The sequence below is a fragment of the Enterobacter cloacae complex sp. P24RS genome (assembly GCF_014982165.1).
GTDB classification, from domain to species: Bacteria; Pseudomonadota; Gammaproteobacteria; order Enterobacterales; family Enterobacteriaceae; genus Enterobacter; species Enterobacter quasihormaechei.
Map to the genome: position 1 here is coordinate 1 of NZ_JADCKU010000003.1, position 115,343 is coordinate 115,343.

Here is a 115,343-nt window from a genome sequence, read left to right on the forward strand (position 1 = left end):
GCGGGGTGGAGCAGCCTGGTAGCTCGTCGGGCTCATAACCCGAAGGTCGTCGGTTCAAATCCGGCCCCCGCAACCAACACTTCTAAAACAATAAACACCCTTAAGGGTGTTTTTTTGTATCTGCCGTTTGTGAAAATGCCGGGCAAGATACCCGGCCTGATGCCCTACCCTCGCCGCGCCAGCGTTTCTCCGTCTGAGAAATAGGCCCGGATACCTGCCAGAATCGACTCCGCCACTTCCTGCTGGAATTTAGCCGTCTTGAGCTTGCGTTCCTCTTCCACGTTACTGATAAACGCGGTTTCGACCAGTATGGACGGAATATCCGGCGCTTTCAGTACCGCAAATCCGGCCTGCTCGACGCTGTTTTTGTGCAGCTTATTGACCCGGCCCAGCTTGCCCAGCACCGCTTTACCAAACTTCAGGCTGTCGGTAATGGTCAGCGACTGCACCATATCGAACATCGTATGGTCGACGTAACGATCGCCGCTTTTGCTCACCCCACCGATTAAATCCGAGGCGTTCTGCGTATCCGCCAGGTATCTCGCGGCGGTACTGGTCGCCCCTTTTGTTGACAGGGCAAATACCGACGAGCCGCTCGGCTGGCGGCTGGTGAAGGCATCAGCGTGAATAGAGACAAACAGATCCGCGCGCTGCTTCTGCGCTTTCGCCACGCGGACCTTCAGCGGGATAAAGACATCTTCGTTGCGCGTCATGTAGGCGCGCATATTGCCCTCTTTGTCGATTAACGCCTTCAGACGACGGGCAATTTGCAGCACCACATCTTTTTCGCGGGTGCGATACTTCCCGACGGCGCCGGAATCTTCCCCGCCGTGGCCAGGATCGAGCATGATCACAATCGGTCGGTCGCGCCCCGCCCTGCCCGGCTTCGGCCCGCTTTGCGCTGGTGGAACCTGCCTGTCGAGATCGCCTTTGTTGTAATCCTCAAGGAGTGCCAGGAGCGGATCCTGAATATCCGTGGCATTCGCCGGATAGAGATCCATTACCAGACGCTCCTTAAAGGCGGCAACAGGCGCAAGGGCAAAGAGCTGCGGCTTCACGTTCTGCTTCAGCTCAAACACCATGCGCACGGTTTGCGGATCGAACTGTCCGACGCGCGCCGATTTGATAAACGGATCGTCGCCGCGGATCTGAGCCGCCATGCCTTTCAGCACGGAGTTGAGGTTCACACCTTCGAGATCAACCACCACACGTTCAGGATTGCTGAGGGCGAATTGCTTATATTTCAGCACGCGGTTGGACTCAACCGTCACGCGCGTATAGGTCGACGACGGCCAGACGCGCACCGCGACTACCTGGCTTGTGGCGGCAAGACCCACCTGGCTGACGCTAAGCAACCACATCGCCCCGGCCCCTTTTAACAGGCGGCGGCGGCTTATTGCTGAATTGGATCCCGACATGCTTCTCCCGAGCAATAAAACTGATTAATGAATAAAACGTCTGAATTGACCGAAAACTTTAACGAATGACGCATAAACTGTCATCTATAAAAGGGTAAACAATCATACGCTAACGCACGGATTACTTATCATTTTCTGTGGGTCGCAGAAAATTTAGGCTTGCACGGACGGCCACAATCGAATAAAAATACATAAATTACGAATAAACATTCATTAAGGGTTGTGTCATGGTTAAGGAACGCAGAACCGAACTGGTCCAGGGATTCCGCCATTCTGTTCCCTATATCAACACCCATCGGGGAAAAACGTTTGTCATCATGCTTGGCGGCGAAGCCATTGAGCATGAAAACTTTTCCAGCATCGTCAATGATATTGGCCTGCTGCACAGCCTCGGCATCCGTCTGGTGGTGGTGTATGGCGCCCGTCCGCAAATCGAAGCCAACCTCGCCGCGCATCACCATGAGCCGATTTATCACAAACATACCCGCGTGACGGATGCGAAAACCCTTGAGCTGGTCAAACAGGCGGCGGGCCTGTTGCAGCTCGATATTACCGCCCGCCTGTCGATGAGCCTGAATAATACGCCGTTGCAGGGCGCGCATATCAACGTGGTGAGCGGCAATTTTATCATTGCTCAGCCGCTCGGCGTGGACGATGGCGTGGACTACTGCCACAGCGGCCGCATCCGCCGTATTGATGAAGAAGCCATTCACCGTCAGTTAGACAATGGCGCGATCGTTCTGATGGGCCCTGTTGCCGTCTCCGTAACGGGTGAAAGTTTTAATCTGACCTCGGAAGAGATTGCCACCCAGCTGGCCATCAAGCTGAAAGCCGAGAAAATGATTGGGTTTTGCTCTTCACAGGGCGTCGTGAATGATGAGGGCGTAATTGTGCCAGAACTTTTTCCGAATGAAGCTCAGGCACGCGTCGAAGCGCTGGAAGCACAAGGCGATTACTATTCCGGTACGGTGCGTTTTCTGCGCGGTGCCGTCAAAGCGTGCCGCAGCGGCGTGCGCCGCAGCCACCTGATCAGCTATCAGGAAGACGGCGCGCTGTTGCAGGAGCTATTCTCCCGGGACGGTATTGGTACGCAGATCGTGATGGAGAGCGCCGAGCAGATCCGCCGCGCCACCATCAACGACATCGGCGGCATTCTGGAGCTGATCCGGCCGCTGGAGCAGCAGGGCATTCTGGTTCGCCGCTCCCGCGAGCAGCTGGAGATGGAGATCGACAAGTTCACCATCATCCAGCGCGATAACCTGACCATTGCCTGTGCGGCGCTTTATCCGTTCCCGGAAGAGCAGATTGGAGAAATGGCGTGCGTTGCGGTGCACCCGGATTACCGTAGCTCTTCCCGGGGCGAACTGCTGCTTGAACGCGTGGCGGCACAGGCGCGCCAGATGGGTCTGAGCAAGCTGTTCGTGCTCACCACCCGCAGCATTCACTGGTTCCAGGAACGCGGCTTCACGCCGGTGGATATTGATTCACTGCCGGAAAGCAAGAAAGAGATGTACAACTATCAGCGCCGCTCGAAGGTATTAATGGCGGACCTGGGGTGACAGGTAGCCCTCTCCTGTTGGAAAGGGCGTGCATTCAGGCAGATTCAAATATCGCGCTTAATCCGCTCCTGCGCTCGGTGCGGGTGGCAATCGCCTGTCCCAGCACGCGTTCATCCGCATACAGCGACAGACGCTGACGCGCACGGGTAATGGCGGTGTAGACCAGCTCACGGGTTACGACCGGTGAAAGCTGTGTCGGCAGGATCAGCGCCGCATGGTTGAACTCGGAGCCCTGAGATTTGTGTACCGTCATCGCCCATGCCGTTTCATGCTCCGGCAGGCGGCTGGGCTGAACGGACTTCACGCTGCCGTCCGGCAGCTGGAACCACACGCGCAGACCGTTGCCGCGATCGAGCGCAATGCCGATATCCCCGTTGAACAGCCCCAGCGCACTGTCGTTGCGGGAGATCATCACTGGCCTGCCCTCGTACCATCGCGAATGCAGCTGGCGGTTAATTTTGCGTTTCTGCACAAGCAGCTGCTCCAGCCTGTCGTTCAGACCCGCGACGCCAAACGGCCCTTCGCGCAGTGCGCACAGAAGCTGGTATTCGCCAAATGCGGCGATGGCCTGCTCGGGCTGACTGCGCTGCTGCACGCAGCTCAGAAAAAGCTGGTATCCCTGGAGAGCCTCCTCAAGCATTGCCTGATACTCTTCCCCGCTTTGCAGCGATTTCTTTTCTATGTCAGTGAAGGAACCGTCAAACACCGTGCGCGTGGCATGCCGATCCCCACGGTTTACCGCCGCCGCCAGCTGGCCGATGCCGGAGTCGCTGCCAAAGCGGTAGCTTTTTTGCAGCAGGCACAGGCTGTCGCGCAGCGCGCCCGCGACGGGTGAGCGATCGGGCTCAAGCGAGCAGCCGGTCAGGCGGGCAAGCTCCTGCGCCCGCGCGGCGGTATAACCATAGCTGGCGTAGGTACAGATATCTCCCAGTACCGCCCCGGCTTCAACGGAGGCGAGCTGGTCGCGATCGCCGAGGAAAACCACGCGCGCATGCGGCGGCAGAGCATCGATCAGGCGCGACATCATGGTCAGGTCGATCATAGAGGCTTCATCCACCACCAGCACGTCCAGATGCAGCGGATTGCCCGCATGGTAGCGCAGACGCTGGCTACCCGGCTGAGCGCCGAGCAGACGGTGCAGCGTACTTGCTTCACCCGGGAAAAGCGCAAGCTGTTCCTGCGTCAGCGGCAGCCGTTGCATCGCGCCGCCCAGAGATTCGGTCAGACGCGCCGCGGCCTTTCCGGTGGGCGCCGCCAGACGAATACGGCATCGCTGCTCGCCTGAAAGCTGGATCAGGGCGGCCAGCAGTTTTGCTACGGTCGTTGTTTTCCCGGTCCCCGGGCCGCCGGAAATCACCGAAATCCGTCGCGTCAGGGCGACAGCCGCCGCCACTTTCTGCCAGTCCGTGGCTTCACCAGAGTCAAACAGACTGTCCAGCGTCTGGCGAAGCTGCGCTTCATCGCAGGGAAGCGGCGCGTTGGTCTCACTAAAGAAACGCGCTACCGTCAGCTCGTTTCGCCACAGGCGGTTCAGGTACAAGCGCTCACCCGAGAGGATCAGCGGTGCCTGGTTTTCTCCCGGCCCGACGGCCGATGATTCGCACAAAATTTTCGGCCAGTCCACCGTCTCACCCAGCAGCGCAAAGCAAGACTGGAGGACTGGGGGCATTTTTTCGTCAATCACCAGACGCGAGAGCGGCAGACACACATGCCCCTCTCCGGCGTCTTTACTCAAAAGGGCAGCGGCCAGCATCACGGCGGGCTGGTCAGCGGCAATCATCATGGCAAACTGCACGTCCAGCTGACGCAGCACGCGTTGCTCTACCGCATCCAGCAATAAATCCTGCATCGTCATGCCATCTCCTCCGCGTTTGCTGCAAACAGGTTATCCATTTTATCAATCAGTTCGGCGTCCGGACGAGTACTGAAGATCCCGGAGTGCGGATCGGCAGCGTCGACCCCGCGTAAGAACAGGTAGATGACGCCACCAAAATGGTCGTCGTAGCGATAATCCGCAATACGGTGGCGCAAATAGCGGTGCAGCGCCAGGCTATAGAGCTGATATTGCAGATCGTAGCGATGCATTTGCATGGCTGCCGCCATCGCCTGTTGGGTATAGGCTTCGCTGCTCTCGCCCAGCCAGTTGGATTTGTAGTCCAGCAGGTAGTAACGCCCGTCGTGACGGAAGACCAGGTCGATAAACCCTTTCAGCATGCCCTGTACCTGACGGAAGTTCAGCGGCGGGCAGCCGGCTGATAGCGGATCGTACTGACGGATGAGCGCATCGAGCGCGTCGGCCTTAAGCGGACCTTCGACAGGCAGATAAAACTCCATCTCAACCTGCTTATTTTTGGCCGTTAACTGGCGAAGCGAGAAGCCCTGCTCCGTCAGCGGCGCCTGCAAAATGGCGTTGATCCAGTCTGTGAGAACGGGCTGCCAGTGCGCGTCATAGCCTCCGCTCTGTAGCATCCTCAGCACCCACTCCTCACTGACAGGCTGGGTAAAATCCAGCTCCTCAAAGAGGCTGTGTAAAAAGGTGCCCGGCGACGCGCCGCGCGGGAACTGATGCGGGGTTAACGTTGGCTCAACCGGCACCTCTCCCACCCCTGCGGCATCCACGTCCAGCTTCGGCATGAGATCCTGCGCAATACTTTGCCCGTGCTGTTGCAGGCCAGAATAGCTGGTGACTCGCCAGTCGTCGGCAAGCACCCGCGTGATCTGGCGCGCGTTAAGATCGGTGGCGGTCTCTTGCGCCATTTGCCAGCGGCTATTGTCTGGCAGAGTGGGGATATGTAGCGCGATATCGTCACCGCAAAGCGACTCAATGCAGTGGCGTAGCCCCGCCGCATCTTTCGGCTCGCCACGCTGAATAAGCCGCCCTAACGCGCTTAAATGGAAATCGCTCTCCCCCGTTTTTTCTCCGCGACGGCGAAATACGGGCGCGACGCCCAGGCTGCAATGCCAGACAGAACGGGTCAGCGCAACGTATAGCAGGCGCAAATCCTCCGCCAGACGCTCCGCTTCCGCCAGCTCAACGCTGGTTTCTGCTTTGCTGAGATCGAGCACCGCATCGAAAGTCTCGCGGTCATGGTAAAAAGCCTGATCCTGAACGCGGTAGTTCGCGATGAAGGGCAGCCAGACCAGCGGATACTCAAGACCTTTCGATTTGTGAATGGTGACGATTTGCACCAGATGCTTATCGCTCTCAAGACGCATTTGCTGGCTTGAGGCGTTACTGTTGGGATCGGCAATTTGCTGCGCCAGCCAGCGCACAAGGGCATGTTCACTTTCAAGCTGGGTACCCGCTTCCTGCAACAGTTCGCTGATGTGTAAAATATCGGTCAGACGCCTTTCACCGCCGGATGTCGCCAGCATATTTTCGGCAATCTGACGCCGCGTCATCAGCTCGCGAAGCATCGCCATGACGCCGCGTTTTTGCCAGCGCTCACGGTAATGGACAAACTCTTCCACTACCGTATCCCATGCGTTTTCGTCATGGTTAAGCACGTCGATATCCCGCGCGTTCAACCCCAGCATTGAACTGGCCAGCGCGCTTCGAAGCGTATTTTCGCGCTCCGGCGCCAGCACCGCCTGAAGCAGCCAGAGCATTTCCTGGGCTTCCAGCGTGTCGAACACGCTGTCGCGGTTAGAAAGATACACGGAGGGAATATCAAGCAGCGTAAGCGCATCGCGGATCAACGCCGCTTCCTGACGGCTGCGCACCAGCACGGTGATATCAGAGGCTTTAACAGGATTTGCCTGTTCCCCCTTCCACAGCAGCGCCTCGCCGCGAGCGCCTGCGCTCAGCCAGTCACGGATTTGCGCGGCGCAGTGCTGGGCCATCGCCGCCTGATAGTCGGCAACACCATAGCCTTCCCCCTCAAGCAGCCAGAAGGTCATGGCGGGTTGCACCGCACCGCTGACGTCAAAGCGTAAGGTCGCGTTATTTGGGGCAGATTTCACCGGCAGGAAAGGAATTTCATTGAACATGAACGCCGACTCCATGCGGCTGAACAGCGCATTGACGCTCTCAACCATCCCCGGCGCGGAGCGCCAGTTCGTGTCTAACGTGTAGTGCGCGACGACCTCGCTGCGGGCTTTCATATAGGTAAAGATATCGGCCCCGCGGAAGGCATAAATTGCTTGTTTAGGATCGCCTATCAACAGCAGGGCAGTGTCGGGCTGCTGTCGCCAGATGCGGCGAAAAATGCGGTACTGCTGGGGGTCGGTGTCCTGAAATTCGTCAATCATCGCCACCGGGAATCGGGTACGGATCGCGCTGGCGAGCGCTTCACCATTCTCGCTGGACAGCGCCTCGTCCAGGCGGCTCAGCATGTCATCGAATCCCAGCTCGCCCCGGCGACGTTTTTCCCGCGCGACGGCCAGGCGGATCTCCGTCATGGCGCGGGTGATCATCAGATCGTTGAGCGTTAATGGCTCAGCAAGCAGCGCTTCAATCGCCACAAACAGGGGGTGCTCGGGCACAATGCCGTCGGCTTTAGTCCGCTCGGTCAAAAAGCGCTGCGAAAATTTTTCCAGTGCGTCCGGAAGCTGGTAGCCTCGCGTCTCCTCCTGGGCCCAGGCGCTGATCTTTTCGATCCACTTCCCCTGGTTCCCTCGGTTGAACTTGCGTCTGTCGATGCCTGAGTTTTCGATGAGCGCATCAATTTCACCGACCGACTCATTCCACTTCTGCTTAAGCGCGGTAATTTTGGCGACAATCTTTTCATGGCGCGAGGCCAGCGTTTCATCGGCAGGCGGCGGGGATTTGATGACCGGCGCTTCGCCTTGCAGGTAACGGTCGATGGCGCGAAGAAGATCTTCCGGACCTTTCCACAGGGCGTGAACCGCTTCGGCAATGTCGCGCTGCAACGGATAGCAGTGACGACGCCAGAAATCCGCGCAGGCCTGATAGCGAAGCTCGGATTCATCTTCAATAAGCTGTTGCTCAAAGAGCATGCCGGATTCAAACGCATTCAGGCTCAGCATGCGCTGACAAAAACCGTGAATGGTGAAGACGGACGCCTCGTCCATTTGCCGTTCGGCCAGCAGCAGCCAGTGCGCAGCCTGTTGCTTATCGGCGATCTCGTCCAGCAGGCTCGTGTAGAGGGGGTTATCCGTGGTCTGACGCAGACAGGCGATGCGCAGTTCATGAATGTTACTGCGAATACGGCCACGCAGCTCGGCAGTGGCCGCTTCGGTGAAGGTGACCACCAGCAGCTCCTCCACGCTTAACGGGCGTGAAAAAGCGGCGCTGCCGCCGAGCCCTAACAGCAGACGCAGATAGAGCGCGGCGATGGTATAGGTTTTTCCCGTTCCCGCTGAGGCTTCAATCAATCGCTCGCCCTGAAGAGGTAAACTTAGGGGATCAAGCGGCTCAGCGGTATGGGTCATTCTTTTTTACTCCAGGGCATAGACTGCTGTAGTGCGCTGACGCTCTTCCAGACGGTCCACTCTTTCGATTTTACGTAGTCCGTTTTCCCGTTCTGGCTACCAGAGACCTGAGACAGGATGGCCATACCCTGCGGTTTTACCACCGCCTGGTGGAAGAAATCGGCAACCTTCTGTGGCGTCAGCTGTTTTATTTCGGCCACTATTTTATCACGCGAATCAAATTTCATATTACCGCGATCGAAATCTTTGCTCAGCTGCGAGGCTTCTTCGCCCAGCGTCTGCGGCGGCTGCATCACCTGCGCGATAACGGCCTGCTGGATCTGGGCAAACTCCTCCGGCTTCATAGCCCGCAGTTTTGCTTCCGCCTGCGGGAAGAACGCCTGATAGCGCTGCCACAGGTAAGCGGGCTGCTTGTCGCTGCTTTGCAGAAGGAAGCCCAGCCCCCACTGGCGGCCCACGTTCATGGAGAAGGCGAACACCGCGTAGCCCAGTTGCTCCTCGGTGCGCAACTGGTTGTAGAACCACGGCTGAATAATTTGTCCAAGCACGGCGCTCTGGGCAGAGCTGGTAAATTCATCATAACCGGTAGGTACAAACACCGCGGCCAGCGCGGAATCGGTGCTGCTCCCCGCTTTTTCGAAGATCGCGTTTTGCTTTTTCTCTACCAGCACGTCCTGGTTACGGCACCACTCATCGCCTTTTGAACCAAGCTGCGTACGGACGTTTTGCGCCAGCGTTTTTGCCTGCTCCTCGCTCATATTGCCCACAACCAGGAACTCCGGACGGGTATTGGTTTTCAGCGCATCACGGTAAGCCAGAACCTCTTTCAAGGTCACAGAGGGCAGTAACGCGCGGCGATCTTCGCGCTGGAAATAAGGAATTTGCGACAGCATCTGCGCCGGCATAATCGCCTGATCGTAGGCTTTCCCCTTCTCCGCAGAATCCATCATCTGCGCATACCAGGACTTAGCCTGCTCAAGCTGTTCTTCCGTAGGCGTGTAGCTGAAATAGCCCTCCAGCAGCGCCTGGAACAGCTGCGGCAAACGCTGGGTATAGCCGTTGGCATTCACCATCAGGCCGTTATTGGCGTTGGTCGAGAAGCTGATGCCGCCAACGGCAGCCTGGTTGCTGAGCTGATCGAGGGCAATACCGGCCAGATAATCGTTCAGCGCAAACAGTACCTGGTTTCTGGCGCTATCCATTGCTTTCGGGTTGCGCAGCACCACGCTTACATCCGCTTTTGGCTCGTCGGCGAAATAGCGGCTTGGGGTGTAGACTACCCGCAGCGTCGGCTCATCAACAATCAGCTCCGGGTGCGGATACGCCTTTGCGGGTTTGATCAGCGTGAAATCATCCGGGATGTAGGGGTTAAGCTCCGGCAACTTCAGCGCAATCTCACCCGCCTTTTTCTGCCAGCCCGCGAAGGTCTGTTCGCTGATTTTTTCAACCTGATACGGGGCATCCACGAAGTAGGCCATTTTGTTGTGCGGTTCGTTCGGGCTGATATACCAGACACGGGCATTCTGTGGGGTCATCATCGCCAGACGCGCTTTGAGCGCACCGGCGTCATACTGGTCGGCAATATTTACCGCATCCAGCGTATGTTCCACGGGCACGCGGATCATGGTATCTGCCAGCCACTCAACGTAGTCCATGTCACGCGTGATAGAGGGATAGCGGAAATCGAGATCCAGCACGTGCGCCAGCTCGTCAAAGTAGCGTTTATCGACGCCTTTCTCGCGCAGCAGAGAGAGATAGCTAAAAATGGCCGCAACGACATCGTCCCGGTGAGCCAGCCCTTTATCGGTCAGCGTCGCGGAGATTGCCAGCACGCCGCTGTTACCGTTTACGACGGGATCGGAGTCAGCGCGAATACCTTCCACCAGCCCCTGCTTTTGCAGCCAGTCAGAGAGCGTGCCCGGGCTGCGGTTGCCGATAAGATAGGTCACCAGCTCGTCGGTTTTGCTGCGGAACTGCGCCGTGTTGTTATCAATACGGAATTCAACGCGTAAGACCTTGCGGGGCAAGGCCGGGACATAGTGAATAACGATGCCTTTTTGCGCGTCCGTGACAACCGGCACGTTAATCTGCGGCCGCTCGATATTTTTATTTGGCACCCGGCCATAGGTTTGCGCCGCCATATTTGCCAGCGCTGGCAACGGTTTATTACTGTAGATCACCGCTTTCATCAGGTTGGCGGAGTAGTATTTGTCGCGAAACGCATGCAGCGCATCGAGCACCGGGCTACCCGGTTTGTCGCTCAGCGTTTCAAGATTGCCGCCTGAGAAGCGCGAACCCGGGTGCGCCGGGTTGATGGTTTCTGCGCTGACCTGCGCCATGCGCATACCGTCTCGCGTGCGCGCCATGGTCAGTTCGGCGTTCACGGCGTTGCGTTCCCGGTCGGCATATTTTTTATCCAGCAGCGGTGCGGCGATGGCATCCGCCAGACGGTCGACCGCGCCATCAAGCGCATCATTTTCCACTTCCAGGTAAAACGCGGTGCGATACGGCGCGGTACTGGCGTTGTGGCTGCCGCCATGCATTTTCAGAAATTCAGACAGGCTGTCCGGCTGCGGGTATTTTTTAGAGCCCATCAGCGTCATGTGCTCAAGGTAGTGCGCCAGTCCCGGATGGGCTTCAGGATCTTCCAGCGAACCCACCGGCACAACCAGCGCGGAGAGCGATTTCACCGCCTGAGGGTCGGAAACCAGCAGCACGGTCATCCCGTTATCAAGACGAATAGCCTGATACTGACGGGTGTCCTTTTCGCTCTTACGGATTGTTTCCTGGACGGGTTGCCAACCGGAATCGGCCTGAGTGACGGGAGCCCAAAGGGCGATAAACAAAACAAACGCTTTTAACAAGGTGCTGCCTGGCATTACGACCTCTTTATCACGGCTACATCATTAACAACGTGCGTGCTGGACACGCCAGCATCTCTTTCTCTGGGTACATCAGTCCGTGATAAGAGGTGCATCATAAATGAACACCTCATGCTGCGCAATTTTTATACAGCACTCAGGACTGATTAAATTTGTACAACGGTAACAGGTAGCGTTGCGCCTCTTCCGTGATAATGTCGAAGTATTCTGGCTCCAGCGTTCGCCATAAACGTTGATACCAGACATCGTCGCCCTCGCCACGTACCATCATGTTCCCTTCGTAGGCCTGCAAAAACTTGCTGCGCGCTTTCTGGAGCGAAGCCTCATCCGTTAACATGGCATCATTCTGCGCGTCGTAACAGGCTTTTATCCACGCCCCCCCACTTTCAGGCAGTAAAAGCAGTGGTTTGTTCATGCCCTGACGGTAGCCTTCAATATAAAGCGACAGATACGTCAACGCCTGATCAGGCTTCATGGGCGGGAAGCGCCACTCGCCGTCCTTACGGACAAACAACCGGCTTTCGCCTTCGTGACCATTCGCACAGTAGACAAGATGTTCGAGCCAGAGTTGCAGGCCATGTGAAACGCTGAGCATGGAGGGGCGCCAGCGCAGCAGCCCGTCAGACTGCACGTGCGTGAGCCAGCCGCTGAGGTGGATACCGTTACAATCGAGATCGATTTCAATGCTGCTCGCCGGCTGCCGACACGCGATAACCCGGTCAGCAAGGGCTTGCATCTCTTCGCACTGGGCATCCCAGACGATTTCGCCGAACGCGCCATACGGAAGTAATCCCGACGCCCTGAAACGTCTGAACAGTTTGCTGGCATCTTCTTCGTCAACCAGCGCATTCAGAAGCTGGGAATTGAGCTTAAACCGCTCCAGCCCATCAAGAATAAACGGTTCCGCATCGGGGATTTCGCTCTCTTCCGAGCGGAAGTTAACCTGCAAGCGTTGCTGGAAAAAAGCCCGAACCGGATGCGCCCAAAAGCGCTGTAGCTGCTCAAACGTGAGGGTGTCTATGGCGAGCGGTTCGAGCGTCTGAATAAAATCGGTTTGCGGTGTCCCCTCGTTCTTCGCGGCAGGAAGCCACTCACGGGCGTAGCTTTGCAGTTCATCAGGAACGTAATTGACAGGATCAAACGGCATTCGGCTATGGTGACAGGTGATATGCGCTTTCACCCGACGTTCGCTTTCGTCGCAGTTACAGGCTTCATCGCCCGGCAGATAGTGACTCTGTCCGATGTAGTCCACCAGCTCCTGCACCAGCACCGACGGGAAACGCTCGCTGTTATCCTGAATTGAACGCCCGATATAGCTGATATAGAGCCTGCTTTGCGCGGACATCAGCGCCTCAAGGAAAAGATAACGGTCATCATCGCGGCGGCTGCGGTCGCCCCGCTTCGGCTGTGCGCTCATGAGATCAAAGCCCAGAGGGGGCAGCGCGCGTGGATAAATACCGTCGTTCATGCCAAGCAGACAAACCACTTTGAACGGGATTGAACGCATCGGCATCAGGGTGCAGATATTCACCGGCCCTGCAAGGAAGCGCTGGCTGATGCGCTCCTGGTCAAGGCGTTGCGTCAGCTCATCGCGCAGAAGCGAAAGGGGAACCGCCTCGTGATAGTGCGAATTTACCCCCTCATCCACAATGGCCTGCCACTGCTTCTCGATAAGCGCCATGGCAGCCTCTGTTTCGCTGTCGGGCAGGAAGAAATCATTCAGCATGTCGCGGCAAACCGGCAGCCACTCTTCAAGCGGGCGGGGCTGCATCAGCGCGCGGCGCCAGCGGTTGAGCTGCATCAGCAGCGAGGCCAGGTGACCTACCAGTTCCGCGATTAACCCGCTGGACTCATCGTACGGCAGCACGTCATTCCATTCGCCGTGGATGCTCTCCATCGCATACCCCAGCAGCATGCGGGTAAGGCCAAACTGCCAGGTGTGCTGGCCGGTTGGTGGAAGCTCGAACTCCTGAACGTTGTCATCGTCAATTCCCCAGCGGACGCCGGATTCGTTGACCCACTGACGCAGGTAGCGCAATCCCTCTTCGTTAATGTCGAAACGTGCGGCCAGAACAGGCACATCCAGCAATGCCAGCACATCCTCAGAGATGAACCGGCTATCGGGCAGCGAAAGCAGGCTGATAAAGGCCTGAAGCGCCGGGTGTGACTGACGAGCGCGGCGGTCTGAGATGGCGTAGGGCAGATAGCGGTCACCCGTTGCGCTGCCAAATACCGCCTGAATAAATGGGCTATAGCTGTCGATATCCGCCACCATTACCACGATATCGCGCGGTGTCAGGGTTGGATCGTCCTGCAACATGGCAAGCAGGCGGTCATGTAGAACTTCAACTTCACGCTGTGGACTATGGCAAACGTGGATCGCAATACTACGATCGTCAGGATCCAGTTTTCGCTTCTTATCACTTCGCGCAAACTCCTCGGCAGTGATCCCGGCAACGGCACGGTCCTCTAAATCCAGAATATCGAGCTGAATATTGTGCAGCAGGCTGTCGGGCGTAATATCCGCAAACGCATCCACGTCCCCCTCTCCCGAGGAGGTGATATCTGAAAGCAGATAAATATAGTCGCGCCCCAGCTTGCCCCACGAGGCAAGCAGCGGGTTCGGCAGGTTCTGAATCCCCTCTTCATCGAAAAGCTGCGCCGCGTTTTCAGTGTCCTTAAACAGCGGCACGGCACGTTCCTCAAAGAGGCGTTTTCGCTGGCGGGTGACCAGCCGTGAAAGCCAGCGCGGATCCTGAATGTCTCCCCAGTAGTGTCGACACGGGTTGGTAAAAAGGATATGGATATCAGTGTGCTTACCGAGCGCTTTGAGCGCGTTCAGGTAAACCGGCGGCAGCGCGGAGATACCGCAAATGAACACGCGTGACGGCAAACGGGCTGGCCGTTCTGCGGTGTTCTCAAGTGTTGAGATAAAGCGATCGTACAGGTTAGCACGGTGCCATTTAGGCTGACCGAGCTGCTCGGTATGTTCGACCAGCGCTTTCCAGAGCGGCGCCTGCCAGATTTGCGCTTCCGGCAACCCATCGACTAATTCTCCCGCTTCCCAGCGAATCAGCCATTCTGCACGGTAAACCAGATACTGGTCGTAGAGGTCGGCGGTGCGTGAGGCCAGTTGAAACAGTTTGCGCTTGTCGGTGTCATCATTCAGGTAGTGGCGCAGCATGGCGAACTCTTCATGCTCCAGCATGTCCGGCAGCAGCGTCATCAGTTTCCAGGCCATGCTTTGTTTGTTGAAAGCGCTCTGCTCGGGAATATCCGGCAGGACGCGAACAAACATCTCCCAGATAAAGCTCGCGGGCAGCGGAAAATCGATGTTCGCCGCAATGCCAAACTTCTGCGAAAGGGACATTTGCAGCCACTGCGCCATACCGGTGCTCTGCACCAGCACCATTTCTGGCTCAAACGGATCGTCGAGACGCTCTTGCTCAACGATGTACTCCATCAGTGCTTCCAGCACATCCAGACGATTTGAGTGGTAAACCCTTAGCATAAACGCTCCCGACTACCGGCTAACCGGGCAATGCAGACGCGTCAACGCGCCCTGCCGCCCCATAGGAGAAATAAGTGTGACCGTGATGCTGACACATCCGGTCTGTGTTGTCTGCCCCCGGCTGACCTGCCAGCCCGGCGGGAGCATCGACGTTGAGATCTGCGACTGATTCCACGCATGATGCCATAGCTGACGATACTGGCTAAGCGCCGCATACCGGGCTGCCAGCGCGCGATGATATCCGGATAACGCCGTCACAACCACAACCAGCAACATCATTGCCAGCAAAACCTCAACCATGCTAAATCCTTTTTGTCTGCTCAGGGTAACTGACATAGCGCTTTTTCCTTAAGGGGGCAGAAATCGCTCCAGCCGTGGGCAGAAAAGCGTATTTGTCCTTCCGTGATTTCTCCGCCCTGCCAAAGCAACAGATCGTCAATTCCGGCAATAAGCAAAGCCCGATCCCTGAGCAGCCTTAAACAGACCCGCCAACGCTGCGTCTGCTTGCACTGAACCTCTGGCCGTAAAGCCCAGCGCTGAATGCGCCCCCACTCCAGCGCAGACTGCACGGCAGCCTGCTGGCGAACGGACAGACTCTCATTACTCACCAGCGCATTAAAAGTTTGCAGCTGCTGGTTTAATCCGGTGAGGATCAGCGTGCCGAGCACCAGCAACAGCAGGACCAGCGCCAGCGATGACATGCCCCGCTGACGATTCACAGATTAAACCCCGTTACGGTGTGGCGGGCTGAAAAGGGTGTGGTCAGTTCACCTTTGCGCCGGGCGCGCAGCTCGACATTGATTACCGGTGCAAAACCAGCATGGTCGGTTTTGATGATCATGAACTGCTCGATCAGGATCCGATCGGGGTCGGTGAGTTTATCCCACCCCTTACCTTCACAGGACGTCGCGCCCCGCAGCGTTTCAAGCGCGCCGGCTTCAAGCCGAAATCCCGTGCTGTCATTTTCTGACGCGGAGGTATCCCACTGACCGTTGCTGTTTGCATCCCACTGGACAATTGCACATCGCCCTTGCCTGCCAATGATTAACCCTTGCCCCTGACATTGCCCTGCACAGTATCCTGCTCGCTGGAGCTGTTTACCGATCGCAAGCAGGCGTTGCCACACCTCATCTTCCAGCTCCCGTTGCCCGGATTGCAGTAAAACACCCCGCTGGAGCCCCGGTAAAAAACGTGACGTGCTGAGTAACAGAATGCTGCTTATCGTCATCGCAATCAGGATCTCCAGAAGGGAGAATCCTTTTTGTTTTACTGGCATAGACTTTCTCCTGCGGCATTACACAGCCTGATACGCCCACCATTTGAGACAATAACCCACCACGCACCGGCGCGGCTCTGCACGCGAATATGTCCGGCCCATGCGGTATCCCTTAAGCCGTAAAATCCCAGCGCAGGCGTGACGTCGCTCAGCGTGACCTCCGGCCATAACGGTTTCATCACGAACGGGCCGCCGCTGTCGCAGCCCGGGCCCACAGCGCTGATAAGGCAGGCCTGATTCCCGTCAGCGTGAAGTGCGATCCTGTGCTCGCTGTTGTGACGATTTGCGTCGTTTCGCAAAAACACCAGGTAATCCCGCACCTGACAGGCTGTCTGCCAGAGCCGCTGCCGCTGTTGCCAGCTGTCCCAGCCATAAAGTCCCGTCGCGCTGAGGATCACGACCAGCGAGATGGCGACAAGGGTTTCGATAAGCGTAAAGCCATGTTCGTTTTTCATGGCGGGAGTGTCGCGGAAAGGCAGAAAAGGCGCGAGCGTCAAACCAGAACATTACGAGCTGCTTTCAGGAGAATGTCGTCTGTTGCAACGCATTGCATCCTCTCTGGAAACAGGCTCGAAAAACAAAACGAGCGCGAAAAAAAACCGGCGCTCAAGAGCACCGGTTGTGTCAGGATCCGCCGTATCAGATGGCAACAGGCGCTTTAATGCCGGGATGTGGGTCGTAGCCCTCAATCTCGAAGTCATCAAAACGGTAATCGAAAATCGAATCCGGCTTACGTTTGATCACCAGTTTCGGCAGCGCGCGCGGTTCACGCGTCAGCTGGAGATGCGTCTGTTCCATATGATTGCTGTAGAGATGGGTATCACCGCCCGTCCAGACAAAATCGCCCACTTCAAGATCGCACTGCTGCGCCATCATGTGCACTAACAGCGCGTAGCTGGCGATGTTAAACGGCAGGCCGAGGAACACGTCGCAGGAGCGCTGATAGAGCTGGCAGGAGAGCTTGCCGTCCGCCACGTAGAACTGGAAGAAGGCATGGCACGGTGCCAGCGCCATTTTGTCCAGCTCACCCACGTTCCAGGCAGAAACAATGATACGACGCGAGTCCGGGTCATTCTTCAGCTGGTTCATAACGGTTGTGATCTGGTCGATATGGCGACCGTCCGGGGTTGGCCACGCGCGCCATTGCTTGCCGTAGACCGGCCCCAGGTCGCCGTTTTCGTCTGCCCACTCGTCCCATATGGAGACATTGTTTTCATGCAGATAAGCAACGTTGGTATCGCCTTGCAGGAACCAGAGCAGTTCATGAATGATCGAGCGCAGATGGCAGCGCTTCGTCGTCACCAGAGGAAAGCCTTCTTGCAGATTGAAGCGCATCTGGTGGCCAAAAATGGAGAGCGTACCGGTACCGGTACGGTCGTTTTTCGGCGTGCCCTCGTCGAGCACTTTTTTCATCAATTCAAGATACTGTTTCATGGTTCCTCAGGAAAGTTGTTGCTGTGGACGACGACGATACGCCCAAATCATCATAATGGCACCCGCGACAATCATCGGGATGGAGAGGATCTGCCCCATGCTGATGTACTGTACCCATTCGCCGGTAAACTGCGCATCCGGCTGGCGGAAGAACTCGACGATGATACGGAATGCGCCATAGCCAATCAGGAACAGACCAGAGACAGCCCCCATTGGGCGCGGTTTGCGGATGTACAGATTCAGGATGATAAACAGCACCACGCCTTCCAGCGCCAGCTCGTAAAGCTGAGACATATGGCGCGGCAGAACGCCGTAGGTATCGAAAACAGACTGCCACTCAGGGTGCGAAGGCAGCAGCGCGATATCCTCTGCGCGCGAGCCAGGGAAGAGCATGGTAAACGGCACGCTCGGATCGACACGCCCCCACAGCTCACCGTTGATGAAGTTGCCCAGACGCCCTGCGCCCAGCCCAAACGGGATTAACGGCGCGATAAAATCAGCCACCTGGAAGAAGTTACGTTTGGTGCGTTTGGCGAAGATCACCATGACCAGAATCACGCCAATCAGCCCGCCGTGGAAGGACATGCCGCCGTCCCAGACGCGGAACAGATAAAGCGGATCGTTCAGGAATACCGGGAAGTTGTAGAACAGGACATAACCTATACGACCGCCCAGGAACACGCCGAGGAATCCAGCATAAAGCAGGTTTTCCACTTCGTTCTTCGTCCAGCCGCTGCCGGGACGACTGGCGCGACGGCCAGCAAGCCACATGGCAAATACGAAGCCCACCAGGTACATCAAACCGTACCAGTGAAGCGCTACGGGTCCTATTGAGAAAATTACCGGATCAAATTCCGGAAAATGCAGATAACCACTGTTCATCTGTCACCACAAGATGTTGTTATTCCGCTGAAAGTGGACAGCGGCTGAATTGCATTCCCGCCGTTGGCAGGTGCTCCAAAGTTGCGAATCATAGCATAAGGCAGGCGCGGAGGATGCGCCTGAGATGTAAAAGATGTGTATAGGGTTTGATGCGCGCAGGTCCCTTCACCCTGGCCCTCTCCCCAAACGGGCGAGGGGATTGTTAGCTGCTCGCATTCATTTGTAGGGTTCCCTCCGCCCTGAGGAAGAGGGGAAAGGCGTTAGCGACCACCGCGGATCAGGCCGCCCATACCGCGTCGTTCCATAAATGCCGCCACCTGGTGACGAACCTCAGCTGCCAGCTGCGCGTCAAGGCTGCGCTCAGCCAGCTCGCAGGCATCATTGACGTCAATATGACGCAACAAATACTTCACGCGCGCTACCGCGCGGCCGTTCATCGACAGATGGCGATACCCCAGACCAATCAGGATCGCGACGCACATAGAGTCTCCGGCCATTTCACCGCACAGGCGTAGATCAATACCGTACTGTTCAGCCTCACGGGCGATCATCGCCAGGGCACGAAGCATCGCCGGATGCAGGCTGTCGTAGATGCTGGCAACGCGGGTGTTGTTGCGATCGACCGCCAGAATGTATTGCGTTAAGTCGTTGGTGCCGACGGAGATAAAATCGACGCGGGTCGCCAGCTGCGGCAGCATAAAGACCATTGAGGGCACTTCGAGCATCACGCCGATACGCGGTTTCGGGATCGCATAGCCGATCATCTCTTCCACTTCGCGCCCGGCGCGTTCTATCAACCGCCGTGCTTCGTCGATCTCGTCAATACTGGTGACCATCGGCAGCAAAATGCTGAGATTCCCCGTGGCCGCGTTGGCGCGCAGCATCGCACGAACCTGAATAAGGAAGATTTCCGGCTGATCGAGGGTAATGCGGATCCCGCGCCAGCCGAGGCAGGGGTTCTCCTCGCTGATGGGCATATAGGGCAGCTGTTTATCCGCGCCGACGTCCAGGGTGCGCAACGTTACGGGTTTGTCGTTGAACATCTGCAACATGCCCTGATACTGCGCAACCTGCTCCTCTTCTGAAGGGAAGCCGCTTTGCAGCATGAACGGGATTTCGGTGCGGTAAAGGCCAATGCCGTCGATACGGCTGCCGAGCTTTTCTTCGTGCTCGGGGCTTAAGCCAGCGTTGAGCATCACCTTTACCCGCTCACCGCTTTTGAGCTGTGCGGGCAGGTTGACGTCATCTTCCGCCAGCTTGCTTAATTCATTCTCTTCGCTGATGAGGCGCTGGTACTCCTGGAGGAGAACCGGCTCAGGATCAACCAGCAGCTCACCGCGATACCCGTCCACCACCAGCGTGCGGCGATGCAGCACGGAGGGCTGAATATCCGCGCCCATAACGGTCGGGATACCGAGTGCGCGCACCATGATAGCGGCATGGGAGTTAGCAGCGCCATCGCGCACCACCACGCCCGCCAGCCTGTCCTGCGGTAATTCCGCCAGCGTCGTCGCCGAGAGTTCATCGGCCACCAGCACAAACCGGCTTGGCCAGGCATTCGCCCCCTGAATGGTATCATCGAGGTGGAAAAGCAGACGTTGCCCAAGCGCGCGTAAATCACCGGCTCGCTCTTTCAGATAACCGTCTGTCAGCACCGCAAACTGTTCGGCAAATTTTTCGATGACCTTTTTAACCGCCCACTCTGCTACCGAACCTTTATCGACCTCGGCAAACAGCTCACGGCGCAAGCGCGCATCGGAAAGCAGGTGTGAGTAAAGATCGAAAATGGCCGCAGTCTCTTTTTGCGCACCAGCGGCAAAGCGTTTGCTGTAGCGTCGAAACTCATTCGCTGCCTCTTCCAGCGCGGCGGTGAGCCGTTCGCGCTCAAGCGCTTCATCCAGCGTAGAGGCTTCGTAGACCTGCTCCATCAACGGCAGCGTGGCATCCATCCAGCCTTCGGCGATAGCGACGCCCGGCGAGGCTGGAAGCGCGCGGATACGCGTATGACGATACTGGCCAAAAAGGGCGGCCAGCTGGGACTGGGAGAGGATCGCCGCCATCTGCGTTGCCAGCGTGACGAGGAAGGACTCCTCGCTTTCATCGTACTGGCGCAACTCTCGCTGCTGAACAACAAGCACGCCAAGCAGCTGACGGCGCTGAATAATCGGCACGCCAAGAAAAGCGCGGAAACGCTCCTCTTTTACGGAAGGGATATATTTAAAGCTGGGGTGTTTTTGCGCATCGGCAAGGTTGATTGGCTCCGCCAGTCGCCCGACCAGGCCAACAATACCTTCATCAAACGCGAGCGTGACGGTGCGTCCCCGTGGTTTTTTTAAACCGCGGGTTGCCATCAGGTAGTAGCAACGTCGGTCATGGTCGGCCAGATAGACCGAACAGACTTCGGTTTCCATCGCAAGACAGATGTCCGTCACCAGAATATTCAGCGCCTCGTTGAGGCGAGGCGCACTGGCAACCTTTTCAACTATTTCTCGCAAGCGGGTGAGCATGATTTGCGTAGCTTAACCTCTTTTACGTCGCCAGGCAGGTGCGCTCTGTGGCTTCGGAGGCGTCTCCTGAAGCTGCATAACGGCACTTGCGAACTCTTTCATCACCCTACGGTAAACATCGCGCTTAAAAGACACGACCTGACGAACCGGATACCAGTAGCTTACCCAGCGCCAGCCATCAAACTCCGGCGTGCTGCTGGTTTGCATATTGATATCTGAATCGTTGCCCACCAACTGCAAAAGAAACCACTTCTGTTTCTGGCCGATACAAACCGGCTTTGTGTCCCAACGCACCAAACGTTTCGGTAACTTGTAACGCAACCAGTTGCGGGTCGAAGCCAGGATGCGAACATCTTTGCGGCTTAAACCAACCTCTTCAAACAGCTCCCGGTACATCGCTTGTTCTGGGGACTCTCCAGGATTGATCCCGCCTTGCGGGAACTGCCAGGAGTGCTGACCATATCGCCGGGCCCACATCACCTGACCCTGACGATTACAAATTACTATTCCTACGTTTGGGCGGTAGCCATCGTCATCAATCACCGGACTACCCCAAACTAAATCTGATATATGAATGATTGTTTCACACTACAGGGAGGCGGTAAACCACTCTCTTACAGGCCTGCAACCTAATAACATTTGAATAACTCACAAATTTGTGAGGAGTTATAAACAGATGAGGGCGACTGAGACCATTTTTATTCACCTTTTCTGTGGATATAGTTGTGAAGAAGTACGGAATTACCGATGAACAACCTTGTAGACCGACGAAACGCCCGTTTACGCCCTTCATAATAAACTTTTTAAATTCAGAGCATTATAGTTAAAAACAGGGCATTAAAGGCGATTAACGTGACGATCGTCACATCAAAGATCCTCCTGCTGATGAAAGATCGAACAGCGTCGGTTTTATCCACAGATTGTGCCAATAAGTTAGGCACAATTTGTGTGAAAATTCGATTTTCATCGCACGTCAAGGCTGTAAATTGAAACAGTAGTGGTGGTTATACCCAGTTATCCCATTTTTCTGTGGATAACATGGTGTAAGATCCTGTTTATTGTCAGTGACCAGAATTGCACAACCTGTTTTTTAGCCATGCCACGCTGCTTTTTATCCTAAAAAACCTGATAAAAACCAACCACATGGAATATGTACTCAGAAAAAGGTAAACTCTATCCACAAGGGATAAAATATCAGCTCATTTTTTAACCAAAAGGTTGTTAGCATGCATTCTCTCGCCCCACTGCTCTCCCCTCCCGTCAGTGAAGCTCAGCTGCTCCAGCAGGCACAGCGTCTGGCAGGCTATTCGCTGGGTGAGCTGGCCGTGATGGCGGGGTTAACGATACCTAACGATTTGAAGCGCGATAAAGGCTGGATCGGCGTGTTGCTTGAACGCTGGCTGGGCGCAAGCGCGGGCAGCAAACCCGAGCAAGATTTTGCGGCGCTGGGCGTTGAGCTGAAAACGATCCCTGTCGATAGCCAGGGGCGGCCGCTGGAAACGACCTTTGTCTGCGTGGCGCCGCTGACGGGGAACAGCGGAGTGACATGGGAAACCAGCCACGTCAGGCATAAGCTGAAGCGGGTGTTGTGGGTACCCGTTGAGGGCGACAGGCAGATCCCGCTGGCAGAACGTCGCGTTGGCGCCCCGCTGCTCTGGAGTCCGGATGAAGAAGAGGAAAGGCAGCTTTCCGAGGACTGGGAAGAGCTGATGGATATGATTGTGCTGGGACAGGTTGAGCGGATCACCGCCCGGCATGGCGAAGTGCTGCAACTCCGTCCAAAAGCCGCCAACAGCAAAGCGCTCACTGAAGCGGTAGGCGCACGGGGCGAACCGATCCTGACGCTGCCGCGCGGTTTCTATCTTAAAAAGAATTTCACCGGGGCGCTGCTGGCACGCCACTTCCTGTTGAAAACATAGTTTTTTACCAATTTTGCGCTCCGGCTAACATAATCTCCTCCTTTTTAAGATTTCCCCCCTTTCACCTGTCGTAATATCAGGTTATTACTACACTATGATTTGATACGAGCCAGGTGAGGATGAGAACGATGAAAAAATGGGCAGTAATTATCTCAGCAGTCGGTTTAGCGTTTGCGGTATCGGGTTGTAGCAGCGACTATGTCATGTCAACGAAAGATGGTCGTATGATCCTGACCGATGGCAAACCCGAAGTCGACGACGATACCGGTCTGGTGAGTTACCGCGATCGCGAAGGCAACCAAATGCAAATTAATCGCGACGAAGTATCCCAGATCATCGAGCGATAAACAGATAAAGGTCAGTAGCTTGCTGGCCTTTTTGATTTTTTCCTTCCCCTTTTGCCTTCCCTCTGCCATGTTTATATTCCTTTGTCGGGAGGTTCCTGACGCAGTCTGTATGTCTAAAAAGGAAACCGGCTATGCATTATCACCGTATCCCCCACAGCGCTCTGGAGATCAGCCAACTGGGGTTGGGCACCATGACATTTGGTGAACAAAACAGCGAAGCCGATGCCCATGCACAACTCGATTACGCCGTCAGCCAGGGCATTAACCTGATTGACGTGGCGGAGATGTACCCTGTTCCTCCACGCCCGGAAACACAAGGCCTTACCGAAACGTACGTCGGCAACTGGCTGGCGAAACGTGGCAATCGCGAAAAGCTGGTTCTCGCCTCTAAGGTTAGCGGCCCTTCCCGTAATAACGATGCCGGGATCCGCCCTAACCAGATCCTCGATCGCAAGAATATCCGTGCCGCGCTGGATGCCAGCCTCAAGCGCCTGCAAACAGACTATCTCGATCTTTATCAGGTGCACTGGCCGCAGCGTCCGACAAACTGCTTCGGCAAGCTCGGCTACCCCTGGAACGAGAGTGCTCCGGCCGTTACCCTGCTGGAAACGCTGGAAGCGCTCACGGAATGTCAGCGCGCGGGCAAGATCCGCTACATCGGCGTTTCCAACGAGACGGCGTTTGGCGTGATGCGCTATCTGCATCTGGCCGATAAACACGACCTGCCGCGCATCGTGACCATACAGAACCCGTACAGCCTGTTAAACCGCAGTTATGAAGTGGGTCTGGCGGAAGTGACGCAGTACGAAGAGGTGGAGCTGCTCGCCTACTCTTGCCTGGGCTTCGGTACCCTGACGGGCAAATACCTGAACGGCGCGAAACCGGCTGGCGCGCGTAACACGCTTTTCAGCCGCTTCACCCGCTATAGCGGTGAGCAGACGCAAAAAGCCGTTGCGGCGTATGTGGATATCGCGAAGCATCACGGGCTCGATCCGGCGCAGATGGCGCTGGCCTTCGTGCGTCGTCAGCCGTTCGTCGCCAGTACCCTGCTGGGCGCGACGACAATGGCGCAGCTGAAAACCAATATTGAGAGTTTCCACCTGACCCTCAGCGAAGAGGTGTTAGCGGAGATTGAAGCGGTGCATCAGGTTTATACTTACCCGGCACCTTAAGTTGACGTTTTGCCCGGTGGCGGCATTGCCTTACCGGGCCTACAAAATCTGCCAACATCACGAAACGTAGGCCGGGTCAGGCGGAGCCGCCACCCGGCAAAGATATCACCGCCGACGCTGCCAGACCCACAGCCCGGTAATCGCCAGCGCAAACAGTGCGCCAAACCCCACTCCGATTGCCACGACCGGCGCGCCCGCTTTTACCGCCAGCGAGTAGATCCCCAGCATCAGCAACATCGCCATGTTTTCGCCAAGGTTTTGCACCGCAATGGCGTTGCCAGCCCCGACGGTCTGCTTGCCGCGCTCCTGCAAAAGCGCATTGAGCGGCACCACAAAGAAACCGCCTAACACGCCAATCAGTAACAACAGGGCATAGGCAGGCAATATGGCATGTTGCAGGGAGAAGAACAGAACGCCGACGCCGATCAGGATCCCCGCAGGCATGCAGCGTGCAACGGTTTCAAGCGTTACCAGTTTGGCCGCCGCACCGGCCCCGACAACAATCCCGACGGCAACCATGGCATTCAGGTAGGTCGGCGTGGCGTTATCTGTTATCCCCAGTGCCACCGGTACCCACAGCACCAGCAGGAAACGCAGCGTGACGCCGGCACCCCAGAACAGGCTGGTCCCCATCAGCGAGAAGCGCGTTTCACCGTTGCGCCACAGCACGCGGCAGGCATTAAAGAAGCTGCCGGTCATTGGCCCAAAGCGCCAGGATTGTCCCGGACGCGCCACTGCCAGTTTAGGAATAAACAGGTTGGCGATCACCGCGCCGCCGTACATCAGGGCACAGATGCCAAGCGCGGCGAGCACGTGCCAGTCTGCCAGTACGCCGCCCGCCACCGAACCCAGCAGAATCGCCGCAATGGTGGAGGACTCCATCAGGCCGTTGGCCTTTACCAGCTTATCACCGGTGGTAAGCTCCCCCAGAATGCCGTACTTCGCCGGAGAGTAAGCGGCCGCACCTATGCCCACCAGCGTGTAGCCGACAAACGGGTTGATACCAAAGCAGATGCTTGCCGCGCCCAGAAGCTTAAGGCTGTTGGCAAACATCATGACCCGACCTTTCGGGAAGCTGTCCGCCACCTGGCCGACAAACGGCGCAAATACAATGTAAGCACCCACAAACACCATCTGTAGGATCGGCTGGCTCCAGTCGGGATAAAACTCAGTTTTCAGCAATGCCAGCGTGGCAAACAGCAACGCGTTATCGCCGAACGCGGAAAGAAACTGAGCGGCGATAACCGCCATCATGCCTTTCGACCAGATTGAAGTGTTAGTGTGTACTGACTCACGCATTTTGCTATTCCGCCTCTTCAACCATGCCCTTCAGGGTCACGAAATCGGGTTTACCGCTGCCCAGCACCGGTAACTGTTTGAGGTAACGAATATCGCGGGGCACCGCCAGCTCGGGAATGCCGTGTTCGCGCGCATACCTGAGCAGCGCGTCACGCTTCAGTTCAGCGTCGGTGGTAAAGAGCACCAGCGCCTCGCCTTTACTGGCATCACTTTTCACCACGGTCGCATGCATTTTCTCCGCAGAGACCGCAGTCGCCAGCGTCTCCACCATTTCAAGAGAGACCATTTCACCGGCGATTTTGGCGAAGCGTTTTGCCCGTCCCTGGATCTGCACGAAGCCCTGATCGTCGAAGCGCACGATGTCGCCCGTGTCGTACCAGCCCGTTTCAACCTCGCCATTGACGTTCTCGGCCGTCGGCGCTTCGAGCACGCCCGGATTTTCCACGCGCAGATAGCCGTTCATGACGTTCGGCCCTTTAAGCTGAAGGCGTCCGCCGTCTTCAATGCCCGGCACCGCCAGCAGCCGCGCATCCAGCCCCGGCAGAATGCGGCCCACCGTTCCCGGTTTTGCCGCCATCGGGACGTTGATGGATACCACCGGCGCACACTCCGTCACGCCATAGCCTTCCAGAATGCGCAGGCCAAATTTGTCCTGCCAAATCTGGCGCGTGCTGTCCTGGAGTTTTTCCGCCCCCGCCACCACGTAGCGCACGCGGAAGAAATCATACGGGTTGGCGAAACGCGCGTAGTTACCGAGGAAAGTGGACGTGCCGAACAGCACGGTGCAGTTACGGTCATAAACCAGTTCCGGCACAATGCGGTAGTGCAGCGGGCTTGGGTAGAGGAACACTTCGGCACCGGTCAGCAGCGGCGTGAAGAGCCCCACGGTCAGGCCAAAGGAGTGGAACAGCGGCAGCGCCGACATAAAGCGATCGTTGGCGGTAAAGTCGGCGATAGTTTTGATCTGTTCGACGTTCGCCAGGATGCTTTTATGGCTGTGAACCACGCCTTTCGGGTTGCCTTCAGAGCCGGAGGTAAAGAGGATGATGGCATCGTCTTCCGGCTGCTGCTTGACCTGCGCCAGGTGCGGCATCAGCAGGTGGGCAAAAATCCACAGCTTATCGGCCGTCGTGACGTCTGCTTTCAGATCTTCCAGGAACACCCAGCGCACCTGGGTCAGCTGTTCCGGCAGGTGCCACAGCTTGCCTTTATCCAGGAACTGGCGCGAGGTAAAGACGGTGTTGATTTGTGCCGCGGTAATCGCGCTGGAGAGCCCCTTCACGCCCGCCGTGTAGTTCATCATTGCCGGAATGCGGCCCCGGGAGACGGCACCAAAGATCACCGCCGCGCTGATACCCGCGTTCGGCAGCATCAGGCCAATCTTTTCGCCCCGTTTGCTGTACTTCTCGAGGATGCGCCCGACAAACAGCGTTTTGGTCAACAGCTTACGGTAGGTATCCGGCGTAAAGTTGATGTCTTCAATGCAGTTTTTCTTCGCGCCGTAACGATACTGCGCCGACAGCAACGATTCATACAGCGTTTCGCGCGGGCGAACGGCCATGCGCGCTTCCATCATAATCTGGTGCAGCATCTCCCCGGCGATTTTACGGCGGTCACGCGCTCGCGGCGCCTCGGGCATCGGCAGAGACGTTGGCGGTAAAATGTGCAGCGTGATTTTCGGGAACAGGCGCTGCTTCACCAGCCCTTTCAGGCGGCTGAAAAAGGTCAGTTCAGCCCCCTCAATGCGCAACGGCACGACGGTGGCGCGTGACTTCGCCGCGACAAAACCGGCCCCGTCATAAATTTTCATCAGGGAGCCCGTCACGGAAATACGCCCCTCCGGGAAGATGACGACCGGGCGTCCCTGCTCAACCAGACGCACCAGATGTTTAATCATCATCGGTTTGGTTGGGTCGAGCGGCACAAAATCAATCAGCGGCCTGAGCCAGCGCATGTACCATTTTTCACTGATGGAGCTGTACACCGCGAAGACGGGACGGACGGGCAAAAACAGCGCCAGCAATACGCCATCAAGAAAGGAGACGTGATTCGGAGTGATGAGAACACGCTCGCCATAGAGCGCCTGCGTATCGCCCGTTACGCGGATGCGAAACAGGACGCTGAACAGTGTGCGGAAGAACCCAAAAAGCATTTCAACTCCCTTTGCCAGCCAGTGTGAAAGGTATAAATGGTGGCAGATTACACGAGAAGTAGTGAGGGAGCGATAGCAAATACAGAGGCGAAAAAAAACCTGCGCATCCGCGCAGGTTGGTGCAAGAGAAGAGTACGAAAACTTACTAAGAATTCTCACCAATCAATACCTCTGGGATCTTGATTGTGGTCTCTGGCGGTACGCTTCGCCAGCGGGAAAACGCAAGGGAATGAGCCGAAGTGCAACCAGGTGTGAATATTCTCTGTTGCTGTTACAGGTTGAACTTACAGGCAAAAAAAAACCTGCGTAAAACGCAGGTTGGTGTAAATCGTGTTAATCAACCGAAGCTGATTCCACCTATCAATACCTCTGGGATCTCGACTCTAGCAATTCACGGCGCATCGTTGCTAACGGACAATCGCAACAGCCTGAGGCAAAGTGTAACTAAAGGTTCAGATTGACATTATTCAGACATGACTGGCCGTGTAACGATTACACCGCGAGGGATGTTCTGCATCACGTTTGCAGAGGACGCCCACCCGGTCCCCTTGAATGCGCGCCGCTTTTCCGCAACACTAGTTAGTGTGTAAACGCTTACCCCTATAAGAAGGTATTGAATGGCGACAATTAAGGATGTGGCTCGTCTGGCGGGTGTTTCCGTCGCGACCGTCTCCCGCGTGATCAACAACTCCCCTAAAGCCAGTGATGCATCGCGCCAGGCCGTGCAGGACGCCATGGAAAACCTGAATTATCACCCTAACGCCAACGCGCGTGCCCTTGCCCAGCAGTCAACAGAAACCATCGGGCTGGTGGTCGGGGATGTGTCCGATCCGTTTTTCGGCGCGATGGTCAAAGCCGTAGAACAGGTCTCTTATCACACCGGTAATTTTCTGCTGATTGGTAATGGCTACCACAATGAACAAAAAGAGCGCCAGGCCATTGAGCAACTGATTCGTCATCGCTGTGCGGCGCTGGTGGTACACGCCAAAATGATCCCCGATGCCGAGCTGATTCACCTGATGAAACAAATGCCGGGGATGGTGATGATCAACCGTATTATTCCCGGTTTTGAAACCCGCTGCGTGGCGCTTGACGACCGTTACGGCGCATGGCTGGCAACCCGTCATCTGATCCAGCAGGGCCATACCCGTATCGGCTATCTGTGCTCCAACCACCCGATTTCCGATGCGGAAGATCGCCTTCAGGGCTATTACGACGCGCTGCGCGAAGCCGGTCTGCCCTGCAACGATCGCCTTGTGGCGTACGGTGAACCCGATGAGAGCGGCGGCGAGCAGGCGATGACCGAGCTGCTGGGACGCGGGCGGAATTTCACCGCCGTGGCCAGCTATAATGATTCCATGGCCGCAGGCGCAATGGGCGTGTTAAACGATAACGGGATTGACGTGCCGGCAGAAATTTCGCTGATTGGCTTTGATGATGTGCTGGTGTCGCGCTACGTGCGCCCTCGCCTGACCACCGTGCGTTACCCGATTGTAACCATGGCCACGCAGGCGGCAGAACTGGCGTTAGCGCTGGCCGAGCATCGCCCGCCGCCGGAAATTACTCACCTGTTCAGCCCAACCTTAGTGCGCCGTCACTCGGTGGTTTCGCCCGCTGAAGCCGCGAGCGAACAGCGATAGAGATGGACGGTTTTATCCGGGTATTCCAGCGCATCGCCGATGTAGTGCCAGCCGTAACGTTCGTAGAAGTCGCGGCAGGCAGACCAGAGATGCAGCTCGTGATACCCGGCGCGTCGCGCATAGCCCTTCACATGCTCCTGAAGTTTTCCCGCCAGCCCTTTTCCCCGGGCGGCTTCATCGACATACAGCGCAGCCAGCCATGGATGAAGATCCTGCCGGGTAATCAAATCGCAGCGCCACAGCCCAACGGTGCCCAGCAGCCGATCGTTCTCAACGGCAATAAAGGTGAGCGGTAACGCGCCCGGCGTCAGGCTGTGCTCGACGATGCTCTGGAAAAAAGCGCGCGGCACTCCTTCACCAAACGCTGCCCAGATCCAGTCGATTACCTGCTCTGTAAACTGCGGCGCAGTGTAAAGCGGCAGGATCTTCACACCAGCTTCCCCTGGAAAAGGGGAACCGATTCGAAGAGATAGCCGTCAAAATCTGGCGCGTCTTCGTCTGACAGCTCAAGCAGGCTCTTTTTAACGTTCTCAAGATGCTGGAACATGGCCTGCCAGGCCCCCATCACGTCGCGGCGGCGGAGCGCAGCGAGAATGGTTTGCCTGTCGCCGAGCCACTTCAGGCGCCAGGCGCGGCTGGCGATATGGCCGTTAAACTGCTGCCACAGCGGGCTGCTGTCCATGTGATGCCAGACGCTCTCAACCGTCGCCAGCAGCATCTGGTTTTGGGTGGCCCCCGCCAGCACCAGGTGGAACATTTTATTGTTGTCCTGGCTGCGATCGTCGATGGCAATCGCCCGCTGCTCCTGCTCGATGATGCGGCGCAGGTTGTCGATGTCCGCGCGGGTTGCCATTTTTGCGGCAAAGGCAGCAATGTTGCTTTCAAGCAGCTGACGCGCCTGGAGTATTTCAAACGGGCCAACGTCACTGTTCAGAAAGCGCTCTTCCTCGTTTTCATGCTCCTCCGGAATGCGCATCACGTAAACGCCAGACCCCTGGCGAATATCCACCGTCCCCTGAAGCTCAAGCATCAGTAGCGCCTCGCGCACGATGGTGCGGCTCACGCCATACGTCTCGGCGATATTGCGCTCAGGCGGCAGGCGCGATCCCACGGGATAATGCCCCTGGATAATTTGCGCGCGTAAATCCTCGCCAATTTCCTGGTACTGTTTTTTTTCCGGCAGGATGACAGCCTTATCCACGTTTTCACCTGTGTTTTTCAGTTAATGCGCGGGCCGGACGTCCTTCCGGCCAGTTTGTGCACTATTTTACCAGAAGGCTTACTTCCATTCATCGTCAACGCTCAGCGTGAGCACGCGCGTCTCGCGCAGCTGACGGAACCAGGAGGCCGACGCTTTTGCCCGCCGGGCGCGATGGTTCTCAAGGTCGATTTCAATGAGCCCGTAGCGGTTTTTAAACGCGTTCATCGGCGAGACGTTGTCGGTGAAGGCCCACAGCATATAGCCGTGGCAGTTCGCGCCTTCCTCGCGCGCCAGCAGCGTGTAGTAGAGATGTTCGCCGATAAACGCGATGCGGTACGCGTCATCAATAATGCCGTCGCGGTTGCGAAACTGCGCTTCGTTCTCCACGCCCATCCCGCTCTCCGCCACGAACCAGTCGATATTGCGGTAATCCTGTTTGATCCGCATCGCCATGTCGTAGATGATGCGCGGATAAATTTCCCAGCCGCGGGAGGGGTTCATTCTGCGCCCGGGCAGTTCGAACGGCTCGTAGTAGTACGCCGGGTGGAACGGCGTCTCCGGGTGCCAGGCGCGGGACGGGGCTTTTACCCGGTGCGGGTAATAGAGGTTGATCCCCAGCTCGTCAACGGTGTTGTCGGCAATCAGCGCCAGCTCATCAGCCGTGTAGTCCCACTGCACCTGATGCTGCGCCAGCAGGGTAAAGAGCGCCTGCGGATAGCGCCCGTGTACCAGCGGATCGAGAAAAACGCGGTTATAGAACAGATCGTACATCTCCGCCGCCCGCACGTCATGCGGCGCGCGCGAGCGCGGGTAGGTCACCTCCGGGTTGAGAATACAGCCCACCGTGCCGTCATAGCCCTTCTCACGGAACAGTTTGACCACTTTTGCCGTCGCCAGAATCTTATGGTGGTTCCACTGCATCCAGATACTGGTGTTCTGCTCATAGGGCCAGCGCAGCGCGTCGAGGTAGACGCGCGTCTGGACCACAATCGGTTCGTTGAAGGTAAACCAGCGGGTAACGTTGCCGTGAAAACGCTCAAACACCTTTTCCGCGTAGCGCACAAACAGCTCGACGACGTGCTTCGACGCCCAGCCGCCGTAGGTCTCCAGCAGCACGCCCGGCAGCTCGTAGTGTTCCAGGCAAATCATCGGCTCAATGCCCTGACGGTGCATTTCATCGAACAGCGCGTCGTAGTACGCGGCGTACTCCTCGTCTACCGTCGCATTTTCATAGTCGGTTAAAAAGCGTGACCAGTTGATGGAGGTACGATAGTGCGTCAGGCCCGCCTGCTTCATCAGCGCCACGTCTTCGCGGAAGCGATTGATAAAATCGGTGGCCACCGCCGGGCCATAGCCGTTGTGCCAGACGTGACGATCGTTCTTGTACCAGAGATCGAGCCACGAATCCTGCCCCGGCTTTTTGCCGCTCCAGCCCTCGGTCTGCCAGGCCGATGCCGCCGCGCCCAGAATAAAGTCCTGCGGTATGGCTATCTGTTTTGTGCTCATCATATCCTCATGCGTTATCGGTGGCTTGTTGCAGCGCGGCCTGCTCTGCGCGGCGCGAGGCAATTTTCACAAACGGCAGATAGATAATCACCGCGGTCACGATGCAGATAAACTGGGTGATCACCGCCCCCATGGAGCCTGCGGTGGACAGCCAGGCGTTGATTAGCGGCGGCGTGGTCCAGGGCACCATCACCACGGCTTTACCGGCAAACCCGGTCACGGTGGCAAAGTAGCCAATGGAGCCCGTCACCAGCGGCGTGATGATGAACGGGATAGCAAGGATCGGGTTGAGCATGATTGGCATACCGAAGATCACCGGCTCGTTGATGTTAAAAATGCCAGGCCCGATGGACAGCTTGGCGATCTCCTTCATCTCTTTACGTTTGGTGGCAATCATCACCGCGATCAGCAGGCCGATGGTCAGGCCGGAACCGCCGATGCTCATATAAACATCCCAGAACGGCATGGTGATGATGTTCGGTACCTCTTTACCCTGCTCGAACGCGCTCATGTTGACGGTGATCGCCCCCAGCAGCAGAGGCTCGCGGATCGGCTTGATCATCTGGTTGCCGTGGATCCCAATCACCCAGAACAGCTGGGCGACAAACATCAGCAGCAGGATCCCCGGCAGGCTTTGCACCACCCGCTCCAGCGGCTGTTGCACCACCTGGTAAACCGCGTCGTAGAGATACATACCGGTAACCTGATGAAACACGAAGCCAAAGGTCGCAATGGCGGTGGTGGTGATAATGGCCGGGATCAGCGCGGAGAACGACGCGGCGACGTTTGGCGGCACCGTGTCCGGCATCCTGATTTTCAGTCCCTTTCGGTTTTCCAGCCAGCAGTAGATCTCCACCGACAGGATGGCGATAAACATGCCGAGGAACAGGCTGCGGGTATCGGAGAACTGGCGCAGGAGCACGTCTTTCACTACGTGCATCTCGCCGTCCACCAGCATTTCCACCGTCGTCGGCGTCACGCAGATAAAGCAGATCACCGCCAGCAGGCCGGGGAAAAGGGACTTTATGCCGTTAATACGCCCCAGCTCAATGCCGATTAAAAACACCGCGCCGATGTTAAGGAAGTTCAGCGTGGCATAGTTAAGCGCGCTGGTGATCGGCTTTAACGCCGCGAGAAACGCCAGCGACTGAAAGCTCGCCAGGCCGTTTTTCGGATCCAGCACCATATTGGAGATCAGTACCGAAAACGCCCCCACAATGATGACCGGCATTAAGGTAATAAATGCAGACTTGATCGCCTGGATATAGCGATAGCTGTTGAAGGTGGTGGCAAAACTGCCCAGAGCGTCGATCAGTTTTTCCTGAAATGCCATAGGGTAATACCTCAGTAAAAGGGCTTTTATTGAATAAGGTGTACAGCCGGATACTATTGGTATGCCAAAAATAGCGTCAGCAGCCGATTTGTTCTGTGATTAAGCTCTCAACGACGCCAGAGGTATTCCAGATAGCGATTTATCACCATTTTGGTATACCAATGGCAGGTGTTTATTCCGCGAGTGAAGATCGTTACCGAAAAGCGTGATCGTTATGGGGTTTTGCCCTCCCCACGTCGCTTATGCGCCGGATGGTCTGTGTTAAACTGCAAACCATTACGTGGAAACAGGAATTTCGAATGGCAACAATGCTGGATGTCTCACTGCGTGCGGGCGTGTCGAAGGCCACCGTTTCGCGCGTGCTGAACGGCACAGGTCAGGTTAAAGAGAGCACGCGTCAGCAGGTATTTCGCGCGATGGAGGAGCTGGGCTATCGTCCGAACTTTCTCGCGCGTTCGCTGGCTAACCAGACCAGCAACAGCATTGGTCTGGTCGTCTCGACCTTCGACGGTTTTTACTTCGGACGTTTGCTACAGCAGGCGTCGCGGCAGACCGAAACGCACGGTAAACAGCTGATTGTCACCGACGGCCACGATGCACCCGAACAGGAAGAACAGGCGGTGCAGATGCTCGCTGACCGCAAGTGCGACGCCATCGTGCTGTACACGCGTTACATGAGCGAAAAGACGATCCTGAAGCTGATCAACAGCGTGCAGACGCCGCTGGTGATCATTAACCGTGAAGTGAGCCAGGCGGCGGATCGCTGCGTTTTCTTTGAACAGCAGGACGCGGCCTTCAAAGCGGTGGATTACCTGATAAGCCAGGGCCATCGGGAGATCGCCTGTATCACCGTCCCGATCCACACGCCAACGGGTAAAGCGCGGCTGATGGGCTACCGTAAGGCGCTGGAGAAGCACGGTATTCGTCTCGACGAGCGGCGGATTAAATACGGCGATGCGGGCATGACGCGGGGTTACGAACTGTGCAAAGAGCTGATTGCGGAAAAGACGCCGTTCAGCGCCCTGTTTGCCTGTAACGATGATATGGCCCTGGGCGCCTCCAAAGCATTACACGAGGCCGGGCTGAAGATCCCGCAGGATATTTCGCTGTTTGGTTTTGATGATGCCCCCAGCGCAAAGTGGCTGGAGCCTGCCCTGTCGTCGGTGTATCTGCCGATCGATAACATGATCGTCACGGCCATCGACCAGGCGATCCGGCTGGCAAAAAACCAGCCGGTTGAGGCGATCCCGCCGTTCACCGGCACGCTGGTTTTACGCGATTCGGTGACAACGGGACCCTGGTTTAATCAGACCAGCTCTAACGCCAGCAGCTCCTGAATGGTCTGGCGACGGCGAATCAGCCGCGCCACGCCGTTATCGAACAGCACTTCCGGCAGCAGCGGGCGGCTGTTGTAGTTTGAAGACATCGACGCCCCGTACGCACCGGTATCATGCAGCACCAGATAATCTCCCGATTTTACCTCTGGCAGCGAACGGGTTTCGACTTTCCCGCCTTCCTGCTGAGTAAAGACGTCGCCGGATTCGCACAGCGGGCCGGCAACCACGGTGTCGATGCGCGGCGCGTTGACCAGATCGCGGCCATCGGCGGCCAGCGCCGTGATGTGGTGATAGCTACCGTACATGGACGGACGCATCAGGTCGTTAAAGCCAGCATCAATCAGCACAAAATGACGGCTTCCCATCTCCTTCACGCTACGCACCTGCGCCACCAGCACGCCGGCTTCGGCGACCAGGAAACGACCCGGCTCAATTTCCAGCTTCACCGCGTGGCCCAGATGGGCGGCGATGCTGTCGCGCGCGGCGCTCCATAGCCCGTAGTAATGATCCGTGTCGATCGCCTCTTCCCCTTCACGATAGGGAATGGACAACCCGCCGCCGGCGGAGATCGCCTCCAGATCCTGACCAAAATCGATCACCTGACGCACCATGGCGCCACAGACCTGCTCAAGGTGGCCGTAATCCACGCCGGAGCCAATGTGCATGTGAATACCCACCAGCTTAAGATCGTAGCGTTGTAACACCTCCAGCGCCGCGGGCATATCGGCATACCAGATCCCGTGCTTGCTGTTTTCGCCCCCGGTGTTGGTTTTCTGGCTGTGACCGTGTCCAAAGCCCGGGTTGATGCGCAGCCAGACGCGATGGCCAGGAGAGACCTGCCCAAGCTGCTCCAGCATATCCACCGAACCGGCATTGACCGGGATTTGCAGCTCGTGCACGCGCGCCAGCGTGGCGTCGTCAATCAGGTCGGCGGTAAAGACAATCGCGTCGCTATCGGCTTTGGGATCAAACCCCGCCGCCAGCGCACGTTCGATTTCACCCAGCGATACGGAGTCAACCTTTACGCCCTGCTCGCGCATCAGGCGCAGGATGTGAATATTGGAGCAGGCCTTCTGCGCGAAACGCACCACGTCAAACTGATGCAGCGCGGCGATCTTCTCGCGGACAATCTGCGCATCGTAGACCCACACCGGACAGCCGAATTCGGCAGGCAGGCGCAGCAGGTTATCGGCGTTCAAATCGGTTTCGGTCTGGTTGAGCGGGCGTGGCATGGTCGTCTCCGGAAATCTGTTTTTTATTATTACGCCATAGCCTGAAGAGAATAAAAAATATCGTTTTATGGTGAGTCTATGCAAAAATGATATGGATAACGCTCAGACACCAGGTGCCCTATGCCCGCCGTTAACCTACGCCATATCGAGATTTTTCATGCGGTGATGACCACCGGCAATCTCACTGAAGCCGCGCAGATGCTGCACACCTCGCAGCCCACGGTCAGCCGCGAGCTGGCGCGCTTTGAGAAGGTGCTGGGGCTGAAGCTGTTTGAACGCGCGCGCGGCAGACTGCATCCGACGGTGCAGGGGTTACGTCTGTTTGAGGAGGTTCAGCGCTCCTGGTACGGCCTGGACAGGATCGTGAGCGCGGCGGAGAGCCTGAGGGAGTTTCGCCAGGGCGAGCTGTCTATCGTCTGCCTGCCGGTCTTTTCCCAGTCATTTCTGCCGGTGCTGTTACAGCCGTTTCTGGCCCGCTATCCGGAGGTCAGCCTGACCATCGTGCCGCAGGAGTCGCCGCTGCTGGAGGAGTGGCTTTCGGCCCAGCGCCACGATTTGGGTCTGACCGAAACCCTCGTGACGCCCGCGGGCACGGAGCGCACGGAGCTGCTCTCGCTGGATGAGGTCTGCGTGTTGCCTGTCGGCCATCCGCTTAGCCACAAAGCGGTGCTGACGCCGGCGGATTTCCACGGCGAAAACTATATCAGCCTGTCGCAGACCGACAGCTACCGGCAGCTTCTGGACGGCCTGTTTGCCGAACATCAGGTGAAGCGGCGGCTGGTGGTGGAAACGCACAGCGCGGCATCGATTTGCGCGATGGTGCGCGCGGGCGTGGGTATTTCGGTGGTGAACCCGCTCACGGCGATGGATTACGCCAGCAGCGGAGTGGTCCTGCGCCGGTTTAGCGTTTCCGTTCCCTTTACCGTGAGCCTGATCCGCCCCCTGCACCGCCCCGCCTCAGCGCTGGTGGATGCCTTCAGTGAACACCTGATTGCGCACGCGCGTCAGGTGGCGCTTCGCTTACCTGACCTGCAAAAACCCTTATGACAGCATAAACTCCACCGCATCGGCGGCGTGAAGCGCGGCGGTATCAAATACCGGTATCGGGCTTTGGTCCGCCGGCACCAGCAGGCCAATTTCGGTACAGCCGAAAATTACCCCTTCCGCCCCCTGCTGGGCCAGTTTCTCAATTACGCTGACGTACCAGGCGCGAGAAGATTCGCTGAAGGTACCGAGGCAGAGCTCATCAAAAATAATCTGATTAATGCGTGCCCGGTCAGCCTCCTCCGGGATCAGGCTTTCTATCCCGAACTGACTGCTCAGCCGCCCGCGGTAAAAGTCCTGCTCCATGGTGTATCGCGTCCCCAGCAGCGCCACGCGCGTCATGCCGGCAGCACGTAAGGCTCGCCCGGTGGCATCCGCGATATGTAAAAACGGCAGCGAGCAGCGGTCTTCAATATGCGACGCCACCTTATGCATGGTATTGGTACACAGCAGAATACCCTGCGCCCCCGCACGCTCCAGCCCAAGCGCGGCGTCCGCCAGCATCTGCCCGGCTTTATCCCACTCCCCGCTCGACTGGCAGGCTTCGATTTCATGAAAATCCACGCTGTGCAGCAGCAAGCTGGCCGAATGCAGACCGCCAAGACGCTGTTTGACGCCTTCATTAATCAGGCGGTAGTACGGGATCGTTGATTCCCAGCTCATGCCCCCTAACAGACCGATCGTTTTCATTTTTCCTCCTGTGCGTTTCACCCAGTGAAGCAAACTTGTGATCGCCTTTCCAGTTATTTGGCTAATCGTTTCCTTTTATGCGTGGGTGAGATAAGTTAAATGAAACATTGTTTCATTACATGACAGGGCGAAAATATGTTTATTTTCCATAAAGACACCACGCTTGACGATCTGGGTAATGGCGTGACGCGTCGTATTCTGGCGCATGACGGCAGGATGATGGCGGTGGAAGTGAATTTTGAGCAAGGGGCGATTGGCCCGATGCATAACCACCCGCATGAGCAGCTCACCTACGTTCTTTCGGGCGAATTTGAATTTACGATTGGGGAAGAGAAGCATGTAGTGACGGCGGGCGACACTCTCTACAAAGCGCCGCACGTGATGCACGGCTGCATCTGCCTGAAACCCGGTACGTTGCTGGATACGTTTACGCCGGTACGCGAAGATTTCCTGAAATAAAAAAAGGCGCTCATTTGAGCGCCTTTTTTGATGTTACTCCGTCACCGGCTCAGGAAGCTGTTCCGGCAGCGGGTTGCGGGAGCTCATCGCCTCGCGCAGCAGCACGCTGCCACAGGCAAACAGTCCGCCCAAAACACACGCCAGCAGCACGATCAGGGCTTTGCCCGGACCATCTTTTTTCACCGGCATAGAAGGAGAAAGCTGGTATTTGAATGGCTCCAGGCTCACATCTTCGAACGAGAGTTTTTGCAGCTGTGCCAGATAGTATTCGCGGTTCTGGAAATCGGCGTTCAGCTCAGAAACGTCCTTCAGATTTTTTTCAATCTGCAACTTCTGCGCAATCCCGTCCGCGCCGAGCGCAACGGAGTAATCCGGATCGTCTTTCACTGCCTGTCCATTGCTGTAGACCGGCTTTTTGATCCCTGCCGCGTTCGCCACTTCCAGCGAGTAGTTGAGGCGTTGCAGGTTGGTATTGTGGATATTGGTCAGACGAACCCGATCCAGATCCAGCTGCTGTTGAACCGTTTTGGTTCTCAGGATCAGCTGATCGCGGATGTTTTGCATGGTCTCCTGCTCGACGATGCGGGAGATGTACTGAATATACCCGTTCAGCACCTTCTGCGCGTCCTCTGCCGTTGGGGCCGTGAAGCTTAACGTCCAGGAGAGGTACGGTGCTTTATCGGCATTCTTTTCCTGGGTGTTATCAATGGCCTTCATCTTTTCGGCAATATTGACCACCGCGCGGTGCAGCTCCAGCGGGTCAACCTCGGCGCCATCGAGCTGAGCCATCACGTAAGGCGAGCTCTTCATGTACTCTTCAAGCAGGGACTGGGACTGAAACTTTTTGATAAACAGATTAAACACATCCGCACGGGTGACTTTCACATCCACATCAAGCACCTGTAGCGCCACCATCATCTGGCGCAGCGAGCTCCACTGCGTCTGTTCCGCTGGCGTAATGACCGCTTTACTGGTCCACTTTTGCGGTATCAGGAAGGCGATTGCCAGGCCGACCAGTGCAAATGCGAACACAATGGTGACGATGCGTTTTTTTGCTGCCAGCAGGACGTCCAGCAGACCCAGAAGATCTATTTCTTTAGCGCTGACCGCCGGGGGAGCATATTGAGGAAAGTTGAGATCCGTATGTTGTTTGAAATCCATCGCTGACATAACTGTTCTTCTTTTAGGGATGCAGTGAAATTCTGCCTGACTGGTTCCGGTGTAACAAATCATACAAGAATGTAAGAATTATCTGAATGCCGAATTGATACATCTGTAGAGCTGCTATCAGATCTGGTAGTTAGCCACGCTGCGTGACTATTGTTATTCCCGCTCCCGATTTTGCCTCCTATCCCCTCGTCAGTGCCCGCGGCGATCGTCCGTGAAAAGTCAAAAATGCCACCTCCCTCACTATATTGAAACAGCGTTTCGACGCCGATCACATTTCCACCATTAAGCGCATGACGCAGAAATAAATCGCAATAATATAAAATAAAACGATGTTTTAGTATCCAAGAACGCCGGTTCAGCTCTTTTAAAACCCAAAGCGTTCCCGGCAATAACGAAAAATAAAAAACGTTAAAAAACAATCTACTGTTTTGCCACCACCCGACATTGCACTCTGAATTTCCTCTCTCATGCCGCGCAGTGCGGGCCTGAGAAAATGTAACAAAGCAGATTCCGTATTAAACCATTGATTGCCAGGTAGGTATGTATGAATGAAAACAAGCTGCTGGGGCTCGCATGGATATCACCCTACATCATCGGGTTGATACTCTTTACGGCATTCCCCTTCGTCTCGTCGTTTTTCCTCAGCTTTACGGATTACGATTTGATGAGCCCGCCGGTGTTTAACGGCATCGAAAACTATCGCTATATGTTTACCGAAGACACGCTCTTCTGGAAATCCATGGGCGTGACCTTTGCCTACGTATTTCTGACCATCCCGTTGAAGCTCGCCTTTGCATTAGGGATTGCCTTTGTCCTGAACTTTAAATTACGCGGCATCGGATTTTTCCGTACGGCCTACTATATTCCGTCGATCCTCGGCAGCTCCGTCGCCATTGCCGTCTTGTGGCGCGCCTTATTTGCGATCGATGGCCTGCTGAACAGCTTTATCGGCGTATTGGGTTTTGACCCGGTGAACTGGCTGGGAGAACCGTCGCTGGCGCTGATGTCCGTTACCCTGCTGCGCGTCTGGCAGTTCGGTTCCGCGATGGTCATCTTCCTGGCCGCGCTGCAAAACGTACCGCAGTCCCAGTATGAAGCGGCGATGATCGACGGTGCGTCTAAATGGCAAATGTTCATGAAAGTGACCGTGCCGCTGATTACACCGGTGATCTTCTTCAACTTCATCATGCAGACCACGCAGGCGTTCCAGGAATTTACCGGGCCGTACGTGATCACCGGCGGCGGGCCGACCTACTCCACCTACCTGTTCTCGCTCTACATCTACGACACCGCGTTCAAGTACTTCGATATGGGCTACGGGGCGGCGCTGGCGTGGGTGCTATTCCTGGTGGTGGCCGTCTTCGCCGGCATCGCCTTTAAGTCGTCGAAATACTGGGTGTTCTACTCCGCCGATAAAGGGGGCAAAAATGGCTGATATTCAACAACTTTCCACGGCAAGAAGCGTTGCGGAGCGCGAAGTGGCCCGCACGCTGCGCAGAGAGAAAATCAACGCCACCGTTCGCTACGCGATCCTGCTGTTTGTCGGCCTGCTGATGCTTTACCCGCTGGTATGGATGTTCTCGGCGTCATTCAAACCGAACCACGAGATCTTCACCACACTGAGCCTGTGGCCCGCCCACGCCACCTGGGATGGCTTCGTCAACGGCTGGAAAACCGGCACCGAGTACACCTTCGGCCATTACATGCTGAATACCTTTAAGTACGTCATTCCGAAGGTGATCCTGACCATTATCTCCTCCACCATCGTGGCGTACGGCTTTGCCCGCTTCGAAATCCCGTGGAAGAAGTTCTGGTTCGCCACGCTCATCACCACCATGCTGCTGCCCAGCACCGTGCTGCTGATCCCGCAGTACCTGATGTTCCGTGAGATGGGCATGCTGAACAGCTATATGCCGCTGTATCTGCCGCTGGCCTTCGCCACGCAGGGGTTCTTTGTTTTCATGCTGATCCAGTTCCTGCGCGGCGTCCCGCGTGACATGGAAGAGGCGGCGCAAATCGACGGCTGTAACTCCATTCAGGTGCTGTGGTACGTGGTGGTGCCGATCCTGAAGCCGGCCATTATCTCCGTCGCCCTGTTCCAGTTTATGTGGTCCATGAACGACTTTATCGGGCCGCTGATTTACGTCTACAGCGTGGATAAATACCCCATCGCACTGGCGCTGAAAATGTCCATCGACGTTACCGAAGGCGCGCCGTGGAACGAAATTCTGGCAATGGCGAGCATCTCCATTCTGCCATCCATCATTGTCTTCTTCCTGGCACAGCGCTACTTCGTACAGGGCGTCACCAGCAGCGGAATTAAAGGTTAAGAGGGAAATACCATGGCTGAAGTCATTTTTAACAAGCTGGAAAAGGTCTACTCCAACGGTTTTAAAGCGGTACACGCTATCGATCTGAAAATCGCCGAAGGGGAATTCATGGTGATCGTCGGGCCATCCGGCTGCGCCAAATCCACTACCCTGCGCATGCTGGCGGGGCTGGAAACCATCAGCGGCGGCGAGGTGCGCATCGGCGACCGGATCGTGAACAACCTCGCGCCGAAGGAGCGCGGTATTGCAATGGTGTTCCAGAACTACGCCCTCTATCCGCACATGACGGTGCGCGAGAATCTGGCCTTTGGCCTCAAGCTGAGCAAGCTGCCGAAAGATCAGATTGAGTCTCAGGTGAATGAAGCCGCCAAAATTCTTGAGCTGGAAGAGCTGCTCGACCGTCTGCCGCGCCAGCTTTCCGGCGGCCAGGCGCAGCGCGTAGCGGTAGGCCGTGCGATTGTGAAAAAGCCGGACGTGTTCCTGTTCGATGAGCCGCTTTCAAACCTCGACGCCAAGCTGCGCGCCTCAATGCGCATTCGTATTTCCGACCTGCACAAGCAGCTGAAGAAGTCCGGAAAACCGGCCACCACCGTTTATGTGACCCACGACCAGACCGAAGCGATGACCATGGGCGACCGCATCTGCGTGATGAAGCTCGGTCACATCATGCAGGTGGATACGCCGGACAACCTCTACCACAAGCCGAAGAACATGTTCGTGGCGGGCTTTATCGGCGCGCCGGAGATGAATATTCGCAGGAGCGTGCTGATCGAAAAAGCGGGCCAGCTGCACATCGCCATCGGCAATGAAACCATGCCGCTGAACGCGGAGAAGCAGGAGAAAGTCGCCGCTTATGCAGGTCAGGAGATTTTTTACGGCGTGCGCCCGGAGTTTGTCTCGCTTTCAGACGCGCCATTCCCGAACGGCGGCTGTAGCGGGGAGATGGTGCGCGTTGAGAATATGGGCCACGAATTCTTTGTGTACCTGAAAGTCGCGGACTACGAACTGACCGCCAGGATCCCGTCCGATGAAGCTAAGCCAATGATTGATAAGGGGCTTCATCGTAAGGTGTATTTCACGTTTGATATGAACAAATGTCATATTTTTGACGCAAAAACCGAACAGAACCTCTCTCTCTGATGGAGTGATAAAAATGAAAAAAGTGCTTTTAAGCGCAGCAATCTCCGCGACCCTGGGCCTGACCGCTTTGCCATCGATGGCGCAGAATGTGGATTTACGGATGTCCTGGTGGGGCGGCAATGGCCGTCACCAGGTTACCCTGAAAGCGCTGGAAGAGTTCCATAAACAGAACCCGGACATCAACGTGAAGGCGGAATACACCGGCTGGGACGGTCACCTCTCCCGTCTGACCACCCAGATTGCGGGCGGCACCGAGCCGGACGTAATGCAGACGAACTGGAACTGGCTGCCGATCTTCTCCAAAACCGGTGACGGCTTCTACGATCTGAACAAGATGAAGGACGTGATCGACTTAACCCAGTTCGATCCTAAAGAGCTGCAAACCACCACCGTGGACGGCAAGCTGAACGGCATTCCGATTTCAGTGACGGCGCGCGTGTTCTACTTCAATGACGAGACCTGGAAAAAAGCGGGTATTGCCTACCCGAAAACCTGGGATGAGCTGATGGCGGCCGGTAAAACCTTCGAGAGCAAGCTCGGCAAGCAGTATTATCCGGTCATCCTGGAGCACCAGGATACGCTGGCGCTGCTGAACTCGTACATGATCCAGAAGTACAACGTTCCTGCGGTGGATGAGAAAACCAAAAAGTTCAGCTACACGAAAGAACAGTGGGTGGAGTTCTTCCAGACCTACAAAAAGCTGATCGACAGCCACGTCATGCCGGACACCAAATACTATGCCTCGTTCGGTAAGAGCAACATGTATGAGATGAAGCCGTGGATCCAGGGTGAATGGGGCGGCACCTACATGTGGAACTCCACTATTAACAAATATTCCGACAACCTGAAGCCTCCGGCAAAACTGGAGCTGGGCAGTTATCCGATGCTGCCGGGCGCCACCGACGCGGGCCTGTTCTTCAAGCCAGCCCAGATGCTGTCGATCGGTAAATCGACCAAAAACCCGGAAGCAGCGGCGAAGCTGATTAACTTCCTGCTCAACAGCAAGGAGGGGGTCGATACGCTGGGCCTGGAGCGCGGCGTGCCGCTGAGCAAAGTAGCGGTACAGTATCTGACCGAAGACGGCACCATAAAAGAGGACGACCCTTCCGTGGCGGGCCTGCGTCTGGCGCAGTCGCTGCCGGCGAAACTGACCGTCTCGCCATACTTTGACGATCCGCAGATTGTGGCGCAGTTCGGTACCTCTTTGCAGTATATCGACTACGGCCAGAAAACAGTGGAAGAGACGGCCGCCGACTTCCAGCGTCAGGCGGAGCGTATTTTGAGACGTGCGATGCGGTAAACACAAAGCCGGGTGGCGCTTCGCTTACCCGGCCTACACGGTATCGTAGGCCCGGTAAGCGAAGCGCCACCGGGCAATTATATTACACGCCGATATTACGTAATTTCTCCCCTTTCATCAGCTTGCGTTCAATATGTTCCAGGGTCACGCCTTTGGTTTCCGGGATCAGCCAGAAGGTCACACCGATAAACGCCACGTTCAGTACCGTATAAAGCCAGAAGGTACCTGCCGCGCCAATTGCATCCAGCAGCGTCAGGAAGGTCGCGCCAATGATCATGTTCGACACCCAGTTAGTGGTGGTGGAACAGGTGATCCCAAAGTCGCGGCATTTCAGCGGCTGAATTTCCGAGCACAGGATCCACACCACCGGCGCGGCGCTCATTGCGTAACCCGCGATGCACATCATGGTCATGCCCACGGAGAGCCAGGAGAGGCCGCTTGACGCCGTGCCGTTATCAAACTGCATCAGGCAGTAGCCGAGGATCAGGGTGCCGAGCGCCATCACGCTAAAGCCAATTTTCAGCGCCGGTTTACGTCCGGCCTTATCGACGGTGAACACCGCGATAAAGGTCGCGAACATAAAGGTCAGCCCCACCACCAGCGTGGCGATCATCTGCTGTTCGGTCGTGGTAAAACCGGCCATTTTGAAGATGCGCGGGGCGTAATACATGATGATGTTCATCCCCGTAAACTGCTGCATCGCCTGCAACAGCATGCCGAGGAACACCGCGCGGCGCACGTTGCGGTTAGCCTTAAAGAGGGACCAGCCGCCCTGCTTCAGCTTCAGGCTTTCGCGGATTTCGTTTAGCTCTTCACGCGCTTTTTCAGACGTGTCGCGCAGCATGCGCAGCACCTCTTCCGCCTCCACGTGGCGTCCTTTTTGCGCCAGCCAGCGCGGGCTGTTCGGCAGGAAAATGACTAACACAATCAGCAGCAACGCAGGCAGCGCCAGCACGCCAAGCATTGCCCGCCAGTTACCGCTGTAGCTGAAGTACGTATCCGACAGAAACGCCAGCACGATACCGAGCGTCACCATCAGCTGATACATGCTGATCATCTTCCCGCGCACGTTTTCGCTCGCCATTTCCGAGAGATAAAGCGGCGCGGTGTAGGAGGCAATACCCACCGCGACGCCCAGCAGCACGCGGGACAGCAGCAGCACTTCAACGTTGGTGGCGAACGCCGAGCCAATGGAGCCGGCAACGAACAGGATCGCCCCAACCATCAGGCTGTATTTGCGCCCGAGGCGGAATGACAGCCAGCCGTTAAAGAGCGCGCCGATGGCCGCGCCCAGCATCATGCTGCTCACCACCCACTCTTGCAGGCGATTACTTAACGTAAAGTGATCGGTAATAAAGGGCAGCGCGCCGGCGATAACGCCAATATCCAGGCCAAACAATAAACCGGCGACGGCAGCCGCAACAGAAACAAACTGGTTCATGCGTCGGGTATCGCGCAACGCAGCGGGCATAAGGGTAGAGTCATTTATTGATGTCATAGTTTCCTGCCTCAACAGCGAAATTCGTTAAGTGAAATTACGAGATACCGGAAGAAAGTGTCAGGTCGGAACTGGTGAAGATATGGATTTTTTCGCTACGACATACCGATCTGTGATGGACATTACAATTTCAAATCAGGGCGATTTATCCTTATTTTTTATTAATTAGTTAATATCTAAGCAATAAATGTGTGATACCCGTCATCCATTCCTTTTCAGTATGGATTTTTCATCTTTAAGGATATGGATAAAGGCAATTTTGGCGTAAAAAAAACCTCCACCCGAGGGCAGAGGTTCTTTATTCAGGATGAATTAACGTGCCAGCCAGCCGCCGTCGACGGCAACGGTGTAGCCGTTAATGTAATCCGATGCCGGGGACGCCAGGAACACAACCGGCCCCATCAGATCGCTCGGCAGACCCCAGCGACCCGCTGGAATACGCTCCAGGATTGCCGCGCTGCGCTCTTCATCCGCACGCAGCTGCTGGGTATTGTTGGTGGCCATGTAGCCCGGCGCAATCGCGTTGACGTTGATGTTGTGCTGCGCCCACTCGTTTGCCAGCAGACGGGTCACGCCCATCACCGCGCTCTTCGATGCGGTGTAAGACGGCACGCGAATGCCGCCCTGGAAGGAGAGCATCGACGCGATATTGATGATTTTGCCGCCTTTACCCTGCGCAATGAAGTGCTTCGCCGCCGCCTGGGACATAAAGAACACGCTCTTGATGTTCAGGTTCATGACGTCGTCCCAGTCCGTTTCGCTGAAGTTAATCGCGTCTTCACGACGGATCAAGCCCGCGTTGTTAACCAGAATATCGATATGACCAAACTCCGCCACCGCGCGATCCAGCAGCTCAGGGATCCCGTCGATTTTGCGCAGGTCAGCGGTCAGGCTCAGGAAACGACGGCCCAGCGCGGTGACGCGCTCGATGGTTTCCGTTGGCTCAACGATGTTAATCCCAACGATATCACAGCCCGCTTCCGCCAGGCCTAACGCCATACCCTGCCCCAGCCCGGTATCACAACCGGAAACGACAGCCACTTTACCTTGCAGAGAAAATGCATCCAGAATCATGTTTGTTCCTTAATCGTTCAGCGCCTGTCACCAACAGGCAGATTTATGCTTAACTGCCTGCGGCTAGCGCAGATCCTTAACAGCGACGTGGTCCATATCATCGAAGACCTGGTTTTCACCGACCATACCCCAGATGAAGGTATAGGCTTTCGTCCCCACGCCAGAGTGGATAGACCAGCTCGGCGAAATGACCGCCTGCTCGTTATGCATAACGATATGGCGCGTTTCCTGCGGCTGTCCCATCATGTGGAACACGCAGGCATCTTCATCCATGTTAAAATAGAAGTAGACTTCCATGCGGCGCTCGTGGGTATGGCACGGCATGGTGTTCCAGAGGTTGCCCGGCGCAAGCTCGGTCAGCCCCATGCTCAACTGGCAGGTTTCCAGCACGTCCGGAACGAAGTATTTGTTGATGGTGCGACGGTTGCTGGTGAGGTTATCGCCAAGGGTCACCGGGGAAACGTCCGCAGGCGTCACTTTTTTGGTTGGGTAGTGGGTGTGTGCCGGGGCGCAGTTGTAGTAGAACTTCGCCGGTTTGCTGGCGTCGACGCTGGCAAAGACCACTTCTTTTGCGCCTTTACCGACGTACAGTGCGTCGCGGTGGCCGATCTCGTAGCACTGACCATCGACGGTAATGGTGCCCGGCCCGCCGATGTTAATCACGCCCAGCTCGCGGCGTTCAAGGAAGTAGCTCACGCCCAGCTGTTTGCCCACTTCACCGCCCACAGAGACGGTGTTCGCCACCGGCATAATCCCGCCCACAATAATGCGGTCAATATGGCTGTAGACCATGGTGTACTTATCGGCTTCGAACACCTGCTCAACTAAAAACTCACCGCGCAGCCCCTGGGTATCCAGCGTTTTTGCGTGCGCGCTGTGGATGCTTTGTCTGACTTCCACATCAACCTCCAGAATGGATCGTGCCCGAAGGCAAAGATAATTAACGAAACAACGTTCCGTTTTCGTGATGAGCACATATTATCCCCTGCCACAGCGCTTTTCAATTGCATTTAAAACATCGTTTCATTTTTTCTGCATGTTTATGCCGGAAATGGTGTTTCGATCACGATAAATCTATCAGGACGGTCTTCTTATCCATGAAACTGATAAATTGCGCTGTCAGTCACACATAATGAAACATTGTTTTGATAATTTAACACCCAGTTTTCAACCCACAATTCGCGTTCAAAGGAGTGCATTATGGCTAAAGGTATGCGGGTCAAGCTGAACTACGAGGTCAGCCGCGATCCGGATACAGGCGTGGAAGTCACCCGCCTGACCCCACCGGAAGTAACCTGTCATCGCAACTACTTTTACCAGAAGTGCTTCTTTAACGATGGCAGCCATCTGCTGTTCGCCGGGGAGTTCGACGGTCACTGGAACTATTACCTGCTGGACCTGAAAAACGCCGAAGCGGTGCAGTTAACTGAAGGCGCGGGGGATAACACCTTTGGCGGCTTCCTCTCCCCGGACGATAAATCCTTCTACTATGTGAAGAACGATCGCACCCTGCTGGAGGTGGATTTACAGACGCTGGCGGAGCGTGAAGTGTACCGCGTCCCGGAAGAGTGGGTCGGCTACGGTACCTGGGTTGCGAACAGCGACTGCACCAGGCTGGTGGGCATTGAAATTGCAAAACGAGACTGGACCCCGCTCAACGACTGGAAAATTTTCCACGACTTTTTCCACAAAGGGCCGCACTGCCGCCTGCTGCGCGTTGATCTGAAAACGGGTGAAAGCACCACCATTCATGACGAGAAGATCTGGCTGGGGCATCCCATTTATCGTCCGTTCGATGACAATACCGTGGCCTTCTGTCATGAAGGGCCGCATGACCTGGTTGACGCCCGCATGTGGCTGGTCAACGAAGACGGCAGCAACGTGCGGAAAGTGAAGACGCACGCGGAAGGTGAAAGCTGTACGCATGAATTTTGGGTGCCGGACGGCTCCGCGCTGATCTACGTCTCTTATCTGAAGGGCCAGCAGGGCCGCACCATCTCCCGCTTCAACCCGGACACCGGCATTAATGAAGCGGTAATGAACATGCCCGCCTGCTCGCACCTGATGAGCAATTTTGACGGCACCCTGCTCGTCGGCGACGGTTCCGGCACGCCTGTCGATGTGAAAGACACCGGCGGCTACACCATTGATAACGATCCTTATCTGTATGCCTTTGACGTGGCGAAGAAAGCGTTTTTCCGCATCGCCCGTCATGACACCTCCTGGGCTACGGTGGCGAACAGCCGCCAGGTAACCCACCCGCATCCGTCCTTTACGCCGGACGAAAAAGCGGTGCTGTACAGTTCCGATAAAGACGGCAAACCGGCCCTCTATATCGCGAAACTCCCCGAGCAACCTGAAATGTTGCATGCCTGACTTGAGTAAGTGTTTCTGTAACTGGCCTTGCCCTCCGATTCGGAGGGCTTTTTGTTGCGAAGAAGGTGGATTATCAGAGTTGTAGGCCGGGTAAGCGTAAGCGCCACCCGGCGGTTTTTAGCGAAGAAGGTGGATTATCAGAAGGAATACGCCACGCCTGCACGGAAGCGGGTCTGTCGTTCGTCGGTCTCTTTAACCCCCACGTTACCCACCTCAACATACGGTGCCCAGTTTTTATCCCATTTATAGGCCAGCTTGGCGTTATATTCGTTGGAATAATCTTTATTGTTATTTCGGGCCATCCCTTCAGCGCTTTTCGCGTAAACATAATTCAGCTCGGTACGCCAGTCACCTAATACCCAACCGACCCACGCATCACCACGGTTAACTTTATCATCGTCCTTATTTGAGCTTGACGGGTAGCGGGTATATTCGTAACGGTAACGCGCGGCGACGTAGAAACCATTATCGAAGCTATATTGCACATGCAGATTCGGTTTATAAATGGTGCGGCTGTCTGTACTTTCAATCGTAAACGCAGGGGTCAGGGCGATATTGTCCGTCGCTTTCCAGCGCCAGCTAATCTGATCTTCATGACCGTTCCCCACCACGTCGGCAAAAGGCTGATCCGCCTTGTCACCGCCGGATTTCCACTTCGCTTCAACGGAAAAACCGAAGCCATTATCAAAGCGATGCGAGACGGCAACACGGTCGGCATTCGAGCCGCTGTCGATATATTCGTGACGTAGATCGACGGTCACAGCGTGGGCCGAAAACGTGCTGGAAATAAGAGAGGCAAGGACCAGAGATTTTTTAAACATGAATAAACCCTCAATTAAAATATTGTTTCGTTTTTATGAAACTTGAGTTTATTTTTTATGCACCGTTATTTTAGTGACAAAGATCGAAATTATTTGTTTCATTTTTTTTGGCAAAGATCGACGTGAACCCCATCAACAAAAAAGGCGTATTACGCGTAAATTCCAGGAGTGAGATCACACTAAACACTTCGCAATGCGAATAATTAACCGCGCAATGAATATTGCGGGCTTCAGAAAGAACGCAAAAGCGTTAAAAAAGGATTCAGCGGGATAAAAAAACCTCCCGTAGGGAGGCTTGTTGTGTGCAGAGAGGGAAATTACCGTTCGATAGCCAGCGCCACCCCTTGCCCTCCGCCAATGCAGAGGGTTGCAATTCCTTTTCGGGCGTTACGCTTTTTCATTTCGTGGACTAAAGACACCAGAATACGGCAGCCAGAAGCGCCAATGGGATGACCCAGTGCGATCGCCCCGCCGTTAACGTTGACCCGCAGCGGATCCCATTCCAGCATTTTCCCGACCGAGATTGCCTGTGCAGCAAAGGCTTCGTTGACTTCAATCAGATCCACGTCGCTCAGCTGCCAGCCCGCCCGCTCCAGACAGCGGCGCGTGGCATAGACCGGCGCAATCCCCATTAACGCCGGATCAACGCCCACGCTGGCAAACGCCTTGATGCGCGCCAGCACCGGCAGATCCAGCTCCTGGGCTTTGCTTTCACTCATCATCATCACCGCCGCCGCACCGTCGTTGATGGAAGAGGCGTTGCCTGCCGTCACAGAACCCAGCGTTTCGAAGGCGGGATCGAGTTTTGCCAGCCCTTCCGCGCTGGCATCGGTGCGCGGCTGCTCGTCGGTATCCACGATGAGCGCTTCGCCGTTCTGGCGCAGGGTGCTGACCGGGACAATTTCATCGCGAAAGCGCCCGGAATCGATCGCCGCGCGCGCTTTTTGCTGCGAGCTGAGGGCATACGCGTCCTGAAGCTCGCGGCTGATACCGTATTCCCGCGCCAGGTTCTCCGCCGTCACGCCCATGTGGTAATCGTTAAAGGCGTCCCACAGCCCGTCGTGAACCAGACTGTCGAGCAGCTGGCTGTTTCCGAGCTGCGCGCCGGTCCGGCTGTCGGTCAGCACGTGCGGAGCGCGGCTCATGTTCTCCTGCCCGCCGGCAATGACCACGTCCGCTTCACCGCACTGGATGGCCTGCGTCGCAAGATGGAGCGCCTTCAGACCTGATCCACAGACGTCGTTGATGGTGATCGCCGAAACGGTGTTAGGCAGGCCGCCCTTCAGCGCCGCCTGACGCGCAGGGTTTTGTCCCGCGCCCGCGGTCAGCACCTGGCCCAGGATCACCTCATCAATTTCATGTGCGGCAATCCCGCTGCGTTCTACCAGCGCTTTTACCACCACGCTGCCAAGATCAACCGCAGAGTGACGCGCAAGCGCTCCCTGAAAACAGCCGATAGCCGTACGTAACGCACCCACTATAACGACATCTTTCATCACGACCTCTGTGCAAAATGACATGACGATAGTAGAGGATTGTTATCAACAATTGACGCAAATGTTTAAAATTAGTGAGTTTAGTCACAGGATTAGCGTGCGTCCTGCAAGTACTGGCGCAGCCAGCTTCCGGCGACGCCGGGCGGGGTGCGTTTGTTCCATAACAGATCGATAGCAATCGACCTCGGCCAGCCCGGCACGTTCAGCTGAACCAGCGATTTCGATGCAGCAAATTCATCCACCAGCGCGCAGGGCAATGCGCACCAGCCAAAGCCCTGTACCGCCATGCTCAACAGTAACAGGTAATTCGGCGCGGACCAGACCGGCCCGCGCGCAAGGGTGGCTTCCCGTTCGAGATAGGTACTCAGCCGCAGCTCGCGCCAGCCGTGCAGCTCGTCCGCCTGCGTCTCATGCTGCGCAGCCAGCGGATGTCCGGCAGAGACGTAGATAGCCATCCGCGTTTGCACGGGCAGACGGGTCGCGCCAATATCGGTCGGGTAGCTGTCGCGCGCTTCCGTCAGGCCAATTTGCGCCCGCTCCTTTTGCAGCAGGTCAATCACGTCTTCCTCTTCCCCAATCAGACACTCGAATTCCGTGTGCGGGAAACGCCGGTCGAACTGGCTCATCATCTCTTCCAGCACGGCCGGGTTGAGCGTATCGGAGAGAACAAAGGTAAAACGCGCCTCCGTTTGCGCCGTTAAGGATACGGCCAGCTCGTCGAGGCGCGCGCTGGCAGCGAGGATCGACTGGACATAGCCCAGCACCTGTTCACCCTGGGCGGTTAACACCGGGTGACGCGCCGAACGGTCGAACAGCTCAAACCCCAGGTCAGCTTCAAGGTTGGCGATGGAGGTGCTGATGGTGGACTGGCTTTTGCGCAGCCGTCGGGCCGCAGCGGAAAACGAACCAGCGGCGACGGTTTCAACAAACGCGGTCAGGGCTTCGGGAGAATAACGCATGATGTATCTACTTTATCGATGGATACCATCTTTTATATATCACCTTAAGCGATAAAAATAGGCGCCATTCATGCCCCTGCTGGCGAATTCATGAGGTAACTATGCAACATCAGGATGCACTCCAACGTAAATTGCCGGAGCGGATCTTCCACGCCGTCTGTTTTGAAGGCATTGCTACGGCGATCCTCGCCCCGACGGCCGCGTGGCTCATGCAGCGCTCGGTGCTGGAAATGGGTGGGCTCACCATTATTCTGGCGACCACGGCAATGCTCTGGAACATTATCTACAACTTTGGCTTCGACCGTTTCTGGCCCGTACAGCGGGTGAAGCGCACGGCGAAAGTGCGCGCCCTGCATGCGCTGGGTTTTGAATGCGGCTTTATCGTGATTGGTGTGACCATCGTTGCCGCCGTGCTCGGAGTGACGCTGCTTCAGGCATTCACGCTGGAAATTGGTTTCTTCCTGTTCTTCCTGCCGTACACCATGTTCTACAACTGGGCGTACGACACTCTGCGGGAGAAAATCATCAAGCGCCGCCAGCAGCGACGCGCGCTGGCAAGCGAATGATCCTCGGGCCGGAGGCGTTCTCCGGCCCTTCACCTGCGAAGCAACGGCGACCTCAACGCATAATTATGGTAAATTGCACTCCTTTTTGTTCGTTTTATAGTTGATACGTTGCTCTAATGTCGAAAATTTGGTCAAAAGAAGAGACTCTCTGGAGTTTCGCCCTCTACGGCACTGCCGTGGGCGCAGGAACCCTGTTCTTGCCCATTCAGCTCGGCTCTGCTGGCGCGATTGTCCTGCTGATCACCGCCCTTGTGGCGTATCCCTTAACCTACTGGCCGCACAAGGCGCTGGCGCAGTTCATTCTGTCATCGAAAACGAAAGGCAGCGAAGGGATCACCGGTGCCGTGACCCACTACTACGGTAAAAAGATCGGCAACCTGATCACCACGCTCTATTTTGTGGCCTTCTTTGTGGTGGTGCTGATTTACGCGGTGGCGATAACCAACTCGCTCACTGAGCAGCTGGCGAAACGGATGACGGTGGATACCGGCGTGCGGATGCTGGTGAGCTTTGGCGTGGTGCTGATCCTGAACCTCATCTTCCTGATGGGGCGGCACATTACCATTAAGGTGATGGGATTCCTGGTCTTCCCGCTGATTGCCTATTTCCTGTTTGTCTCGCTGTACCTGACGGGCAGCTGGCAGCCGTCGCTGCTGACCAGCCAGATGGCCGTCGATCGGCACACGCTGCATCAGGTGTGGATTTCCATACCGGTGATGGTTTTCGCCTTTAGCCATACCCCGATTATCTCGACGTTTGCCGTAGACCGTCGCGAGAAATACGGTGAAGAGGCCATGGGTAAATGCAAAAAAATCATGAAAGTGGCGTACCTGATCATCTGCCTTAGCGTGCTGTTCTTTGTCTTCAGCTGCCTGCTTTCGATTCCACCGTCCTATATCGTGGCGGCAAAAGAGGAAGGAGTGACGATCCTGTCTGCGCTGTCGATGATGCCGTCGTCCCCGGCATGGCTGGGCATTTCCGGCATTATCGTGGCGATTATTGCGATGTCGAAATCGTTCCTCGGCACCTATTTTGGCGTGATTGAAGGGGCAACGGAGATTGTGAGGTCGTCGCTGAATCAGGTGGGGGTGAAGAAAAGCCGCGCCTTTAACCGCGCCGTTTCCATTCTTGGCGTGTCGTTGATTACCTTTGCGGTCTGCTGCATCAATCCGAACGCGATTTCGATGATTTACGCCATCAGCGGTCCGCTTATCGCCATGATCCTGTTCATCATGCCGACGCTGTCGACGTACCTGATCCCGTCGCTAAAACCGTACCGCTCCATCGGCAACCTGCTGACGCTGATTGTTGGCGTGCTGTGCGTGTCGGTGATGTTTGTCGGTTGAGTACGTAGTTTTTCCGTTCACCTTACGGTTAGTTGTTAATTTTAACCCCTCAACCTGTGAACGGGATAAGGGGGCCACCGCGGCCCCCTTATCAATCCCCGCGGCCCCGCGGAAAATCGGTGCTTCGCACTGCGCTCACCTCCCGACAGTCTGCCTGCGGTCGGCTCAACTCGACATCCTGTCTCGATTCGCCTCTGGTCGCCATCCATGGCGCCCAGCCCTTGTCATCCAGTCTCCGGCTCGCCGATTTTAGCGGGGACTCAACACCCCTGCCCCATTCAGGCAGTGAAGAAGCTGGAGGAGGCATTTGTCCGGCTGAAAATCGCCGAATCGTTTCCTGGAGGCCGGGGCGACGCGCATGGATGCGCGTCGAGGGCGGCTTTACATGGACGTTACCTCCGCCCGTCCCCGATAAGCCATAAGGAATAAGATGAGGGCACCGCGAAGCGGCGATTTTCCTGCCGGGAGCCGGGATTGTTAAGGGGGCGGCGGTAGCCCCCTTAACACGTTCACCGCAGCGGGCGTTTCAGATAGCAAAGATGCTGTAGTGAACGGAACAATTCTACTGCTATACCAAAGAGCATCTTAGCCAGAAAATCACGCCCGAATATCGTCATACTCCCGCGTGTTATCAAATTCATGCTTCGCAAACGGGCACAGCGGGATAATTTTACGGCTCTCACCGCGCATCTTCTCCACCACTTTTGCCACCAGCTGCTTACCCACACCCTGCCCTTTCAGGCTCGGATCCACATCGGTGTGCTCGATAATACTCAAATGCTCGCCGGTCGGGACAAAGACGATCTCCGCCACCTGATTGCCTTCGGCGTCGTTGACGTAAAACTTGTTATGGCCTTCAAGAATATCCATGGTTCCTCGCTTATTTTTGGCGGTACTTCAGCGCACCGCTCGGGCAGGTATCAATTACGCGTACGACAGTTTCTGCATCCACTTCATCCGGTGCGATCCACGGTTTACGCTTCAGGTCGAACAGCGCCGCGCTGCCGCGCACGCAGTTGCCCGAGTGTTTGCAGATCCCGGTGTTGAAGTAGACATCGATTTTCTCACCGGTGTAGGCCCGGTATCCCGCATCCAGTAGCTCCTGATCCATGACATTGCCTCTGTAATTATTGTGGTGACAAATGCAGCATACCCTCACCCGTTCCGGCTGACCACGTCAAAAACGTCGTTCGGACACGTTGTTTTCGACTCGTTATTTCGCTTCTCACTTAAGACTATTCCGAATAAAAAGACGCTGGTCAGCAAGATATATTTTTGCGCTACGTCAATTCTTGTAATAATTCTCGCCGCGTTCACATTAAGATTATTAGCTAAGCGGATTCCTAACGAGCCAAGTTATTTCCCTCTAAGCAATGGATTTACTTCCGATTTTCAAAAGCCATAACGAAGCGGTATTTTCCCCGCCCCTCTGGAAATAGCGCAAAACAACCCAGACAGGAAATTTGACTCTTCTCACATAACGACTAATGTTAATTCCTGAACGACAACTGATACGAATTACTTATCGTATCTCCTGACATAAACGCAACATGAGGGTTGATATATGGCAGAGCAACATCGTGGTGGTTCCGGTAATTTCGCTGAAGACCGTGAGAAAGCATCAGAAGCTGGACGTAAAGGCGGCCAGCACAGCGGCGGTAATTTCAAAAACGATCCGCAACGCGCATCTGAAGCGGGTAAGAAAGGGGGACAGAACAGTCACGGCGGAGGCCGTAAATCTGATAACTCCTGATCTTATTTAAAGCTCTTATAAATATACCGAGAGCATGCTGCGGGCCCGTCGGCTCGCAGTACCTTCCCTTTATTTCACTGGAGCGAATATATGAATATGAAAAGTGTTGAAGATGTATTTATACACCTGTTATCCGATACTTACAGCGCTGAGAAGCAGCTGACCCGCGCGTTAAGCAAATTAGCCCGCGCCGCATCCAGCGAGAAGCTGAGCGCCGCGTTCACGGCTCACCTCGAAGAGACGCAGGGACAGATCGAACGTATCGATCAGATTATTGAGCAGGAATCTGGCCTCAAGCTCAAGCGCATGAAATGCGTTGCGATGGAAGGCTTAATTGAAGAAGCCAACGAAGTGATTGAGAGCACAGAGAAAAATGAAGTTCGTGATGCCGCCTTAATTGCCGCTGCGCAGAAAGTCGAGCACTACGAAATTGCCAGCTACGGCACCCTGGCCACCCTGGCAGAACAATTAGGCTATAAAAAAGCCGTTAAACTTCTTGCCGAAACGCTGGAAGAAGAAAAAGAAACCGATCTCAAATTAACCGATCTGGCTGTCGGCAATATTAATCAAAAAGCCCAGAAAGGATAAATACTAATTTGATGAGCATCAGCACCAAAAATTAACCAGAATATAAACTACCAGGAGTTAATTATGAATCATGTAGAACACTACCATGATTGGCTACGCGATGCCCATGCGATGGAAAAGCAAGCCGAATCAATGCTGGAATCAATGGCCAGCCGTATCGATAATTATCCCGACTTACGTGCACGAATTGAACAACACGTTAATGAGACTAAACATCAAATTACCGTGCTGGAAGAAATTCTCGACCGCAACGATATTTCCCGCTCGGTCATCAAAGACTCTATGAGCAAAATGGCGGCACTCGGCCAGTCCATTGGCGGCATGTTCCCTTCCGATGAAATTGTTAAAGGCTCTATCAGCGGCTACGTTTTTGAGCAGTTTGAAATTGCCTGCTACACCTCCCTGCTGGCTGCGGCCAGGAAAGCGGGCGATACCGCCTCCATTCCTGCCATTGAGTCCATTCTGGAAGAAGAGCGCCAGATGGCGGACTGGCTGATTCAACATATCCCTCAGACGACGGAACAGTTCCTGCTGCGTTCCGACGCGGACGGCGTTGAAGCGAAAAAATAACGGAAGAGGGAGAACCTATGTTTCGACACGTAAAACAGCTGCAATACACGGTCCGCGTAGCCGAACCGAATCCGGGCCTGGCCAACCTGCTGCTTGAGCAGTTTGGCGGGCCACAGGGCGAACTTGCCGCGGCATGTCGTTACTTTACGCAGGGACTGAGCGACGACGATCCCGGTCGTAAAGATATGCTGATGGATATCGCGACCGAGGAGTTAAGCCACCTGGAAATTATCGGCACCCTGGTGGGTATGCTGAATAAGGGTGCGAAAGGTGAGCTGGCGGAAGGCGTTGAAAATGAAGCGGAGCTGTACCGGTCCATGACCGAGAACGGCAACGACAGTCATATCACCTCCCTGCTCTACGGTGGCGGCACGCCGCTGACCAACTCCGCGGGCGTGCCCTGGACGGCAGCCTATGTAGATACCATTGGCGAACCCACAGCCGACCTGCGCTCTAACATAGCGGCAGAGGCGCGCGCCAAGATTATCTACGAGCGGTTGATTAACGTAACGGACGATCCGGGTGTTAAAGATGCGCTGGCGTTTCTAATGACGCGTGAGGCAGCGCACCAGCTCTCATTTGAGAAGGCACTCCAGTCGATCCGTAACAATTTCCCACCGGGTAAACTGCCGCCAATCGAAGAGTACACCAACAAGTACTACAATATGTCTGAGGGGGGAGAAGTTCGCGGCAGCTGGAACAGCGATAAGCACTTCGACTACGTGGAATCTCCTCAGCCAGCGGTCGATGGTGGTGACGGTGGCGCAAGCGTGACGCTCACAACAGAGCAGGCCACGCTGGTCAAAGCGATGTGCGCGCGCACGAAATCCGATCCTGATGCCGATCCGCTTACCGGCGCCGAGCTTGGTGCGGGTAAGAAAAAACCGTAACCGGTTTTGCCAGGCCGCCTGAGGCTGCCTGGCAATACCATGTGCGCTATCAGTTCCAGAGGTACGGAGCATGTTCGAGCTCGATGCGTTTCATCTGGCCAGGATCCAGTTCGCCTTTACCGTCTCTTTTCATATTCTCTTCCCTGCGATCACCATCGGGCTTGCGAGCTATCTGGTGGTACTCGAAGGCATGTGGCTTCGCACAAAAAACGATGTCTGGCGCTCGCTATACCATTTCTGGCTAAAGATTTTCGCCGTGAACTTTGGCATGGGCGTGGTTTCCGGGCTGGTGATGGCTTACCAGTTTGGCACTAACTGGAGCGGCTTTTCCCAGTTCGCGGGCAGCATAACCGGCCCCCTTCTCACCTATGAAGTTTTAACTGCCTTCTTCCTGGAAGCCGGTTTCCTGGGCGTGATGCTGTTCGGCTGGAACAAGGTTGGCCCCGGCCTGCACTTCTTTGCCACCTGCATGGTGGCGCTGGGCACGCTGATGTCCACCTTCTGGATCCTCGCCTCCAACAGCTGGATGCACACCCCGCAGGGCTTCAGTATTCAGAACGGACAGGTTATTCCCGAAGACTGGCTGGCCATCATCTTTAACCCCTCTTTCCCTTACCGCCTGATCCATATGTCCATTGCCGCCTTCCTGTGCAGCGCCTTGTTTGTGGGCGCGTCCGGGGCATGGCATCTCCTGCGCGGTAACGATACGCCCGCGATCCGCAAGATGTTCTCCATGGCCATGTGGATGGCGCTGCTGGTCGCACCCATTCAGGCCGTGGTCGGGGATATGCACGGACTGAATACGCTTGAGCATCAGCCGGCCAAAATCGCCGCGATTGAAGGCCACTGGGAAAATCCGCCGGGCGAGGCCACCCCGCTGCTGCTGTTTGGCGTACCGGATATGGAAGAAGAGCGCACCAAATACGGGCTTGAAATTCCGGCCCTCGGCAGCCTGATCCTGACGCACAGCCTGGATAAACAGGTGCCTGCGCTAAAAGATTTCCCGAAAGAGGACCGTCCGAACTCGCTCATCGTCTTCTGGTCCTTCCGCATTATGGTCGGCATGGGCCTGCTGATGATTACGCTTGGCGTGCTGAGCGTCTGGCTGCGCTATCGCCGTCGGCTTTACCACTCCCGGCCATTCCACTGGTTTGCCCTCTGCATGGGGCCAGCCGGACTGCTCGCGCTGCTCGCCGGATGGGTCACCACCGAGGTAGGCCGTCAGCCGTGGGTCGTCTACGGCTATCTGCGCACGATAGACGCGGTGTCTCTGCACAGCACGTTGCAGATGAGCATCAGCCTGCTGGCCTTTATCGTGGTTTACTGTTCAGTGTTTGGCGTGGGCTATGTGTATCTCGCCCGGTTAATTAAGAAAGGGCCACAGCCTGTCGGCACGCTGACGTCTAACACGTCGGGCACCCCTGCCCGTCCGCTGTCCGCCGCCGAGTCCGTTCCGGAAGAGGAGAAGATCTGATGGGCGTCGATATCCCGGTCATCTGGTTTGCCATTATTGTCTTCGCCACGCTGATGTACATCATCATGGACGGCTTCGATCTCGGTATCGGCATGCTGTTCAGCTTTGTGGGCGATGCCAAAGAGCGCGACGTGATGGTGAACAGCGTCGCCCCGGTCTGGGACGGAAATGAAACCTGGCTGGTTCTCGGCGGCGCGGGGCTGTTCGGCGCGTTCCCGCTGGCCTACGCGGTGATTATCGATGCTCTGACCATCCCGCTGACGGCCATGCTGATCGGGCTGATTTTCCGCGGCGTCGCGTTTGAGTTTCGCTTCAAGGCAACCCCTTCCCACCGCAAGTTCTGGGATTACTCCTTTGCTGGCGGCTCCCTGCTCGCGACCTTCAGCCAGGGGATCGTGGTCGGCGCGATGATCAACGGCTTTGACGTCGAAGGGCGACGCTTTGTCGGTTCCTCGCTGGACTGGTTCACGCCGTTCAACCTGTTCTGCGGGCTGGGCTTAATTGTCGCCTATACCCTGCTGGCCACCACGTGGCTAATCATGAAAAGCGAAGGGGCGCTGCAAAACCGAATGCGCGAGCTGACCCGTCACGTGCTGCTGGCGCTGATCGCCGTCATTGCGGTGGTGAGCATCTGGACGCCACTCGGCTGGCAGTTTGTCGCCGAGCGCTGGTTCACTCTGCCCAACTTCTTCTGGTTCCTGCCGGTCCCTGTACTGGTGGCGGTATTCAGCCTGTGGATCTGGCGGCTGACGCGCAATCCCGACAGCCACGCCCGCCCGTTCCTGCTGACGCTGGGCTTAATCTTTCTCGGCTTTAGCGGGCTGGGCATCAGCCTGTGGCCACACATTATTCCGCCGCACATTACCCTGTGGGAAGCCTCCGCGCCGCCTGCCAGCCAGCTGTTTATGCTGATCGGCACGCTGCTCATCGTTCCGGTGATCCTGGTTTACACCGCCTGGAGCTACTACGTCTTCCGGGGCAAAGTGTCTGATACCGAAGGTTATCACTAAGGATTGCTATGGCAGGCTGGCATACACGCGCCATTATTTACCAGATTGATACCGCCCTGTTTTACGATCTTAACGGCGATGGCTGCGGCGACATCGCCGGGATCGCCGCGAAGCTGCGCTACATTCGCCGGATGGGCGCGACGGTTATCTGGATCACCCCGTTTTACCTCACGCCTTTTCTCGATGAAGGCTATGACGTGAGCGACCATTTGCAGGTCGATCCCCGCTTCGGCAAGCTCAACGATATTATCGCCTTCATTGAGCAGGCGCGGGAGCTGGGGATGAAGGTCATTATTGAACTGCTGATCCAGCATACCTCGGATGCGCATCCCTGGTTTCAGCAGGCCCGCCGCAACCCGCAGTCACCCTACCGGGACTATTACCTCTGGTCCGACACGGACGAGGACGATACGCCCCCAATGTTCCCTGGCGTGGAAAAGAGCGTCTGGACATGGGACGACGAGGCGGGGCAATTCTACCGGCATATGTTCTATCGCCACGAGCCGGATCTTAATCTGGCTTCCCCTGCGGTGCTGAAGGAAGTTGAGAACATCATCATCTTCTGGCTAAAGCTCGGGGTGTCGGGCTTTCGTCTGGATGCGGCATCGCACCTGACAAAACAGGCCGGGCGTGGGGATGAAAAACGCGGGCTGTGGATCCTGGAACACCTGCGGCGTCTTATCGAGCAGCGTAACCCGGACGCGATCCTGCTCGGCGAAGTCGACGTGGAGGTCGAAGCCTACAAAGCGTATTTTGGGCAGAACGATCGGCTGAATCTGGTGCTGAATTTCTGGCTCAATAAGTACTTCTACGTGAGCCTTGCGGAGAAAAGCGCGCGACCGCTGCGCAACGCGGTAAAGAAGATGATTGTGCCGCCAGACTCCTGCTGTTTCGCCAACTGGCTGCGCAATCATGATGAGCTGGACCTGGAAGGGATAGGGAAAAAAGCGAAGCAAACCGTCGTTGATGCCTTTGCCCCGGATGAAGAGATGAGCGTGTATCAGCGTGGGATCCGCCGCCGTCTGGCGCCGATGCTTAATGGCGATCGAAAGCGGCTGGCCTTTTGCCATGCGGTCTTATTTTCACTGCCGGGCGTACCGGTCATGCGCTACGGGGATGAGATTGGCATGGGGGATGATTTGGATCTGGAAGAGCGTTACGCCGTCCGCACTCCGATGCAGTGGGCCGGATCGCAAGGCGGCGGCTTCTCAGATGCCGACCCGGATACCTTTATCGCCCCGATCATTGACCACGGTCCGTACCGCTACCAGAAAATCAACGTGGCGGACTCCCTGTTGCACCGCAGCTCGCTTCTGCACCGCATTATCGACATCGCCAATACACGCTCCGAGTTTCCTGAAATCGGCGTCGCGCCGTTTCGCCTCATCACTATCGACAGCGATGCGGTGCTGGGGATCTATTACGAAACCGATACGCGCAGCATCCTGACCTTCGTTAACTTCAGCGATAAGTCCGTTAATTTTACCGCCAGAGGGATCCGACACGCCACCTGGACCGCCTGCCTGGCGGACAAACGCTACGACGACGCGCTGATTTGCGGTAAAACCGTTGAGCTTAACCTCAGCGGCTACGGCTACCGCTGGTTCTGGACCGATCGTACCGCGTTGCGCTGATTAGCGTCTCCGGGAGAGCAGCAGACGAGCCACGATCGCGCCCGTGACGGCAAGGGATCCGAGCAGCACTTTGCCCGGCATACCGGAGGTGACGCTGGTGGCGCGCTCTTTTGCTTCGTTGGTGAAGTGCCCGTGGATTTTATGCAGATCGTTAACCGGCCGATCCAGATAGTCCTGGCGATCCTCCGCATTCAGCGTATCGGTCATCTGCCCTTCCCAGGCTTTTTTGACCATCAGCCGGTCCAGAAAACCGGGGAAAAGGAATTGCCCGACAATCGACTGGATCGTGCTGCTGCCCACCCACAGCTCCCGCACCGGTTTTTGCGCTACCTTGTAAATCGCGCTGGCAGCCACTTCCGGCTGAAACACGGGGGGAACCGGTCGCATAGCCCAGGCAAATTTATTCCTCGCCCACTCGAACTGCGGCGTGTTGAGGCCCGGCATCTGAACCATGGCGATCTGCACCCGGCTGTTTTCATGCATCAGCTCGGTGCGCACAGCGTCGGTAAACCCGCGGATCGCGGCCTTCGCCCCACAGTAGGCTGACTGCAAGGGAATGGAGCGGTAGGCCAGCGCGGAGCCAACCTGAATAATCGTTCCCCGGTCACGAGGCGTCATTAACTCCAGCGCGGCGCGTGTGCCGTTAACATAGCCCAGATAGGTCACCTCGGTGACGCGGCGAAACTCCTCAGGGGACATGGTGCGAAACGGCGCCAGCATCCCGCCCATGGCGTTATTCACCCACACGTCAATGGCCCCTAGCCGGTATTCAATCTCGTTGGCAGCCTCGGTCACCGCCTTGCTGTCCGCCACGTCGGCCTGAACGGCACACGCGTTGATCCCGAAACGGCGTAACTCCTCTTCCGTGGAGCGCAGGCTCTGCTCATCGCGGGCAATAATGCCCACGTCGTAGCCCGCTTTAGCAAAGTGCAGCGCCGTGGCTTTCCCCACGCCCGCCGTACCGCCGGTAATTACGATGACAGCCATAGCCTTTCCCCTTGTTTCAGACGTTATCCCAGCCGGAAAGTATTTCGATCAGTTCAGACAGCGAATAACGCACCGCTTTTTCCACCACATCCTGACATTCCCCGGAGAACAGCACGGTGCGGGTTTCCGTCTGTCCGCAAATATTCCAGCCAAAGCAGACCGTACCGGCTGCGGTGCCATCGTCTCCGCCTTCCGGCCCCGCATAGCCGCTGATGGCAACGCCGATATCCGCCTCGGCAATATCGCGAATTTTCGCAGCCATCTCGGTCACCGTCTGCTCGCTGACGGCGGTGAACCGTTCAATCGTGTCGTGGTTAACGCCCAGGATCCGCTCCTTCGCTTCGTCGCTGAATACCACCATGCCCACGTCATAAAACTCTGCGGTGTTTTCTTCTGCACAGAGCGCCACCGCCAGATTACCGCCGGTACAGGACTCCGCCGTGGTCATACGCAGCCCTCTGTCTGTGAGCGTTGTGGCGAGCTTTTTCGTCAGCTCGCTGATGGTCGTGTTGTTATCGTGAATAAGGTTGCTCATGGATGTGCCCCTTAATTAATTTTCTTCAGGAATAATCGAAATATGGCCGTTACGCTCAAGGATTGCGTACTTAATATCTTTTAATTCCGTTATGCCGTGATTCTGGCGTGCTGAAACCAATATATCATCGCAGGATACATCGACTTTTTTCAGTTTATCCGCAATGGGAACACCATTCTCTACCAATATCACCGGCGTGCCATCAAGAACATTCTCAACGGAGGAAGAATATTTTTTCATCAGGCCAAAAATAATATCCACTACCACCAGCGTTGTTATTGTAATCATCGCCCCGGTAACGGAAAAATCTTCGCCCAGTAGCGCCTGCTGTGTCGCCTCACTGATAATTAAGAGCAAAATAAGGTCAAAACTGGTCATTTGCAGCAGGGCGCGCCGCCCGGCGACTTTAAACACGATAACCAGAAACAGGTATATTGCCAGGGCACGAAAAACCATGTCCATATTCGACTCCTAGGGGTAAATAAACTGCCAGAAGCGGATATCTGGCTCGTTGTTTACGCGGATACTGTTTGTCCATTTCCCTGCTTTTGTCGGCGTGATGAACAGCAAAACGGTGAACTTATCGCTCTGTTTTAAGTTATCGTAGACAAGAAACAGGGCATTCCCACGGCTATACATGCTGTCCGGCTGCGGCCAGACGCTGCCTGGCTCATACACGTCGCTGCTTTCGCTGGTCAGGCTGAGGGTGTATTTGCCCTCAGCTTTTACCGGGAAGGTGAGCGCCATCCGCGATTCGGTTTGGCGGCGGCCGAAGCGCTCATAGCTCAGATTCAGGGATTTTGCTTCGTTTGTTTTCTCCACGTCGCTGAGCACACCGCTGGAAAACAGGCCGGCGATCGCGGCCACGATAATAGCTAACAGGACAATAAAACCAACCTGACGAAATCCATACTCAAACGTCAGTAAACGATTACTCTCTTTTATCCCGGGCACTTTTTCATTTTCAGGTTCCATGGCTTTCGTCACCGTTTCGCTTAATTGCCGAAATTTATGATTTTTCTACGCAAATGCTTTTAAGACTTATCACATTTGCCACATAAAGGAATAGCAACAATACTTAATAAGTCAAGACATGCAAAATGAAGGATATCAGATGAAATTATCAGCCATTACAGCTTTGTTAATATTAATTATCCCTTCTGCATGGGCAGATAATAACGGCGGGTTACAAAAGGGTGAAGCGCCCCCACCACCGCATGCGCTGGACAGCGGTTATCGTGGTACTGATGATGCGCGCATTATGACGATAACTCAGGCGAAAGAGATGCATGACGGCGCCTCTATTTCACTGCGCGGCAACCTTATTGACGGGAAGGACGATAAATACGTATTTCAGGATAAAACCGGGAAAATAGATGTTGTTATTCCGAAAGCCGTATTTGATGACAGAACCGTGGAGCCTGACAACATGATCAGTATTAGCGGCTCGCTCGATAAAAAATCATCACCGCCCGTCGTGCGGGTCAGCCACCTGCAAAAATAATTCAGCGAAGCGTTAACGCTGTACCTATCCATCAAATCTCACCCCTAACAAGGAGTTAGCTATGAGTGATAATGAACAACGTACGAACGCTTACCCAACGCCCCCTTTCCCGGAACAGCCCCAGACGCCACCGGGCCTGGCCTCTGAAATGGACCCTGTTCCCGATCACGGCGAGACAAGCTACAAAGGGCATGGCCGGCTTACCGGTAAAAAAGCGCTTATCACCGGGGGTGACTCCGGCATCGGGCGCGCGGTAGCCATTGCCTATGCCCGCGAAGGGGCAGACGTGGCGATAAACTACCTGCCGGAAGAGGAAGAAGACGCAGCCGAGGTGATTGCCCTGATTAAAGCCGAAGGGCGCAACGCCGTCGCGCTGCCGGGCGACGTACGGGACGAAACCTTCTGTCAGAACCTCGTGGAGCAGGCCGTCAGCAAGCTGGGCGGGCTGGATATCCTGGTGAATAACGCTGGCCGCCAGCAGTACCGCGAGTCGCTCGAAGAGCTGACCACGGAAGATTTTGACGCGACCTTTAAAACCAACGTTTACGCGCCTTTCTGGATCACCAAGGCGGCGCTACGCCACCTGAAGGCCCCCGCGTCCATTATCAACACCTCATCCGTACAGGCGGTAAAACCAAGCGCCGTACTGCTTGACTATGCGCAGACCAAAGCCTGTCTCGCGGTGTTCACCAAAGCGCTGGCGAAGCAGCTGGGGCCGAAAGGGATACGCGTTAACGCGGTAGCGCCCGGACCTTACTGGACCGTGCTCCAGCCCAGCGGCGGTCAGCCGCAGGAAAAAGTGAAACACTTTGGCGAGAGCACCCCGCTGGGGCGTCCGGGTCAGCCCGTCGAAATCGCGCCGCTGTACGTCACGCTTGCCTCGGATGAGTGTTCATACACATCCGGCCAGGTATGGTGTTCAGACGGCGGGGATGGCGTCATTTAACGATCAAGGCGAAGCCGCCACGCGGCAAATTATTGCATGCGAATGCTAAAAGGCTGCGAAAGCAGCCTTTTTTACGTTCAAGGGGTAACGAGAGAAAACCAGAAACGGAAGCTTTCCATGCAGCGCAGCATGTCATCCACCTTCGCGGCATTGCCGACGATCGTCACCTCACCTGCCTGTTGCGCCTTTTTCAGCGTGGTTTCTTTAAGGATGATTTTGTTCAGCGTTCCCCGGCTGAGCGTTATGGTCGCATCCGGATCTTCTGCCTGAGCGTTGGCGCTATGGTTTAGCACGCCATTTTCCAGCTCCAGCTTATACCTGCCGCCCTCACGGCCTAAATCAACGTTAAAAATGCCGCTGATATTCGCGGCCCTGACGCCGTTAAGGTGAACGCCGAAATAATCGAAAATCATCTCCGTCGACATGGCGCGGACCGCATCCGGGCTGGCAGTTTTGGGCGTCGGCATTTTCTTCACGCCGTGACGCAGCTCCTGCGCACCGGTGAGGTAGGCGTTACGCCACGGCCCTGACTCGGCCTGGTATCCCAGCTGTTCAAGCGCGTCGGCTTCCAGTTCGCGCGCCGCTTTATTATCTGGATCGGCGAAGACGACTTTACTGACCACCTGTGCCACCCAGCGGTAATTCCCCCTGGCGTAATCAATACGGGCTTTCTCAAGGATCGCGCTGGCTCCCCCCATGTAATCGACATACTTTTTCGCCGCCTCGACCGGCGGCAGTTCATCGAGCGTCGCCGGATTGCCGTCGAACCAGCCAAGATAGTAGACATAGGTGGCTTTGACATTGTTGCTTACCGAGCCGTAGTAGCCGCGGCCTGCCCAGGATTTTGCCAGCCCGTAAGGCAGGGCGAAATTAGCGGCTATTTCATCCCGCGTCAGCCCTTTATTCGCCAGCCTTAGCGTCTGGTCGTTAATATAGCGGTAGATATCACGCTGGCTCTTCATCAGCTTCACCACTTTTTTGTTACCCCACGTGGGCCAGTGGTGCTGCGCGATGATGATTTCCGCTTTATCACCCCAACGATCGATGGCGTTATTGATGTACTTTGACCATGCCAGCGGATCGTGTATTTTCGCCCCGCGCAGCGAGTAAGTATTGTGCAACGTGTGGGTGACGTTCTCTGCGGCTTCAATCAGCTTTTTCTCTTCTATATACCAGAGCATTTCCGCAGGCGCTTCCGAGCCCGGGGCCAGCATAAAGTCATAGGTGAGACCGTCGATAACCTCTTTCTGCCCGTCTTCGACAATAGTGCGAGTGGGCGCGATGAGCGTCACCGTGCCTGCTGAGGTGGTGGTCCCCAGACCCGCCCCCACCTGCCCCTTCACGCCGGGCTTCAGCAGGTTTCCGTGGATATAGCTGGCACGCCGGCTCATGGCATTCCCGGCCATGATATTTTCCGATACCGCCTCTTCCATAAAACCGGCTGGGGCATAGACTTTCACCTTGCCGGACGTCACCTCGGCTTCATCCACTACGCCACGCACACCGCCATAGTGATCGACGTGGCTATGGGTATAAATAACGGCAACAACCGGACGTTTGCCGCGATTATTGGCGTAAAGATCCATGCCCGCTTTGGCAGTTTCAGCAGACACCAGCGGATCGATAACCGTGATCCCCTCTTTACCCTCTACGATCGTCATATTCGACAGATCGAGGTTGCGGATCTGGTAGACGCCTTCTGTGACCTCAAACAGACCACCGATATTATTCAGCTGCGCCTGACGCCACAGGCTCGGGTTGACGGTATCAGGTGCTTTTTGCCCTTCTTTGATAAAAGCATATTGCCGGGGATTCCAGATAACAGCGCCTTTTTCATCTTTAATCACCGCAGGCGGCAGCGGGGCGATGAAGCCTTTATGCGCATTGCGGAAATCGGTTTTATCAAAGAAGGGCAACTGCCCATAAAGTGCATCATTCATTTCTTTCGTACGGGGAGTTGCCTCCTTTACGTCCTTTTGTGCCAGGACGGGCAATGAGATCAACGAGGCCAGGAGCAGACCAGCAACGGCCATCGCACTAACGAGAGTTTTAAATTTCATACTTCCTCGAGGAGACATATTCACGCTGGCGGTACAGGGGGGAAAGGAGGCTATCACCGGACTTTTCTTTTACCTAAGGAAATAACGTTTATAAATAAACAAGGTTAACCTTTCGTCGCTGTAGCCTTCAGGGATAATGCTGAGTCCCATTATTTTTCCGGAGTGATTCGATGAAGAGCCTGCCGTTCTTTTTCGCTGTCTTAAGCCTGAGCACATTAACAGCATGTCGTTCTTCCCCACCCGATAACGTTGAAAAGATTAATCATCTGCAAATTCCGCTGGTATTGCTGGGAGAGAAACCGCCGCAGGCACAGATTTCTCACATCGCGTCTCTTTATCAGGAAAATAAACAGCAGATTGATAACTTAACGCGCAGCGTAAAATCGCAGTATCTTCAGGGCACAACCGCAAAAGAAATTTTTGTTTCTGACAGTGCGGTTCAACGCGTCTATGCCTCGCTGACCAAACTGGAACAATTAAATATGGTTAATCAGCAGTACCTGAAAGATAAAAACTTAACGGGCCTGCAAAATATTCACCTCATTCTTGAACCGTTATTATCCAGCTGAATGCAAAAAACCCGGCTACACGGTAGCCGGGTTTGTATTAGGAGTAATGTCACGGGCATCAGTCGTACTGACCGAAGCGATAGCTAAGCCCTGCGGTGACGGAACTCAGGTCGCTGCTCACACCGATCTGATTAACATTTCCCACGTTGCTTACCCACTGGTACTCCAGGCGACCCGCCCAGTTTTTGTTGAAGGCGTATTCAGTACCTACGGCTGCAAGCGGGCGCACGCCGGTTTCAAAGCGATTGTGACCACTTACATCGGATTCAGCGCGATAGCCCATTGCACCGGCACGGCCATAAATATCCCAGTCATTGGTCAGGGCGTAGCTCGCCTTCAGAGACATTTGCAGGCCCTGAGTCTTCATTTGCGCCCCTGCGCTATGTTGACCCTTGATCTGCATATTTCCTAAATAGTCATAACCGCCTTCTACCGCAAGCCATGGGGTAATCTGATAACCCGTATAAACACCTCCGCCGACATTATCATGGTCAAAATCGAAGTGGTCGGAATTATTGTTATCAAATGCTTTTGAACCCGTACTGGTATCAAAATAGTGAGACCAGCCGAATTTTGCTCCGCCGTACCAGGTTCCCGCATCTGCGGCGGCTAACGCTGAAGTGGCGGTAAACGCATTTACCATAATCAATGCGATAACTGTCTTTTTCATAAATATACCGTTTACGTGATAAAATAAAATTTAGAAAGCAAACGATATAGAAAATGAACAGCCTCGTTAATTCTATTTCTGTTTAATTTTAAACTTTCGCTAGAATGATTCAGGTAAATGCCTGACTTCCAGCAGATATCCACCGCGCTTGAAGGAAATATATTCTCCCTGCTTAAGGGCGGATAATACATTGAGTATACTGCTGCGAGAGAGCAGCGTTCGATCCTGAATATATTCCAGAATCGTGGTTCGTAAACGCGTCTCTTCAGGTAATAAAATCATTTCCTGAAGGTGGTTACGAATAACCGAATAGGTACGCTGCTGTAGTACCTGCGCATCACGGAATATCAAATAGGCCGTGTGGTATGAGAGCAGCGCCGCAACATCCTCCCAGACGCCCTCGGCACGAAACAACGCTGCCGCCTTGTCCGCATCGAGACGTAAAATGGTCGACGTCCTCTCGGCCCGCAGAAAATGCCCCTGGGTAGGCTGGATCATCTCTGCGATACCAAACAAATGCGGCTCGTAAACGGTTACTACCACCAGTCCATCCGAGGCCCGCAGCAGGGACAGCTCCCCTTCCAGAAAGAGATACATCTGCTGCTTCCCTTTCCGTAACCACGTGAGTCGCTTGCGCGGGACAACCTGCACTTTCTCCGCTATCGGCTCAAGGATAGCGGTCAGTCGTTCGATGGATTTTTCGGGTCGAACAGGCGGTAAAATATGCATGGTACAACCTTCTGACAGTGAATATCTGCGAGTATAGACCATATATTTTAAGCGATTAGCCGATCAAAACTGATAGCTGTAGTTGACGCTGGCAAACCAGAGATAAGGATGGTCGTAACTTCCGGCAAACGCCGTCGGCGATTTCACATGCGAGGACTGCATATGAAGATACGAAACGGCAATACCCATATTGCTGGCCGGGGTGATCTGATACTGGGCTCCCGTGCCAAATCGCCACTCATCGCCGGTAGGTAAGGTTAAGGCTACATCACTCTGGCTTTCATACGGCGAGCTGTCGAACGCCACGCCGGCATTCAGTCGCCACTGAGGCGTTGGACGATACTGCACGCCCACCGCGCCATGCCACGTGTCCTTGAGACGGCTGACGTTGTGCAGCTGCTGGTCCCCGACAACAATTTGCGGCGCGCCGAACCGGCTCCAGTCCTGCCAGCCGAGATCGCCCATAACCGACCACCGCGGATTTATATCATGCACCAGGCTGAGCATGATTTGCTGCGGCGCGCTGATTTGCGCCGACACCGGCAGGTCGTAGGTGCCGTTCTGTAGACGCGCTTTGCCGTCAATATTGAAGCTGTAGTCCGTTTCGCTGTTCCAGGTCATACCGGCTCGCGTCTGGTCAGTCAGCTGCATCAGCAGCCCAAGCCGATAGCTCATGGCCAGGTCTTCATCGCGTTGCCGATAGTCATCATCGTTAACGTTGCGGGCCAGCGAGAAGTAACCATAGTTAACGTTGGCAGACGCACCAATCGAGAGACGGTCGTTAAGCTTATAGGCCAGCGAGGGGCTGAGCGTCATGGCCACCATGGTGCTCTTTTTGATCAGCCTGTCGCCCGCCCAGCTGCCGTAGTCGATCCCCAGGCCGTAATTACCGTAAAGCCCGACCCCGGCATAGAGATTATCGGTCACCTTCTGGCTATAAAAGGCGCTGGCATTTGGGATGGTTTTCATCACGTCGCCGGGGCTTTGATCGTTATCGTTATCCAGCTGGTTATCGATGGAGCCGTCCATCACCTGTAACCCACCGGTGACCATATGATCCGGTAACCGCGTCATGCCGGCAGGGTTGGTCATAATTGTCGAGGCATCCTGCGCACGAGCGGCCTGCCCTGCGCCGGCAAGCGCGGTATCTTCGGTGCCTGCTTCATAAAAATAGAGGGCGCTGGCATGGGCACTGGAGGCGGCTAATACGCCAGCGCACAGGAGGAGTCGTGTATTCATCTGCGATCCGGGAAATAAAAAATTTGCCGACAGATATAACAGGGGCGCCTGATGACGTAAAAAGGAAGAGGGTTTAATTTTAAATTATGCGCGCGCGTATTTATATTTATGACACTCCAGCGACAGCCGGAATACGGCACCGCGATTCTGCCTGCACCTGGAGAAGAATGTCTTAAAATGCCGTTTGTACTCGTTCGGCTTAAGACAAGCGTTACTCGCTACTGGGATCGCTCTTATCCTCTCGCATGGATTCGATAAACTCCCGTTGCTCCGGTGTGAGTTCAAGCTCATCCAGCAGGCGATCTAACTCTTCTTCAGGCGATTCCTTTTGATTCTTTCTCTTCCCGCTAGCCATACTCACCCTTGAGTTATTAGGATTAATCTCAGGGTATCCAGGGTACAGGAAATGTGCAACTCACCGTGTTACGTCGATAACCGATCATAACAATGAACGAAAGGGGGAAGCAGGTACGCCAGTACAGGTTAGTCAGCGCTACTGAGCAACATCCTGAAATAAAAAGAGTTTTTCGAACGGTTCTACTTGAGGAAATTCTGGAGCGGGCGAAGGGAATCGAACCCTCGTATAGAGCTTGGGAAGCTCTCGTTCTACCATTGAACTACGCCCGCTTTGAGGTGCGTAAGGCATTATAGACCTTACGCTTCTGCATACAAGCCTCTTCACAGCTAACTGGCGATAATCTAATCACTTAGCACTTCGGTTTGCTGCCCTGCGCCGGAAGATAACGCTGCGGATCGATGGCCGTGGCCTTATAGCGGATCTGGAAGTGCAGCTTCACCGTATCCGTCCCGGTACTGCCCATGGTCGCAATCTTCTGCCCCGCCTTTACGTTCTGGCCGTTGTTGACCAGCATCGTGTCGTTATGCGCATAGGCCGTAATGTAGTCCTCACCATGCTTAATCATGATCAGGTTGCCATAACCGCGCAGCTGATTACCGACATAAACCACCTTCCCGGCTCCCGACGCGTAAACCGGCGTGCCGCGCGCAGCTGCGATATCAATGCCTTTATTGCCCCCTTCCGAGAGCGAGTACGGCGCCACCACTTTTCCGCTGGCAGGCCAGATCCAGCAGCGCTGACCGACCGGCGGCCAGGAAGATTTTGGTACCTGGTAGGATGGCGTGACTTTGGCCGTTTTGCGCGTTGAGGATTTTTTCCCTGAGGAGGAACCGCCGTTAACCTTGAGCTTCTGCCCTATCTCAATGGTATACGGTGGAGAGATGTTATTCAGGCGCGCCAGCTCCTTCACGCTGGTCCCCGTGGCACGTGAGATGCGGTAGAGTGTGTCTCCGCGCTTAACGGTATAGACGGCACCGGAATAACTGCCCATATCCGACGATTTACTCCCCGAGCATCCGGCTACAAGTAGCGTCAGCGTCAGGCAGAAAACGGCAATGATCGGGTTTCTCGTCAGGCTTCCTGCAAACAAAACAGCTCCTCGGTCAGCGTGAATGGCGCACTATGATAGCAGCCCAAACTGATGCCGGTCATGCCCTTTTCCGCTCTGTGGGCCAAACCGTTCGCACAAGAATGCAGTATAATAATTCTGCTGATGGTGCTGAACCATTTGGCATTTTGGCACTGGAGCATCAATGAGTATTCAAGAACATGTTATTTTGGTAAATGACCAGGGAAAGGTGATTGGCACTCAGGAGAAGTACGCCGCGCACACGACACACACCCCGCTACACCTGGCTTTCTCTTCGTGGCTGTTTAACGCTAACGGAGAATGTCTGATTACCCGGCGCGCCTTAAGTAAAAAAGCCTGGCCTGGCGTGTGGACGAACTCCGTTTGCGGTCATCCACAGACCGATGAAGCGACGGAGCAGGCGATTATCCGCCGCTGCCGCTTTGAAATCGGCGCCGAAATCACCGACATCACTCCCGTTGCCCCGGCGTTCCGCTATCGCGAAGCCGACCCGTCCGGGATCGTTGAAAATGAGATTTGCCCGGTCTACGCGGCCCGCGTCACGAATACCCTCGCAATCAATAGCGACGAAGTGATGGAGTATCAGTGGGTGGAGCTGGACGCGCTATTCCGCGCGCTGGACGCCACGCCGTGGGCGTTCAGCCCGTGGATGGTGCTGGAAGCGACGGCCGCGCGCGAAGAACTCAGCGCCTTCGCCGCGCAATAAAAAAGCCCCGGCGAAATACGCGCGGGGCTTTTTTTACATCTTAACGGCTTATTTCACCGGACGCATCGCCGGGAACAGGATCACGTCGCGGATGGTGTGGCTGTTGGTGAACAGCATAACCATACGGTCGATACCAATACCCAGGCCAGCCGTCGGCGGCAGGCCGTGTTCCAGCGCGGTTACGTAGTCTTCGTCGAAGAACATCGCTTCGTCGTCGCCTGCTGCTTTCGCATTAACCTGATCCTGGAAGCGCTGCGCCTGATCTTCTGCATCGTTCAGCTCGCTGAAGCCGTTGCCGATTTCGCGGCCACCGATGAAGAATTCGAAGCGGTCAGTGATTTCCGGGTTCTCGTCATTACGACGCGCCAGCGGAGACACTTCCGCCGGGTATTCGGTGATGAAGGTCGGCTGAATCAGGTGCGCTTCTGCCACTTCTTCGAAGATCTCGGTCACGATACGGCCCAGACCCCAGCTCTTCTCCACCTTGATACCGATGCTTTCGGCGATCGCTTTCGCAGAGTCAAAGTTATCCAGATCCGCCATCTCGGTTTCCGGACGGTATTTCTTGATCGCTTCGCGCATGGTCAGTTTTTCGAATGGCTTGCCGAAGTCGAACACTTCTTCACCGTAAGGCACTTCGGTGGTGCCCAGAATATCCTGCGCCAGGGTGCGGAACAGGGATTCGGTCAGCTCGATCAGATCTTTGTAATCCGCATACGCCATGTAGAGTTCCATCATGGTGAACTCTGGGTTATGGCGCACAGAGATGCCTTCGTTACGGAAGTTACGGTTGATCTCAAACACGCGGTCGAAACCACCTACCACCAGACGCTTCAGGTACAGTTCCGGCGCGATACGCAGGTACATGTCGAGATCCAGGGCGTTGTGATGGGTGATGAACGGACGGGCAGATGCGCCGCCAGGGATCACCTGCATCATCGGGGTTTCCACTTCCATAAAGTCGCGGTTAACCATGAACTGGCGAATACCGGCCATGATCTGGGAGCGAATTTTGAAGGTCTTACGGGATTCATCGTTAGAGATGAGGTCCAGGTAGCGTTGACGATAGCGCGCTTCCTGATCCTGCAAACCGTGGAACTTGTCCGGCAGCGGGCGCAGGGCTTTGGTCAGCAGACGCAGCTCGGTGCAGTGGATAGACAGTTCACCGGTCTTGGTTTTGAACAGTTTACCTTTTGCGCCCAGGATATCGCCCAGGTCCCACTTCTTGAACTGCTCGTTATAGATGCCTTCCGGCAGGTCGTCACGGGAGACGTACAGCTGAATGCGGCCGCCAACGTCCTGTAAGGTCACGAAGGACGCCTTACCCATGATACGACGGGTCATCATACGGCCAGCCACGGACACTTCAACGTTCAGCGCTTCAAGCTCTTCGTTCTCTTTACCGTCGAAGTCAGCGTGCAGTTGGTCTGAGGTGTGGTCACGACGAAAATCGTTCGGGAACGGCACGCCCTGCTCGCGCAGCGCTGCCAGCTTCTCGCGGCGGGTTTTCAGTTCGTTGTTAAGATCGACTACCGCGTCAGCGCCCTGTGCTTGTTGTTCAGACATGTTGGTTCCTCATAACCCTGCTTTCAAACTTGCTTCGATAAATTGGTCCAGGCTGCCGTCCAGCACCGCCTGCGTGTTACGGGTTTCAACCCCGGTACGCAGGTCTTTGATGCGGGAGTCATCAAGGACGTAAGAACGGATCTGGCTGCCCCAGCCGATGTCGGACTTGTTGTCTTCCATCGCCTGTTTCTCAGCATTTTTCTTCTGCATCTCCAGTTCATAAAGCTTCGCTTTCATCTGCTTCATGGCCTGGTCTTTGTTCTTATGCTGGGAACGGTCGTTCTGGCACTGTGTGACCAGCCCGGTTGGAATGTGAGTAATACGCACCGCCGATTCCGTACGGTTAACGTGCTGACCACCCGCGCCGGATGCGCGGTACACGTCAATACGCAGGTCCGCCGGGTTGATGTCGATATCGATATCTTCATCCACTTCCGGGTAGACAAACGCGGAGCTGAAGGAGGTGTGGCGACGGCCACCGGAGTCAAACGGACTCTTACGCACCAGGCGGTGAACGCCGGTTTCAGTACGCAGCCAGCCGTAGGCGTAGTCACCGATGATCTTGATGGTGACGGACTTAATGCCGGCAACTTCACCTTCAGACTCTTCGATAATCTCGGTTTTGAAACCGCGCGCTTCCGCCCAGCGCAGATACATACGCATCAGCATGCTGGCCCAGTCCTGCGCTTCGGTACCGCCAGAACCTGCCTGAATATCGAGATAGCAGTCCGCGCTGTCATATTCGCCGGAGAACATACGACGGAATTCCAGCTGCGCCAGCTTCTCTTCCAGCACGTCGAGTTCTGCCACGGCTTCGTTAAAGGTTTCTTCGTCGTCGGCTTCGACGGCCAGCTCCAGCAGCCCAGAAACATCTTCCAGACCCTGCGACATCTGATCCAGCGTATCTACGATAGCTTCGAGGGAGGAACGCTCTTTACCCAGCGCCTGAGCGCGTTCAGGTTCGTTCCAGACGTCCGGCTGTTCCAGCTCGGCGTTTACTTCTTCGAGACGCTCTTTCTTGGCATCGTAGTCAAAGATACCCCCTAAGAACGTCAGAGCGCTCCGTGAGGTCCTGAATGCGGTTTTTTACCGGATTAATTTCAAACATGGTCTGTTTTCTTTTATGAGCTTGTCAAAATGCGGTGATAAGAGCGGGATTGTACCGAATCCACGCCCTTTTTTATAGAGATTACTGACGCTAAATTGGCCAGATATTGTCGATGATGATCTGAAGGGAGCGGTTACCGCGAAACTCGTTAATATCCAGCTTATAGGCCAGCTCAACCTCGCGCACGCCGTTGTCCGGCCAGATGGAGGTATCAACGTTAAACGCAATGCCGTCCAGCAGCGGCCCGCCGCCGACCGGTTCCACCATCACTTTGAGGTGGCGTTCGCCAACAATACGCTGTTGCAGCAAACGAAAACGCCCGTCGAAAAGCGGCTCCGGGAACATCTGCCCCCAGGGGCCCGCATCGCGCAGCATCTGCGCCACGTCCATGGTCATTTCAGCCGGGGAAAGCTCACCGTCAGAAACCACTTCCCCCTGCAACAGCGACGGATCGATCCAGTCGGTGACCAGTTCGCCAAACAGACGCTGGAATTCGTCGAACTTCACCTCTTCGAGCGACAGGCCCGCGGCCATTGCGTGGCCGCCGAACTTAATCATCAGGTTCGGATGGAGCGTGTCGAGACGCTCCAGCGCGTCGCGCATGTGCAGCCCCGGAATCGAGCGTCCGGAGCCTTTCAGCGTGCCGTCCCCGGCAGGCGCAAACGCGATCACCGGACGGTGGAAGCGCTCCTTGATGCGAGAGGCCAGAATGCCCACCACGCCCTGGTGCCATTCAGGGTGATACATCGCCAGCCCGCCCGGCAGGGTATCGCCGCTGCGCTCCAGCTTTTCGCACAGGGTCAGCGCTTCGGCCTGCATCCCCTGCTCAATCTCTTTACGGGTCTGGTTGAGCGCGTCCAGCTCGTTGGCCAGCACGCGTGCTTCGCCGATGTTGTCGCACAGCAGCAGCGCGACGCCAACGGACATATCGTCCAGCCGCCCCGCCGCGTTCAGGCGCGGGCCGAGGGCAAAGCCCAAATCGCTGGCCGCGAGCTTAAGCGGATCGCGGTTGGCAATTTCCAACAGCGCCTTGATCCCCGGACGGCATTTACCTGCGCGAATACGGCTTAAGCCCTGCCAGGTGAGAATCCGGTTATTGGTATCGAGCGGCACCACGTCCGCCACGGTTCCCAGCGCCACCAGATCGAGATATTCCGCCAGGTTCGGCACAGCTATCCCGCGCGACTCAAACCAGCCCTTATCGCGCAGCAACGTGCGCAGCGCCAGCATCAGATAAAACGCCACCCCTACCCCGGCCAGCGATTTCGACGGGAAATCACAGTCGCGCAGGTTGGGGTTAATGATGGCTTCGGCGGCCGGCAGGGTTTCTCCTGGCAGGTGGTGATCGGTGACCAGTACCGGGATCCCCAGCGCATGGGCATGATCGACCCCCGCATGAGAGGAGATCCCGTTATCCACGGTCATGATCATCTGTGCGCCACGGGCGTGGGCCTGATCGACCACTTCCGGGCTGAGGCCGTAGCCATCTTCAAACCGGTTCGGCACCAGATAAGTCACGTTATCGCAGCCCAGGGCACGCAGGCTGAGCACGCTCAGCGCGGTGCTGGTTGCGCCGTCGGCATCGAAATCGCCCACCACGACAATCCGCGTCCCTTCACGGAACGCGTCGTAGAGCATGTCGGTCGCTTTTTCGATGCCGCTCAGCGCCTGCCAGGGCAGCATGCCTTTGACGCTGCGCTCAAGATCGCTTGCCGTTCTCACCCCGCGGCTGGCATACAGCCGCTTTAGCAGCGGAGGAAGGTCGGCGGGTAAATCGGCCGTATCAACCGCTTCACGGCGGCGCAATTTTATCGGGGCTTTCACGCGAATTACTTACCGCCCGTCTGTTTCTGATGCGCGTCGAGGAACGCTTTCATCTCTTTTGGACCCTGATAGCCCGGCACCACGTAACCGTTGCTCAGGACAATGGCTGGCGTTCCGCTCACGCCAAACTGGACGCCCAGCGCGTAGTGGTTAGCAATGTCGATATCGCAGGACGCAGGCTTCACGCCTTTGCCGTTCATCGCGTCATCAAAGGCCTTATTGCGGTCTTTCGCACACCAGATCGCCTTCATATCCTGCTCGGGCTGGCTCTGCACGCCGGCGCGTGGGAAGGCCAGGTAACGCACGGTAATGCCCAGCGCGTTGTAGTCTTTCATCTCTTCATGCAGCTTGTGGCAGTAGCCGCAGGTGATGTCAGTGAAGACGGTAATGACGTGTTTTTCCTGCGCCGCTTTGTAGACGATCATCTCTTTTTCGAGCGCGTTCAGGTTTTTCATCAGCAGCTGGTTAGTGACGTTCACCGGCTGTGCGCCACTCACGTCGTACATTGGCCCCTGAATAATGTGCTTACCGTCTTCGGTCACGTACAGCACGCCGCTGTTGGTCAGCACCGTTTTCATGCCAGCCACCGGCGATGGCTGGATCTCGCTGCTGGCGACGCCGAGTTTCGTCAGAGACTGTTTAATGGCGGCATCGTCCGCATGGGCAAATCCGGAAACTGAAGCTGCCAGCAGGGTGAACAGCGCTAAAGACTTTTTCATATATGATCCTGTAACAATTCGTCGGCACTCACGCGCGAGGGTGGTGCTGTTGGTGTAGCTGCCGCAGGCGTTCCGTCGCGACATGGGTGTAAATCTGCGTCGTTGAAAGATCGCTATGTCCAAGCAACATCTGCACCACGCGTAAATCAGCGCCGTGGTTTAACAGATGCGTCGCGAAGGCGTGACGCAAAACGTGCGGCGACAGCTTTTCACTGTCAATACCCGCCAGTGTGGCGTAATGTTTAATGCGATGCCAGAACGTTTGTCGCGTCATCTGCTGCGCGCGCTGGCTCGGGAATAATACATCAATGGAAACGCCGTTCAGCAGCCACGGACGCCCGTGTTCCAGATACGTCTCCAGCCAGTAGACCGCCTCTTCACCCAGCGGCACCAGCCGTTCTTTATTCCCTTTACCGATGACGCGCACCACGCCCTGACGCAGGCTGATATCGCTCATCGTCAGGCCAACCAGTTCGGAAACACGCAGGCCCGTGGCATACAATAGTTCAAGCATGGCTTTATCGCGTAACTCCAGCGGAAGGTCAACTGCGGGCGACTGTAATAATCTCTCAACTTGTGCTTCGCTGAGATCTTTTGGCAGCCGCTGAGGCAGTTTAGGCGATGCCAGCAGTGCGCTGGGATCGTCCGCGCGGATCTTCTCGCGATAAAGGTGCTGGAACAGGCGGCGCATGGCGCTCAGCAGACGCGCGGAGCTGGTGGCTTTGTACCCCCCTTCCATCCGCTCGGCCAGTAACCCTTGCAGGTCATCGCTTTGCGCGCTTTCAAGCGTCAGCCCCCGGTGCGCCAGCCACTCCACCAGCAGGGTAAGATCCCGGCGGTAGGCGCTGAGCGTATTTTCAGCGAGGTTTTTTTCCAGCCACAGCGCGTCGAGAAACTGTTCGATGAGTGCGAGATCCTTTTCCACATCAGCCCCTTTGGTTCTGCAATCCAGCCATTATGCCTGATTGCCATCGGTTTCTGGTACACTACGCGCAAAGTCATAGCAAGAATTGAGATTGTTACGCGATGAATATTGGTCTGTTCTATGGTTCCAGCACCTGCTACACCGAAATGGCGGCGGAGAAAATTCGCGACATCATTGGCCCGGAACTGGTGACGTTGCATAACCTTAAAGATGACTCGGTCGCCTTGATGGAGCAGTACGATGTGCTGATCCTGGGCATCCCAACCTGGGACTTTGGTGAGATTCAGGAAGACTGGGAAGCCATCTGGGATAGGCTCGATACGGTCAATTTCGAGGGCAAAATCATTGCGATGTACGGCATGGGCGACCAGCTGGGCTACGGGGAGTGGTTCCTCGACGCGCTCGGCATGCTGCATGACAAACTGGCGCCAAAGGGCGCGACGTTTATCGGCTACTGGCCTACGGAAGGCTATGAGTTCACCAGCCCAAAACCCGTCATTGCCGACGGCCAGCTGTTTGTCGGGCTCGCGCTGGATGAAACCAACCAGTACGATCTCAGCGACGAGCGCCTCCAGACCTGGTGCGAGCAAATTCTGGGTGAGATGGCCGAGCAGTTTAGCTGATTTACTCCTGCGTCGGCTGTTGCACGATGAGTCGGCGCAGATCCCGCCACTCCGCGGCATCCATACTGTCTGCTGCCAGCCACAGGTGCTGGCGTCGATTGTCCTCAACCCGACGCAGCCGTAGCATCATCCCGGTATTGAGCATCCACGGCGTCCCTATCATCTCCCACTCTTTTCCCTGCCAGCGCAGGCGAGAATCCATCAGCAGCTTAATTTCACCCTGACGGGCGTTGATTCGACGCTGGCTTCGCACGCTGTCAAACACCACAAACGACAGCAAAAGCAACCACAGAGGGGTGTAGCTAAGCGGCCACGGCACCAGTAACACCAATGCCGCGACCAGTCCGTGGAGCAGTAACGACATCCACTGTGAGCGCCACGAGACGCGAAGATCAGATTGCCACAGGACCACGTTCCTGATTCCGTGTTTGAATTAATTGCACCATCCGTTGCAACTCGGTGTCGGCGGGCTTGCCGTGATTCATCAGCCAGTTGAATAAATCCGGATCGTCAGACTCAAGCAGGCGAACAAACAGACGCTTATCGTCATCGCTTAAGCTGTCGTACTCATACTCAAAGAAAGGCATGATGGAGATATCAAGTTCACGCATGCCGCGACGGCACGCCCAGTGAATACGGGCCTTGTTGTTAATATCCATGTTCTGTTTCCTGCATTACGTTTGGCACAGTCGGTATCCCGTTCGGTATTCATTATTGCTTTCCGGGACACCTGGTAGTGTAACGTGTTTTTGACCGTTTCTTTACTGGAATATTGCGAACTACGAGCAGGCTTCCAGAATAATCCCTATTAACACAGTGGATTACACTATTTTGCGTAGCGCTACGCATAACCAGGTAATGGCACGAATGGCCTGCTGAAAGCGCTTGCAATGAATACAGTCTCTTTTACCATTAGGTATTATCAAAGCGTTAAGCAATTCAGGACATCACTATGGCATTTACACCATTTTCTCCTCGCCAGCCCGCCGCCTCTGCGCGTCTGCCGCTGACGCTGATTACTCTTGATGACTGGGCACTGGCGACACTGACCGGTGCGGACAGCGAAAAATACCTGCAAGGCCAGGTCACAGCGGACGTAGCGCAGTTGACTGAACACCAGCATCTGCTGGTCGCCCATTGCGATCCAAAAGGCAAAATGTGGAGCAACCTGCGTCTGTTCCGCCGTCAGGACGGGTTTGCCTTCATTGAGCGTCGCAGCCTGCGTGACGCCCAGCTCAAAGAGCTGAAAAAATATGCAGTCTTTTCTAAAGTCACTATCGCCCCGGACGATGAACACGTCCTGCTGGGGGTTGCGGGTTTCCAGGCGCGTGCAGCGCTGAAAAACCTGTTTGCCGAGCTACCGGATGCCGAAAAACAGCTGGTCAGCGAGGGAGCCACCTCCATTCTGTGGTTCGAGCACCCGGCGGAGCGCTTCCTGCTGGTAACAGACGTGGCAACGGCGGAACGTGTCACCGAGGCCCTTCGCGGTGAAGCACAGCTCAACAACAGCCAGCAGTGGCTGGCGCTGAACATCGAAGCGGGCCTGCCGGTGATTGACGCGGCAAACAGCGCGCAGTTTATCCCGCAGGCGACCAACATCCAGGCGCTGGGCGGTATCAGCTTTAAGAAAGGCTGCTACACCGGTCAGGAGATGGTGGCGCGGGCGAAATTCCGCGGCGCGAACAAACGTGCCCTGTGGACGCTCGCAGGCCACGCCAGCCGCGTGCCGGAAGCGGGTGAAGATCTCGAGATGAAGATGGGCGAAAACTGGCGTCGTACCGGCACCGTGTTAGCCGCCGTACAGCTCGATGATGGCCGCCTGCTGGTGCAGGTTGTCATGAATAATGATATGGAGCCCGACAGCATATTCCGCGTGCGGGATGATGCGAACACGCTCAGCATTGAGCCGCTGCCGTATTCACTGGAAGAGTGAAGTAATAGCGCCCGGTGGCGCTGCGCTTACCGGGCCTACAGATCCCGTAGGTCGGGTAAGGCGAAGCCGCCACCCGACAACAAACTACACCTGCCCCACATACAAATAAATTGCCAGGAAGTGGCACACGCTGCCGCCCAGCACAAAGCCGTGCCAGATCGCATGGTTGTACGGGATGCGCTTACAAACGTAGAAAATCACGCCCAGCGAGTAGACCACACCGCCCACCGCCAGCAGCGTCACGCCCCCGACCGCAAGCTTAATGGCTAACTGATACACCACAATCAGCGAGAGCCAGCCCATTGTCAGATAGGTGACCAGCGACAGCACTTTGAACCGGTGCGCGATGGTCAGCTTGAACAGGATCCCCAGCAGCGCCAGGCTCCAGATCACAATCATCAGGCCACGCGACAGCGGTGAGTTGAGCCCCACCAGCAAAAACGGCGTGTAGGTGCCTGCAATAAGAAGATAGATAGCGCAGTGGTCAAATTTCTTGAGCCATATCTTCGCCCGCTGGTGCGGAATAGCGTGATACAGCGTTGAGGCCAGAAATAGCAGGATCATACTCCCGCCATAGAGGCTGTAGCTGGTGATGGCCATCGCGCTGGCGTTGGAATCCACCGCCTGCACCAGCAGCAATACTAAACCGACAATCCCAAACACCAGGCCAATGCCATGGCTTATACTGTTGGCTACTTCCTCAGCCAGCGAATATCCCTGTGCGATTAATGGTCTGCTCACCATACTTAACTCCGGGAAAACAAAAGATGATTATTCATCGCCAGTCTATGCTAACTGAGAATGATTCCAGTGAACACCTGTTAGCTAAAATAAATCCACAATAAAGATTTATCCTTACAATTCAATGAAATGAAAAAACAATCCGCCGTACAGATGTAAATAATTTCATTAACACCTGAGTAATCAATGAGATAAAACCGTCTCCCGCCGCCGGGCGACATGGTATGATTCAGGGATAGTGTCCGACAGCGAGTTTAGCCATTGTGAGTATGTTCACCCATTCCGCCATTGCCAGCCTCAACAATCTGGAAATGATGGTCTACAACTACGTCATTAAGAACCGTGACAAAGTGATGTACATGACCATCCGCGAACTGGCGGATGCGGCGGGCGTTTCCACTACCACCATCCTGCGCTTTTGCCGCAAGCTCAACTGCGATGGCTACTCTGAGTTCCGCGTGCGCTTTAAGCTCTACCTGGAGCAGAACGAGCCGCAGCAGGCAAATTTTGGCGCCAGCGAAATTATCAGCTTCTTTAAAAGCGTAAATAACGAAGAGTTCGATACGTTATTAGATGAGGCCGTCGATATTATTTTATCCTCCGAGCGAATTATTTTCGTCGGCGCAGGCACGTCCGGATCGCTGGCAAAATATGGCGCACGTTTCTTTTCAAATATCGGCAAATTCAGCAACCATATTGACGATCCCTATTTCCCGGTCACGAACGATATGGCTAAAAATGCGCTGGCTATTGTGCTCTCCGTCTCCGGCGAAACCGAAGAGATCTTACGCTTTGCCAGCCAGTTCAGCCTGCACCGCTGCAAGGTGCTCTCCATTACCAGCCATGAACACTCTCGTCTCGCGAAGCTGGCAGACTTCAATCTCTCCTGGCACGTTCCGCAAACGCGAATCGGCGGCGTTTACGATATCACCACCCAAATTCCTGTGATCTATATTCTGGAATCATTAGGCCGGAAGCTGGCGAAGAAATTAACAGAATAAAACACCCTGTTTTTTTGATGTGACAAATTACAATTTCCGCAAATTGTTATATCGTGACATTTAATTCCGCTTTGCTAGACTCGAAATCAATAAGTCCTGAATTGAGAATAGCAAAGATGAAAAAACTCACCTTACCGAAAGATTTTTTATGGGGCGGCGCGGTGGCGGCGCACCAGGTTGAAGGCGGCTGGAACAAAGGCGGCAAAGGCCCCAGCATCTGCGACGTCCTCACCGGCGGCGCCCACGGCGTTCCGCGTGAAATCACTCAGGAAGTGATTGAAGGCAAATATTACCCGAACCACGAGGCCGTCGACTTCTACGGCCATTACAAAGAAGACATCAAGCTGTTTGCCGAGATGGGCTTCAAATGCTTCCGTACCTCCATCGCCTGGACACGCATCTTCCCGAAAGGGGATGAAGCTCAGCCAAACGAAGAGGGGCTGAAGTTCTACGACGACATGTTCGACGAGCTGCTGAAGTACAACATCGAGCCGGTGATCACCCTCTCCCACTTTGAAATGCCGCTGCACCTCGTTCAGGAATACGGCGGCTGGACCAACCGTAAAGTGGTGGATTTCTTCGTGCGCTTCTCGGAAGTGGTGTTTGAGCGCTACAAAAATAAGGTCAAATACTGGATGACCTTCAACGAAATCAACAACCAGCGCAACTGGCGCGCGCCGCTGTTCGGCTACTGCTGCTCCGGCGTGGTGTATACCGAGCATGATAACCCCGAAGAGACCATGTACCAGGTGCTGCACCACCAGTTCGTGGCCAGCGCGCTGGCGGTGAAGGCCGCACGCCGCATTAACCCGGAGATGAAGGTCGGCTGCATGCTGGCGATGGTGGCGCTCTATCCTTACTCCTGCAAGCCAGAAGATGTGATGTTCGCCCAGGAATCCATGCGCGAGCGCTACGTCTTTACCGACGTTCAGCTGCGCGGCTACTACCCGTCTTACGTGCTGAACGAGTGGGAGCGCCGTGGCTTCTCCATCAAAATGGAAGCGGGCGACGAGCAAATCCTGCGTGAAGGCACCTGCGACTACTTAGGTTTCAGCTACTACATGACCAACGCGGTCAAAGCGGAAGGCGGCACCGGCGACGCCATTTCCGGCTTCGAGGGCAGCGTGCCGAACCCGCACGTGAAGGCGTCCGACTGGGGCTGGCAGATTGATCCTGTGGGCCTGCGCTATTCGCTGTGCGAGCTGTACGAGCGCTACCAGAAGCCGCTGTTTATCGTAGAAAATGGTTTCGGTGCCTACGACAAAGTGGAAGCAGACGGCAGCATCAACGATGACTACCGCATCGACTACCTGCGCGCCCACGTGGAAGAGATGATGAAGGCCGTGACCTGGGACGGCGTGGATCTGATGGGCTACACCCCGTGGGGCTGCATCGACTGCGTCTCCTTCACCACTGGCCAGTACAGCAAGCGCTACGGCTTTATCTACGTTAACAAGCACGACGACGGCACAGGCGACATGTCCCGCTCCCGCAAAAAGAGCTTCGAGTGGTATAAAACCGTCATTGCCAGCAACGGCGAAACGCTGTAATCGCTCGCCCTCTCTGCAACCGGAGAGGGCAAACCGCTTATCTTCCAGACACTTCTTTACAGCATTTGCGTTGCCAAAAGATGTTCGCCCGATAATATAGGCGTCCTGAATATTAGAGGCGAACATGATTAAGCGACAACGCAACGCTATCCTGCTTGTAGCCCTGGCCTGCCTGGTGGTGCTGATATGCACCGCCCAGCGGATGGCCGGGATGCACGCGCTTGTCATGAACGTCACCGCCGTAAGCCAGTCTGTCCAGCAGGGGCAGGAAAGTTCCGACGCACCGGTCACCCCGTGTGAGCTTAGCGCCAAATCGCTGATGTCGGTCCCGCCGGTGTTGTTTGAAGGCGCCCTGTTTGCCGTTACCCTGCTGCTGGCGTTACTGGCAGCCATTCCGCCGCGCCGCGAGCGGCAGTGGCCTCCCCGCGTTATCTCCCCGCCCCGGTTACGGGTGCATCTGCGATTATGCGTCTTCCGTGAATGAGTCTTCGCCTGTCACTTCAGGTTAATTTATCATTTACGGAGAAAATTTATGTTTACTGTATTCAGGCGACTGCTGGTCTGCCTGCTTTGGCTATGGCTGCCCCTCAGCCAGGCTGCCGACAGCGGCTGGCTGCGCGCCGCCGATAATCAGCACGCCAGCGTCAGGCTGCGTGCGCAACCCGAAAGCACTGGCGAAACCCGCCTGCTGCTGGACGTCGCCCTGCAAAAAGGGTGGAAAACCTACTGGCGCTCGCCGGGCGAAGGCGGCGTCGCACCCGCCATTACCTGGCATCAACCCGTTGAGGCGATCTGGCGCTGGCCTACGCCGCAGCGTTTCGACGTCGCGGGCATCACCACGCAGGGCTATCACGGCGATGTGAGCTTTCCCATCACCCTGCGAGGCGACGTCCCGAAGATCCTGAGCGGCGTGCTGACGCTCTCCACCTGTAGCAACGTCTGTATTCTTACTGACTACCCGTTTTCGCTGAACATGACCGCATCCGCAGGCGCCGGTTTTGATTACGATTTCAGTCGGGCCATGGGCACTCTTCCGCTCAGCGGCGGGTTGACCTCAACGCTTAACGCCACCTACGCCCCCGGCAAGCTGACCGTAACGGCGCAGCGTGAGGCTGGCTGGCAGGCGCCGTCGCTGTTTATCGACGGCATGGACGACGTGGATTTCGGCAAACCGACCCTCGCCGTACGCGGTGATTCGCTGGTGGCCACCGTGCCCGTGACGGACAGCTGGGGCGAGGCCGCGCCCAGCCTCAGCGGGAAAACCCTGTCGCTGGTGCTCGCCGACAGCGGCCAGGCGCAGGAGTCCCGCGTGGAGATCCAGCCGGGCAGCGCCGCCCCCGCGTTCTCGTTAGGCTGGGTGCTGCTGATGGCGCTGGCTGGTGGCCTGATCCTCAACGTTATGCCCTGCGTGCTACCGGTGCTGGCCATGAAGCTGGGTACGCTGATGCAAACCGAACGGCAGGCGCGCGGTCAGGTGCGCAGGCAGTTTCTTGCTTCGGTGTCCGGGATCGTGATGTCGTTCCTCGCGCTGGCGCTGATGATGACGGTTTTACGCTTAGGCAATCAGGCGCTTGGCTGGGGGATCCAGTTCCAGAATCCGTGGTTTATTGGCGCGATGGCGCTGGTGATGGTGCTTTTCAGCGCCAGCCTGCTGGGGCTGTTTGAAATCCGCCTCCCTTCCGGAGCCAGCACGTTCCTCGCCACGCGCGGAGGAAACGGCCTGGCAGGCCATTTCTGGCAGGGCGCGTTTGCGACGCTGCTGGCAACGCCCTGCACCGCGCCGTTCCTGGGCACTGCGGTATCGGTCGCGCTGGCGTCGCCGCTTCCTCTGCTGTGGGGGATCTTCCTGGCAATGGGCATCGGCATGAGCCTGCCGTGGCTGCTGGTGGCGGCCTGGCCGGGGCTGGCACAGCGGTTGCCGCGCCCGGGACGCTGGATGAACGTCGTGCGCGTCGTGCTGGGAATGATGATGCTCGGCTCATCGCTGTGGCTGCTGAGCCTGCTGACGGTGCATATCGGCATCCTGCCCGTTATCACGCTGGGTGTGCTCCTCATCCTTGCGCTGCTGCTGGTCACCGCCTGGCGCTATCGCTGGCAAACGGCCCTGCGCGCCGGAGCGTTTGCCATCGTCGTGGCCGGGGCGGTTGCGTTTGTTTCCGGCTCCGGCAGCGAGGGGGCCCGACGCGATCGCATTCACTGGCAGCCGCTCAGCGAGCAGGCCATCACCCAGGCGCTGGCAGAGAACAAACGGGTGTTCGTCGACGTGACCGCTGACTGGTGCGTGACCTGTAAAGCCAATAAATACAACGTGCTGCTGCGCGACGACGTACAGGATGCGCTCTCCGCCCCGGACGTCATTGCCCTGCGCGGCGACTGGAGCCGCCCCTCCGATACCATCAGCCAGTTCTTAACCACGCGCGGCAGCGCCGCCGTACCGTTTAACCAGATTTACGGACCAGGGTTACCGCAGGGCCACGTGCTGCCCCCGCTGTTAAGCCGTGAAGCGGTGCTGAGCACCCTGTCCGATGCGAAAGGAAAATAATATGCGCTCGTTTATCGCCTTACTGTTGCTCTCTTTATCGGCGTTCAGTTTTGCCGCGCCGACAGAGGACGCTTCCGATGACCAGCTGGCGGCGCTGCTGTTCAACGATCCGGCCAGCCCGCGCACCGGCGCGACGTCGCCGAAGCTCACCATCGTCTCCTTCACGGATTACAACTGCCCTTACTGCAAGCAGTTCGACCCGATGCTGGAGAAAATCGTACGAGATAATCCCGACGTGCAGCTCATCGTTAAACTGCTGCCGTTTAAGGGGCAAAGCTCGGTGAATGCCGCTAAGGCGGCGCTCTCGACGTGGCAGCAGACGCCGGACAAATTCTGGGCGCTCCACCAGCGGCTGATGATGAAAAAAGGCTATCACGATGACGCCAGCATCGCCGCCGCGCGGGCCAAAACCGGAACGGACGGCATTAAAACGGATGATAAAACCATGGACAGCCTAAAGATGAACCTGATCCTGGCGCAGGTACTGAATATTCAGGGTACGCCGGCAACCATCATCGGTGACCAGATGGTCGCGGGCGCCATTCCTTATGACGATCTGGAGGGGCTGGTCAAAGAACAGCTGGCAAACGCCCGTGGCAGGTAAGCTTCCGCGCCTGCTGCGCGAGCTGGCCGTGTGGCTGCTGATTGGCGTAGCCGTGAGCCTGGCGGTGGACTTTTTCCGCCAGCCCGCGCTGCCGCAGAACTTCGCATCCACCACGCTGCAAACCCTCGACGGCGAGACCGTCGATCTTATCGCCATGAGTGAGGAGCGTCCGCTGCTGGTCTACGTCTGGGCGACGTGGTGCGGCGTCTGCCGCTACACCACGCCGTCGGTAGCGGCGCTGGCCGCGGACGGGGGTAACGTGATGTCGGTTGCGCTGCGCTCAGGCGATAACGCGACGCTCGAAACATGGATGAGGAAGAAGAAGGCTGCGATGCCCACGGTCAACGACGCCAGCGGAGAGCTGGCGCGTCAGTGGGACGTTCAGGTGACGCCCACACTGGTGGTGATCTCTCACGGTGAAGTGACGTCGATCACCACCGGCTGGACCAGCAGCTGGGGGATGCGCCTGCGGCTGTGGCTGGCGTCGTAGCGTTACTTCCCGCCGGCCAGCTCCAGGAAGCTGCCGGTGACATAGGAGGCCTTGTCGCTCAGCAGCCAGGCAATGGCCTGGGCGACCTCCTCCGGCTGTCCGCCACGCTGCATGGGTAACAGAGACTTCACCCGATCCACACGCCCCGGCTCGCCGCCGGAGGCGTGAATATCGGTATAAATCAGGCCAGGCCGCACGCAGTTCACGCGAATGCCCTGCGCCGCGACCTCCAGCGCGAGGCCGGTCGTCAGGGAATCCACCGCCCCTTTAGAGGCGGCATAATCCACATATTCCCCGGGCGCGCCCAGGCGTGACGCCGCCGAAGAGACGTTCACAATCGCGCCGCCCTTGCCGCCGTGTTTATGCGACATACGCTTTACCGCCTCACGGCAGCAGAGAAAATAGCCGGTGACGTTGGTGGCCAGCACGCGGTTAATACGCTCAGCGGAGAGGTTTTCGAGGGTGGATTGTTCAAACAGAATTCCGGCGTTGTTCACCAGCGCGGCGAGCGGCTCACCTTCGCGATCGATGCTGTCGAACATCGCCATCACCTGCGCTTCATCGCTGATATCCGCGCGCACGGCAAAGGCCTGACCGCCCGCGTCCACGATCTGATTAATAACGTCCGTCGCAGCGGTGATGTTGTGATGAAAATTAACCGCTACGGTGTAGCCTTCGCTTGCCAGCTGTAGCGCGGTGGCTTTACCAATGCCGCGGCTGGCGCCGGTGACCAGTGCAATTGCCATTCACAACCTCCAGATAAAAAAAAGCCGGGTGGCGCTTACGCTTACCCGGCCTACAGTATGGCAAATAATTACTGGTATTCGCTCATCGGTACGCAGGAGCAGAACAGGTTACGGTCGCCGTAGACGTCATCAAGACGCTTCACGGTCGGCCAGTATTTGTTTGCCACGCCCGCCGGGAAGACGGCCAGCTCGCGGGTGTAACCGTGATTCCACTCTGCCACCAGTTCGTTCTGGGTATGCGGCGCGTTAACCAGCGGGTTATCTTCCAGCGTCCACTCACCGCCCTTCACGCGGTCGATTTCACTACGAATGGCCAGCATCGCGTCGATAAAGCGGTCCAGCTCCACCTTGCTTTCAGACTCGGTCGGCTCAACCATCAGCGTACCCGCCACCGGGAAGGACATGGTTGGTGCGTGGAAACCGTAGTCGATCAGGCGCTTGGCAATATCCAGCTCGCTGATGCCCGTCTCGTCCTTCAGAGGACGAATATCGAGGATGCATTCGTGCGCCACGCGACCGTCGCGGCCGGTGTAGAGCACCGGATAGGCGTCCTTCAGGCGCGTTGCGATGTAGTTGGCGTTCAGGATCGCCACCTGGCTGGCCTGCTTCAACCCTTCCGCGCCCATCATGCGGATGTACATCCAGCTGATAGGCAGGATAGAGGCGCTGCCGAACGGGGCCGCAGAGACCGCGCCCTGACGGGTCAGCATGCCTTCAATCTGCACCACGCTGTGCCCCGGCACAAACGGCGCCAGGTGCGCTTTGACGCCAATTGGCCCCATGCCTGGGCCGCCGCCGCCGTGTGGAATGCAGAACGTTTTGTGCAGGTTCAGGTGCGACACGTCCGCGCCAATGAAGCCCGGAGAGGTGATGCCCACCTGGGCGTTCATGTTCGCGCCGTCGAGGTAAACCTGACCGCCGAACTGATGCACCACTTCACACACTTCACGGATGGTCTCTTCGTACACGCCGTGGGTAGACGGGTAGGTCACCATGATGCACGAAAGTTTGTCGCCCGCCTGCCCGGCTTTCGCACGCAGGTCGGCCAGATCGATGTTGCCGTTTTTGTCGCATGCCACGACCACCACTTCCATCCCTGCCATCTGTGCTGAGGCCGGGTTGGTGCCGTGGGCAGAGCTTGGGATCAGGCAGATATCACGGTGGCCTTCATTGCGGCTTTCGTGATAGTGACGGATCGCCAGCAGACCGGCGTATTCACCCTGCGCGCCAGAGTTCGGCTGCATGCAGAGCGCGTCGTACCCGGTCAGCTTCACCAGCCAGTCGGAAAGCTGGTTGATCATCATGTGATAACCTTCCGCCTGCTCGGCCGGGCAGAACGGGTGCAGCTCGGAGAACTCAGGCCAGGTAATCGGGATCATCTCTGCCGCAGCGTTCAGCTTCATGGTGCAGGAGCCCAGCGGGATCATCGCCTGGTTCAGCGCCAGATCCTTGCGCTCCAGAGAGTGCATGTAGCGCATCATCTCGGTTTCGCTGTGGTAGCGGTTGAACACCGGGTGAGTCAGGATCGCGTCGTCGCGCAGCATGCTTTCCTGAATGGAGCGGCTGTCGAGCGCGACCTCTTTGTCGAGCGTATCAACGTCAAGACCGTGTGCGTCGCCCAGCAGCACGTCAAACAGCGTTGCGATATCGTCACGCGTCGTCGATTCATCCAGGGTGATCCCTACCGCGTGATGAATGTCGCTGCGCAGGTTGATTTGCGCGGCCTCGGCGCGGGCCAGCACGGCGGCCTTGTCTGCCACGTCGACGCACAGGGTGTCGAAGTAGTGCTCATGACGCAGCCTGAGGCCTTTCTGTTGCAGGCCGCAGGCCAGAATGTCGGCCAGACGGTGGATGCGGCTGGCAATACGTTTCAGCCCAGCCGGACCATGGAACACCGCGTACAGGCTGGCAATGTTTGCCAGCAGCACCTGAGAGGTACAGATGTTGGAGTTCGCTTTCTCGCGGCGGATATGCTGCTCGCGGGTCTGCATCGCCATGCGCAGCGCGGTGTTACCGGCGGCATCTTTCGATACGCCGATAATACGGCCCGGCATGGAGCGTTTAAATTCATCTTTTGCGCCAAAGAATGCAGCGTGCGGGCCGCCGTAGCCCATCGGCACGCCGAAGCGTTGCGCTGAGCCAAAGACAATGTCCGCGCCCTGTTTGCCCGGTGCGGTCAGCAGCACCAGCGCCATAAAATCAGCGGCGACGCTCACAATCACCTTACGGGATTTGAGCTCAGCAATCAGCGCGCTGTAATCATGCACTTCCCCGGTGGTGCCCACCTGCTGTAACAGCACGCCGAAGACGTCCTGGTGATCCAGCACTTTGTCAGCGTCGTCGACAATCACCTCAAAGCCGAAGGTTTCCGCACGGGTGCGCACCACGTCCAGCGTCTGGGGATGCACATCTGCCGCTACGAAGAAGCGGTTGGCGTTTTTCAGCTTGCTCACGCGCTTCGCCATCGCCATCGCTTCGGCGGCGGCAGTGGCTTCATCCAGCAGAGAGGCGGAAGCGATATCCATGCCGGTCAGATCCAGGGTCACCTGCTGGAAGTTCAGCAGCGCTTCCAGACGGCCCTGGGAGACTTCTGGCTGATAGGGGGTATAAGCGGTGTACCAGCCCGGGTTTTCCAGCATGTTGCGCAGGATAACCGGCGGTAACTGCACGTTGGTGTAGCCCATGCCGATGTAAGACTTATAGCGCTTGTTGAGGCCGGCGATAGCCTTCAGCTCCGCCAGCGCGGCGAACTCCGTTGTGGACTCGCCAACCTGCGGCGGCGTGGCAAGCTGGATGTCTTTTGGCACGATCTGGCCGATCAGTGCGTTTAATGAATCCGCGCCAACTGTCTTCAGCATCTCCTGCTGTTGCTGAGCATCCGGCCCAATGTGACGTTCAATGAAGGCGCCACGGTTTTCAAGCTGGCTTAAAGTCTGTGTCATGAGCGATGGTTCCTGAAACGTGCAGTGAATCGTAGTTATCTGTAACGCTGTTGCCCGGTGGCGCTAACGCTTACCGGGCCTACGCAGATCGGTAGGCCGGATGCGCAGCGCCATCCGGCACAACGTTATTCGTCTTCCAGTAATGCTTCGTACGCGGTCGCATCCAGCAGCGCGGCAACCTGCGCTTCGTCGCTGGCTTTGATCTTGAAGATCCAGCCGCCTTCATACGGCTCGCTGTTGACCAGCTCCGGGGAGTCGCTCAGCGCGTCGTTCACGGCAACAATTTCACCGCTCACAGGCGCGTAAATGTCAGAAGCCGCTTTGACGGATTCCGCCACCGCACAGTCGTCGCCTGCGCTCACGGTTGCGCCCACTTCCGGCAGGTCAACAAACACCATGTCGCCCAGCAGCTCCTGCGCGTGCTCGGTGATCCCAACGGTGTAAGTGCCGTCCGCCTCTTTGCGCAGCCACTCGTGTTCTTTGCTGTATTTCAGTTCTGCTGGCACATTGCTCATTGAAGTTCTCCTGATAAAAATAGTTAGGCGACCGGCTTACCGGCGCGAACAAAAATCGGTTTGGTCACGTTGACCGGCATTTCGCGGTTGCGGATCTGCACCACCGCCGTTTCGCCAATGCCCGCCGGCACGCGCGCCAGGGCAATACTGTAGCCGAGCGTCGGGGAGAAGGTTCCGCTGGTGATCACGCCTTCGCGATGATTGCCGTCAGCATCGGTGAAGCGCACCGGCAGCTCGCCGCGCAGCACGCCTTTTTCCTTCATCACCAGACCAACCAGCTGTTCGGTGCCCTTCTCGCGCTGCATCTCCAGCGCTTCACGACCAATAAATTCACGGTCGGCCGGTTCCCACGCGATGGTCCAGCCCATGTTGGCCGCCAGCGGAGAGACGCCTTCGTCCATCTCTTGGCCGTAGAGGTTCATGCCCGCTTCCAGACGCAGCGTATCGCGCGCGCCCAGACCCGCAGGCTTCACGCCCGCCTCAACCAGGGCACGCCAGAAATCGGCGGCTTTCTCGTTCGGCATGGCAATTTCATAGCCCGCTTCACCGGTGTAGCCGGTGGTGGCGATAAACAGATCCCCCGCCTGCACGCCGAAGAACGGCTTCATCCCTTCGGTGGCGTTGCGCTGCTCGTCGCTGAACAGAGACGCGGCTTTCGCCTGGGCATTGGGTCCCTGCACGGCAATCAGCGACAGATCGTCACGAACGGTGATATCGATGGCGTAAGGTTCAGCGTGTTGGGAAATCCAGGAGAGGTCTTTTTCGCGGGTGGCGGAGTTTACAACGAGGCGGAAGAAATCTTCGGTGAAGTAGTAGACGATGAGGTCGTCAATCACGCCGCCCGAGGCATTGAGCATGCCGGTATAAAGCGCTTTGCCCGGCGTCTTCAGTTTGGCGACGTCGTTTGCCAGCAGATAACGCAAAAACTCCCGGGTGCGGCTTCCGCGCAGGTCGACAATCGTCATGTGTGACACGTCGAACATACCGGCATCGGTGCGCACCGCGTGGTGCTCATCAATTTGCGAGCCGTAGTGCAGCGGCATCATCCAGCCGTGGAAGTCCACCATGCGGGCGCCGCATAACACGTGCTGTTCGTACAAAGGAGTCTGTTGAGCCATCTTTTCCTCGTTGAAAAATTCACCGTGAAACCCGGTGTCGGCCTCGCAATCGGTAGCCGACGCAAACGTTCTCTTTTACCTGAACTTACCACCGAAACCGGCGGTTAACCATAAGGTAAAGCGGGTCATCACATTAGCTTATGGCTTAAAAACGCAGGAAAGCGTACAGAGTATTTGACTGGGAAAATGCGATTAAACCCGCATAATATTAACAATGATCTAACAGGATTTAGCGGATGATGATATTTCGTGCGGAAAAACGGGCCGAATTTCCGTAACATAAAAATTGTAAGATTAGATTTTCTAATGCGAAAAATGGCGTGAAATTAGATTATTTCAAACGAGGAATTTTCCCCGGCGCAGAGGCCGGGAAAATAAAGTGTGACGGGGATCGAGATTAACGTAACCAGTCGGGCAGATCGTTGAGGCCCATTGCCTGACGGAGAAGCTGAGGCTTCACGCCGGGAAGGGTATCGGCAAGCTTGAGACCGATATCGCGCAGCAGTTTTTTCGCCGGGTTCGCCCCGGCAAACAGCTCGCGGAAGCCCTGCATGCCTGCCAGCATCATCGCCGCGCTGTGTTTGCGGCTGCGCTCGTAGCGACGCAGATACAGATGCTGACCAATGTCTTTGCCTTCACGATGCAGACGACGCAGCTCTTCAACCAGCTCAGCCGCGTCCATAAAGCCGAGGTTAACCCCCTGCCCGGCCAGCGGATGAATGGTATGCGCCGCATCCCCCACCAGCGCCAGACGGTGCGCCGCAAACTGCCGCGCGTAGCGGCCCGTTAACGGAAACGCCCGGCGCTCGCTTTCAAGCGTGCACAGGCCCAGACGGTTATCAAACGCCACGCACAGTGCCTGACTGAAGGCGTCCGGCGTCGCCTCCTGCATCTGCTGCGCTTTTTCCGGCTCTAAGGACCAGACGATGGAGCACAGATGCGGATCGGCAAGCGGCAGGAAGGCCAGAATGCCGTCGTTGTGGAAAATCTGGCGTGCGACGCCGCCGTGCGGCTCTTCGGTGCGGATTGTGGCAACCAGGGCGTGATGACGGTAATCCCAGAAGGTCAGCGGAATATCCGCTTTGTTACGCAGCCAGGAATTCGCGCCGTCGGCACCCACCACCAGACGCGCGGTCAGCATGTCGCCGCTTTCAAGGGTGATAAACGCGTCGTTCTCGCCCCACGCCACCTGCTGAAGTTTCGCCGGCGCGATGAGGGTGACGTCGCTGCACTGCTGTGCTTTCTGCCACAGCGCGTAATGGATCACCGCGTTTTCAACGATGTGTCCAAGGTGGCTGTAGCCCATGCTTTCATCGTCAAAGGCGATATGGCCAAAGCTGTCTTTATCCCACACCTCCATTCCGTGGTAGCAGCTTGCGCGCTGCGCCACGATCTCTGACCAGACGCCGAGGTGCGTCAGTAATTTTTCGCTGGCTGCGTTGATAGCTGAGACGCGCAGCTCCGGCGGGGCATCCTGCGCCACGGGCTGCGGCGCGTTTTGCTCAAGCACGGCCACGCGCAGGCCGCTGCCCTGTAAACCACAGGCCAGCGCCAGTCCTACCATTCCGCCGCCGACAATGGCGACATCAACATTTTGCACGGTGATTACTCCTTAACGCGCGACCCAACCCAGGGTCCGCTGCGCCAGCACGTCACGTGCCGGAATGAACAGTTCCATCGCCATCAGCCCGAGGTTGCGACCCGCAACCAGCGGCGTCCAGCGATTGGCAAACAGGTGGACTAAACCGTCGGTAACGCCAATGGTCGCCGCCTTGTCCGCCTGACGTCGTTTCTGATAATGGCTCAGCACTGAGTATGCGCCACAATCCTGTTGTTCGCTCCACGTCCGGGCCAGGAGCTCGGCCAGACTCATCACGTCGCGCAGGCCAAGGTTGAAGCCTTGCCCGGCGATGGGGTGCAGCGTCTGCGCGGCGTTACCGACCAGCGCGACGCGGTGGGAAACCGTCTGCGATGCGGTCGTCAGCGAGAGCGGATAGGCCACGCGCTTACCGGCGTGGGTGATACGTCCAAGCCGCCAGCCGAAAGCCTTTTGCAGCTCGGAACAAAAACGTTCATCGGACCAGGAGAGCACCTCGTCGGCGCGATCCTGCGCATGGCACCACACCAGCGAGCAGCGCCCGTTCGACATCGGCAGCATGGCCAGTGGACCGTGCTCGGTGAAGCGCTCAAAGGCCCTGCCGTTATGCGCGCCTGCCGTGGAAACGTTAGCGATAACCGCCACCTGACCATAGGGTTGAGCGCGCCACTCTACGCCGCACTGCGTGGCGATCGACGAGCGTGAACCATCCGCCGCCACCAGCAGCTGCCCCTCCAGCGTGGTGCCATTGTCCAGCGTCACGCTGACGGCCTCGTCGCTGCGGCTAAAGCTGGCGACGCGCGCCGGACAGTGCAGCGTGACGCCAGGGGCATCCTGTAACAGACGGAACAGCCGCAGCCCCACGTCATGCAGTTCAACGACCTGCCCCAGCGCCTCAATTCGGTAATCGTGGGCATCCAGCGTCACAAACCCGGCGTGCCCGCGATCGCTGACGTGAACGGTGCCGATGGCCGTCGCGCAGTCCGCTATCGCCTGCCAGATGCCAATGCGCGCAAGCTGCTGGCAGGTTCCCTGGGCCAGCGCGATGGCGCGGGCGTCGAAGCCGGGATGATCGGCCGCCTGCGGCGCAACCGCCTCAACAAGATGCACCGGAAGCTGGCCTTTGGTTAACTGCGAAATGGCCAGCGCCAGGGTAGCGCCGGTCATGCCTCCGCCAACGATGATCACGCTCATACGCGTGCCGCCGCCATCAGCGCCTCGATATCGTCGGCGTTTTTCACCACGGTCGCGGTCAGGTTTTCGTTGCCGGTTTCGGTGATGACGATGTCGTCTTCAATACGAATGCCGATCCCGCGGTACTGGTCCGGCACGTCCGCATCCGGCGCGATGTACAGCCCCGGCTCAACGGTCAGCACCATGCCAGGCTCCAGCACGCGCGAACGATCCGTACCGTATGCGCCCACGTCGTGTACGTCGAGCCCCAGCCAGTGGCTCAGGCCGTGCATAAAGTACGGGCGATGGGCGTTTTCAGCGATTAACGTGTCCACTTCGCCTTTCAGGATACCAAGCTTAACCAGCCCGCTAATCATGATGCGCACCACCTCGCCCGTCACGTCCTGGATAGAGGTGCCCGGACGGAACAGCGTCAGCGCGGTTTCAAGCGACTCCAGCACAATGTCATAGATTTCACGCTGCGCGGGCGTGAATTTGCCGTTCACCGGGAAGGTGCGCGTGATGTCGCCCGCATACCCCTGATATTCACAGCCGGCGTCAATCAGCACCAGATCGCCATCGCGCAGCTCACTTTCGTTTTCGGTGTAGTGCAGAATGCAGCCGTTTTCCCCGCCGCCAACGATGGTGTTGTAGGACGGGAAGCGCGCGCCGTGGCGGTTAAATTCATGGTGAATTTCGCCTTCCAGCTGGTACTCGAACATACCGGGACGGCACTTTTCCATGGCGCGAGTATGTGCCAGGGCGCTAATTTCTCCCGCGCGGCGCATTACGTTGAGTTCTTCTTCTGACTTGAACAGACGCATCTCGTGCACCACCGGACGCCAGTCCGTCAGCGTAGCGGGCGCGGAGAGGTTCTGCCTGGAGCCTTTGCGCAGCTTGTCCAGCGCGGTAAACACAATCTCATCCGCATAGGCGTATTCGCCCTGTGCGTGGTAGAGCACGTCGAGACCGTTAAGCAGTTGGTAAAGCTGCTGGTTGATTTCGCTGAAGGCCAGCGCGCGGTCTACGCCCAGCTTTTCCGGCGCTGCCTCTTGCCCCAGACGGCGGCCAAACCAGATTTCCGCGGTTAAATCGCGTACGCGGTTGAAGATCACGCTGTGGTTGTGGGTGTCATCGCTTTTAATCAGCACCAGCACCGCTTCCGGCTCGTTGAAGCCGGTGAAGTACCAGAAATCGCTGCTCTGTCGATAGGGGTATTCGCTGTCGGCGCTGCGCGTCACTTCCGGCGCGGCAAAAATCAGGGCAGCGCTTCCCGGCTGCATTTTTGCCAGCAGCGCCTGACGACGGCGAGAATACTCTTGATTCGAGATAACCATGACACCCTCCTGTGCGTTATTTTTCTTAATGTAAGGTTGGCTTACGAACTTCCGGCGCGGTCGGCTGCGAGCGCGTGAAGTTGTCGTGGCACAGCAGAGACGCCACGCGAACGTATTCGATAATCTCCTCGAGAGACATCTCCAGCTCTTCCTGATCTTCGTCTTCGTCGTAGCCAAGCTGCGCAATGTTACGCAGATCGTCGATCGCTTCACCCGCTTCGCCGGTCACTTTATCCAGTTTAGGCTGGGTGACGCCGAGGCCGAGCAGATAGTGATTTACCCAGCCCGCGAGCGCGTCGGCGCGATCGAAGACGCTGACATCATCGCCTTCAGGCAGATAAAGCTGAAAAAGAAAGCCATCGTCTTCCAGGGAATCGCTGGTTGCCGCATGCATTTTGCGCAGCGCTTCCGCCAGCTCGTGGCCAAACGCCAGCCCTTCGTTGGTGAGGTCGTGGATCAGCGGCTGCCAGGAGCTGTCGCTGTTTCCGCCGCACAGTATGCCGCTGATCAGACCGTGCATTTCGGCAGGGGTTAAACCGACTCCCTGCTGGTTCAGTAACTGGTTTAAATCCTTGTAACCAGGCATTTCGTTCTGTATAGACATACGCATTCATCATCAAAGGGAGGATATTCATGATATGCTACCACTTTGGACCCTGGTGATACCAGAAAAGGGCTTGTATCTTCACATCAGGGTAGCTATAGTGTCGCCCCTTCGCAGCCCCCGGGGCAGTAAGCGAAGGCAGCGCAGTCAATCAGCAGGAAGGTGGCATGTCTGCACAACCCGTCGATCTCCAGATTTTTGGCCGTTCACTGCGAGTGAATTGTCCACCTGAACAAAGGGATGCCCTGAATCAGGCTGCGGACGATTTGAATCAGCGGTTGCAAGATCTAAAAGAACGCACTAGAGTCACAAATACTGAGCAGCTGGTTTTCATCGCCGCGTTGAACATCAGCTATGAACTGACTCAGGAAAAAGCGAAGACCCGCGATTACGCGGCCAGCATGGAGCAGCGCATTAAAATGCTCCAGCAGACCATAGAACAGGCGTTGCTTGATCAAGGTCGCAATCCCGAAAGACCGGGACCAAAGTTTGAATAACACTTCGCAGTTGACTATGGTAGAGTAACTGTGAAGACAAAATTTCTCTGAGATGTTTGCAAGCGGGCCAGTCCCCTGAGCCGATATTTCATACCACAAGAATGTGGCGCTCCATGGTTGGTGAGCATGCTCGGTTCGTCCGAGAAGCCTTAAAACTATGACGACACATTCACCTTGAACCAAGGGTTCAAGGGTTACAGCCTGCGGCGGCATCTCGGAGATTCCCTCTCTCTTCTTCTACCGACTACCATGACTCAATTCCCTGAAGTTTCTGCCTCACGCCAGGACATCCGTCAGCTCATTCGCCAGCGTCGTCGCGCCTTAAGCGCCGAACAACAGGCACACTTTGCCCAGCAGGCCGCCGCCCGCATGATGGCCTATCCGCCCGTAGTGATGGCAAACACCGTCGCGCTGTTTCTCTCGTTTGACGGCGAGCTGGACACCCAGCCGCTTATCGACCAGCTCTGGCGCGCCGGGAAAAAAGTGTACCTGCCGGTACTGCATCCGTTCAGCCGGGGCAATCTGCTGTTTCTGCACTACCATCCGCACAGCGAGCTGGTGGTGAATCGTCTGAAAATTACCGAACCTAAACTCGACGTGCGCGACGTGCTGCCGCTTTCTGAGCTGGACGTGCTGATTACGCCGCTGGTGGCATTTGATGAACAGGGCCAGCGATTAGGCATGGGCGGGGGTTTCTATGACAGAACGCTGCAAAACTGGCAGCGCTACGGGTTGCAGCCGGTAGGGTATGCGCATGATTGCCAGGCTGTAGAAGCGTTGCCTGTAGAGAAGTGGGATATTCCGCTGCCGGCGGTAGTGACGCCCAGCAAAACGTGGCTTTGGTAGCATAAAGCCGGGTGGCGGCTGCGCCTTACCCGGCCTACATAAAACCTCGGACATTGTAGGTCGGGTAAGCGTAAGCGCCACCCGACATCACAAACCGCACAACCATCGTAGGTCGGGTAAGGCGTAGCCGCAACCCGACACCACAGACCGCACTATCAGTACAGCAGGCGCGCGCGAATCGTCCCCGGAATGGTCTTCATGCTCTGCAACGCTTTCTCGGCGATGTCTTCATCCGCTTCAATATCAATCACCACGTAGCCCATCTGCGAGTTAGTTTGCAGGTACTGCGCGGCGATGTTAACGCCCTGCTCGGCAAAGATCTGGTTGATGGCGGTCAGCACACCAGGACGGTTTTCGTGGATGTGCAGCAGACGGCGACCGCCGTGCAGCGGCAGCGAGACTTCCGGGAAGTTCACCGCAGAGAGCGTTGAACCGTTGTCGGAATATTTGCTCAGCTTACCCGCCACTTCGAGGCCGATGTTCTCCTGCGCTTCCTGGGTCGAGCCGCCGATGTGCGGCGTCAGGATCACGTTGTCGAACTCGCACAGTGGAGAGGTAAACGGATCGCTGTTAGTGGCCGGCTCCGTCGGGAATACGTCGATAGCCGCCCCCGCCAGATGCTTACGCTTCAGCGCGTCGCACAGCGCAGGAATGTCAACTACCGTACCGCGCGCGGCGTTGATCAGCAGCGAGCCCGGCTTCATCAGCGCCAGCTCCTCCGCGCCCATCATGTTTTTGGTGGAGGCGTTTTCCGGCACGTGCAGGCTGACCACGTCGCTCATGTTCAGCAGGTCAGAAAGATGCTGCACCTGCGTCGCGTTACCCAGCGGCAGTTTGCTTTCGATATCGTAGAAAAATACGTGCATACCGAGGGATTCCGCCAGAATACCGAGCTGCGTACCGATATGGCCGTAACCGATAATCCCCAGCTTTTTACCACGCGCTTCGAAGGAGCCCGCGGCCAGCTTGTTCCACACCCCGCGGTGCGCTTTAGCGTTGGCTTCCGGAATGCCGCGAAGGAGCAGCAGCAGCTCGCCGATCACCAGCTCCGCTACGGAACGGGTGTTCGAGAACGGCGCGTTAAAGACCGGAATACCGCGCTTAGCGGCGGCGTTCAGATCAACCTGGTTGGTGCCGATGCAGAAACAGCCGATCGCCACCAGCTTTTCCGCCGCAGCAATAACGTCTTCAGTCAGTTGGGTACGGGATCGCAGGCCAATAAAATGGGCATCACGGATGGACGCTTTCAGCTCTTCGGAGTCCAGCGCGCCTTTGTGAAATTCGATGTTGGTGTAACCTGCCGCACGAAGGCTATCAAGCGCTTTCTGGTGCACGCCCTCGACCAGCAGGAATTTAATCTTGTCTTTCTCCAGTGATACCTTTGCCATTTACCCGACCCTGTTTTTTATCTGAACTGATGTTGTGCTGGATTGAAATCCCGTGCAGCCAACATATCAAAAAAAACTATTGCAGCAATATGAACGTTTGCGTCGGCACTCTGAAGAAAAGTCATACAGGGCAAAATGACAGAGGAAAATGCTGCGGATAATTGTGAACGTGGAAGGATCGGCAAATGAGGTGGAAAAACGTGACACAAGTCACCGAATTTAGCGCTTCAAAATTTTTTTAGCGGGGGGAGTGTTCCCCCCGTCAGATCATTTTACGATGGTTTTCACGCCGTCAGCCGTGCCGATCAGCGCCACGTCCGCGCCGCGGTTGGCAAACAACCCTACGGTCACGACGCCCGGAATGCCGTTAATCGCATTTTCCAGCGCAACGGCATCGAGGATTTCGAGACCGTGAACGTCGAGGATGACGTTGCCGTTATCGGTCACCACACCCTGACGGTATTCCGGACGACCACCCAGCTTCACCAGCTGACGCGCTACGGCGCTGCGCGCCATCGGGATCACTTCAACCGGCAGCGGGAAATTCCCCAGAATATCGACCTGCTTGGAGGCGTCCGCGATGCAGATGAACTTGTCCGCTACTGACGCGATGATCTTTTCACGGGTCAGCGCCGCGCCGCCGCCTTTGATCATCTGCATGTGGCCGTTGATTTCATCCGCGCCATCAACGTAAATGCCCAGGCGGTCCACTTCGTTGAGGTCGAAAACGGTGATGCCAAGGCTCTTCAGCTTTTCCGTGGACGCATCGGAGCTGGAAACTGCGCCCTCGATCTGCCCCTTCATCGTGCCCAGTGCATCGATAAAGTGTGCCGCCGTCGACCCCGTACCCACCCCGACAATGGTACCCGGCTGTACGTACTGGAGAGCGGCCCATCCTACTGCTTTTTTCAGTTCATCCTGCGTCATGATCGTTTTGCCTGTGGTATGAAAACTCAGGGCGCATTATAGAACACGTCGAATGGATTTCGTCTGCCACGAAGGGAAAATTGTGTCATAGTGCAGATTAAGCAAAATTAAGGAGTCAGCCAGAGCAATGAAACGTCCGGACTACAGAACACTACAGGCACTTGATGCAGTTATTCGTGAACGCGGTTTTGAGCGCGCGGCGCAAAAGCTGTGCATCACCCAGTCCGCCGTATCACAACGTATCAAACAGCTTGAAAACATGTTCGGGCAGCCGCTGCTGGTGCGTACCGTGCCGCCGCGCCCCACGGAGCAAGGGCAAAAGCTTCTCGCCCTGCTGCGCCAGGTTGAACTGCTGGAAGATGAGTGGCTGGGCGATGAACAGACCGGCTCTACGCCGCTGCTACTGTCGCTGGCGGTGAACGCCGACAGTCTGGCAACGTGGCTGCTGCCGGCCCTTGCGCCGGTGCTGGCCGACTCCCCAATCCGCCTGAACCTTCAGGTTGAAGACGAGACCCGCACTCAGGAGCGCCTGCGCCGTGGCGAAGTGGTTGGGGCGGTCAGTATTCAGCCTCAGGCCCTGCCAAGCTGTCTTGTCGATCAGCTGGGCGCACTGGATTACCTGTTTGTCGGTTCAAAAGCTTTTGCCGAGCGCTACTTCCCGAACGGCGTGACCCGCGCCGCGCTGCTGAAAGCCCCTGCCGTCGCGTTCGACCATCTGGACGATATGCATCAGGCCTTCCTGCAACAAAACTTCGATCTGCCGCCGGGCAGCGTCCCGTGTCATATCGTTAACTCGTCCGAAGCCTTCGTACAGCTCGCGCGTCAGGGAACCACCTGCTGCATGATCCCGCATTTGCAGATTGAGAAAGAGTTGAAAAGCGGTGAGCTGATTGATTTAACGCCGGGGCTGTATCAGCGCCGGATGCTGTACTGGCACCGTTTTGCGCCGGAAAGCCGCATGATGCGCAACGTCACGGATGCGCTGCTGGCGTTTGGACATAAGGTGTTGAGACAGGATTAAAAAGAAAAGCCGGGTGGCGGCTACGCCTTACCCGGCCTACGGATTACTGAGCTGGCTTTTCAGTTGGCTCAAGCTGGAACACCACATCAACCTGATCGTCGAACTGAATGGTTGGCTGCTCGTAGGTTTCCTGAGCAGAAACCGGCGCGGCGTCTGCCTTCATCATCCGCACCATCGGGCTTGGCTGGTAGTTAGAGACGTGGTAACGCACGCTGTAAACCGGGCCGAGCTTGCTCTTGAAGCCGGATGCCAGCTGTTCAGCCTGATGAATGGCATCATTAATCGCCGCTTTACGCGCTTCGTCTTTATATTTCTCCGGTTGCGCAACACCCAGCGAGACGGAACGGATTTCATTCAGGCCTGCTTTCAGCGCACCATCCAGCAGCGAGTTGAGCTTATCGAGCTGGCGCAACGTCACTTCAACAGTACGCACGGCGCGATAGCCTTTCAGGATGCTTTTACCGTTCTGGTAGTCGTAATCCGGTTGAGTACGCAGGTTCGCAGAGCTGATATCTTTTTTCGCGATACCGTTCTGTTCCAGGAAAGAGAGGTATTGCGCAACACGATCGTCTGCCTGTTTCTTGGCGGAAGCCGCATCTTTCGCCGCGACGTTCACTTCAATTGCCAGGGTTGCAACATCCGGAACCGCATCCACGCTTGCGGTGCCTGAAGTGACAATGTGCGGGCCGTTTGGCAGTTCATTCGCCTGCACCGACACCGAACCTAAACTTACTAATGCCGCCAGGGCCATCACCTTAAACTTCACTGTCATTCCTCCATGTTGCGAAGAGTGCCCCATCAACAGGGCTCATGCCAGCAAGCTTAGCGGCTCCTGCTCAGATGTCCATAAGACAAACGCTTAGTTGAACAATCCCTGTACGTGATGAATGCCCTCTTTCGCCAGCTGGAAGGCAATAAACCACATCACCAGCCCCACCAGCGTATTGATAATGCGCTGCGCTTTGGCGGTACGCAGTCGTGGTGCCAGCCACGCCGCCAGGATCGCCAGACCGAAGAACCAGAGGAAGGAGGCGCTGACCGTGCCCAGCGCAAACCAGCGCTTCGGCTCAACGTCCAGCTGGCCGCCCAGGCTGCCGAGTACCACGAACGTATCAAGGTAAACGTGCGGGTTAAGCCAGGTCACGGCGAGCATGGTGACGATAATCTTCCAGCGCCCCTGCTTCATCACCTCGGCGCTCGCCAGCTCAAGATTACTGCTCATGGCCGTTCTCAGGGCACCAAATCCGTACCACAGCAGAAACGCCACGCCGCCCCAGGTAACCAGCGCCAGCAGCCACGGCGACTGCATCAGCAGCGCGCTGCCGCCAAAAATTCCGGCGCAAATCAGCAGCAGATCGCTCACCGCACACAGCAGAGCAATCATCAGGTGGTACTGGCGGCGAATGCCCTGGTTCATCACGAACGCATTTTGCGGGCCGAGGGGGAGGATCATGGCTGCGCCTAACGCAAACCCCTGAAAATAATAAGATAACATGACGTAATTCTCACAAAGTTGTCCTGGAGGCAGACTATACTGCGGGAATGTCATTAGAGGAAATGGATAATATTAATCGGGGATTAGTGAGGCTAATAACAAAAAAGCCCGGTGGCGCTAACGCTTACCGGGCCTACTGGTAAAGTTACTCTGCTTCTTTGACTTTTTTGACGTTGACGTCCATCTGCGGGTACGGGAAGCTGATGCCGTTGGCATCGAAATCGCGCTTGATGCGCTCCAGCACGTCCCAGTAAACGTTTTGCAGATCGCTGCTTTTGCTCCAGATGCGTACCACAAAATTAATGGATGACGCGCCCAGCTCGTTCAGACGAACGGTCTGCTCGCGGTCCTTCAGAATGCGGTCGTCAGAATCAATGATGTTAGCGATCAGCGATTTCACCTGGTCGATATCGGAATCGTACGCCACGCTGATGATCAGCTCGTTACGACGCACCGGCTCGCGGGAGAAGTTAATGATATTGCCCGCAATGATTTTCCCGTTCGGTACCACAACAATACGACCGTCGACGGTACGCAGGGTGGTAGAGAAAATCTGTACCTGCAACACGGTGCCGGCGATGCCGCCTAAATCCACATATTCACCGGAACGGAACGGACGGAAGGTCACCAGCAGTACGCCCGCCGCCAGGTTTGAAAGCGAACCCTGCAATGCCAGACCAATGGCCAGACCGGCAGCACCGAGCACGGCGATAACGGATGCCGTCTGCACGCCGACGCGCCCCAGCGCGGCAATCAGCGTAAAGGCGATGATGCCGTAGCGCACCAGCGCGGAGAGGAAATCGGCGACCGTGGCGTCAATGTGTCGAGATACCATCACCCGGTTGACAGCGTTCGAGACGATACGCGCCACGATCATCCCGACGATGATAATGGCAATAGCGGCAACAATATTTACGGCGTAGCTCAGCAGTAGCGCCTGGTTACGCACCAGCCAGTTACCCGCGTTATTGATGCTGTCTACAACATCAAGTTGTTCCATTTATTCTTCCTTTTGCTAAACCAAAACACAAAATCTATCCCTCAAGGGGACAGGCAGGTCAGTAAAGGGTAAACAAAAAGCGCAGGTATTGCCAAGCAGATCACAAAAACAGGTATTGCAGGATATTGAAAAAGCATAAAAAAAGGCCCGCGTTTGCGGGCCTTCTGATGCTGTTAGCGGGTCAAATTACAGAACGTCGATCGCGTTCAGTTCTTTGAATGCCTGCTCCAGACGCGTCACCATGGACGTCTGCGCAGCGCGCAGCCATACGCGTGGATCGTAGTATTTCTTGTTCGGCTGGTCTTCGCCTTTCGGGTTGCCCAGTTGGCCTTGCAGGTAAGCTTCGTTGGTTTTGTAGTATTGCAGGATACCGTCCCAGGTTGCCCATTGGGTGTCAGTATCGATGTTCATTTTCACTACGCCGTAGCTTACGGAATCTTTGATTTCCTGAGCAGAAGAACCGGAACCGCCGTGGAAGACGAAGTTCAGGCTGTTGTGCGGCAGGTTGTGTTTCCTGGAAACGTATTCCTGAGAATCACGCAGGATGGTCGGGGTCAGAACCACGTTACCTGGCTTATAAACGCCGTGCACGTTACCGAAGGACGCTGCGATGGTGAAGCGCGGGCTGATTTTGCTCAGCTCGGTGTAAGCGTAATCAACGTCTTCTGGCTGGGTGTACAGTGCAGAAGCGTCCATGTGGCTGTTGTCCACGCCGTCTTCTTCACCGCCGGTGCAGCCCAGTTCGATTTCCAGGGTCATGCCCATTTTGGACATACGCGCCAGGTACTTAGAGCAGATCTCGATGTTTTCTTCCAAAGACTCTTCGGACAGGTCGATCATGTGAGAAGAGAACAGTGGCTTACCGGTTGCCGCGAAGTGTTTTTCACCCGCGTCCAGCAGACCGTCGATCCACGGCAGCAGTTTCTTCGCGCAGTGGTCAGTGTGCAGGATAACTGGAACACCGTAATGCTCAGCCATCTGGTGAACGTGGTGCGCACCAGAGATAGCGCCCAGGATAGCAGCACCCTGAGGAACGTCAGTTTTCACGCCTTTACCCGCGATGAACGCAGCGCCGCCGTTGGAGAACTGAACGATAACCGGTGCTTTAACTTTTGCAGCGGTTTCCAGTACGGCGTTGATGGAGTCGGTACCTACGCAGTTAACTGCTGGCAGAGCGAAGTTGTTTTCTTTAGCTACCTGGAACACTTTCTGTACGTCATCACCAGTGATAACGCCAGGTTTTACGAAATCAAAAATTTTAGACATGTTGCTTAGTCCTGTATCTTCGGCCGTTAGAAAAGGTGCGAGCTCTGATAAGCGCGCTGAAAATTGGGCAGGTTTCCCTGCCCCTGAATGGCTTACTTCTTAGCGCGCTCTTCGAGCATTGCTACTGCTGGCAGTACTTTGCCTTCCACGAATTCGAGGAATGCGCCGCCACCAGTGGAGATGTAGGAGATCTTGTCAGCGATACCGAACAGATCGATAGCTGCCAGGGTGTCACCACCGCCTGCGATAGAGAACGCTTCGCTGTCTGCGATAGCGTTAGCAACGATTTCAGTCCCTTTGCGGAAGTTCGGGAATTCGAACACGCCGACTGGACCGTTCCACAGGATAGTTTTTGCGTTTTTCAGGATTTCAGCCAGTTTCTGTGCAGAAACGTCGCCCAGGTCCAGAATCTGCTCTTCATCTTTGATGTCGTTAACAGATTTCAGGGTCGCGGTAGCGGTTTCGGAGAACTCGGTTGCTACGCGAACGTCAGTTGGAACCGGGATATCGCAGGTGCCCAGCAGGCGTTTGGCTTCGTCAACCAGGTCTGCTTCGTACAGGGATTTACCCACGTTGTGGCCCTGAGCGGCAACGAAGGTGTTCGCGATACCACCACCAACGATCAGCTGGTCAGCGATTTTGGACAGGGAATCCAGTACGGTCAGTTTGGTAGACACTTTAGAACCACCAACGATAGCGACCATTGGACGAGCAGGTTCTTTCAGTGCTTTACCCAGTGCTTCCAGTTCGTCAGCCAGCAGCGGACCTGCACATGCAACGTCTGCAAATTTACCGATACCGTGGGTAGATGCCTGCGCACGGTGAGCCGTACCGAATGCATCCATTACGAATACGTCGCACAGTGCAGCGTATTTTTTGGACAGGGTTTCGTCGTCTTTCTTTTCGCCTTTGTTGAAGCGAACGTTTTCCAGAACAACCAGCTCACCTTCGGCAACGTCTACGCCGTCCAGGTAATCTTTCACCAGGCGAACCGGGTTGGACAGTTTGTCTTTCAGGTAATTAACAACCGGCAGCAGAGAGAACTCTTCGTTGTACTCGCCTTCAGTTGGACGGCCCAGGTGGGAGGTGACCATCACTTTAGCGCCCTGCTTCAGAGCCAGTTCAATGGTTGGCAGAGATGCACGGATACGCGCGTCGCTGGTCACTTTGCCATCTTTAACCGGTACGTTCAGATCGGCACGGATGAAAACGCGTTTACCTGCCAGATCCAGATCGGTCATCTTAATTACAGACATGGTGAATCCTCTCGTTGATTCTTAAAGTTTTGCAAGCGCAAGGTGCGCTCTACCTGAAACCTTTTGCGGCCATGGCTAACGTGGTGTCGAGCATTCGGTTAGCAAAGCCCCATTCGTTATCACACCAGACCAGCGTCTTGATAAGGTGCGCACCACTGACTCGCGTCTGCGTGCCATCCACGATGGCGCTGTGCGGGTCGTGGTTAAAATCTACTGAGACCAACGGTAATTCCGTATAGTCAACTATACCATGAAATGCTCCCTGTGCCGCTTTTTGCAGCAACAGGTTGACTTCACAGGCTTTTACCGGTTTTTTTACCGTCACGCTAAGATCGATTGCGGTGACGTTTATCGTCGGAACACGCACGGCAATCGCTTCGAAACGGTCGTTAAACTGCGGGAAAATACGGGTGATCCCCGCAGCCAGTTTCGTATCCACCGGAATAATGGACTGGCTCGCCGCGCGAGTGCGTCGTAAATCCGGATGATAGGCGTCGATAACCTGCTGATCGTGCATGGCGGAGTGAATCGTGGTCACGGTGCCGGATTCAATACCGTACGCATCGTCTAACAGTTTAATGACCGGAATAATGCAGTTGGTGGTGCAGGAGGCGTTGGAGACAATGCGGTGTTCAGCATGCAGCTCGTGCTGGTTGACGCCAAACACGACGGTGGCGTCGAGGTCGTGACTGCCAGGATGGGAGAACAGGACTTTTTTCGCACCGGCCTTCAGATGCGCTTCGCCATGTTCGCGGTTACCGTACACGCCGGTACAGTCCAGGACCACATCCACACCCAGTTCGCGCCAGGGCAGCCCTTCAATACTGTTCTCATGCAGCACGCGGATTGCATCGTCACCGACGAACAGCTGTTCCCTTTCCTGGCGAACGTCCCAGGCAAAGCGGCCGTGGCTGGTGTCATATTTCAATAAATGCGCCATGCCCGCAGCATCCGCCAGTTCATTGATTGCCACCACGGTGATTTCCGCACGACGCCCGGATTCATATAATGCACGAACCACGTTGCGCCCGATGCGACCGAAGCCATTAATCGCTACGCGTACGGTCATAGATCTCCTGCAAAGCTATCCCTGAGTTTGAGGTGGCTGAAAGAGTAATCCAGCGACGCCCGAAGGGGAATCCTTGCTGTCACAAACTGCGATTGATTGGTCAATTGTCGAACATTTAATCGACTGAAACGCTTCAGCAAGAATAAGCGAATCGCGGAATAAAAGGAATGGTTGTCCAGATGAATAAGCGAGCTATATGACTTGCGTCACATTTCTGGTGGAATAATGTCTACAAAAAAGCCGGGTGACGCTTACGCGTACCCGGCCTACGTTTTGTGCCATTTGTAGGCCCGGTAAGCGTAAGCGCCACCGGGCAAAACAGCAATTACAGCAGTTCTTTCGCCTTCGCGACAACGTTCTCAACGGTGAAGCCGAACTCTTCAAACAGCTGCTCAGCCGGTGCAGACTCACCGAAGGTGGTCATACCGACGATAGCACCGTTCAGGCCCACGTATTTGAACCAGTAGTCAGCGATACCCGCTTCCACCGCCACGCGAGCGGAAACCGCTTTAGGCAGTACGGATTCACGGTAAGCCGCATCCTGCTTGTCGAACGCATCGGTAGACGGCATGGAGACCACGCGCGCCTTCACGCCTTCGGCAGTCAGTTTTTCCCATGCTGCAACAGCCAGTTCAACTTCAGAACCGGTCGCGATGAAGATCAGCTCAGGCTGGCCCGCGCAATCTTTCAGCACGTAGCCACCGCGTGCGATGTTCGCCAGCTGCTCTGGGGTACGCTCCTGCTGCGCCAGGTTCTGACGGGAGAGGATCAGCGCGGTCGGGCCGTCCTGACGCTCAACGCCGTATTTCCACGCCACCGCAGATTCAACCTGGTCACATGGACGCCATGTGCTCATGTTCGGGGTCACGCGCAGGGAAGCTACCTGCTCTACCGGCTGGTGAGTTGGACCGTCTTCGCCCAGACCGATGGAGTCGTGGGTGTAGACCATCACCTGACGCTGTTTCATCAGCGCTGCCATACGCACGGCGTTACGTGCATATTCCACGAACATCAGGAAGGTAGAGGTGTACGGCAGGAAACCACCGTGCAGGGAGATACCGTTCGCGATAGCGGTCATACCGAATTCACGTACACCGTAATGGATGTAGTTACCGGCAGCATCTTCGTTGATTGGCTTAGATCCAGACCACAGGGTCAGGTTTGATGGTGCCAGGTCAGCGGAACCGCCGAGGAATTCTGGAAGCCATGGACCAAACGCTTCGATCGCATTCTGAGACGCTTTACGGCTGGCGATTTTAGACGGGTTCGCCTGCAATTTCGCAATGAACTCGTTCGCTTTCGCGTCGAAGTCAGACGGCATGTCGCCTTTCATACGGCGGGTGAACTCGGCTGCTTCCTGCGGGAAGGCTTTTGCGTAAGCCGCAAACTTCTCGTTCCAGGCCGCTTCTTTCGCCTGGCCCACTTCTTTCGCATCCCACTGAGCATAGATCTCAGACGGGATTTCGAAGGCAGGGTGTTTCCAGCCAAGCGCTTCACGGGTCAGTGCGATTTCCGCGTCGCCCAGCGGTGCGCCGTGGGAGTCATGGGTGCCCGCTTTGTTCGGAGAGCCGAAGCCGATGATGGTTTTGCACATCAGCAGAGACGGTTTGTCGGTCACGGCGCGCGCTTCTTCTACTGCACGTTTAATCGAGTCAGCATCGTGGCCATCAACGCCACGCACAACGTGCCAGCCGTAGGCTTCGAAACGGGCAGCGGTGTCGTCAGTGAACCAGCCTTCAACGTGACCGTCGATGGAAATGCCGTTGTCGTCGTAGAACGCAACCAGTTTGCCCAGTTTCAGGGTACCTGCCAGGGAGCACACTTCGTGAGAAATGCCTTCCATCATGCAGCCGTCGCCCAGGAACGCGTAGGTGAAGTGGTCAACGATGTCGTGGCCAGGACGGTTGAACTGTGCCGCCAGGGTCTTCTCAGCAATCGCCATACCCACTGCGTTCGCAATGCCCTGACCCAGCGGGCCGGTGGTGGTTTCAACGCCTGCGGTGTAGCCCACTTCCGGGTGACCTGGAGTTTTGGAGTGCAGCTGACGGAAGTTTTTCAGCTCTTCGATTGGCAGATCGTAGCCGGTGAGGTGCAGCAGGCTGTAGATCAGCATAGAGCCGTGGCCGTTAGACAGCACGAAACGGTCGCGGTCTGCCCATGCCGGGTTCTGTGGGTTGTGGTTAAGGAAATCACGCCACAGGACTTCGGCGATGTCAGCCATGCCCATTGGGGCACCCGGATGGCCGGATTTGGCTTTCTGTACTGCGTCCATGCTCAGCGCACGAATAGCATTAGCAAGCTCTTTACGTGAGGACATTTTAACTCCAGATCGGACTGTTAAAGGCCATGCCCTTGACGACAGCGCGTTTTGGGCTACGCCGGAAAAAAGTGCCAACAATGTAACCCAAGCCGCAGGGCATGTACATGGAGCATTCTTTTGCAGCTTAAGAAATCTCTGGATCATGCTCGCATGTTGCGCAATCTGCTCGCCCGCCCCTGTAGATATTCCTTATACTTAGCCCGACACCGGCTTCGTTGACGGTGCATTTTTCAGAATTAATTCAGATTAACGAGTACGGAAGCGAAATCATGAAAATGCGTGCAATTGGGCTGGCTGTGGGAACAACGCTCCTGCTAAGCGGCTGTCAGAATATGGATTCTAACGGCCTGATGACCTCAGGCGCAGAAGCTTTTCAGGCCTACTCTCTGAGCGATGCGCAGGTCAAAGCGCTGAGCGACGAGGCCTGTAAGGATATGGATGGAAAAGCTACGCTTGCCCCGGCAAACAGCACCTACACGCAGCGTCTGAACAAGATTGCTTCCGCGCTGGGCGACAACATTAATGGCCAGCCGGTGAACTATAAGGTGTACATGGCGAAAGACGTGAACGCCTTCGCGATGGCCAACGGCTGTATCCGCGTTTACAGCGGCCTGATGGACATGATGACCGACAACGAAGTGGAAGCGGTGATCGGCCATGAAATGGGCCACGTAGCCCTGGGTCACGTGAAGAAAGGGATGCAGGTTGCGCTGGGCACCAACGCCGTGCGCGCCGCGGCAGCCTCAGCGGGCGGTATTGTCGGCAGCCTGTCCCAGTCGCAGCTTGGCGACGTGGGCGAGAAACTGGTGAACTCGCAGTTCTCCCAGCGTCAGGAGTCTGAAGCGGATGACTACTCTTACGATCTGTTGCGCAAACGCGGCATCAATCCATCGGGTTTAGCCACCAGCTTCGAAAAACTGGCGAAGCTGGAAGAAGGCCGTCAGAGCTCCATGTTTGACGACCACCCGGCCTCCGTTGAACGCGCGCAGCATATCCGCGACCGCATGGCGGCTGACGGTATTAAATAACGGCACATCTGCCCGGTGCGCGCCGCGCCGCCGGGCAACAAGACCAAATCAGTACAGCGTTTTCTGCGGCGGCCCGGCAAACTTCAGGGCGCCTATCTGCCCCATCCGCACTTCCACCACCGACGGCCCAGGCATGGCCAGCGCCTCCGTCATGACCGCATCAAAGCCCTCGGCCCGCTCAACGCTCCAGGCCTGTAAGCCAATCGCCTGCGCCAGCAGGGTAAAGTCCGGGGTATGCAATTCGTTGTAATACTGTCGCCCGCCAAAATACTTATCCTGAATGCCGCGCATGACGCCATAGCCCCCGTCGTTCATGATCAGCAACGTCACGTTGGCTTTCTCCTGCGCCAGCGTCGCCAGCTCGCCTAAATTCAGGCTCAGGCCGCCGTCGCCCACCAGCCCCACCACCTTACGCTGCGGATTGGCAATGGCGGTACCGATGGCCATCGGCAGCCCCATGCCAATCGCCCCGGCCAGAGAGTGAATGTTCATCAGCGGGCCGTTAGCCCTGAACAGGCGGCTGCCCCACAGGCTGCCGGACACGGTGATATCGCGCACCAGCAGGCCGTCCTTCGGCAGGGCTTTTTCTATGGCGTCGTTGAGCTTCGCATAGGCGCCGCACTGCTCGCGCAGGCCCTGTTCAGCCTGCAATACCGCCTGCTGCACCTGCGCGTCCCACTGGGCGTTGCCCCACTCGCGGCCCTGCGCTTTATCGGCCAGGGCACCAAGCAGCGCTGAACAGTCGGCTATCAGCGTGTTATCCATCAGATAGTTACGGCTCGCCGCCGCCGGATCGATATCAATCTGCACCCGCGGAGACGGCAACTCCAGCGTCCAGGAGCGGGTTTCGTTGCTGCGCAGGCGAGAACCGGCCACCAGCGTAAAATCACACTGCGCAATCAGCGCCTCTACCGACGGCGAGTTGTGGAACGCGCGCAGGCTGGCACGATGGCTGTCCGGCAGCACGCCGCGCGCGTGGGTGCTGGAGATCACCGTCACGCCCGCCTCCGCCAGTTTTTTCACCGCGTCAGCGCTTCCCAGCGCCCCGCCGCCCAGCCACAGCAGCGGCTGTTTAGCCTGCTTAAGCTGCGCCCACAGCGTATCGACAACGCTCGCATCTACGCTCACACCCGGAGCCGGTTTCACCGGCGCCGTCACCAGAGACAGGGGGATCTTCGCGCCCTGAATATCAATCGGGATTTCCACAGAGACCGGCCCGCACGGCGGCGTCTGCGCCTCCTGAATCGCTTTATGCAGAATCGCTATCGCCTGGCTGGCATTGCTGATGCGGTACGCCCGCTTTGAGCTGGCCTTCAGGAAGGTCAGCTGGTCGCGGGTCTCGTGGATAAACCCGGTGTCGGCGTCCAGCCAGGCCTTCTCAACCTGTCCGGTTAAATGCAGCAGCGGCGTGCAGGCGTTCATCGCCTCCACCAGCGCGCCTACCGCGTTCCCCGCCCCCGCGCCGGTGCTGGTCAGCGCCACGCCGAGGCCGGAAAACCGCCCATGGGCGTCGGCCATGGTGACGGAACCCGCCTCGCCGCGCGCGGGCACGAAGCGGATTTTGCCCCGCTGCCCTACCGCGTCCGCGATCGGCAGGTTGTGAATGGAGATGACGCCGTAGATGGCCTCAACCTGATACTGCTCCAGCGTTCTGGCGATGGCGTCGCCGACGGTTATCATTTCGCTCATTGCTCACCCTTTCTCAGTCGCACCAGTGGTTGACGCTGTTACCCGTCGCCAGATAAATGCTCTTTTGCTGCATCCAGGCTTTCAGCCCCTGAATGCCCTTTTCGCGGCCCAGACCGCTCTCTTTAAAGCCCCCGAACGGAGTCGAAATCGCAAAAACTTTGTAGGTGTTGATCCACACCGTACCGGCCTCCAGCTGCTCGCTGAGGCGCAGCGCCCGCCCGATGTCGCGGGTCCAGATGCCTGCCGCCAGGCCGTAGACCGAGTCGTTCGCCTCGCGGATCAACGCCGCTTCATCGCGAAA

General features: G+C 56.4%; 104 protein-coding genes, 1 tRNA gene and 1 other RNA gene (1 of these 106 running past the window's edge). 39 read left to right on the forward strand and 67 right to left on the reverse strand.

Annotated features, from left to right (window positions below):
* Nucleotides 1-164: 164 nt before the first annotated feature.
* A complete protein-coding gene (gene amiC, locus INF58_RS02615) occupies nt 165-1,418 on the reverse strand; it encodes an N-acetylmuramoyl-L-alanine amidase AmiC (RefSeq protein ID WP_064909848.1) in 1,254 nt (417 codons plus the stop codon).
* A 227-nt stretch (nt 1,419-1,645) separates the two neighbouring features.
* Here amiC and argA point away from each other — a divergent pair, with 227 nt between their 5' ends.
* On the forward strand, nt 1,646-2,977 hold the full coding sequence (gene argA / locus INF58_RS02620) for an amino-acid N-acetyltransferase (protein ID WP_006811807.1): 1,332 nt from the start codon (nt 1,646-1,648) through the stop codon (nt 2,975-2,977).
* Between the two features lie 34 nt (nt 2,978-3,011).
* Here the strand turns inward: argA and recD are convergent, their stop codons facing one another.
* The 12 genes from recD to rppH all read right to left on the reverse strand — a co-directional run bounded on the left by recD (nt 3,012) and on the right by rppH (nt 21,406).
* Nucleotides 3,012-4,832, reverse strand: a complete 1,821-nt coding sequence (gene recD / locus INF58_RS02625; protein WP_193526941.1) for an exodeoxyribonuclease V subunit alpha — start codon at nt 4,830-4,832, stop codon at nt 3,012-3,014.
* On the reverse strand, nt 4,829-8,371 hold the full coding sequence (gene recB, locus INF58_RS02630) for an exodeoxyribonuclease V subunit beta (protein WP_193526942.1): 3,543 nt from the start codon (nt 8,369-8,371) through the stop codon (nt 4,829-4,831). The genes recD and recB overlap by 4 nt, the downstream gene beginning before the upstream one ends.
* Nucleotides 8,368-11,250, reverse strand: a complete 2,883-nt coding sequence (ptrA, locus tag INF58_RS02635; RefSeq protein ID WP_107533648.1) for a pitrilysin — start codon at nt 11,248-11,250, stop codon at nt 8,368-8,370. Before ptrA ends, recB begins: the two co-directional genes overlap by 4 nt.
* A 139-nt stretch (nt 11,251-11,389) precedes the next feature.
* The gene (gene recC / locus INF58_RS02640) at nt 11,390-14,764 is read right to left on the reverse strand and encodes an exodeoxyribonuclease V subunit gamma (RefSeq protein ID WP_193526943.1); all 3,375 of its coding nucleotides are present in this window, start codon (nt 14,762-14,764) and stop codon (nt 11,390-11,392) included.
* 12 nt (nt 14,765-14,776) lie between these two features.
* Nucleotides 14,777-15,100, reverse strand: coding sequence for a prepilin-type N-terminal cleavage/methylation domain-containing protein (locus tag INF58_RS02645; RefSeq protein ID WP_193526944.1), 324 nt, complete (start codon nt 15,098-15,100; stop codon nt 14,777-14,779).
* A complete protein-coding gene (locus INF58_RS02650; RefSeq protein WP_193526945.1) occupies nt 15,085-15,483 on the reverse strand; it encodes a DUF2509 family protein in 399 nt (132 codons plus the stop codon). The genes INF58_RS02645 and INF58_RS02650 overlap by 16 nt, the downstream gene beginning before the upstream one ends.
* On the reverse strand, nt 15,480-16,040 hold the full coding sequence (locus INF58_RS02655) for a prepilin peptidase-dependent protein (RefSeq protein ID WP_193526946.1): 561 nt from the start codon (nt 16,038-16,040) through the stop codon (nt 15,480-15,482). Before INF58_RS02655 ends, INF58_RS02650 begins: the two co-directional genes overlap by 4 nt.
* Nucleotides 16,031-16,495, reverse strand: a complete 465-nt coding sequence (locus INF58_RS02660) for a prepilin peptidase-dependent protein (RefSeq protein WP_193526947.1) — start codon at nt 16,493-16,495, stop codon at nt 16,031-16,033. Before INF58_RS02660 ends, INF58_RS02655 begins: the two co-directional genes overlap by 10 nt.
* A gap of 184 nt (nt 16,496-16,679) precedes the next feature.
* Complete coding sequence (thyA, locus tag INF58_RS02665; protein WP_006811817.1) at nt 16,680-17,474, reverse strand: thymidylate synthase; 795 nt, start codon at nt 17,472-17,474, stop codon at nt 16,680-16,682.
* Nucleotides 17,475-17,480: 6 nt separating this feature from the next.
* Nucleotides 17,481-18,356, reverse strand: a complete 876-nt coding sequence (gene lgt, locus INF58_RS02670) for a prolipoprotein diacylglyceryl transferase (protein WP_063869279.1) — start codon at nt 18,354-18,356, stop codon at nt 17,481-17,483.
* Nucleotides 18,357-18,616: 260 nt separating this feature from the next.
* Nucleotides 18,617-20,863, reverse strand: coding sequence for a phosphoenolpyruvate--protein phosphotransferase (gene ptsP, locus INF58_RS02675; protein WP_193526948.1), 2,247 nt, complete (start codon nt 20,861-20,863; stop codon nt 18,617-18,619).
* Between the two features lie 12 nt (nt 20,864-20,875).
* Nucleotides 20,876-21,406, reverse strand: a complete 531-nt coding sequence (rppH, locus tag INF58_RS02680; RefSeq protein WP_063451936.1) for an RNA pyrophosphohydrolase — start codon at nt 21,404-21,406, stop codon at nt 20,876-20,878.
* A gap of 683 nt (nt 21,407-22,089) precedes the next feature.
* On the opposite strand from rppH, the gene mutH reads away from it, so the two are divergent.
* The 3 genes from mutH (at nt 22,090) to INF58_RS02695 (ending at nt 24,301) form a co-directional block, all read left to right on the forward strand.
* Entirely contained in the window at nt 22,090-22,782 is a 693-nt protein-coding gene (gene mutH / locus INF58_RS02685; protein ID WP_063451937.1) for a DNA mismatch repair endonuclease MutH, read from the forward strand.
* Between the two features lie 128 nt (nt 22,783-22,910).
* A complete protein-coding gene (locus INF58_RS02690) occupies nt 22,911-23,129 on the forward strand; it encodes a YgdI/YgdR family lipoprotein (protein WP_003862794.1) in 219 nt (72 codons plus the stop codon).
* Between the two features lie 131 nt (nt 23,130-23,260).
* Nucleotides 23,261-24,301, forward strand: coding sequence for an NADP(H)-dependent aldo-keto reductase (locus tag INF58_RS02695; protein ID WP_193526949.1), 1,041 nt, complete (start codon nt 23,261-23,263; stop codon nt 24,299-24,301).
* Nucleotides 24,302-24,406: 105 nt separating this feature from the next.
* Here the strand turns inward: INF58_RS02695 and lplT are convergent, their stop codons facing one another.
* Nucleotides 24,407-25,600, reverse strand: coding sequence for a lysophospholipid transporter LplT (gene lplT / locus INF58_RS02700; RefSeq protein WP_193526950.1), 1,194 nt, complete (start codon nt 25,598-25,600; stop codon nt 24,407-24,409).
* 4 nt (nt 25,601-25,604) lie between these two features.
* A complete protein-coding gene (aas, locus tag INF58_RS02705) occupies nt 25,605-27,752 on the reverse strand; it encodes a bifunctional acyl-ACP--phospholipid O-acyltransferase/long-chain-fatty-acid--ACP ligase (protein ID WP_193526951.1) in 2,148 nt (715 codons plus the stop codon).
* Between the two features lie 617 nt (nt 27,753-28,369).
* Here aas and galR point away from each other — a divergent pair.
* Nucleotides 28,370-29,392, forward strand: coding sequence for an HTH-type transcriptional regulator GalR (gene galR, locus INF58_RS02710; RefSeq protein WP_063869266.1), 1,023 nt, complete (start codon nt 28,370-28,372; stop codon nt 29,390-29,392).
* Here galR and INF58_RS02715 read toward each other — a convergent pair.
* The 4 genes from INF58_RS02715 to INF58_RS02730 form a co-directional block, all read right to left on the reverse strand.
* Entirely contained in the window at nt 29,347-29,823 is a 477-nt protein-coding gene (locus INF58_RS02715) for a GNAT family N-acetyltransferase (RefSeq protein WP_193526952.1), read from the reverse strand. The two genes, galR and INF58_RS02715, sit on opposite strands and share 46 nt — an antisense overlap.
* Nucleotides 29,820-30,593, reverse strand: coding sequence for a GntR family transcriptional regulator (locus tag INF58_RS02720; protein ID WP_063451943.1), 774 nt, complete (start codon nt 30,591-30,593; stop codon nt 29,820-29,822). Before INF58_RS02720 ends, INF58_RS02715 begins: the two co-directional genes overlap by 4 nt.
* Nucleotides 30,594-30,671: 78 nt before the next feature.
* On the reverse strand, nt 30,672-32,099 hold the full coding sequence (locus tag INF58_RS02725) for a glycoside hydrolase family 1 protein (RefSeq protein WP_193527097.1): 1,428 nt from the start codon (nt 32,097-32,099) through the stop codon (nt 30,672-30,674).
* A 7-nt stretch (nt 32,100-32,106) separates the two neighbouring features.
* Nucleotides 32,107-33,432, reverse strand: coding sequence for a PTS sugar transporter subunit IIC (locus INF58_RS02730; protein ID WP_107533659.1), 1,326 nt, complete (start codon nt 33,430-33,432; stop codon nt 32,107-32,109).
* A 299-nt stretch (nt 33,433-33,731) separates the two neighbouring features.
* On the opposite strand from INF58_RS02730, the gene INF58_RS02735 reads away from it, so the two are divergent.
* Nucleotides 33,732-34,769 (forward strand): LacI family DNA-binding transcriptional regulator, encoded by a 1,038-nt coding sequence (locus INF58_RS02735; protein ID WP_193526953.1) that lies wholly within the window; start codon nt 33,732-33,734, stop codon nt 34,767-34,769.
* Here the strand turns inward: INF58_RS02735 and lysA are convergent.
* Nucleotides 34,739-36,001 (reverse strand): diaminopimelate decarboxylase, encoded by a 1,263-nt coding sequence (gene lysA / locus INF58_RS02740; RefSeq protein WP_193526954.1) that lies wholly within the window; start codon nt 35,999-36,001, stop codon nt 34,739-34,741. The genes INF58_RS02735 and lysA overlap by 31 nt on opposite strands.
* A gap of 120 nt (nt 36,002-36,121) precedes the next feature.
* On the opposite strand from lysA, the gene INF58_RS02745 reads away from it, so the two are divergent.
* Nucleotides 36,122-37,048, forward strand: coding sequence for a LysR family transcriptional regulator (locus tag INF58_RS02745; protein ID WP_063869254.1), 927 nt, complete (start codon nt 36,122-36,124; stop codon nt 37,046-37,048).
* Here INF58_RS02745 and INF58_RS02750 read toward each other — a convergent pair.
* Entirely contained in the window at nt 37,043-37,735 is a 693-nt protein-coding gene (locus tag INF58_RS02750; RefSeq protein ID WP_193526955.1) for an aspartate/glutamate racemase, read from the reverse strand. The two genes, INF58_RS02745 and INF58_RS02750, sit on opposite strands and share 6 nt — an antisense overlap.
* Nucleotides 37,736-37,870: 135 nt before the next feature.
* On the opposite strand from INF58_RS02750, the gene INF58_RS02755 reads away from it, so the two are divergent.
* Complete coding sequence (locus INF58_RS02755) at nt 37,871-38,194, forward strand: cupin domain-containing protein (RefSeq protein WP_193526956.1); 324 nt, start codon at nt 37,871-37,873, stop codon at nt 38,192-38,194.
* Between the two features lie 33 nt (nt 38,195-38,227).
* Here the strand turns inward: INF58_RS02755 and wzz(fepE) are convergent, their stop codons facing one another.
* Nucleotides 38,228-39,364 carry an LPS O-antigen length regulator Wzz(fepE) gene (wzz(fepE), locus tag INF58_RS02760; RefSeq protein ID WP_193526957.1) on the reverse strand — a complete coding sequence of 379 codons (1,137 nt, stop codon included), beginning with the start codon at nt 39,362-39,364 and terminating at the stop codon, nt 38,228-38,230.
* A 544-nt stretch (nt 39,365-39,908) separates the two neighbouring features.
* Here wzz(fepE) and INF58_RS02765 point away from each other — a divergent pair.
* From INF58_RS02765 to INF58_RS02780, 4 genes are read left to right on the forward strand one after another with little or no spacing between them, the layout of a single operon-like run.
* A complete protein-coding gene (locus INF58_RS02765) occupies nt 39,909-40,799 on the forward strand; it encodes a carbohydrate ABC transporter permease (RefSeq protein WP_063451951.1) in 891 nt (296 codons plus the stop codon).
* Nucleotides 40,792-41,694, forward strand: a complete 903-nt coding sequence (locus INF58_RS02770) for a carbohydrate ABC transporter permease (protein WP_063869246.1) — start codon at nt 40,792-40,794, stop codon at nt 41,692-41,694. The genes INF58_RS02765 and INF58_RS02770 overlap by 8 nt, the downstream gene beginning before the upstream one ends.
* A 12-nt stretch (nt 41,695-41,706) precedes the next feature.
* Complete coding sequence (locus INF58_RS02775) at nt 41,707-42,834, forward strand: ABC transporter ATP-binding protein (RefSeq protein ID WP_063451953.1); 1,128 nt, start codon at nt 41,707-41,709, stop codon at nt 42,832-42,834.
* Between the two features lie 13 nt (nt 42,835-42,847).
* Nucleotides 42,848-44,134: an ABC transporter substrate-binding protein gene (locus INF58_RS02780; protein WP_063869240.1), complete on the forward strand. Its 1,287-nt coding sequence runs from the start codon at nt 42,848-42,850 to the stop codon at nt 44,132-44,134.
* Between the two features lie 82 nt (nt 44,135-44,216).
* On the opposite strand, the gene INF58_RS02785 is transcribed toward INF58_RS02780, so the two are convergent.
* The 3 genes from INF58_RS02785 to kduI form a co-directional block, all read right to left on the reverse strand.
* A complete protein-coding gene (locus INF58_RS02785; protein WP_063869238.1) occupies nt 44,217-45,632 on the reverse strand; it encodes a sugar porter family MFS transporter in 1,416 nt (471 codons plus the stop codon).
* A 312-nt stretch (nt 45,633-45,944) separates the two neighbouring features.
* On the reverse strand, nt 45,945-46,706 hold the full coding sequence (gene kduD, locus INF58_RS02790) for a 2-dehydro-3-deoxy-D-gluconate 5-dehydrogenase KduD (RefSeq protein WP_063451956.1): 762 nt from the start codon (nt 46,704-46,706) through the stop codon (nt 45,945-45,947).
* A gap of 63 nt (nt 46,707-46,769) precedes the next feature.
* The gene (gene kduI / locus INF58_RS02795) at nt 46,770-47,606 is read right to left on the reverse strand and encodes a 5-dehydro-4-deoxy-D-glucuronate isomerase (RefSeq protein WP_063451957.1); all 837 of its coding nucleotides are present in this window, start codon (nt 47,604-47,606) and stop codon (nt 46,770-46,772) included.
* A gap of 300 nt (nt 47,607-47,906) precedes the next feature.
* Between kduI and INF58_RS02800 the strand changes: the two genes are divergently transcribed.
* Nucleotides 47,907-49,082, forward strand: a complete 1,176-nt coding sequence (locus INF58_RS02800; protein ID WP_063451958.1) for an oligogalacturonate lyase family protein — start codon at nt 47,907-47,909, stop codon at nt 49,080-49,082.
* Nucleotides 49,083-49,219: 137 nt separating this feature from the next.
* On the opposite strand, the gene INF58_RS02805 is transcribed toward INF58_RS02800, so the two are convergent.
* The 3 genes from INF58_RS02805 to INF58_RS02815 form a co-directional block, all read right to left on the reverse strand.
* The gene (locus INF58_RS02805) at nt 49,220-49,903 is read right to left on the reverse strand and encodes an oligogalacturonate-specific porin KdgM family protein (protein WP_193526958.1); all 684 of its coding nucleotides are present in this window, start codon (nt 49,901-49,903) and stop codon (nt 49,220-49,222) included.
* Between the two features lie 317 nt (nt 49,904-50,220).
* Complete coding sequence (locus INF58_RS02810) at nt 50,221-51,399, reverse strand: acetyl-CoA C-acetyltransferase (RefSeq protein WP_063869230.1); 1,179 nt, start codon at nt 51,397-51,399, stop codon at nt 50,221-50,223.
* Between the two features lie 92 nt (nt 51,400-51,491).
* Complete coding sequence (locus tag INF58_RS02815) at nt 51,492-52,358, reverse strand: LysR family transcriptional regulator (RefSeq protein ID WP_063869227.1); 867 nt, start codon at nt 52,356-52,358, stop codon at nt 51,492-51,494.
* Nucleotides 52,359-52,459: 101 nt separating this feature from the next.
* Between INF58_RS02815 and INF58_RS02820 the strand changes: the two genes are divergently transcribed.
* Together INF58_RS02820 and INF58_RS02825 are read left to right on the forward strand one after the other, a co-directional pair.
* Nucleotides 52,460-52,924, forward strand: coding sequence for a multidrug/biocide efflux PACE transporter (locus INF58_RS02820; RefSeq protein WP_193526959.1), 465 nt, complete (start codon nt 52,460-52,462; stop codon nt 52,922-52,924).
* Nucleotides 52,925-53,040: 116 nt separating this feature from the next.
* On the forward strand, nt 53,041-54,270 hold the full coding sequence (locus INF58_RS02825; RefSeq protein ID WP_063869224.1) for an amino acid permease: 1,230 nt from the start codon (nt 53,041-53,043) through the stop codon (nt 54,268-54,270).
* A 597-nt stretch (nt 54,271-54,867) separates the two neighbouring features.
* Here INF58_RS02825 and INF58_RS02830 read toward each other — a convergent pair.
* Together INF58_RS02830 and yjdI are read right to left on the reverse strand one after the other, a co-directional pair.
* A complete protein-coding gene (locus INF58_RS02830; RefSeq protein WP_063451963.1) occupies nt 54,868-55,140 on the reverse strand; it encodes a GNAT family N-acetyltransferase in 273 nt (90 codons plus the stop codon).
* A 10-nt stretch (nt 55,141-55,150) separates the two neighbouring features.
* The gene (yjdI, locus tag INF58_RS02835; RefSeq protein ID WP_003862849.1) at nt 55,151-55,381 is read right to left on the reverse strand and encodes a 4Fe-4S mono-cluster protein YjdI; all 231 of its coding nucleotides are present in this window, start codon (nt 55,379-55,381) and stop codon (nt 55,151-55,153) included.
* A 453-nt stretch (nt 55,382-55,834) separates the two neighbouring features.
* On the opposite strand from yjdI, the gene INF58_RS02840 reads away from it, so the two are divergent.
* The 7 genes from INF58_RS02840 (at nt 55,835) to INF58_RS02870 (ending at nt 62,189) form a co-directional block, all read left to right on the forward strand.
* Nucleotides 55,835-56,023, forward strand: a complete 189-nt coding sequence (locus INF58_RS02840) for a general stress protein (protein ID WP_022651794.1) — start codon at nt 55,835-55,837, stop codon at nt 56,021-56,023.
* A 90-nt stretch (nt 56,024-56,113) separates the two neighbouring features.
* Nucleotides 56,114-56,611, forward strand: coding sequence for a ferritin-like domain-containing protein (locus tag INF58_RS02845; RefSeq protein ID WP_063451964.1), 498 nt, complete (start codon nt 56,114-56,116; stop codon nt 56,609-56,611).
* Nucleotides 56,612-56,674: 63 nt separating this feature from the next.
* A complete protein-coding gene (locus INF58_RS02850) occupies nt 56,675-57,181 on the forward strand; it encodes a ferritin-like domain-containing protein (protein WP_107533669.1) in 507 nt (168 codons plus the stop codon).
* A gap of 17 nt (nt 57,182-57,198) precedes the next feature.
* Nucleotides 57,199-58,071 (forward strand): manganese catalase family protein, encoded by an 873-nt coding sequence (locus INF58_RS02855; RefSeq protein ID WP_063869221.1) that lies wholly within the window; start codon nt 57,199-57,201, stop codon nt 58,069-58,071.
* Between the two features lie 70 nt (nt 58,072-58,141).
* Nucleotides 58,142-59,545: a cytochrome ubiquinol oxidase subunit I gene (locus INF58_RS02860; RefSeq protein WP_003862857.1), complete on the forward strand. Its 1,404-nt coding sequence runs from the start codon at nt 58,142-58,144 to the stop codon at nt 59,543-59,545.
* Nucleotides 59,545-60,555, forward strand: a complete 1,011-nt coding sequence (gene cydB, locus INF58_RS02865) for a cytochrome d ubiquinol oxidase subunit II (RefSeq protein ID WP_063451967.1) — start codon at nt 59,545-59,547, stop codon at nt 60,553-60,555. The genes INF58_RS02860 and cydB overlap by 1 nt, the downstream gene beginning before the upstream one ends.
* Nucleotides 60,556-60,563: 8 nt before the next feature.
* Nucleotides 60,564-62,189: an alpha-amylase family protein gene (locus tag INF58_RS02870; RefSeq protein ID WP_193526960.1), complete on the forward strand. Its 1,626-nt coding sequence runs from the start codon at nt 60,564-60,566 to the stop codon at nt 62,187-62,189.
* Here the strand turns inward: INF58_RS02870 and INF58_RS02875 are convergent, their stop codons facing one another.
* Genes INF58_RS02875 through INF58_RS02890 form a run of 4 tightly spaced genes read right to left on the reverse strand, consistent with a single transcriptional unit; the run spans nt 62,190 to nt 64,686 of the window.
* A complete protein-coding gene (locus INF58_RS02875; protein ID WP_193526961.1) occupies nt 62,190-63,176 on the reverse strand; it encodes an SDR family oxidoreductase in 987 nt (328 codons plus the stop codon).
* A 16-nt stretch (nt 63,177-63,192) separates the two neighbouring features.
* On the reverse strand, nt 63,193-63,711 hold the full coding sequence (locus tag INF58_RS02880) for a 2-oxo-tetronate isomerase (protein ID WP_063451970.1): 519 nt from the start codon (nt 63,709-63,711) through the stop codon (nt 63,193-63,195).
* Nucleotides 63,712-63,726: 15 nt separating this feature from the next.
* A complete protein-coding gene (locus INF58_RS02885; RefSeq protein WP_063451971.1) occupies nt 63,727-64,173 on the reverse strand; it encodes a DUF421 domain-containing protein in 447 nt (148 codons plus the stop codon).
* Between the two features lie 9 nt (nt 64,174-64,182).
* Nucleotides 64,183-64,686, reverse strand: coding sequence for a hypothetical protein (locus INF58_RS02890; protein ID WP_193526962.1), 504 nt, complete (start codon nt 64,684-64,686; stop codon nt 64,183-64,185).
* Nucleotides 64,687-64,825: 139 nt separating this feature from the next.
* Between INF58_RS02890 and INF58_RS02895 the strand changes: the two genes are divergently transcribed.
* Both INF58_RS02895 and INF58_RS02900 read left to right on the forward strand, forming a co-directional pair.
* Nucleotides 64,826-65,215, forward strand: a complete 390-nt coding sequence (locus tag INF58_RS02895) for a YdeI family stress tolerance OB fold protein (RefSeq protein ID WP_063869470.1) — start codon at nt 64,826-64,828, stop codon at nt 65,213-65,215.
* Between the two features lie 61 nt (nt 65,216-65,276).
* Entirely contained in the window at nt 65,277-66,161 is an 885-nt protein-coding gene (locus tag INF58_RS02900) for an SDR family oxidoreductase (RefSeq protein ID WP_063869213.1), read from the forward strand.
* Nucleotides 66,162-66,238: 77 nt separating this feature from the next.
* On the opposite strand, the gene INF58_RS02905 is transcribed toward INF58_RS02900, so the two are convergent.
* Complete coding sequence (locus INF58_RS02905; protein ID WP_193526963.1) at nt 66,239-68,221, reverse strand: alkyl/aryl-sulfatase; 1,983 nt, start codon at nt 68,219-68,221, stop codon at nt 66,239-66,241.
* Nucleotides 68,222-68,391: 170 nt separating this feature from the next.
* On the opposite strand from INF58_RS02905, the gene INF58_RS02910 reads away from it, so the two are divergent.
* Entirely contained in the window at nt 68,392-68,790 is a 399-nt protein-coding gene (locus INF58_RS02910; RefSeq protein ID WP_193526964.1) for a hypothetical protein, read from the forward strand.
* Between the two features lie 58 nt (nt 68,791-68,848).
* Here the strand turns inward: INF58_RS02910 and INF58_RS02915 are convergent, their stop codons facing one another.
* From INF58_RS02915 to actS, 5 genes are all read right to left on the reverse strand, one after another.
* Nucleotides 68,849-69,460 carry an outer membrane beta-barrel protein gene (locus INF58_RS02915; protein ID WP_107533676.1) on the reverse strand — a complete coding sequence of 204 codons (612 nt, stop codon included), beginning with the start codon at nt 69,458-69,460 and terminating at the stop codon, nt 68,849-68,851.
* Between the two features lie 99 nt (nt 69,461-69,559).
* Nucleotides 69,560-70,189, reverse strand: a complete 630-nt coding sequence (locus INF58_RS02920; RefSeq protein WP_063451976.1) for a winged helix-turn-helix transcriptional regulator — start codon at nt 70,187-70,189, stop codon at nt 69,560-69,562.
* 63 nt (nt 70,190-70,252) lie between these two features.
* Nucleotides 70,253-71,428 (reverse strand): OmpP1/FadL family transporter, encoded by a 1,176-nt coding sequence (locus tag INF58_RS02925; RefSeq protein ID WP_193526965.1) that lies wholly within the window; start codon nt 71,426-71,428, stop codon nt 70,253-70,255.
* A gap of 553 nt (nt 71,429-71,981) precedes the next feature.
* A tRNA-Gly gene (locus INF58_RS02930) sits at nt 71,982-72,055 on the reverse strand.
* 80 nt (nt 72,056-72,135) lie between these two features.
* Nucleotides 72,136-72,876: an amidase activator ActS gene (gene actS / locus INF58_RS02935; protein ID WP_038416673.1), complete on the reverse strand. Its 741-nt coding sequence runs from the start codon at nt 72,874-72,876 to the stop codon at nt 72,136-72,138.
* Between the two features lie 163 nt (nt 72,877-73,039).
* Between actS and idi the strand changes: the two genes are divergently transcribed.
* Nucleotides 73,040-73,582 (forward strand): isopentenyl-diphosphate Delta-isomerase, encoded by a 543-nt coding sequence (gene idi / locus INF58_RS02940; protein ID WP_193526966.1) that lies wholly within the window; start codon nt 73,040-73,042, stop codon nt 73,580-73,582.
* Between the two features lie 48 nt (nt 73,583-73,630).
* Here the strand turns inward: idi and lysS are convergent, their stop codons facing one another.
* The 5 genes from lysS to xerD all read right to left on the reverse strand — a co-directional run bounded on the left by lysS (nt 73,631) and on the right by xerD (nt 79,724).
* Complete coding sequence (lysS, locus tag INF58_RS02945) at nt 73,631-75,148, reverse strand: lysine--tRNA ligase (RefSeq protein ID WP_006811868.1); 1,518 nt, start codon at nt 75,146-75,148, stop codon at nt 73,631-73,633.
* A 9-nt stretch (nt 75,149-75,157) separates the two neighbouring features.
* A protein-coding gene (gene prfB, locus INF58_RS02950) for a peptide chain release factor 2 (RefSeq protein WP_102750013.1) occupies nt 75,158-76,256 on the reverse strand; the annotation gives its coding sequence in 2 pieces (ribosomal slippage) (nt 75,158-76,180 and nt 76,182-76,256; 1,098 coding nt in all).
* A gap of 90 nt (nt 76,257-76,346) precedes the next feature.
* On the reverse strand, nt 76,347-78,080 hold the full coding sequence (recJ, locus tag INF58_RS02955) for a single-stranded-DNA-specific exonuclease RecJ (RefSeq protein ID WP_193526967.1): 1,734 nt from the start codon (nt 78,078-78,080) through the stop codon (nt 76,347-76,349).
* Nucleotides 78,081-78,085: 5 nt separating this feature from the next.
* Nucleotides 78,086-78,799 (reverse strand): bifunctional protein-disulfide isomerase/oxidoreductase DsbC, encoded by a 714-nt coding sequence (gene dsbC, locus INF58_RS02960; protein WP_063451984.1) that lies wholly within the window; start codon nt 78,797-78,799, stop codon nt 78,086-78,088.
* A gap of 28 nt (nt 78,800-78,827) precedes the next feature.
* Nucleotides 78,828-79,724, reverse strand: coding sequence for a site-specific tyrosine recombinase XerD (gene xerD / locus INF58_RS02965; RefSeq protein WP_003863442.1), 897 nt, complete (start codon nt 79,722-79,724; stop codon nt 78,828-78,830).
* Between the two features lie 101 nt (nt 79,725-79,825).
* Between xerD and fldB the strand changes: the two genes are divergently transcribed.
* Nucleotides 79,826-80,347 carry a flavodoxin FldB gene (gene fldB, locus INF58_RS02970; RefSeq protein ID WP_063451986.1) on the forward strand — a complete coding sequence of 174 codons (522 nt, stop codon included), beginning with the start codon at nt 79,826-79,828 and terminating at the stop codon, nt 80,345-80,347.
* A gap of 1 nt (nt 80,348) precedes the next feature.
* On the opposite strand, the gene INF58_RS02975 is transcribed toward fldB, so the two are convergent.
* Together INF58_RS02975 and sdhE are read right to left on the reverse strand one after the other, a co-directional pair.
* On the reverse strand, nt 80,349-80,759 hold the full coding sequence (locus tag INF58_RS02975) for a protein YgfX (protein WP_063451987.1): 411 nt from the start codon (nt 80,757-80,759) through the stop codon (nt 80,349-80,351).
* Nucleotides 80,740-81,006 (reverse strand): FAD assembly factor SdhE, encoded by a 267-nt coding sequence (gene sdhE / locus INF58_RS02980; RefSeq protein WP_003863437.1) that lies wholly within the window; start codon nt 81,004-81,006, stop codon nt 80,740-80,742. Before sdhE ends, INF58_RS02975 begins: the two co-directional genes overlap by 20 nt.
* A 293-nt stretch (nt 81,007-81,299) precedes the next feature.
* Here sdhE and ygfZ point away from each other — a divergent pair, with 293 nt between their 5' ends.
* Nucleotides 81,300-82,280: a tRNA-modifying protein YgfZ gene (gene ygfZ, locus INF58_RS02985; protein ID WP_193526968.1), complete on the forward strand. Its 981-nt coding sequence runs from the start codon at nt 81,300-81,302 to the stop codon at nt 82,278-82,280.
* Nucleotides 82,281-82,364: 84 nt separating this feature from the next.
* On the opposite strand, the gene INF58_RS02990 is transcribed toward ygfZ, so the two are convergent.
* Nucleotides 82,365-83,024 carry a hemolysin III family protein gene (locus INF58_RS02990; RefSeq protein WP_047729440.1) on the reverse strand — a complete coding sequence of 220 codons (660 nt, stop codon included), beginning with the start codon at nt 83,022-83,024 and terminating at the stop codon, nt 82,365-82,367.
* A gap of 266 nt (nt 83,025-83,290) precedes the next feature.
* On the opposite strand from INF58_RS02990, the gene INF58_RS02995 reads away from it, so the two are divergent.
* The 6 genes from INF58_RS02995 (at nt 83,291) to INF58_RS03020 (ending at nt 89,208) form a co-directional block, all read left to right on the forward strand.
* The gene (locus INF58_RS02995) at nt 83,291-84,022 is read left to right on the forward strand and encodes a MurR/RpiR family transcriptional regulator (RefSeq protein WP_063451989.1); all 732 of its coding nucleotides are present in this window, start codon (nt 83,291-83,293) and stop codon (nt 84,020-84,022) included.
* A gap of 116 nt (nt 84,023-84,138) precedes the next feature.
* Complete coding sequence (gene bglA / locus INF58_RS03000; protein ID WP_063867889.1) at nt 84,139-85,572, forward strand: 6-phospho-beta-glucosidase BglA; 1,434 nt, start codon at nt 84,139-84,141, stop codon at nt 85,570-85,572.
* Between the two features lie 124 nt (nt 85,573-85,696).
* Nucleotides 85,697-86,056 carry a hypothetical protein gene (locus INF58_RS03005; RefSeq protein WP_063451991.1) on the forward strand — a complete coding sequence of 120 codons (360 nt, stop codon included), beginning with the start codon at nt 85,697-85,699 and terminating at the stop codon, nt 86,054-86,056.
* A 48-nt stretch (nt 86,057-86,104) separates the two neighbouring features.
* The gene (locus INF58_RS03010) at nt 86,105-88,114 is read left to right on the forward strand and encodes a protein-disulfide reductase DsbD (RefSeq protein ID WP_193526969.1); all 2,010 of its coding nucleotides are present in this window, start codon (nt 86,105-86,107) and stop codon (nt 88,112-88,114) included.
* 1 nt (nt 88,115) lies between these two features.
* On the forward strand, nt 88,116-88,718 hold the full coding sequence (locus INF58_RS03015; RefSeq protein ID WP_193526970.1) for a DsbA family protein: 603 nt from the start codon (nt 88,116-88,118) through the stop codon (nt 88,716-88,718).
* Nucleotides 88,708-89,208 (forward strand): protein disulfide oxidoreductase, encoded by a 501-nt coding sequence (locus INF58_RS03020; protein ID WP_193526971.1) that lies wholly within the window; start codon nt 88,708-88,710, stop codon nt 89,206-89,208. The genes INF58_RS03015 and INF58_RS03020 overlap by 11 nt, the downstream gene beginning before the upstream one ends.
* A 2-nt stretch (nt 89,209-89,210) precedes the next feature.
* On the opposite strand, the gene INF58_RS03025 is transcribed toward INF58_RS03020, so the two are convergent.
* The 8 genes from INF58_RS03025 to INF58_RS03060 all read right to left on the reverse strand — a co-directional run bounded on the left by INF58_RS03025 (nt 89,211) and on the right by INF58_RS03060 (nt 99,240).
* The gene (locus INF58_RS03025) at nt 89,211-89,954 is read right to left on the reverse strand and encodes an SDR family oxidoreductase (protein ID WP_063451995.1); all 744 of its coding nucleotides are present in this window, start codon (nt 89,952-89,954) and stop codon (nt 89,211-89,213) included.
* Nucleotides 89,955-90,022: 68 nt separating this feature from the next.
* Entirely contained in the window at nt 90,023-92,896 is a 2,874-nt protein-coding gene (gene gcvP / locus INF58_RS03030; protein WP_193526972.1) for an aminomethyl-transferring glycine dehydrogenase, read from the reverse strand.
* A gap of 125 nt (nt 92,897-93,021) precedes the next feature.
* Nucleotides 93,022-93,411 carry a glycine cleavage system protein GcvH gene (gene gcvH, locus INF58_RS03035; RefSeq protein WP_006811885.1) on the reverse strand — a complete coding sequence of 130 codons (390 nt, stop codon included), beginning with the start codon at nt 93,409-93,411 and terminating at the stop codon, nt 93,022-93,024.
* Between the two features lie 23 nt (nt 93,412-93,434).
* The gene (gene gcvT, locus INF58_RS03040; RefSeq protein WP_063867877.1) at nt 93,435-94,529 is read right to left on the reverse strand and encodes a glycine cleavage system aminomethyltransferase GcvT; all 1,095 of its coding nucleotides are present in this window, start codon (nt 94,527-94,529) and stop codon (nt 93,435-93,437) included.
* Nucleotides 94,530-94,926: 397 nt separating this feature from the next.
* Entirely contained in the window at nt 94,927-96,129 is a 1,203-nt protein-coding gene (gene ubiI, locus INF58_RS03045) for an FAD-dependent 2-octaprenylphenol hydroxylase (protein ID WP_193526973.1), read from the reverse strand.
* 12 nt (nt 96,130-96,141) lie between these two features.
* The gene (gene ubiH, locus INF58_RS03050; protein ID WP_193526974.1) at nt 96,142-97,320 is read right to left on the reverse strand and encodes a 2-octaprenyl-6-methoxyphenyl hydroxylase; all 1,179 of its coding nucleotides are present in this window, start codon (nt 97,318-97,320) and stop codon (nt 96,142-96,144) included.
* Nucleotides 97,317-98,630 (reverse strand): Xaa-Pro aminopeptidase, encoded by a 1,314-nt coding sequence (gene pepP, locus INF58_RS03055; protein WP_131636454.1) that lies wholly within the window; start codon nt 98,628-98,630, stop codon nt 97,317-97,319. Before pepP ends, ubiH begins: the two co-directional genes overlap by 4 nt.
* 31 nt (nt 98,631-98,661) lie before the next feature.
* Nucleotides 98,662-99,240 carry a YecA family protein gene (locus INF58_RS03060; protein ID WP_003860099.1) on the reverse strand — a complete coding sequence of 193 codons (579 nt, stop codon included), beginning with the start codon at nt 99,238-99,240 and terminating at the stop codon, nt 98,662-98,664.
* Nucleotides 99,241-99,407: 167 nt separating this feature from the next.
* On the opposite strand from INF58_RS03060, the gene zapA reads away from it, so the two are divergent.
* From zapA to INF58_RS03075, 3 genes are all read left to right on the forward strand, one after another.
* Nucleotides 99,408-99,737: a cell division protein ZapA gene (gene zapA / locus INF58_RS03065; RefSeq protein ID WP_006811891.1), complete on the forward strand. Its 330-nt coding sequence runs from the start codon at nt 99,408-99,410 to the stop codon at nt 99,735-99,737.
* A 41-nt stretch (nt 99,738-99,778) separates the two neighbouring features.
* A non-coding RNA gene (gene ssrS / locus INF58_RS03070) (6S RNA) lies at nt 99,779-99,962 on the forward strand.
* A gap of 24 nt (nt 99,963-99,986) precedes the next feature.
* Complete coding sequence (locus tag INF58_RS03075) at nt 99,987-100,583, forward strand: 5-formyltetrahydrofolate cyclo-ligase (protein WP_063452001.1); 597 nt, start codon at nt 99,987-99,989, stop codon at nt 100,581-100,583.
* A 155-nt stretch (nt 100,584-100,738) separates the two neighbouring features.
* Here the strand turns inward: INF58_RS03075 and serA are convergent, their stop codons facing one another.
* Together serA and rpiA are read right to left on the reverse strand one after the other, a co-directional pair.
* Nucleotides 100,739-101,971 (reverse strand): phosphoglycerate dehydrogenase, encoded by a 1,233-nt coding sequence (serA, locus tag INF58_RS03080; protein ID WP_063452002.1) that lies wholly within the window; start codon nt 101,969-101,971, stop codon nt 100,739-100,741.
* A gap of 267 nt (nt 101,972-102,238) precedes the next feature.
* Complete coding sequence (gene rpiA, locus INF58_RS03085) at nt 102,239-102,898, reverse strand: ribose-5-phosphate isomerase RpiA (RefSeq protein WP_047355196.1); 660 nt, start codon at nt 102,896-102,898, stop codon at nt 102,239-102,241.
* A 127-nt stretch (nt 102,899-103,025) separates the two neighbouring features.
* On the opposite strand from rpiA, the gene argP reads away from it, so the two are divergent.
* Nucleotides 103,026-103,919, forward strand: coding sequence for a DNA-binding transcriptional regulator ArgP (gene argP / locus INF58_RS03090; RefSeq protein ID WP_003860089.1), 894 nt, complete (start codon nt 103,026-103,028; stop codon nt 103,917-103,919).
* A gap of 43 nt (nt 103,920-103,962) precedes the next feature.
* Here argP and INF58_RS03095 read toward each other — a convergent pair whose 3' ends face one another.
* The 7 genes from INF58_RS03095 to tkt form a co-directional block, all read right to left on the reverse strand.
* Nucleotides 103,963-104,685 (reverse strand): oxidative stress defense protein, encoded by a 723-nt coding sequence (locus tag INF58_RS03095; protein WP_063867868.1) that lies wholly within the window; start codon nt 104,683-104,685, stop codon nt 103,963-103,965.
* A gap of 93 nt (nt 104,686-104,778) precedes the next feature.
* Nucleotides 104,779-105,414 carry an arginine exporter ArgO gene (gene argO / locus INF58_RS03100; RefSeq protein ID WP_193526975.1) on the reverse strand — a complete coding sequence of 212 codons (636 nt, stop codon included), beginning with the start codon at nt 105,412-105,414 and terminating at the stop codon, nt 104,779-104,781.
* Nucleotides 105,415-105,559: 145 nt separating this feature from the next.
* Nucleotides 105,560-106,414: a small-conductance mechanosensitive channel MscS gene (gene mscS, locus INF58_RS03105; RefSeq protein ID WP_063452005.1), complete on the reverse strand. Its 855-nt coding sequence runs from the start codon at nt 106,412-106,414 to the stop codon at nt 105,560-105,562.
* Nucleotides 106,415-106,600: 186 nt separating this feature from the next.
* Nucleotides 106,601-107,680: a class II fructose-bisphosphate aldolase gene (gene fbaA, locus INF58_RS03110; protein WP_063452006.1), complete on the reverse strand. Its 1,080-nt coding sequence runs from the start codon at nt 107,678-107,680 to the stop codon at nt 106,601-106,603.
* 92 nt (nt 107,681-107,772) lie between these two features.
* Nucleotides 107,773-108,936, reverse strand: a complete 1,164-nt coding sequence (pgk, locus tag INF58_RS03115) for a phosphoglycerate kinase (protein ID WP_028014337.1) — start codon at nt 108,934-108,936, stop codon at nt 107,773-107,775.
* A 49-nt stretch (nt 108,937-108,985) separates the two neighbouring features.
* Nucleotides 108,986-110,005 (reverse strand): erythrose-4-phosphate dehydrogenase, encoded by a 1,020-nt coding sequence (gene epd, locus INF58_RS03120; protein ID WP_063452007.1) that lies wholly within the window; start codon nt 110,003-110,005, stop codon nt 108,986-108,988.
* Between the two features lie 325 nt (nt 110,006-110,330).
* A complete protein-coding gene (gene tkt, locus INF58_RS03125) occupies nt 110,331-112,322 on the reverse strand; it encodes a transketolase (protein WP_063867863.1) in 1,992 nt (663 codons plus the stop codon).
* A 272-nt stretch (nt 112,323-112,594) separates the two neighbouring features.
* Here tkt and INF58_RS03130 point away from each other — a divergent pair, with 272 nt between their 5' ends.
* Nucleotides 112,595-113,353 (forward strand): M48 family metallopeptidase, encoded by a 759-nt coding sequence (locus INF58_RS03130; RefSeq protein WP_003860073.1) that lies wholly within the window; start codon nt 112,595-112,597, stop codon nt 113,351-113,353.
* A gap of 48 nt (nt 113,354-113,401) precedes the next feature.
* On the opposite strand, the gene INF58_RS03135 is transcribed toward INF58_RS03130, so the two are convergent.
* Nucleotides 113,402-115,042: a thiamine pyrophosphate-binding protein gene (locus INF58_RS03135; RefSeq protein ID WP_193526976.1), complete on the reverse strand. Its 1,641-nt coding sequence runs from the start codon at nt 115,040-115,042 to the stop codon at nt 113,402-113,404.
* Between the two features lie 13 nt (nt 115,043-115,055).
* Nucleotides 115,056-115,343, reverse strand: partial view of an aldehyde dehydrogenase gene (locus INF58_RS03140; RefSeq protein WP_193526977.1) — the final stretch only. It continues 1,182 nt past the right edge of the window; the window shows 288 of its 1,470 coding nt (coding positions 1,183-1,470); its start codon lies beyond the right edge, outside the window — the gene reads right to left on this strand; the stop codon is at nt 115,056-115,058.

Bases quoted from the DNA above. Each gene is read 5' to 3' on its own strand.
- amiC (WP_064909848.1), bottom strand. From the start codon at position 1,418: ATGTCGGGATCCAATTCAGCAATAAGCCGCCGCCGCCTGTTAAAAGGG.
- argA (WP_006811807.1), top strand. From the start codon at position 1,646: ATGGTTAAGGAACGCAGAACCGAACTGGTCCAGGGATTCCGCCATTCT.
- recD (WP_193526941.1), bottom strand. From the start codon at position 4,832: ATGACGATGCAGGATTTATTGCTGGATGCGGTAGAGCAACGCGTGCTG.
- recB (WP_193526942.1), bottom strand. From the start codon at position 8,371: ATGACCCATACCGCTGAGCCGCTTGATCCCCTAAGTTTACCTCTTCAG.
- ptrA (WP_107533648.1), bottom strand. From the start codon at position 11,250: ATGCCAGGCAGCACCTTGTTAAAAGCGTTTGTTTTGTTTATCGCCCTT.
- recC (WP_193526943.1), bottom strand. From the start codon at position 14,764: ATGCTAAGGGTTTACCACTCAAATCGTCTGGATGTGCTGGAAGCACTG.
- INF58_RS02645 (WP_193526944.1), bottom strand. From the start codon at position 15,100: ATGTCAGTTACCCTGAGCAGACAAAAAGGATTTAGCATGGTTGAGGTT.
- INF58_RS02655 (WP_193526946.1), bottom strand. From the start codon at position 16,040: ATGCCAGTAAAACAAAAAGGATTCTCCCTTCTGGAGATCCTGATTGCG.
- INF58_RS02660 (WP_193526947.1), bottom strand. From the start codon at position 16,495: ATGAAAAACGAACATGGCTTTACGCTTATCGAAACCCTTGTCGCCATC.
- thyA (WP_006811817.1), bottom strand. From the start codon at position 17,474: ATGAAACAGTATCTTGAATTGATGAAAAAAGTGCTCGACGAGGGCACG.
- lgt (WP_063869279.1), bottom strand. From the start codon at position 18,356: ATGAACAGTGGTTATCTGCATTTTCCGGAATTTGATCCGGTAATTTTC.
- ptsP (WP_193526948.1), bottom strand. From the start codon at position 20,863: ATGCTCACCCGCTTGCGAGAAATAGTTGAAAAGGTTGCCAGTGCGCCT.
- mutH (WP_063451937.1), top strand. From the start codon at position 22,090: ATGCATTCTCTCGCCCCACTGCTCTCCCCTCCCGTCAGTGAAGCTCAG.
- INF58_RS02690 (WP_003862794.1), top strand. From the start codon at position 22,911: ATGAAAAAATGGGCAGTAATTATCTCAGCAGTCGGTTTAGCGTTTGCG.
- INF58_RS02695 (WP_193526949.1), top strand. From the start codon at position 23,261: ATGCATTATCACCGTATCCCCCACAGCGCTCTGGAGATCAGCCAACTG.
- lplT (WP_193526950.1), bottom strand. From the start codon at position 25,600: ATGCGTGAGTCAGTACACACTAACACTTCAATCTGGTCGAAAGGCATG.
- aas (WP_193526951.1), bottom strand. From the start codon at position 27,752: ATGCTTTTTGGGTTCTTCCGCACACTGTTCAGCGTCCTGTTTCGCATC.
- galR (WP_063869266.1), top strand. From the start codon at position 28,370: ATGGCGACAATTAAGGATGTGGCTCGTCTGGCGGGTGTTTCCGTCGCG.
- INF58_RS02725 (WP_193527097.1), bottom strand. From the start codon at position 32,099: ATGAGCACAAAACAGATAGCCATACCGCAGGACTTTATTCTGGGCGCG.
- INF58_RS02730 (WP_107533659.1), bottom strand. From the start codon at position 33,432: ATGGCATTTCAGGAAAAACTGATCGACGCTCTGGGCAGTTTTGCCACC.
- INF58_RS02735 (WP_193526953.1), top strand. From the start codon at position 33,732: ATGGCAACAATGCTGGATGTCTCACTGCGTGCGGGCGTGTCGAAGGCC.
- lysA (WP_193526954.1), bottom strand. From the start codon at position 36,001: ATGCCACGCCCGCTCAACCAGACCGAAACCGATTTGAACGCCGATAAC.
- INF58_RS02745 (WP_063869254.1), top strand. From the start codon at position 36,122: ATGCCCGCCGTTAACCTACGCCATATCGAGATTTTTCATGCGGTGATG.
- INF58_RS02750 (WP_193526955.1), bottom strand. From the start codon at position 37,735: ATGAAAACGATCGGTCTGTTAGGGGGCATGAGCTGGGAATCAACGATC.
- INF58_RS02755 (WP_193526956.1), top strand. From the start codon at position 37,871: ATGTTTATTTTCCATAAAGACACCACGCTTGACGATCTGGGTAATGGC.
- INF58_RS02765 (WP_063451951.1), top strand. From the start codon at position 39,909: ATGAATGAAAACAAGCTGCTGGGGCTCGCATGGATATCACCCTACATC.
- INF58_RS02770 (WP_063869246.1), top strand. From the start codon at position 40,792: ATGGCTGATATTCAACAACTTTCCACGGCAAGAAGCGTTGCGGAGCGC.
- INF58_RS02775 (WP_063451953.1), top strand. From the start codon at position 41,707: ATGGCTGAAGTCATTTTTAACAAGCTGGAAAAGGTCTACTCCAACGGT.
- INF58_RS02780 (WP_063869240.1), top strand. From the start codon at position 42,848: ATGAAAAAAGTGCTTTTAAGCGCAGCAATCTCCGCGACCCTGGGCCTG.
- INF58_RS02785 (WP_063869238.1), bottom strand. From the start codon at position 45,632: ATGACATCAATAAATGACTCTACCCTTATGCCCGCTGCGTTGCGCGAT.
- kduD (WP_063451956.1), bottom strand. From the start codon at position 46,706: ATGATTCTGGATGCATTTTCTCTGCAAGGTAAAGTGGCTGTCGTTTCC.
- INF58_RS02800 (WP_063451958.1), top strand. From the start codon at position 47,907: ATGGCTAAAGGTATGCGGGTCAAGCTGAACTACGAGGTCAGCCGCGAT.
- INF58_RS02805 (WP_193526958.1), bottom strand. From the start codon at position 49,903: ATGTTTAAAAAATCTCTGGTCCTTGCCTCTCTTATTTCCAGCACGTTT.
- INF58_RS02810 (WP_063869230.1), bottom strand. From the start codon at position 51,399: ATGAAAGATGTCGTTATAGTGGGTGCGTTACGTACGGCTATCGGCTGT.
- INF58_RS02815 (WP_063869227.1), bottom strand. From the start codon at position 52,358: ATGCGTTATTCTCCCGAAGCCCTGACCGCGTTTGTTGAAACCGTCGCC.
- INF58_RS02820 (WP_193526959.1), top strand. From the start codon at position 52,460: ATGCAACATCAGGATGCACTCCAACGTAAATTGCCGGAGCGGATCTTC.
- INF58_RS02825 (WP_063869224.1), top strand. From the start codon at position 53,041: ATGTCGAAAATTTGGTCAAAAGAAGAGACTCTCTGGAGTTTCGCCCTC.
- INF58_RS02830 (WP_063451963.1), bottom strand. From the start codon at position 55,140: ATGGATATTCTTGAAGGCCATAACAAGTTTTACGTCAACGACGCCGAA.
- yjdI (WP_003862849.1), bottom strand. From the start codon at position 55,381: ATGGATCAGGAGCTACTGGATGCGGGATACCGGGCCTACACCGGTGAG.
- INF58_RS02840 (WP_022651794.1), top strand. From the start codon at position 55,835: ATGGCAGAGCAACATCGTGGTGGTTCCGGTAATTTCGCTGAAGACCGT.
- INF58_RS02845 (WP_063451964.1), top strand. From the start codon at position 56,114: ATGAATATGAAAAGTGTTGAAGATGTATTTATACACCTGTTATCCGAT.
- INF58_RS02850 (WP_107533669.1), top strand. From the start codon at position 56,675: ATGAATCATGTAGAACACTACCATGATTGGCTACGCGATGCCCATGCG.
- INF58_RS02855 (WP_063869221.1), top strand. From the start codon at position 57,199: ATGTTTCGACACGTAAAACAGCTGCAATACACGGTCCGCGTAGCCGAA.
- INF58_RS02860 (WP_003862857.1), top strand. From the start codon at position 58,142: ATGTTCGAGCTCGATGCGTTTCATCTGGCCAGGATCCAGTTCGCCTTT.
- cydB (WP_063451967.1), top strand. From the start codon at position 59,545: ATGGGCGTCGATATCCCGGTCATCTGGTTTGCCATTATTGTCTTCGCC.
- INF58_RS02870 (WP_193526960.1), top strand. From the start codon at position 60,564: ATGGCAGGCTGGCATACACGCGCCATTATTTACCAGATTGATACCGCC.
- INF58_RS02875 (WP_193526961.1), bottom strand. From the start codon at position 63,176: ATGGCTGTCATCGTAATTACCGGCGGTACGGCGGGCGTGGGGAAAGCC.
- INF58_RS02880 (WP_063451970.1), bottom strand. From the start codon at position 63,711: ATGAGCAACCTTATTCACGATAACAACACGACCATCAGCGAGCTGACG.
- INF58_RS02885 (WP_063451971.1), bottom strand. From the start codon at position 64,173: ATGGACATGGTTTTTCGTGCCCTGGCAATATACCTGTTTCTGGTTATC.
- INF58_RS02890 (WP_193526962.1), bottom strand. From the start codon at position 64,686: ATGGAACCTGAAAATGAAAAAGTGCCCGGGATAAAAGAGAGTAATCGT.
- INF58_RS02895 (WP_063869470.1), top strand. From the start codon at position 64,826: ATGAAATTATCAGCCATTACAGCTTTGTTAATATTAATTATCCCTTCT.
- INF58_RS02900 (WP_063869213.1), top strand. From the start codon at position 65,277: ATGAGTGATAATGAACAACGTACGAACGCTTACCCAACGCCCCCTTTC.
- INF58_RS02905 (WP_193526963.1), bottom strand. From the start codon at position 68,221: ATGAAATTTAAAACTCTCGTTAGTGCGATGGCCGTTGCTGGTCTGCTC.
- INF58_RS02910 (WP_193526964.1), top strand. From the start codon at position 68,392: ATGAAGAGCCTGCCGTTCTTTTTCGCTGTCTTAAGCCTGAGCACATTA.
- INF58_RS02915 (WP_107533676.1), bottom strand. From the start codon at position 69,460: ATGAAAAAGACAGTTATCGCATTGATTATGGTAAATGCGTTTACCGCC.
- INF58_RS02920 (WP_063451976.1), bottom strand. From the start codon at position 70,189: ATGCATATTTTACCGCCTGTTCGACCCGAAAAATCCATCGAACGACTG.
- INF58_RS02925 (WP_193526965.1), bottom strand. From the start codon at position 71,428: ATGAATACACGACTCCTCCTGTGCGCTGGCGTATTAGCCGCCTCCAGT.
- idi (WP_193526966.1), top strand. From the start codon at position 73,040: ATGAGTATTCAAGAACATGTTATTTTGGTAAATGACCAGGGAAAGGTG.
- lysS (WP_006811868.1), bottom strand. From the start codon at position 75,148: ATGTCTGAACAACAAGCACAGGGCGCTGACGCGGTAGTCGATCTTAAC.
- dsbC (WP_063451984.1), bottom strand. From the start codon at position 78,799: ATGAAAAAGTCTTTAGCGCTGTTCACCCTGCTGGCAGCTTCAGTTTCC.
- fldB (WP_063451986.1), top strand. From the start codon at position 79,826: ATGAATATTGGTCTGTTCTATGGTTCCAGCACCTGCTACACCGAAATG.
- sdhE (WP_003863437.1), bottom strand. From the start codon at position 81,006: ATGGATATTAACAACAAGGCCCGTATTCACTGGGCGTGCCGTCGCGGC.
- ygfZ (WP_193526968.1), top strand. From the start codon at position 81,300: ATGGCATTTACACCATTTTCTCCTCGCCAGCCCGCCGCCTCTGCGCGT.
- INF58_RS02990 (WP_047729440.1), bottom strand. From the start codon at position 83,024: ATGGTGAGCAGACCATTAATCGCACAGGGATATTCGCTGGCTGAGGAA.
- INF58_RS02995 (WP_063451989.1), top strand. From the start codon at position 83,291: ATGTTCACCCATTCCGCCATTGCCAGCCTCAACAATCTGGAAATGATG.
- bglA (WP_063867889.1), top strand. From the start codon at position 84,139: ATGAAAAAACTCACCTTACCGAAAGATTTTTTATGGGGCGGCGCGGTG.
- INF58_RS03005 (WP_063451991.1), top strand. From the start codon at position 85,697: ATGATTAAGCGACAACGCAACGCTATCCTGCTTGTAGCCCTGGCCTGC.
- INF58_RS03010 (WP_193526969.1), top strand. From the start codon at position 86,105: ATGTTTACTGTATTCAGGCGACTGCTGGTCTGCCTGCTTTGGCTATGG.
- INF58_RS03015 (WP_193526970.1), top strand. From the start codon at position 88,116: ATGCGCTCGTTTATCGCCTTACTGTTGCTCTCTTTATCGGCGTTCAGT.
- INF58_RS03025 (WP_063451995.1), bottom strand. From the start codon at position 89,954: ATGGCAATTGCACTGGTCACCGGCGCCAGCCGCGGCATTGGTAAAGCC.
- gcvP (WP_193526972.1), bottom strand. From the start codon at position 92,896: ATGACACAGACTTTAAGCCAGCTTGAAAACCGTGGCGCCTTCATTGAA.
- gcvH (WP_006811885.1), bottom strand. From the start codon at position 93,411: ATGAGCAATGTGCCAGCAGAACTGAAATACAGCAAAGAACACGAGTGG.
- gcvT (WP_063867877.1), bottom strand. From the start codon at position 94,529: ATGGCTCAACAGACTCCTTTGTACGAACAGCACGTGTTATGCGGCGCC.
- ubiH (WP_193526974.1), bottom strand. From the start codon at position 97,320: ATGAGCGTGATCATCGTTGGCGGAGGCATGACCGGCGCTACCCTGGCG.
- INF58_RS03060 (WP_003860099.1), bottom strand. From the start codon at position 99,240: ATGTCTATACAGAACGAAATGCCTGGTTACAAGGATTTAAACCAGTTA.
- zapA (WP_006811891.1), top strand. From the start codon at position 99,408: ATGTCTGCACAACCCGTCGATCTCCAGATTTTTGGCCGTTCACTGCGA.
- INF58_RS03075 (WP_063452001.1), top strand. From the start codon at position 99,987: ATGACTCAATTCCCTGAAGTTTCTGCCTCACGCCAGGACATCCGTCAG.
- serA (WP_063452002.1), bottom strand. From the start codon at position 101,971: ATGGCAAAGGTATCACTGGAGAAAGACAAGATTAAATTCCTGCTGGTC.
- rpiA (WP_047355196.1), bottom strand. From the start codon at position 102,898: ATGACGCAGGATGAACTGAAAAAAGCAGTAGGATGGGCCGCTCTCCAG.
- argP (WP_003860089.1), top strand. From the start codon at position 103,026: ATGAAACGTCCGGACTACAGAACACTACAGGCACTTGATGCAGTTATT.
- argO (WP_193526975.1), bottom strand. From the start codon at position 105,414: ATGTTATCTTATTATTTTCAGGGGTTTGCGTTAGGCGCAGCCATGATC.
- mscS (WP_063452005.1), bottom strand. From the start codon at position 106,414: ATGGAACAACTTGATGTTGTAGACAGCATCAATAACGCGGGTAACTGG.
- fbaA (WP_063452006.1), bottom strand. From the start codon at position 107,680: ATGTCTAAAATTTTTGATTTCGTAAAACCTGGCGTTATCACTGGTGAT.
- pgk (WP_028014337.1), bottom strand. From the start codon at position 108,936: ATGTCTGTAATTAAGATGACCGATCTGGATCTGGCAGGTAAACGCGTT.
- epd (WP_063452007.1), bottom strand. From the start codon at position 110,005: ATGACCGTACGCGTAGCGATTAATGGCTTCGGTCGCATCGGGCGCAAC.
- tkt (WP_063867863.1), bottom strand. From the start codon at position 112,322: ATGTCCTCACGTAAAGAGCTTGCTAATGCTATTCGTGCGCTGAGCATG.
- INF58_RS03130 (WP_003860073.1), top strand. From the start codon at position 112,595: ATGAAAATGCGTGCAATTGGGCTGGCTGTGGGAACAACGCTCCTGCTA.
- INF58_RS03135 (WP_193526976.1), bottom strand. From the start codon at position 115,042: ATGAGCGAAATGATAACCGTCGGCGACGCCATCGCCAGAACGCTGGAG.